This is a genomic window from Caballeronia sp. RCC_10 (genome assembly GCF_041360715.1).
In the GTDB taxonomy this organism is placed as follows: Bacteria; Pseudomonadota; Gammaproteobacteria; order Burkholderiales; family Burkholderiaceae; genus Caballeronia; species Caballeronia grimmiae.
The window spans coordinates 57,502-170,237 of record NZ_JBFUPT010000003.1; the positions used below are offsets into that span (position 1 = coordinate 57,502).

Consider the following 112,736-nt stretch of genomic DNA (forward strand, 5'->3'; position numbering starts at 1 on the left):
GGGCTTGATCAGGAAATCGTCCATGCCGGCTTCCCGGCACCTCGTCGACTCGCTAGAGCAGGTGCTCGCGGTGATGGCAAGAATCGGCAAGCGACGCGACGTGCCTTTTTCCTTCGCTCGCACACGCCGCGCGAGCTCATAACCCGTCATGTTCGGCATATGGCAATCGGTGATGAGAAAGCCGTAGCGCGTCGTCTCGAGGGCCGCGAGCGCCTCGACGCCGTCGTGCACGACATCGCACGCGAAGCCGAGCAAGGAAAGCTGATGCCGGATCAATTCCTGATTCACCGGATGATCTTCCGCCACGAGCACGAGGCGGCCGCTGCGCAACGCCTGTTCGCGCCCGGGCGCTTCCAGCTTGGAAGGCTGTCCGAGCGTCGCGTTGACCGCGACTTGCGGCATGCCTGTCAGCGCCGCGACGCACGCTGCGCCCAGCCCGCGCCACGAAAGCGGATTCACGCTCACGCGAACGTCGTCTTCGAGGACGCGATAGCCGGTAGGCTTCGGCTTCTCCGTCACGTGAATCACCCGCAGGCCCTGCGGCAGGCGAACATTGCGCGTGTCGCTGAGGAAGACGAGATCGACGCCGTCGAACGTGGTCGGCGAATGCAGGCGCGGATGATCGGGCTCGATTCGCTCTAAGCTCAGCCCGAGCGCCTGGCCGAAGTTGACCAGCGCGATGGCGACGGAGTCGTCGTCGACGGCAACGATGCCGCGTCTGCCGCGCAATCCGTCCATTTGATACTGCTGCGTTTCGACGGGCATTATGAGACGCACCGTCATCGACGTGCCGACGCCCACTTCGCTCTGCAGCTTCAGCGTCCCGCCCATCAACGCGACGAGCCTGTTGCAGATCGTCAGCCCGAGCCCCGTGCCGCCGAAGCGCCGCGTGATCGACGTTTCCGCCTGCACGAACGGCTCGAACAGCTTGTCCTGCGCCGCGGGATCGATGCCGATGCCGGTATCCGTCACCCGCACTTCGATGACTTGCTCGGACGCAGTACCTTCGACCGCGCGAACCTGCAGCGCGACTTCGCCCCTTATCGTGAACTTGATGGCGTTGCTCATCAGGTTGAAGAGAATCTGACGCAGCCGCACGCTGTCGCTGCGAAGGCTGGCCGCCACTTCGGGAGCGACATCGACACGCACGCGCAAGCCCTTTTCATGAGCACGCCCCGCAAGCAGGCCGACGGCGTTGTCCACCAGTTCGCGCAAGTCAATCGGCGTCGATTCGATGGTCAGTTTCCCCGCCTCGATCTTCGTGTAGTCGAGCAGATCGTCGAGGATTTGCAGCAGTGCGCTCGCCGAATCCTGAATCATCCCGAGCATCTGCGACTGGTCCGGATTCAGCGGCGTGTTTTCGAACACTTCGACGAGTCCGGGCACGCCATTCATCGGCGTGCGTATTTCATGGCTCATCATGGCGAGGAAATCGTCTTTCGCGCGTGACGCCGCTTCCGCCGCGTCTCTGGCGCGCGCGAGTTCTTCGGCGCGTGCATGGTCGACGGTCGCATCGGCCCAGTAGCCGCTCCAGACCACCGCGCCGGTGTCGTCCTCCTGACGCGCGACCAGGGCGGCACGTATCCATCGCGCCCCGCCTTTCACGTTGACGCGGAACTGGGTATGCACGGGTTGCAGCGTGCGCGACGATGTTTCGATTTCCGAGAGCAGGCGCGCGCTGTCTTCGACGTGGACATGATGCAGCACATTGATCGGACTGTCGGCGAGCGCTGCGAGGTCGATCCCGAGCAACTGCCGGGTATCGCCATTGAGATACGGCAAACTGTATCGACCGTCGCTTTCGCGGCGCAACTGAAAGACGATCGCCGGCAAGGACCGCGTCACGTCGTGAAGCCGTTGTTCAGTGCGGCGTGCGCGCAACTCGGCATCGCGGATATCGGTAATGTCGATCATTGTTCCGACAATGCCCGCCCGGCTGCCGTTGGACGCGGAGAACGCTCCGGTCCAGAACAGGCCATAGCGCGAACGGCCGCGAATGTCGATGAATTCCGCCTCCAGCTCATGCCGTTCGCCCGTTTGAAGCGTTGCGATACAAATATCGTTCAGCAGGCGGCTGTTGACGTCGCCCCACGCGGCCGCCTCCATGCTCGTCCGGCCGATGATGTCCTCGCGCCGCACGCCGAGTGCCTCTTCGAACGCGCGGTTGACGGCGATGTAGCGATTGTTCATGTCCTTCGCGACGAGCGGATAGGGCACGACTTCCATCATCGTCTGCTGAAAGCTGAGCTGAGTCGCGAGTCGCTGCTCGGTCAGGATGCGCCGGTTCATCTCGCGCTGTAAAAGGATGAACGCGCGGAGCGTCACGCCGAAGACGGCCGCCACGCCAATGAGCGCGGGCAGCAGGCGAAGCGCGCTGATGTCCCATTCGCAAACGGGCGCGGGATTATCGAGATTTGCCGCCATGCACGCCGGAGACGAGAGAAGAAGCAGCAGGAACCAATGACGCGTGAGCAACGATTTCAATTCGACTCTCTCAGAAGACGCGTGCCCTTGCGGCAGGACACAGCGGCGCGCAGTCGCGCCGGCGATCTTCAGCGGGCGAGTGCGGCATGTGCGCTCACGGCGAGGCGTCGAGGTTTGTCTCGACGGCGTCGCATGAGTCTGAGCGTCGATGCATCCGAGGAAAATCGGACGCTTCTCAAATACGGCTTAAGCCGCTCTGAAAAGAAGAACGTCAGCGTGTCAGACGAGGCCGACCTGCCGTAGATATTCGATGAGTTCGGTCTCCGTTTCGAGGCCGAGCTTGCGCATGCCGCTGCGCTTCTGCGTGGCGATCGTCTTGCTGCTTCTGCCGAAGCGCTTGGCGATGTCATGAATCAGAAGGCCGCTCGCGTAGAGCCGGAAGACCTCCCATTCGCGCCGGCTCAACACACCGGCCCGCGCGGGCGAACTGTTGGGAAGACGGCTGACTGCTTCGGCGGCACAAGGCGAAAGAAAGCGGCCGCCGTTTCGGGTGACGGAAACGGCTTCAGTCAGGCATTCGAGCGAGTCCCGCTTATCGATGATCCCGTCGATTCCCAACTGAAGCAGCCCGGCCAGCATGCGGCTGTGGGAAATCATCGTGACGACGATGACTTTCGGACGCCTTTCCTGCCACGACAAATCCCTGAGAAAGGCGATGGAACTGCTTTCTCCGTCCATGCCGCGCATACCGATATCGGAGAAAACGTAATCGCAAGAAGTCGTGTCGAGCGCTTCGGCGAGTTGAAGTGTGTCTTCTGCCGTGGCGATCACTTGGATTGCGCCGTCTCGTTCGAGAAACGTTTTGATTCCCTTTACTACTGCGGGATGATCGTCCGCAACGATGGCCCGCAGTGGTGCTTTTATCGTCATATTGTTATTAATTATGTTTTGTGACCGAGGAATTGACGCCCTCGATTGACCGTGCTGTCTCCAGAAAGCCGGTCTTTACTGCGACTTGATCTTTCTGCGTCCCGTTCAGATAAGATCGCTGTCTGCAATGAAGCGATACAGGTCCGCATCCGTTGCAAGATCGAGTTTTCGCATGGCTGCGCATTTTTGCGCGCTGATGGTCTTCACGCTACGCGCCAGATCTTTCGCAATCTCCGTGACATTCGAACCGCGCGCGTAACGCTCGATGACTTCCAGTTCACGCCCCGTCAGCCGTTGGCGGATAAAGCGCGCTCGACTCTCGACATTGGCCACGGCCAGCGTCCGGCGAATGGCGGGGCCAAGATACGTTTCGTTTGCGATGGCCGAGACGATTGCGACGTACAAGAGATCCAGCCGGTCCTCCTTGCTGAGGAACGCATGCGCTCCGGCGTCCAGTGCCTCTTTGACCAACGCAGCGTTATCAGTCCGCGACAAAACCACGATGCGGACATCCGGATAACGGTCTGCGATGTGCTGGATTAGCTTAACGCCGTCGCCATAGCGGCCGCCCGGCATGTAGAAGTCGACGACCGCGACGTCGCATTCGTTCTTGGCAAGTGCGTCATCAAGTTCGGTCGAATCTACGCTCCGGCTAACGACTTCGACATTTGGAAAGTTTGCAGCGAACCGTTCGATTGCGAGAACAACCAGCGGATGGTCATCTGCAATCGCGAGCCGTGTTATTCTTTTGCTCGAAAAGACTTCGTTTCCATTCCCGAATTCCATCGCTTCATACCCCAACGCGTTGTGCGAACTTATATTTGATTCGGATTCCCGATATATAATCATCTGATACCCGAACATCGAAATACATAAGATGCATCCGAAATAAAAATGACGCGCCGTAAACTCAGCCGAGTCCGCGCGCTCTTACAAATGCGAACAAACCGGGATCATTTCTTACACCCAGCTTATTCATTGCATCGCGTTTCTGACGACTGACCGTCCGTACGTCGCGCTCAAGTTCATTCGCGATTTCCGTGATCGACCGGCCTTTTGCGAAGAGTGTCACCACTTCAATCTCTCTAGGCGAAAGTCGCGGCGGATCGGGAGAGAAATCGGTTTCACTTCCCGCTTCAGCCAGCGCGGCGACGAAAGAGGCGCTTACGTAACGACGGCCAATTTTCGTAAAGCGCACGGCCGCAGGAACGAGTTCAATCGGCTCGGCCTTATTTACCAGCCCCATCGCACCTGCGTTAAGAATGGATCGGAGGATCGCAACATTAGTGACACTCGTTAATACGACGATTACTACGTGCGGCCAATCCTGCCGGACCCTGCGGATCAGCCGCAGGCCATCGTTGGCAATCAGCGCAGGCTCGGGCATGGCAAAATCGGTGACCAATACGTCACAGGATGTCTTTGTGAGTTCATCGAGTAAGCCGCTCACATTCGTCGCTTCGCCAACAACCTCAAGCCCATCATCGGCGTCGAAGAGCGCCTTCATCCCAAGAAGTACGAAGGGATGGTCGTCAGCCAACACTATACGAAGCTTCAAAAGTCCCCCGGCATTACCGTTATTTTTGGCGATTATCTCGCGACAAATCATGCAGCGAGAATCGTTTTAATCCGGGGCAGTTTGATTCGGCTTGCGGTTATTGGTTACACGCAAACCGCATTAATTCATCAATTACCCTATGGCTTCAAGCAAACACCCGCGCCGCCGGAATATGTTTTCAACATAAGACGCAAATAACGTGCAAGCCATAGGACAAGTCCCATTAGACCAATTAAAATTTCTTGTCTAATGGCAGCTTAATTGCAACCGATGAATATCGGTGCGGCGTTCAATGCAGATTAAAAAAAATGGGTCTTCGGCCAGCGGCCGAAGACCCATTTTGCTAATTAGCAGATGTCCGCTTTAGAAAGGGATATCGTCGTCCATGTCGTCGAAGCCGCCGCCGGCTGGCGCGCTAGGACGGCTCGCGCCCCCACCTGACCCGCCTGCGCGCGGGCCTGCGCCCCCGCCGGACGCAGCACGTCCGCCGCCGCCCGAACGTTCCATCGGCGCGCTGCGGCTGTATCCGCCGTCATCGCCACCGCCGCCCGCGCCGCCGCGCCCGCCGAGCATTTGCATCTGGTCTGCGACGATTTCGGTCGAGTACTTCTCTTGCCCGGCTTGATCCGTCCATTTCCGCGTACGAATGCGTCCCTCGATATAAACCGACGAACCCTTCTTCAGATATTCGTTGACGATTTCCGCGAGACGCCCAAAGAACGCAACCCGATGCCACTCCGTGAGTTCCTTCATTTCGCCGGACGATTTGTCCTTATAACGATCGGTCGTTGCGAGGCGAATGTTCGCCACGGCGTCGCCGCTCGGGAGGTAGCGCGTTTCCGGGTCGGCGCCCAGATTGCCTACGAGAATGACCTTGTTGACAGATGCCATGATTTCTCCGGTTGATTCCTTGCCACTGTCAGCAATACGACGCTTTTCGGGCCGATCTTTTATCGGCTGAATTCAGAAAAGCACCGCGCTGACTCAATTCGAATGATTGAAACTTCTTCTAAGCCGCACGCCCGGCTTTTCGCGGAGGCGGCTTCATCCACGCCGCCACGACGAGCCACGCCAGCACCAGCGCCGAACACGCGAAGAACACCGCGCTCGACCCGTCCACCTTCAGCAGCCAGCCGCCGATGACGCCGCCAAGCGCCAGCCCGATCGACTGCGTCGTGTTGTAAACGCCCGCAGCCGCTCCCTTGCGCGTGCCCGGCGCGAGCTTCGACACGAGCGACGGCTGCGACGCCTCGAGCACGTTGAAGCCGAGGAAGTACACGAAGAGAATGGCGGCCACGGACCATAGCGTATGGGGAGCAGCGCCCAATAACAACTGTCCGGACAGGATAAGCCCGATCGCACCCAGCATGACGCCTTTCATTTTTCCGCGCTTTTCGGCGGCGATAATTGCGGGCACCATCATCACGAAAGCAAGCCCCATCACGGGCAGGTAGATCTTCCAGTGCGACGCGACCGGCAGGCCGCCCGCCTCGAGAATGCGCGGCACGACGAGAAAGAGCGCGGTCTGCGTTGCGTGCAGCACCAGCACGCCGAAATTCAGGCGCAACAACTCCACGTTGCGCAGCACTTCGGCAAAAGGCGCCTTGACGTGCACCGGGGGCATCGGCGGATCGGGCACGATCCACAGCACCACGCCGACCGCGAGAATCGACAGCACGCCGATCACCGTGAACAGTCCGCTCATTCCGACCCAGTGAAACACGATCGGCGCACCGACGATCGCCACCGCGAACGAGACGCCGATGCTGCCGCCGACCATCGCCATGGCCTTGGTGCGATTTTCCTCGTGCGTCAGGTCCGCGATGAACGCGATCACCGCCGACGACACCGCGCCCATCCCCTGGATCACGCGCCCGACGATGATCCACGTCATTGAGTGCCCGATGGCGGCGATGAAGCTGCCGAGCGCAAACACCAGCAGCCCAAAGGCGATCACCGGCTTGCGGCCGAACTTGTCCGAGATCCAGCCGTAGAAGATATAGAGCATCGACTGGGTGACGCCGTAAGCGCCCAGCGCGATGCCTACGAGCAGCACGTTGTCGCCGCCGGGGATCGTTTTCGCGTAGATGGAAAACACCGGCATGATCATGAAGAGGCCGAGCATGCGCAGAGCGAAGATGGCAGCGAGCGACACGGTCGCGCGCAGTTCCGGCGCGCTCAGACGTGTGGACGTGGCAGACGGATTGGACATCAGAAACGGGAAATGGATGAGAGTCGCGTCTAGCCCGGCCGGCTGGACGCCAGGCGCGGCCGCCTTGTTCTTGCTCGAAACGGCACCACATGCGACGGACGGCTCGTGGCGCGCCGGCCTTGTGGCGCCTGTCTTCGGCCCCCGCGCACGGGCGCCGCGCCCTGCAAAAGTCGTTATAGTAGCAGGTTTGGCCCTTCTCCTTTCCCGCTCGCAGCTGGAACAAACTCGTGGAAGAAATTCGCATTCGTGGGGCTCGCACCCACAATTTGAAGAACGTCAGTCTCGACTTGCCGCGTCACAAGCTGATCGTGATTACGGGGTTGTCCGGGTCGGGCAAGTCGTCGCTCGCCTTCGATACGCTTTACGCCGAAGGTCAGCGCCGCTATGTCGAAAGTCTTTCCGCCTACGCGCGCCAGTTCCTGCAGTTGATGGAAAAGCCGGACGTCGATCTGATCGAAGGTTTGTCGCCGGCTATTTCCATCGAGCAGAAGGCCACGTCGCATAATCCGCGTTCGACGGTCGGCACCGTCACGGAAATCCACGATTATTTGCGTCTGCTGTTCGCGCGCGTCGGCACGCCGTATTGCCCGGATCACCTGATTCCGCTCGAAGCGCAAAGCGTCTCCCAAATGGTCGATGCGGCACTCGCGCTGCCCGAAGAGTCCAAGCTGATGATCCTGGCGCCCGTAGTCGCCGACCGCAAGGGCGAGCACGCCGAGCTTTTCGAGGAGATGCAGGCGCAGGGCTTTATCCGCTTTCGCATTCGGTCGGGCGGCGGCACGGCGAACGAAGGCGTCGCGAAAATCTATGAAGTCGATTCGCTGCCGAAGCTCAAGAAGAACGACAAGCACACGATCGACGTCGTCATCGACCGCCTGAAAGTGCGCCCGGACATGAAGCAGCGCCTCGCGGAGTCGTTCGAAACGGCGCTGCGTCTCGCGGACGGCCGCGCGATCGCGCTCGAGATGGACACGGATCGCGAGAAGCTCTTCAGCTCGAAGTTCGCGTGCCCGATCTGCTCGTATTCGCTGCCCGAGCTCGAGCCGCGCCTGTTCTCGTTCAACAATCCGATGGGCGCGTGCCCCGAATGCGACGGCCTCGGCCAGATCACGTTCTTCGATCCGAAGCGCGTGGTGGCGCATCCGTCGCTGTCGCTGGCCGCGGGCGCCGTGAAGGGCTGGGACCGCCGCAATCAGTTCTATTTTCAAATGCTGCAGAGCCTTGCGGCATTTTACGAGTTCGACATCGACGCTCCGTTCGAAGAGTTGCCGGAGAAAGTGCGCAAGACGCTGCTCTACGGCTCGGGCAAACAGTCGATCCCGTTCTCGTACATCAACGAGCGCGGCCGCGCGTCGGTTCGCGAGCATGCGTTCGAAGGCATCATTCCGAATCTCGAACGGCGGTATCGTGAGACGGATTCCGCCGCCGTGCGCGAAGAACTCGCCAAGTATCAGAACAATCAGCCGTGCCCCGCGTGCGACGGCACGCGCTTGCGGCGCGAGGCGCGCTTCGTGAAAATCGGCGCGGGCGAGCACGCACGCGGCATCTATGAAGTCAGCGGCTGGCCGTTGCGCGACACGCTCGGCTACTTCGAGTCACTGCGGCTCGAAGGCTCGAAGGCCGAGATCGCCGACAAAGTGGTGAAGGAAATCGTCGCGCGGCTGTCGTTTCTGAATAACGTCGGGCTGGATTACCTGTCGCTCGAGCGCAGCGCCGAAACGCTTTCGGGCGGCGAGGCGCAGCGCATCCGGCTTGCTTCGCAGATCGGCTCCGGACTTACGGGCGTGATGTACGTGCTCGATGAACCGTCGATCGGCCTGCACCAGCGCGACAACGACCGTCTGATCGATACGCTGAAGCATCTGCGCGATATCGGCAATTCGGTGATCGTCGTCGAGCACGACGAGGACATGATCCGCATGGCGGACTACGTCGTCGACATGGGGCCGGGCGCGGGCGAGCACGGCGGAGTGATCGTCGCTCAGGGTACGCCGAATCAGGTGCAGAAAGACCCGAACTCGATCACGGGGCAGTATCTGTCGGGCAAGCGCACGATCAGCTACCCGGAAAAGCGCAATACGCCGGACGAGCGGCGGCTGCGCATCGTCGAGGCGCACGGCAATAATCTGAAGCGCGTGACGCTCGATCTGCCCGTCGGGTTGCTGACGTGCGTGACGGGCGTGTCGGGCTCGGGGAAATCGACGCTCATCAACGACACGCTTCAGCACGCGGTCGCGCAGCATCTTTACGGCTCGTCGACGGAGCCGGCGCCATACGAATCGATCGAAGGTCTGGAGCATTTCGACAAGGTGATCGCCGTCGATCAATCGCCGATCGGCCGCACGCCTCGCTCGAATCCGGCCACCTATACCGGCCTCTTCACACCAATCCGCGAACTTTTCGCCGGCGTGCCGGCCGCGAAGGAACGCGGCTACGAGGCGGGCCGCTTCTCGTTCAACGTCAAGGGCGGACGCTGCGAAGCGTGCCAGGGCGACGGCGTCCTGAAGGTGGAAATGCACTTCCTGCCGGACGTCTACGTGCCTTGCGACGTGTGCCACGGCAAGCGCTACAACCGCGAGACGCTGGACATCCAGTACAAAGGCAAGAACATCAGCGAAGTGCTGGACCTGACGGTGGAAGCCGCGCACGAGTTCTTCAAGCCGGTGCCGGTGGTCGCGCGCAAGCTCAAGACGCTGCTCGACGTCGGTCTGGGCTACATCCGGCTCGGCCAGTCGGCGACCACGTTGTCGGGCGGCGAGGCGCAGCGCGTCAAGCTCTCGCTGGAACTGAGCAAGCGCGACACCGGTCGGACACTCTATATCCTCGACGAACCGACCACCGGACTGCACTTCCACGACATCGCGCTGCTGCTCGAAGTGATTCACCGGCTGCGCGATCAGGGCAACACAGTGGTCATCATCGAGCATAATCTCGACGTGATCAAAACCGCTGACTGGGTCATCGACCTGGGTCCGGAAGGCGGCGCAGGCGGCGGGCAGATCATCGCGCAGGGGACGCCGGAGCAGGTCGCGAAGACGAAGGCGAGCTTTACCGGAAGGTATCTCGCGCCCTTGCTGCAGCGTCCGAAATCGGCGGCGTGACGCCGGCGCGGGCGCGGTGACAAGACAAAAGCCGCGCGCCGCGGTACGGACAACCGTTGTAACCAGCAGCGAAAGGGAACGCAGTCATGGGGAAGCGCAACGAAGCGGCCAACGACGAGCGACGCGTACGGGACCTGCCCGCGCGCCCCGTCAGGCTGACGAGCGACATGAGCATGCCCAAACTCTCGGCGGTCGAGATCGGCAGCTATCTCGTGGCGTTTCTCGCGATGTTCTCCGTGCTCCATCTCAAACTGCTGGGCGCGCTCCTCGCGGGCATGCTCGTGTTCCAGCTCGTCCACATGATCGCGCCGGTCATCGAGCGTCATGTGATGAGCAAGGGCGCGCGCCTCATAGCGGTGGTGCTGATATCGGCGATCATCATCGGCGGGCTGACGGGCGCGACCATCGCGACGATCGAGCACTTCGAACGCGACGTCCCGAGCATGCAGAAACTGCTCGACCAGTTGATGACGATCACCTCCCATGCGCGGCTGCGCGTGCCGAACTGGATCGCCACCTACTTGCCCGTCGATGCCGGCCAGATGAAGGAACGCGCCGCCGATCTGATGCACCGCCACGCCGAGCAATTGCAGCAGGGCGGCCGCGAGATGGCGCGTGGCTTCGGGCATATTCTGATTGGCATGATCATCGGCGCGATTGTCGCGGTAGGCGTGCCGAAGCAGTCGCATCGGCTGCCGCTTTCGACGGCGCTCGTCACGCGCGTTCAGCGTTTTTCAGATGCATTCCGGCGCATCGTTTTTGCGCAAATCAAGATTTCCGCGATCAACGCGCTTTTTACCGCGCTTTATCTTCTCGTCGCACTGCCGCTATTCCACGAACGCCTGCCGCTTTCGAAGACGCTCGTGTTGATCACGTTCATCGTCGGCTTGCTGCCGGTAATCGGCAATTTGATATCGAATACGATCATCGTCGGCATCTCGCTGTCCGTGTCGTTCGGGACAGCGGTCGCATCGCTCGCCTTTCTCATCGTCATTCACAAGCTCGAATACTTTCTGAACGCGCGCATTATCGGCGGCCAGATCGAAGCGCGCGCGTGGGAATTGCTTCTCGCGATGCTGGCGATGGAAGCCGCATTCGGCCTTCCAGGCGTCATCGCCGCGCCTATTTTTTATGCGTATATCAAGCGCGAACTGATTTATCTGCGGCTCGTCTGATTTTTTGCCGCGACTGAAAGACTAAAAGACAAAGCCCGCTGAGTCGAATGACCAGCGGGCTTTTTCGTGTTCGGCCAGAAACCGGCGCTTCAACGGAACACGACGGTTTTACTTCCGTTCAGCACGATGCGATGCTCCACATGCCACTTCACCGCGCGCGCGAGCGTCACGCATTCGACGTCGCGGCCGATCGCCGTGAGTTGATCCGGCGTCATGCTGTGGTCCACCCGCTCCACTTCCTGCTCGATGATCGGGCCTTCGTCCAGATCGGTCGTCACGTAATGCGCGGTTGCGCCGATCAGCTTCACGCCGCGATCGAACGCCTGATAGTACGGCTTCGCTCCCTTGAAACTCGGCAAGAACGAATGGTGAATGTTGATCGCGCGGCCGGCGAGTTTGTCGCACATCTCGGGCGACAAAATCTGCATATAGCGCGCGAGCACGACGAGATCCGTTTCGTGCTGATCGATGATCTCCATCACGCGCGATTCCTGCGCCGCTTTCCCTTCCGGCGTCGCGTTCATCAGCGGCAAATGATGGAAAGGAATGTCGTAGCTTGCGGCGAGCTGATAAAAATCCTTGTGATTCGACACGATCGCCGGAATCTCGATCGGCAATTGGCCCGTGCGATAGCGGAACAGCAAGTCGTTCAGGCAATGGCCGATTTTCGACACCATGATGACCACGCGCGGCTTCACCGATGCATCGTGCAATTCCCATTGCATGCCGAACTCATCGGCGAGCGCGGTGAACGAGCGGCGTAGCGCTTCCACGCCCGGATCGCCGCCCACCTCCTGAAAATGCACCCGCATGAAGAACTCGCCGGTGCGGCTGTCGCCGAATTGCGCGGAATCGAGAATGTTCGCGCCGAGATCGAACAGGAAACCAGAGACGGCATGCACGATTCCCGGACGATCCGGGCACGACAACTTCAGGATGAAACTATGTTCGGTCGACATGAACCGGTCACTCCTTCCTCATTCGTTGATGCTTGATTTCACACTTGGGGCGGCGCGTAAATCGCGTCGAGACCTTCGCAGGCGTCCGCGTCGATCCATTGATGGCGCAGCAGGCAATCGAGCGTCGCGAGGCTCGCATCGACGGTGAGTTCGCCTTCTTCGATCCACCGCGCGACATCCTCGATGCGCGCAAGCCGATGCTCGCCCACCTCGCCGTCCTGATTGCGCGGGACAAAGCTCTCCGGCAACACGACGTCGTACACGAAAAGCTGCTCTGCCTGCGTACCTTCGGGAATGGTTTGCAGCACATGGAACACACCGCCCGGCGTGGCCGTCGACGCGAGTTCCGCGGGCATCCCCGCCTCTTCCCAGCATTCCTTCACGAGCGTCGGCTCGACGCCCATTCCCCAGCCGATGCCGCCCGCCACGACGTTGTCGAGCATGCCGGGATCGGCCGCCTTCGTGTCGCTGCGGCGCGCGATCCACAACTGCGGCGCACTGTCCCGATATTTTACGATGCCGTTCAAATGCACCGCGTAGGTCATCGTGCCGAAGAAGCGCGATGCCGCGCGCTCGATGAACGCGAGCGGCGCGGCGTCGAAGTCGTTGCGGATCGCGAACGTCTCGTCGCGCCAGCCGGGAATTTTGCCGTCGGCCCGAAGTGCGGCGATAACCGTCGCGAGCGCCGCCGTGCGCGTGTCCACGTTGGTGAGCGTCGGATGCAGCCGCACCGTCTCGTCGTCGATCACGAAGGTTTCCGGCCAGCGCGCAAGCAGCGCGGTGTCCGTGCGGCGAATCCAGCCGACGCGGTCATCGCCTATCAGAAACGGCGCATGCGCCGAAGCGTCGAAGCGGCGGGCCGCGATGATCGCAGGCAAGCTCATGTGTCAGTCCTTGAACGCGACGCGAACGCCCAGCGCGATGAACGTGACGCCCGCGAGCCGATCCAGCCACGCGCCGACGCGCGGACGGCGCTTGAGCCACGCGCCGATCATCCCCGCGCCGATGCCGAACACCGAGAACACGACGACGGTTTGCAGCATGAACAGGCCGCCCAGTTCGAACATCTGCAGCATCACGCTTTGCGCGCCATGCGGATCGACGAATTGCGGCAGGAACACGATGAAGAACAGCGTGACCTTCGGATTCAGCAGGTTGCCGATCACGCTCTGGCGGAACACGGTCGACAGCGGCTGGCTCGGGCGCTCGTGCGCCGTCGCGAGCCCGTGGCTTCTGAGCGCCTTGATGCCGATCCACACCAGATAAGCGGCGCCGGCGAGCTTCACCGCCTGGAACGCGACCGGCGACGAACGCAGCAGCGCGGCGACGCCGAGCGCGGCGAGCGTCGTGTGGAAGATCACGCCGCACGCAAAGCCGAGCGCGGCGACGACGCCCGCAAGCCGCCCTTGCGAGATGCCGCGTGCGAGCACCTGCAGATTGTCCGGCCCCGGCGCGACGGTGATCGCAACCGATGCCGCGAGAAACAGCAGGAAGTGCGGCATCTCAATGCCCTCCGAATTCGCAAACGGTGTAGAGCGGCACGCCGCCGTCGCGCAGCAGTTTCGAGCCGCCGAGATCGGGCAGGTCGATGATCGCCGCCGCTTCGACGACTTCCGCGCCGAGCCGCTCGAGCAGGATCTTGCCGGCCATCATCGTGCCGCCGGTCGCGACCAGATCATCGACGATTACGACGCGATCGCCCGGCTTGCAGGCATCCTCGTGAATCTCGACCGTCGCGCTGCCGTACTCGAGCTCATACGACTGCGACAGCGTGCGATACGGCAGCTTGCCCTTCTTGCGGATCGGCACGAAGCCGAGACTCAGCTCGTACGCGAGAATCGGCCCGATGATGAAGCCGCGCGCATCCATGCCGGCGATCACGTTCACGTCGGCGTCGATGTAACGCTGCACGAACAGGTCGATCAGCGTGCGCAGCGCCTTCCGGTCCTGCAGCACGGGCGTGATGTCGCGGAACTGCACGCCGGGCTGCGGCCAGTTTTCGACGGTGCGAACGCGTTCCTTGATGAAGCGCGCGGCGTCGGACGGGGCGCTCGAAGGGATATGAGACATGACTTCTCCGGGATAGCCGCGCTGTGAGGCCGCGCGCCGCCTGAATCAAGATGAGATTACGCCGCCCGGCGATTGCGCGAGAGCCGTTCCTCGGCTTGCGCGAGCACTTCGGGCAACCCGCGCAGAACGACGATATCGTTCGCGCGCAACTTCGTTTCGGGGTCGGGTTCGACGCCCCGGATGCCGTGACGCCGGATCGCGGTCACCTCGACACCATTGCCGACGAGCCCGAGATCGTCGAGTGAGTGCCCGACGGCGTCCGATTTTTCGTCGATGGGTACGGATTGTAGCCGCACCTGCTCGTGGCCATCGTCGTCCTCGAAGTCGTCGGCGCCGTGGAAGTAGCCGCGCAGCAGGCTGTAGCGCGCGTCGCGCATTTCCTCGACGCGGCGCACCACGCGGCGCATCGGCACGCCCATCAGCACGAGCGTGTGCGATGCGAGCATCAGACTGCCCTCGACGATCTCCGGAATCACTTCCGTCGCGCCTGCGGCGGTCAGCTTTTCGAGATCGGCGTCGTCGACGGTGCGCACGATGACGGGCAGCGTCGGTGCAAGTTCGTGGATGTTGTGCAGCACGCGCATCGCGGACGGCGTGTTCGCATACGTGATGGCGACCGCCGCCGCGCGGTTCAGGCCCGCCGCGCCGAGCGATTCGCGCCGCCCCGCATCGCCGAACACGACCGATTCGCCCGCCGCCGCCGCCGCCGCGACGCGATCCGGGTCAAGGTCGAGCGCCACGTAGGAGATGCCTTCCTGCTCCAGCATGCGCGCGAGGTTTTGTCCCGCGCGGCCGTATCCGCAAATGATCACGTGGCCGCTCTGCTTCAGGCTTTGCGTCGCGATCTTCGTCATTTGCAGCGACTGCAGCATCCATTCCGTCGACGACAGCCGCAGCACGATCCGGTCCGCGTTCTGGATGATGAACGGCGCGGCGAGCATGGAAAGCAGCATCGCGGAGAGCAGCGCCTGAAGGATGATCGGATCGACGAGATGCGAATCGAGGATCAAATTCAGCAGCACGAAGCCGAATTCGCCCGCCTGCGCGAGCCCGAGGCCCGTACGCATCGCAACGCCGGGCGGCGAGCCGAACAGCCGCGCAAGCCCGGTGACCATCACGGCCTTCAGCAGAATCGGCACGAAGAAAAACGCGAGCACGAGGAACGGATGCTCCCAGATCACGCGCGGGTTGAGCAGCATGCCGGTCGTCACGAAGAACAGGCCGAGCAGCACGTCGCGGAACGGCTTGATGTCCTCTTCCACCTGATGCCGGTACGGCGTTTCCGCGATCAGCATTCCCGCGATGAACGCGCCGAGCGCGAGCGACAGCCCGAACTTGTCCGTGATGAACGCCGCCCCGAGCGTGACCAGCAACAGGTTCAGCATGAAGAGTTCTTGCGAGCGGCGGCGCGCGACCAGGTCGAACCAGCGCGTCATGAACTTCTGCCCCAGGAACAGCAGCACCGTCAACGCGACGACGATCTTTACCGCCGCGATGCCGAGCCACATCGCAAGCTGCGACGAATTGCCGTTGCCGAACGCCGCGATGATGATGAGCAGCGGCACCACCGCCAGATCCTGAAACAGCAGCACGCCGAAGATGTTGCGGCCATGCTCCGATTCGAGTTCCAGCCGCTCGGCCAGCAGCTTGCTCACGATCGCAGTGGAAGACATCGACAGTGCGCCGCCGAGCGCGAAGCTCGCCTGCCACGACATGCTGACCCAGAAGTGGGCGATCCAGCCGAATAGCAGCGCGAGCACGACGGTCGCGGCGACCTGGCTCGCGCCGAGTCCGAACACGATGCGCCGCATCGTCCGCAGCTTGGCGAGCGAGAATTCGAGACCAATGGAGAACATCAGGAACACCACGCCGAATTCGGCGAGATGCTGGGCCTGCTCGGTGTCCGGCGCGATACCGGCCGCATGCGGACCTACGATGATGCCAACCGCCAGATAACCGAGCATTGGCGGCAGATTGAAGAAGCGAAAGATCACGACGCCCGCCACCGAACACAGCAGCAACAGCAGCGTCAATTCCAGCGGAGAGGTCATCCGTCCAGCGTCCTCGTTCGTCAGGTTTCCGAAACGCGTCGAAGACGCATTCGGCGTCTTGAAAAAGCCCCTGGCGCCAGGGAGTTTCGCGTGCGAACGCCACGCCCCATGCGGCGCGGCGAAGAAACGCCTTTGGTATACTCAGCGAATGATAGCGAAAATCAATGGCGACCGGGCGCTGGCGCTGGCTCGCAACGTAATCCAGATCGAAGCCGACGCTGTTCGCGGGCTTTCAGACCTTCTCGACCACGATTTCACGAACGCTGTCGAAGTGCTGCTGGGCTGCCGTGGACGCGTGGTGGTGTCGGGCATCGGCAAGTCGGGACATGTCGCGCGCAAGTTCGCGGCGACGCTCGCGAGCACCGGCACGCCGGCGTTCTTCGTGCATCCCGCCGAAGCGAGCCACGGCGATCTCGGCATGGTCACCGCCGACGACATCTTCATCGCGTTGTCGAATTCGGGCGAAACGGAAGAACTCGTCGCCATCCTGCCGCTCATCAAGCGCCTCGGCGCGAAACTCATCGCCATTACGGGACGCCCCGAATCGAGCCTCGCGCAACTGGCGGACATGCATCTGAACGCGCGCGTCGAAAAGGAAGCGTGCCCGCTGAATCTCGCGCCCACCGCGAGCACCACGGCCGCGATGGCGCTCGGCGACGCGCTCGCTGTCGCCGTGCTCGACGCACGCGGCTTCGGCCCCGACGACTTCGCCCGTTCGCATCCGGGCGGCGCGCTCGGCCGGCGTCTGCTGACCTACGTGCGCGACGTGATGCGCGTTGGCGATGAAGTGCCCGTCGTGCCGCTCGACGCGACCGTATCGGACGCGCTGTTTCAGATCACCGACAAGCGCATGGGCATGACGGCCGTGGTCAACGAGAACCGTCACGTCGAAGGCATCTTCACGGATGGCGACCTGCGCCGCATCCTTCAGCGCGACGGCGATTTCCGCTCGATGAAGCTCGCCGACGTGATGACGCGCAATCCGCGCACCATCGGACCGGACCATCTCGCCGTCGAAGCCGTGGAACTGATGGAGCGCTATCGCATCAATCAGATGCTGGTCGTCGACGAGAACGCGACGCTGATCGGCGCACTGAACATGCACGACCTCTTCTCCAAGAAGGTAATTTGATGGCGCAGAAGCCTTCCCCCGCCGCCGAGCGCGCGAGCCGCATCCGGCTCATGGCCTTCGATATCGACGGCGTCTTCACCGGCGGCAGCCTGTACTTCAGCGCCGACGGCGACACGATGAAGTCGTTCAATTCGCTCGACGGTTATGGCCTGAAGCAACTGGAGCGCATCGGCGTGCAGACGGCGATCATCACCGGGCGGCAATCGGGCATCGTCGCGGCGCGCGCGAAGGAACTGGGCATCACGCATCTGTATCAGGGCGTCGAAGACAAGACGGCCGCGCTCGATGAATTGCTCGCGAAGACCGGCATTTCGGCCGCCGACGCCGGCTACATGGGCGACGACTGGCCCGATCTCGCCGTAATGAGCCGCTGCGGCTTCGCGGCCGCGCCGGCAAACGCCCACGCCGAAGTCATTCGGCGCGTGCACTTCGTTGCGACGCTTCGCGGCGGCCACGGCGCCGTGCGCGAAGTCTGCGATGCGATTCTTCGCGCGCAAGGCCGCTACGACGACTTGCTCGCTGCGGCGCTCGGAGCCTGACGCGATGCCGCAGACCCGACGCCTCGCCTCGCTCCTGCCGCTCGTCGCGATGGCGGCGCTCGCGGGCATCACCTACTGGCTGCTGCAGGCGACGCTTCCGTCCGCACCACAGGCGCCCGAGCAGGCCAAGCGCCACACGCCCGACTATTTCGCGGACAACTTCTCCGTCTCCGAACTCGATACGACCGGCACGACGCAATATCGCCTCACCGCGAAGTCGATGCTGCACTACGAGGACGACGAGATCAGCGAGCTGACGCTGCCCGCCATGCGCATGTTCCAGCCGCAGAAGCCGACCGTGACCGCCACGGCGAAGCGCGGCACGGTGAACGGCGACGTGTCCATCGTCGATCTTTACGACAACGCGCGCATCCTCCGCGCCGCCGGTTTCGGCGATCCGCAGATGCAGGCGGATTCGCAGCATTTTCGCGTGCTGGTGAACGACGATGTCATCGAAACGGAAAAGCCGGTTAAACTTCAGCGCGGTCCGTCGGTGATGACCGCCAACGGCATGAACTACAACAACGTCACCCGGGAAATGAAGCTCTTCGGTAACGTGCGCGGCGCCATCGCCGCCTCGGATATCAACGGCGGCGCTTCCAAGTAATCCGATCCCGGGCATTCCATCCGAACTGTGACTGCATGAATCAAAGCTTCCCTCATCCCGATGGCGGCCCCGTGCGCGCAACGCTCGCGCACCGCGCTGCACGCGCCAAGCGGGTGATGCGAGCCGCGCTGTGCGCCGCCGTCGCCACGCTCGTCGCGCTGCCGCTCGCGGGTTACGCGCCGGCTGCGCACGCCGAAAAGGCCGACCGCGACAAGCCGCTTAACATCGAAGCGGACAATATGTCCTACGACGATCTGAACCAGAAGAACGTCTTCACCGGTCATGTCGTCGCGACGAAAGGCACGATCATCATCCGCGCCGATCGCGTCGAGGTGACGCAGGACCCGCAGGGCTATCAATACGCGACGGGCACATCGAGCGGCAATTCGCTCTCGTACTTCCGCCAGAAGCGCGATAACGTCAACGAGTACATCGAAGGCAATGCCGTGCGTATCGACTACGACGGCAAGAACGACTTCACCAAGCTCACGACACGCGCCGTCGTGCGCCGCCTGCAAGGCCTGACGACGGTTCAGGACGAAGTGCGCGGCAGCGTCATCACTTACGACGGCCAAAAGGACTTCTATACGGCATCCGCCGGCAAGGACGTCGCCGGCCCCGGCAATCCGAGCGGCCGCGTGCGCGCGATGCTCGCGCCGCGTTCGGGCGGCGCCGCGCCGCTCAACGGCTCGCCTGCCACCCTCGCCCCGTCGAACACCATTCAAGGAACGCCGCAGCAGTGAACGCCTCCGCCACGCCTCAAGCCAAGCCGGACGGCAAGTCGAGCTCGCTCGCCGTCCGCAACCTGAAGAAGCGTTACGGCTCGCGCACGGTGGTCAAGGACGTGTCGCTCGACGTGAAGAGCGGCGAAGTCGTCGGTCTGCTCGGTCCGAACGGCGCGGGCAAGACCACATCGTTCTATATGATCGTCGGCCTCGTGCCGCTCGATGCCGGCGAAATCGACCTCGACGGCAACTCCATCAGCCTGCTGCCGATTCATCAGCGCGCACATCTCGGGCTGTCGTATCTACCGCAGGAAGCGTCGGTGTTCAGAAAGCTGACCGTCGAGCAGAACATTCGCGCGGTGCTCGAACTGCAGACGGACACATCGGGCAAGCGGCTGGCGAAAGACGTCATCACGCAGCGCGCCGAAGCGCTTCTCGACGAACTGCAGATTGCGCATCTGCGTGAGAATCCGGCGCTGTCGCTGTCGGGTGGCGAACGGCGTCGCGTGGAAATTGCCCGCGCGCTCGCGACGAATCCGAGCTTCATCCTTCTCGATGAGCCATTCGCGGGCGTCGACCCGATCGCCGTGCTCGAGATTCAGAAGATCGTGAAGTTCCTGAAGCAGCGCAACATCGGCGTGCTCATCACGGACCACAATGTGCGCGAAACGCTCGGCATCTGCGACCACGCGTACATCATCAGCGACGGCTCGGTGCTCGCGGCCGGCGCACCGAGCGAGATTATCGAGAACGAGAGCGTGCGCCGCGTGTATCTCGGGGAGCATTTCCGCATGTAGCGCCCGTCCGGCGATGCGGATGATCGACCGGTCAACGCGCCGCATCGCAACGAGAGTAGCAAAACTTACGTGCCGCCCGCCGAGGCGGCACGCGCTTTTTTGGATTCGCTGCGAGGTTTCGCGCGCGTGGCAAACTCTCTACAATGAAATAAAACTTTGCCATGAAAGCCAGCCTCCAACTCCGCCTATCGCAGCATCTTGCGCTCACCCCGCAACTGCAGCAGTCCATCCGGCTGCTGCAGCTGTCGACGCTCGAATTGCAGCAGGAAGTGGCAATGGCCGTCGCGCAGAACCCGCTGCTGGAAAACGAGGACGACTGGATCGCAAGCCCGCTGCGCGTCGCAGCCGATGGTTCGCTCATCACGTCGCCGGCTCCCAGCGGCGCCTCGCCCGAGCCCATGACCAGCAACGGCTCGAGCTCCAGTTCATCGAGTTCCGAACGTTCGGAAAACAGCGAGCCGCAGGGCGTCGACGAATACAACGGCATGAGCTCGGACGGCGGCACGGATTCCAGTTCGTGGAATTTCGAAGACTATGGCCGCTCGAACAACGCGTCGGACGACGACGATCTCCCGCCGCTGCAAATCCACGAATCCACGACCACGCTGCGCGATCATCTGACCGCGCAACTTCGAATGACGCAGGCGAATCAGCGGGACCGCGCGCTGATCACGTTCCTGATCGAATCGCTGGACGAGGACGGTTACCTTACGGCTTCGCTCGACGAAATCCAGGCGGACTTGCCCGACGAACTCGAAGTCGATGTCGACGAACTCAGCGCGGCACTGGCGTTGCTACAGAGCTTCGACCCGCCAGGTGTCGGCGGGCGGTCGGCGTCGGAATGCCTGAAACTGCAGCTGCTGCGACTCGATGCCTCGCCTACGCGAACGCTGGCGCTGGATATCGTCACGAATCATCTGGAATTGCTTGCTGCGCGCGACTTCACGCGCCTGCGCAAGCAACTCAAGGCAAGCGACGACGCGCTGCGGGACGCGCACTTGCTGATCAAGTCGCTGGAGCCGTTTCCGGGCGCCGCGTACGGGAAAAGCGAAGCGGATTACGTCGTGCCCGACATTCTCGTGCGCAAGACGTCGGGCGGCTGGACGGCGGAGCTGAATCCGGAAATCGTGCCGAAGCTGCGGATCAACCATCTGTACGCGAACATTTTGCGGAACAATCGCGGCGATCCGGGCAGCGGTTCGCTGCGTCAGCAGCTGCAGGAAGCACGCTGGCTGATCAAGAACATCCAGCAGCGTTTCGAGACGATTCTTCGTGTCGCACAGGCCATTGTCGAACGTCAGAAGAACTTCTTCGCACATGGCGAAATCGCCATGCGGCCCTTGGTTTTAAGGGAAATTGCTGATACGCTGGGCTTGCACGAATCAACGGTTTCGCGCGTGACCAGCGGGAAGTACATGCTCACCCCATTCGGGACGCTTGAATTTAAGTACTTCTTTGGATCGCACGTTTCAACCGACACAGGGGGTGCGGCGTCGTCTACGGCGATCCGCGCCCTCATCAAGCAACTGATAGGAGCGGAAGACCCCAAAACTCCTCTTTCAGACAGCCGCATTGCCGAACTGCTGGCGGAACAGGGTTTCGTGGTTGCGCGGCGCACCGTTGCGAAGTACCGCGAAGCCCTCAGAATCCCCGCAGTGAATCTGCGCAAGTCTCTTTGATCCCGTCTCTGTGATCCGCCGCATGTCGTGGCGGATTTTTACCGGCCGTATCGCGCGAGCGAGTACGAGCCGGCCGGTGCGGTCCGCTCCTTGCGCGTCGTCAGACAGCACACGGACGGGCGCCCCGCCGACCGGTATCGGGCAAGCCGCCGTGATTCAACGGCCATTAGCTTGGAGAGCAACTATGAATCTGAAGATCAGTGGACACCACCTCGAATTGACGCCTGCGTTGCGCGAGTTCGTGATCACGAAGCTGGACAGAGTGCTCCGTCATTTCGATCAAGTGATGGATGCCAACGTTGTCCTCTCGGTCGACACTCATAGTAGGGAAAAGGACAAGCGCAACAAGGCGGAAATCAACCTTCACCTGAAGGGCAAGGACATCTTCATCGAGAGTTGTGACGCTGATATGTACGCGGCGATCGACCTGATGGTCGACAAGCTGGACCGGCAAGTCATCAGGCACAAGGACAAGATTCAGGGCCACGCCCATGAAGCCGTCAAGTACCGTGAGGAAGTGCATCAAAGCGAAGCGCCGTCGCCCTGAGCGCGCAGCACGCGAATCCGCGAGCGCCGGGAGGCGCGGAACCGGCAGGCCCGCCCATCAAACGGCGGGCGTGATTTGAAGAGTTCCTCGAATCGCCGGAGCGCCCGGGCGGAGCTGCAAGCCATCTAAGCCGCCAATTGGCGGCTTTTTTGTTGCACTTTGCGTGGCAGCGTGGCACAAAGCATTGATTTTCCGAACTTTGTGCTGCACATTTCAATGCAGCGATACGTCATGGCGCGGCGCACCATCGCGCTATGGCCTGTTCTATAATGGCCCGGTTAATTTCGGCTTGCCGAACAGAACGCTGCAGGGAACGCCGCCAAGCGCACCTTTTGTTTCATCATCGCCGTGAGCGCTTTCAGACAGCAGCCACGATGAGGAGCTATCAGGCCACGCATCAGCCTGCCAACATGAATCGTTTAGCCAAATTTCTTCCCATCGAGAACGTGGTTCTCGGACTGTCCGTTACAAGCAAGAAGCGCGTATTCGAGCAAGCGGGCCTGATCTTCGAGAACCAGAACGGCATCGCCCGCAGTACCGTTACCGACAACCTCTTCGCTCGTGAACGCCTCGGCTCGACCGGCCTGGGCGAAGGCGTCGCCATTCCGCATGGCCGCATCAAAGGGCTGAAGCAGCCGCTCGCCGCGTTCGTGCGTCTGGCGGAGCCGGTGGCGTTCGAATCGCCGGACGGCCAGCCGGTGTCGCTTCTGATCTTCCTGCTCGTGCCCGAACAGGCCACGCAGCAGCATCTGGAAATCCTCTCGGAGATCGCGCAACTGCTCTCCGACGGTGAGGCGCGCGAGCGTCTGCACAAGGAAGAAAATCGTGAGGCGCTGTATCAGGTCCTCACGCAATGGCAGCCCTGATCGGGCACACACTGGCAAACAACGCATCCGACGCACGCCCCGCGCCGCCCGTCGCGCACGGGCGTCTCGCGCAGGCGGTGCTTCTGCGGCACAATCGGTCAAAAGCAGCGCCATGCGGCGAATCGGTGCAAACCGTTCCGACACGCGAAGGCTGCTCCCGGCTTCCAACGGAGTCCCGGCCTCATGGATACGTCCAGCATCAACGCCCAAAGTATTTTCGACGACAACGCCGCCGCTCTGAAGCTTAGCTGGCTGACCGGGCATGAAGGCTGGGAACGCGGCTTCTCGAGCGAGACCGTGGCGAACGCGACATCGAGCGCCGACCTCGTCGGCCACTTGAACCTGATTCACCCGAACCGCATTCAGGTGCTCGGCGACGCCGAAATCAACTACTACCAGCGCCAGTCCGACGAAGACCGCTCGCGCCACATGGCCGAGCTGATCGCGCTGGAGCCGCCGTTTCTGGTCGTCGCGGGCGAAGTGGGCGCGCCGCCGGAACTCGTGCTTCGCTGCACGCGGTCGTCGACGCCGCTCTTCACGACGCGCATGTCGGCGGCGGCGGTTATCGACAGCCTGCGCGCGTACATGTCGCGCATCCTCGCGCCGCGTGCGACGCTGCACGGCGTGTTCATCGACATCCTCGGGATGGGCGTGCTCCTCACCGGCGATTCCGGCCTCGGCAAGAGCGAGCTTGGTCTCGAACTGATCAGCCGCGGCCACGGCCTGGTTGCCGACGACGCCGTCGATTTCGTGCGGCTTGGCCCGGATTTCGTCGAAGGACGCTGCCCGCCCCTGCTGCAGAATCTGCTGGAAGTGCGTGGCCTCGGCCTGCTCGATATCAAGACGATCTTCGGGGAAACCGCCGTGCGCCGGAAGATGAAGCTGAAGCTGATCGTGCAGCTCGTGCGTCGTCCGGACGGCGAATTCCAGCGCTTGCCGCTCGAGAGCCAGACGGTCGATGTGCTCGGGCTGCCGATCAGCAAAGTGACGATTCAGGTCGCGGCAGGCCGCAACCTTGCTGTGCTGGTCGAGGCGGCCGTGCGCAATACCATCCTGCAACTGCGCGGTATCGATACCTTGCGCGACTTCATGGATCGGCAACGGCTCGCGATGCAGGACCCGGACAGCCAGTTTCCCGGCAAACTGATCTGACCCGCGCGGCCCGGATGGAGCCGCGCCGGAAACGGATATATGCCGGTGCTAAGATAAAGCGAACGAGCACAATCCCATGCGTATCATCCTGATCACAGGCATTTCCGGCTCCGGCAAGTCCGTCGCCCTGAACGCGCTCGAAGACGGCGGTTACTACTGCGTCGACAACCTGCCTCCGCGCTTCCTGCCCGAACTCGCCGCGTATCTCGCGAGCGAAGGGCAGCAACGGCTCGCCGTCGCCATCGACGCCCGCTCGAGTCTCTCGCTCGACGAAGTGCCGGCGATCATCAACAATCTTTCGAGCGCCTACGACCTGCGCGTGCTGTTCCTAAACGCGAGCACGCAGTCGCTGATTCAGCGCTTTTCGGAGACGCGCCGCCGTCATCCGCTGTCCGGTCCGCCGGTGCACGATGCGAGCGTCGGCGTGTTGAATTCGCTCGGCGAAGCGATCGAACGCGAGCGCGAACTGGTCGCGGGCCTTGCCGAATACGGCCATCACATCGACACCAGCAACCTGCGCGCGAACGTGCTGCGCGCATGGGTGAAACGCTTCGTCGAAACGGACGCCGCCGATCTCACGCTGATGTTCGAATCGTTCGGATTCAAGCGCGGCGTGCCGCTCGACGCTGATCTTCTCTTCGACGTGCGCACGCTGCCGAATCCCTACTACGATCGCGAGCTACGCCCGTTCACGGGCCGCGATCAGCAGATCATCGACTATTTGTCCGCGCAGCCGCTGGTGGGCGAAATGATCGACGATATCGGCGGATTCGTCGGCAAATGGCTGCCCCGTTTTCGCGACGACAACCGCAGCTATCTGACGGTCGCGATCGGCTGCACGGGCGGGCAGCATCGTTCGGTGTACATCGCGGAGGCGCTTGCCGCGCGCTTTCGCGCGCAGGCAAACGTGATCGTGCGGCATCGTGATGCGCCCATCCCCGTGGACGAGAGCGCGACGCACATGCAAAACTGATCGCGCTTGCGGTCACCCTGGAGGGGCGCGATGTCCTCGAATCCCGTTCTAGCCGACTTGCCGCTGTTTCCGCTACACACCGTCCTGTTTCCCGGCGGCCTGCTGCCGCTCAAGATATTCGAGGCGCGTTATCTCGACATGGCGCGCGCCTGTCTGCGCGAAGGCACGCCGTTCGGCGTATGTCTGCTCAAGAGCGGGCATGAAGTCGCCTCGCCGGGCGATCCTTCGGTGCCCGAAACCGTCGGGTGCCTCGCGGAAATCACCGAATGCGACGTCGACACCTTCGGGCTTCTGCTCGTGCAGGCTCGCGGAACGGAGCGCTTCCAGCTGATCACGCATCGCGTCGAGCCTAGCAATCTGCTCGTCGGCACGGCGGAGCTATACGGGGAAGACCGGCCGCTGCAGGGCGCCGAGGCGCTCGCAAAGTTCGGCGCGTGCGCGGAAGTGCTGGAGCGGATCATCGAGACGATCAAGACGCGCGAGCCGCAAAACCTGCCGTTCGTCGAACCCTTTCTCTTCGACGACCCCACGTGGGTATCGAATCGCCTCGCCGAAATCCTGCCGATTCCGATGCGCGCCCGGCAAAAGCTGATGGAGTTGCTGGATGCCGGCGCGCGCATCGACGTGGTGCATCACTACATGCAGCATCATCAACTGCTTTAGATCAGCGAGCCGGTCAGCGCGTCGAGCAGCTTGCGCACAGGCGCGGGAACGCCGAACGAATCGATGCGCGATAACGGCGCCCAGACCGTAGCCGCGTCCATCGCCTGTGCCTGCGCGCCGCTCGCTTGCCCGAGCCGAGGCTCGATCTGCAACTTGAAGTGCGTGAACGTGTGCGACAGCGGAGCGAGGCGCTCCAGATGCGCTTCCCCGCCGAAGTTCTGCGCGACGGCCACGAGCGCCGCTTCGTCGGGCGCTTCGGGCAGGCTCCACAAGCCGCCCCAGATGCCCGTCGGCGGACGCTTCTCGAGCAGGATCGAATCGCCGTCCTTCAGCACCAGCATCCACGTGTTGCGCGTCGGGACCGCCTTCTTCGGCCGCGCGGCTGGCAGTTCGCGCTGCCTTCCCTCGACGTTCGCGACGCAATCCGGTGCGAACGGACATCGTGCGCAATCCGGCTTGCCGCGCACGCAGAGCGTCGCGCCGAGATCCATCAGCCCCTGCGTGTAGGCGGTCACGTCTTCCTTTTCGGCGGCGTCGGGCAACAGCGATTCCGCCAGCGTCCACATCGCGTTTTCGACACGCTTCTCGCCCGGAAAGCCGTCCACGCCGAACACGCGCGCAAGCACGCGCTTCACATTGCCATCGAGGATGGTGGCGCGCGCACCGAATGCGAACGATGCGATCGCCGCAGCCGTCGACCGGCCGATGCCCGGCAGTTCCGCAAGCGCATCGACGGTTTCCGGAAACGCGCCGCCATGCTCATGGGCGACGACCTGCGCGCATCGATGGAGATTGCGCGCGCGCGAGTAATAACCGAGGCCGGCCCAGAGCGCCATGACGTCGTCGATGGGGGCATCGGCGAGCATGGTCACGGTCGGGAACCGTTCGAGAAAGCGGGCGTAGTACGGGATGACCGTCGAAACCTGCGTCTGCTGCAGCATGATTTCCGAGAGCCAGATGCGATACGCGTCGCGCGTGTTCTGCCACGGCAAGTCATGCCGGCCGTGAATGCGTTGCCACGCGATCAGACGGGTGGAGAAATCTTTGAGTGCGAGCATGGAAGTTAGCGTTGGCAGCGCGGACAGAAGTATGTCGACCGCTGCCCTTGAACGATTTGCCTGATCGCCGTGCCGCATACGTGGCACGGCAGGCCCGCGCGATCATAGACGAAGTAGTCGAGCTGGAAGTATCCCGACTCGCCGTTGCTGCCGACAAAATCGCGCAACGTGCTGCCGCCCTTCTCGATGGCCGCGGCGAGCGTCGCGCGGACCGCGTCGGCGAGCAGATCGTAGCGCACGAGCGAGATGCGCCCCGCTGCGGTCGTCGGCCGGATGCCCGCGCGAAACAGGCTCTCCGATGCATAGATGTTCCCGACGCCCACGACGATATCCCCGGCCAGCAGCGCCTGTTTCACCGATACCTTGCGCCCGCGCGTCGCCCGGAACAGGACCGCGCCCGAGAACTCCGGCGAGAACGGCTCGACGCCGAGACTCGCGAGCAGCGGATGATCGAGCACGTCGCCATCGCTGCGCGGATGCCACAGGATCGCGCCGAAGCGGCGGGGATCGCGAAAGCGCAGGATGAAGTCGTCGAAGATCAGATCGACGTGGTCGTGCTTCGCCGCATCCGGCGGGCGCGGCACGTTGCGCAGCACACGCAGCGTGCCGGTCATCCCGAGATGGACGATGAGCCAGCCTTCCGCCGTTTCGAACAGCAGATACTTGCCGCGCCGCTCGACCTTTTCGATCTTCAACGCTGCGAGCGTCTTCGCAAGATGCGGCGGGATGGGCCAGCGCAGCGCCGGCGTGCGCACGTCGACGTGCTCGACGCGCCTTCCGGCGACGTAGGGTTCGATTCCCCGTCGGGTGACTTCGACTTCCGGCAGTTCGGGCATTTTCCTGGAGAGAGACTTGCTGGGGCGAGTGTGCCGGTATTTTAGCCACCGCGTTACAATCGACTGAAACATCGTCTGGATTTCCATGAACTCGTTCGTCATGAAGCTGTTTACGAAGCGTCAGACCGGCTTGGCGCAATCGTTCGCCATGCCAATGTCGCGCGTCGCCGGTGCGGTGACGCTCGCCATGGCCGCACTCGCGTTCGCGCCTGCTCATGCGCAGTCGCTCAACGCGACGCCCGTTCCGAGCGACGACGATGCCGCCGCCCAGACCGCCGCCGACGCGCTGACCGCGCCGGTCAGCGGTTCCGAGCAGCAAGACCTGCCGAACGTCGCGATGTCCAGCCAGATCGTGTTTCAGGTGCTGGCGGCTGAGGTCGCGTTGCAGCGCGGGCAGCCTGCGCCCGCTTATCAGACGTATCTCTCGCTCGCCCGCGACACGCACGATCCCCGCTTCGCGCAGCGCGCGACGGAAATCGCCATCGCCGCGCAAAGTCCCAACGATGCGCTCACGTCCGCGCAAGTGTGGCAGCAGTTCGCGCCGCATTCGGAGCGCGCGGCGCAATTGAGCGCGTCGCTTCTGATCGTGTCGGGCAAGCCGGACGACGCGAAGCCTACGCTTCAACGCGAACTCGCGAAGGTATCGCCTGAGCAGCGCGGTGAAGCCATTCTCTCGCTGCAGAGCTTGCTCTCGCGAGGCCCGAACCGCGTCGGCGGCCTCAATGTGCTGAAGGATCTGATCGCAAACGATCAGGACCGTCCCGAAGCGCAACTCGCGCTGGCTCGCCAGCAATTGCTTGCGGACGATCAGCCGGGCGCGAAGGCATCGCTCGAAAAGGCGTTGCAGCTTCGGCCGGACTATCTGCCCGCGGCGCTGACGCTTGCGCGCATGGGACCGCAGGAGCGCGCCGAGGGCATCGCTTCGTTCGAGAAATATCTCGACAAGAACCCGAAGTCGCATGATGCGCGGCTCGCGCTGGCGCAGTTGTATCTGTCGTCCGACCGGCTCGACGACGCGCAGAAGCAGTTCGAAATCATGCGCAAGAACGATTCGAAGGACCTGACGCCGTTGATGGCGCTGGCCCTCATCAACATTCAGAAGAAGCAGTTCGATAAGGCCAGGGACTATCTGAATCAATACGCGAAGGGCGCCGAAAACACGCCGGGCGGCGATCCGGGACAGGCGTACATCTATCTCGCGCAACTCTCGCTGGAACAGAAGGACGAAGCGGCCGCGAGCCAATGGCTCGACAAGATTCCGCGCACGAGTCAGCAGTACTTGCCCGCGCAGGTCACGCGCGCGCAATTGCTCGCCAGGCAAGGCAAGGTCGACGAAGCGCGTGCGCTGATCGGCAGCCTGCAAAGCTCGGATCCGCGCGAACTCGCACTCCTCGCCCGTACGGATTCCGCGCTTCTGTTCGAAGCGCATCGCTACAAGGAAGCCGAGGAGAATCTGGCGAAGGCCGTCGCCGCGTTTCCCGACGATCCCGACCTCATCTACGACTACGCGATGGCCGCGGAGAAGAACGGCCATTTCGACGTGATGGAAACGCAATTGCGCACGCTGATGCGCACGCAGCCGGCGAATCCGCAGGCGTACAACGCACTCGGGTACTCGCTGGTGGATCGCAATCAGCGGCTCGATGAAGCCGTGCAGCTGATCGAGAAAGCTGCCGCGCTTGCGCCCAACGACGCGTTCATCATGGACAGTCTGGGCTGGGCGCGCTTCCGCCAAGGCAACTCGGCCGAGGCCGAAAAAATCCTCAAGAATGCTTATGATCTCCAGCCGAATGCCGAAATCGGCGCGCACCTCGGCGAAGTGCAATGGAGATCCGGTCAGCAAGACCAGGCGCGCGCCACGTGGCGTCAGGCGCAAAAGCTCGAGCCGGATAACGACACGCTCGTCAAAACGCTAAAACGACTCCAGGTGAACGACCTTTGATGGCATTCGATTTCTTCGCCGGCTCGCGCGGTCATACCGCGCGCCGCATCGCGCTCGGCTTTGCGGCGACGGCCGCGTTCGTCTTGTCCGGCTGTGCGATTCAGCCGCGCTTGCCGAGCACATCGGCTGCATCGACGTCACTCACGACGCAGACGAGCCGTGCGTATCACGGACGCTTCGCGGTGCAGTACAACGACCAGAACGGCGTTCAGCGCAACGCCTACGGCAACTTCGACTGGCAGGAAACAGGCGATACGGTCACGCTCCAGCTGCGCAATCCGCTCGGGCAGACAATGGCGATCGTGACGTCGTCGCCGTCATTGGCCACGCTCGAATTGCCGAATCGTCAGCCGGTCAATGCGGACAACGTATCGGACCTGATGCAGAACACGCTCGGTTTCGCGCTGCCGGTCGAAGGCTTGCGTTACTGGCTGCAGCCGTCCGCTGCACCGACATCGCGCGCCGAAACGACGCTCGATGCCGAATCGTCCAACGGTCGTCCTAAGGAAATCAGGCAGGACGGCTGGACAATCGACTATCTGGCCTATGCCGACGCGCCCGCTGCGGGCGTCAAGCGCCTGAATCTCACGCGCAACGAGCCCCCGCTCGACATCAAGCTCGTGCTCGACCAATAACACGCTATCCGCCGCTTTTCACATGTCTTCGAACGAATCGATCCGTGACTGCCTCGCGCCCGCGAAGCTGAACCTGTTCCTTCACATCACAGGCCGGCGTCCGGATGGCTATCATTCGCTGCAGACGGTCTTCCAGTTGCTCGACTGGGGCGATGTGCTGCACTTCAGCCGCCGCGATGATGGCCTCATCGCGCGCAAGACGGACGTTCCCGGCGTCGCGCAGGATGACGATCTCGTCGTACGGGCCGCGCGATTGCTTCAGAAACACACGGGCAGCCGTTACGGTGTCGAGATGGAGATCGACAAGCGCCTGCCGATGGGTGCAGGCTTGGGCGGAGGGAGTTCCGACGCTGCGACAACTCTTTTGGCGTTGAATCGTCTTTGGGGAGTTGACCTTTCGCGTGAAACTCTGCAGAATCTCGCCCTGCAACTCGGCGCGGACGTGCCGTTTTTTGTCTTCGGGCAAAATGCATTTGCTGAAGGAGTTGGCGAGGCGCTTCAGGCGGTGAAACTGCCCGAACGTTTCTTCCTGGTAGTCACTCCCGACGTTCACGTTCCGACCGCAGCGATTTTTTCGGAAAAGGCCTTGACAAGGAACACCGAAGTCGCCAAAATTACGGACTTTCTTGCACAGCAAAGGTCAGACACAAACTGGCCAGACAGCTTCGGTCGAAACGACATGCAAGCTGTAGTTGCAGGGAAGTACGCGGAAGTTGCCAAGGTGCTCGAGTGGTTTTCCAATCTCGCACCGGCGCGAATGACAGGGTCTGGAGCAAGCGTGTTTGCTGCTTTTGCCAGTCAAGCCGAAGCAGAGATGGCGCAAGCCAAACTGCCGGCAAGCTGGAAGAGCGTCGTAACAGGCAGTCTGGATTCTCATCCTCTCTTCGCTTTCGCGTCATAGGTTTTGTTTTGTCGGGTATGTCCTACACTTCCCGGCAAGATTCAAGTTGAGTGTAGGGGAGTCGCCAAGTTGGTCAAGGCACCGGATTTTGATTCCGGCATGCGAGGGTTCGAGTCCTTCCTCCCCTGCCATTCTTTCTCTAGCATTTCCTCTCGCCTCCAGCCGCAGACAGGTGCACGATGAGCAGTGACGGCCTGATGGTTTTTACTGGCAACGCAAATCCTGCGCTTGCTCAGGAAGTCGTCAAAATCCTTGGAATTCCTCTCGGCAAAGCGATGGTCAGCCGTTTCTCCGACGGCGAGATCATGGTCGAGATTCAGGAAAACGTTCGAGGCAAAGACGTATTCGTTCTTCAGTCCACCTGCGCACCGGCGAACGATAACCTGATGGAACTCATGATCATGGTCGATGCGCTCAAGCGCGCATCAGCAGGCCGGATCACCGCAGCCATCCCCTACTTCGGTTATGCGCGTCAGGATCGCCGTCCGCGTTCAGCGCGCGTGGCAATCTCGGCCAAGGTCGTGGCGAACATGCTGGAAATCGCCGGCGTCGATCGTGTCATCACGATGGACCTTCACGCCGACCAGATTCAAGGCTTCTTCGACATTCCCGTCGACAACATCTACGCTACCCCGGTTCTTCTTGGCGACCTGCGCAAGCAGAATCACGATCACCTGCTGGTCGTGTCGCCGGACGTCGGCGGTGTGGTGCGCGCGCGTGCACTCGCCAAGCAGATGAACACCGACCTCGCGATCATCGACAAGCGCCGTCCGAAGGCAAATGTCGCCGAGGTGATGAACGTCATCGGTGAAGTGGAAGGCCGCACCTGCGTGATCATGGACGACATGGTCGATACCGCCGGCACGCTCTGCAAGGCAGCGCAAGTGCTGAAGGATCGCGGCGCAAAGCAGGTTTTCGCCTACGCAACACATCCGGTTCTTTCGGGTGGCGCGGCGGAACGCATCACGGCATCGCAACTCGACGAACTCGTCGTGACCGATACCATCCCGCTGTCCGCGGAATCGCTGGCGTGCCCGAAGATTCGGCCGCTGTCGAGCGCGGGCCTGCTCGCGGAGACCTTCTCCCGAATCCGGCGCGGCGACTCGGTCATGTCGCTTTTCGCCGAAGGCTAAAAAGTATTGGCAAGGAACGCGAGGCTCGAGCTTCGCGTTTTTGCATGATCGGCGCGAACGGACGAAGGTTCGCGCCGTTTGTATTGGGACCGCACAATCGATGGTCCCCGTTTCCCTGCCTGGTCGCGGGCAGATCAAGGAGTCACACATGAAAGTCGTCGCTTTTGAGCGTAGCAAGCAAGGTACGGGTGCGAGCCGCCGCCTGCGTAACTCGGGCAAGACCCCGGGTATCGTGTACGGTGGTGCAGCGGACGTTCAACTGGTCGAACTCGACCACAACGCCCTGTGGCACGCCCTGAAGAAGGAAGTGTTCCATTCGTCGATTCTCGACCTGGAAGTCGCAGGCAGCACGCAACAAGTTCTGCTGCGCGATGTGCAATATCACCCGTTCAAGCAGCTCGTGCTGCACGTGGACTTCCAGCGCGTCGACGCGACGAAGAAGCTGCACACGAAGGTGCCGCTGCACTTCATGAATCAAGAGACGAACCCGGCTGTGAAGCTGGCGGGCGCTGTCATCTCGCACGTCGCGACGGAACTGGAAGTGGAATGCCTGCCGGGCGATCTGCCGGAGTTCCTGGAAGTCGATCTGGCCAAGATCGAAGCGGGCCAGACGATGCACGCGAAGGACATCGCGCTGCCGAAGGGCGTCGCGCTGACGGCGCACGTCGAAGTTGAAAACCCGGTGGTGGCATCGGCGACCGTTCCGGCTGCGAAGCAAGCTGATGCAGCTGCTGACGCTGCTGGCGAAACGCCCGCTGCCTAAGGCATAGCGGCTTCGCAAGCACGCTGTAGTATCCTCTCGATCCGTTCCTGAACGGTCGACGTGACCCGCCGGTGTGCAAGCCCCGGCGGGTTTTTTTCGCACTATACGAAGCGGGCGTGCGGCTCGCGATGATTCGACATGATCAAGCTGATCGTTGGCCTCGGCAATCCGGGCGCCGAATACACCGCGACACGCCATAACGCGGGCTTCTGGTTCGTCGATCAACTGGCGCGCGACGCCGGCGCGACGTTGCGCGACGAGCGGCGCTTCCACGGCCATTACGGCAAGGGACGTTTGCACGGCCACGAGATTCATCTGCTGGAGCCGCAGACGTTCATGAACCGCTCCGGGCAATCGGTGGTTGCCGTCGCGCAGTTCTTCAAGATTCTGCCCGATGAGATCCTCGTCGCGCACGACGAACTCGATCTCCCGCCCGGCACCGTCAAGATGAAGCTCGGCGGCGGCAGCGGCGGCCATAACGGGCTGAAGGACATCTCCGCGCACCTGTCGTCGCAGCAATACTGGCGCCTCCGGATCGGCATCGGGCATCCGCGCGATCTGATTCCAGAAGGCGCGCGAGCGGGCGCCAAGCCGGATGTCGCGAACTTCGTGCTGAAGCCGCCGCGACGCGAGGAGCAGGATGTCATCGATCGGTCGATCGAACGGGCGCTGGCCGTCATGCCCTTCGTCGTCGCGGGCGAAACCGAACGCGCGATGATGAACCTGCATCGCAATGCCTGACACACGAACCTGGAGCCGACCGTGAGCCGTTTCTGGAGCGATATCGTTCACCGCCTGACGCCCTACGTACCGGGCGAACAGCCCGCGCTGGCGCACCCGATCAAGCTGAACACGAACGAGAACCCGTATCCGCCGTCGCCGCGCGTCGTCGATGCGATTGGCCGCGAACTGGGAAGCGACGGCGCATCGCTGCGCAAGTATCCGGACCCGACAGCCCGCGCGCTGCGCGAAGCGGTGGCGGCGCATCACGGCTTGCGGGTCGAGCAGGTTTTCGCGGGCAATGGTTCCGATGAAGTCCTCGCCCACGCGTTCCAGGCGCTGCTGAAGCACGACAAGCCGATTCGCTTCGCCGATATCACCTACAGCTTTTATCCGGTGTACGCGAAGCTGTACGGAATCGAGTACGAGACGATTCCGCTCGATGCAGACTTCGCCGTCGATATCGACGGCTATCGCGCGCCGAACGGCGGCGTGCTGCTGCCGAATCCAAATGCGCCGACGGGGCGCGCGTTGCCGCTCGCGGCCATCGAAGCGCTGCTGAAGGCGAATCCGGATTCGCCTGTGATCATCGATGAAGCGTATGTGGACTTTGGCGCGGAATCGGCGGTGTCGCTGGTCGACACGTATCCGAATCTGCTCGTCGTGCAGACGACGTCGAAATCGCGCTCGCTGGCGGGCATGCGCGTCGGCTTCGCATTCGGCGATGCAGCGTTGATCGACGCCCTGACGCGCGTGAAGGACAGCTTCAATTCGTATCCGCTCGACCGCCTCGCCCAAGCGGCGGCGCTCGCGTCATATCAGGATCAGGCGTGGTTCGAAGAAAGCTGCGCGAAGGTCGTGGCGAGCCGTGAACGGCTCATCGCGCGATTGGCGTCGTTGGGATTCGAGTCGGTGCCGTCGGCGGCCAACTTCGTGTTTACGAAGCATCCGGCCCACGATGCGGCTGCGCTCGCCGCCGCGCTCAAGCAGCAAGAAATCTTCGTGCGCCACTTCGCGATGCCGCGCATCGATCAGCATCTGCGCATTTCCATCGGCACGGACACCGAATGCGATGCGCTCATCGCGGCTTTGACGGCACTTATTGGCGGTTGAGCGCGTATCCGCTTGCGCAAGGGCTTACGCGCCCTTCGCCGCCATCAGCGCGTGATACTTCGTCAGCAACTGCTCGGGCGTTTCCGCGTGCGCGGGGTCCCGCGGTATGCACTCCACCGGGCAGACTTGCTGGCATTGCGGCTCGTCGAAATGGCCGACGCATTCGGTGCACTTGTTCGGATCGATCACGTAGATGTCCGGTCCCATCGAAATGGCGTCGTTCGGACACTCGGGCTCGCAGACGTCGCAGTTGATGCACTCGTCGGTAATGATCAGGGACATTGCTGCTACCGGCTTTTCGTTTAAAAACAATAAATTATAGCGCTGGCGGGAATTCGGCGGTGGGTCGGTGTTCTTTCCCGATAGCGTTGTTGGCTGACCGTTGACAGGCGGTGAGGCTTAAGCGATTCGAACATTGCGCATCAACACGCATTCGACTTCTTCTTAAGAGAAAGAACGCGCTCCGCTCGTTAGCCCGTTGGTTGGATTTCGCTGATTCTCGTTTTCGCGGCAATTCGCCAATGCTCGCGTGATCTTTCGTTACTAGCCGGTGCGCGCCGCTGCACTTTTCCTGACAAGCCAAAGCATCATTTTCACCGCATACAGGACAATGAGCGCGCCAAGGAAATCGCCGACGAACATGACGAAGAATCCCCCGACGAGATGCTGCGACTCGCCACGCAACGCAAACCAGATGTGATGCAAGAGCGGATTAGCGATCGAATAAGCCAGCGCAAGCATAAGCAGGCGCTGCGCCGTCAGATTCGACAGTGAAGCCTTCAATCCGTACCACTCTCTCGCCAGCCGATACACGGCATATGGCGCCAACGCCGCGATAATGCCGCCAGCGAACGCGCGAACCGGATCGTGAGGGAAGAAATAGAAAAAGCTGACGAGCCAGCTTGCCAGCAGCAAGCCCAGGGCGCCATCGCCGCCTAGCAGAAGGGTGCTGAGAAGCCTGACGCCGGATGGCAGATAAACCCAGTTGATACCGCGCACGAATTCCGTACGCGTGAAAATCTCCTGATTCACCCAGAGCGCCAGTACGAATATCAGCGCTGTGCCGAGCACCGCGAAGACATGCAAACGCAGGTTGGACATGGTTGAATGTCGACTACTGGTTGTTTGCGAAAGTGCATCATGGTTTGGGCGGTTATTACCGTCTGAGCCACCACCTGAATGACGCGCCCCGCCGATCCCACGTACCTTTTTCTTCAACTTGCCGATGCTTTGCGCGGCCAGCCGTTAAAGCCACAAAGACCGAGCGGCTTTCCGCGCGGCATACGACGGCGCAAGGTCAGTTCAACTCGACCGCAACACTTCACGCCCGCATCAACTCAACGGCACTTCATGCTCATGGCGTCGTCGGATTGTTTTGCAACGCATCGGCGACCTTGTCCATCAGCCGCTTTTCCACCGATGGAAACACGAACTTGCTGACATCGCCGCCAAGCTGCGCGATCTCCCGCACGATGGTGCCGGAAATGAACTGATATTGATCGGACGGTGTCATGAACATCGTCTCGACGTCGGGCAGCAGATAGCGGTTCATCCCGGCCATCTGGAACTCGTATTCGAAGTCGGAGACGGCGCGCAGCCCTCGCACGATCACGCGCGCGTTGTTCTTTCGCACGAAGTCCTTGAGGAGTCCGGTGAAGCTGCTCACCTGCACGTTCGGATAATGGCCGAGCACGTCGTGTGCGATATCCAGCCGCTCCTGCAGCGTGAAAAACGGCTTCTTCGCGCGGCTGTCGGCCACGCCGACGACCAGCGTATCGAAAATGCTCGATGCGCGCCGCACGATGTCTTCATGCCCGCGCGTCAGCGGGTCGAACGTTCCCGGGTACACGGCGACAACCATGAGCTCCTCCTCTTGTATTTACCTTTGGGCCGCTGGCTGCGACCGTTATTCTCCGCGCTTCCCCGATCGATGCCGGCAACGGCAGGCGCCACGGCTCCCCGCGCTGCGCCGGATCGAGGAAGGCGCATTATTCCTCATTTTGGCGACGCAGCAAATGATAGCGGACCGCTCCCGCCTTGCCCTCTCGAACGACGCTCCAGCCGGCCAACGCGTCGATGCTGCCCGGTTCCAGCGTCTCGCCGCATTCGACGTAAATCGCCCCATCGGCCGCAGCGAGCGGCGCGGCGAGTTCGAGCGCGCGCGAAAGCAGCGCTTCGTCGCCGAACGGCGGATCGAGGAAGATCACATCGAACGAACCGGGCGCGAGACGGGCCGCGAGACGCAGCGCATCGGCTTCGGCTATTTCGATGTTGCGCGCATCGAGCCGCGCCTGATTCGCCTTCAACTGCGCGGCGGCGCGTCCGCTACGCTCGACCATCAGCACACGCGCCGCGCCGCGCGACGCCGCTTCGAATCCCAGCGCGCCGCTGCCGGCGAAGAGATCGAGGCAGCGTTGTCCGCTCAGATCCTGCCCGAGCCAGTTGAACACCGTCTCACGCACGCGGTCGGGCGTAGGGCGCAACCCGTCGAGATCGAGCACGGGCAGCGGCGTGCGTTTCCAGTTTCCGCCGATGATGCGGATCGTATGCGGCTTGCCGCCTCGCGACGGCGCGCGGTTGGAGGCGGCGGATGCGGATGAGCGTGGAGCGGAGGAACGGGGCATGAGAAGAAGTGGTGATATCGGCGCGCGCCGCCCGGCATTGACCGCGCGGCGCGTAATGAAAGTCAACGTTACCACAGGCGGATAGCGCACAAGCGCATCAGGCCACGCCTGATAAAATAGCCGGCTTCCATCTTCCTGCGCGGGCCGTCGCGCGCGGCGTTCGTTTGAATGCACGCGAGGCCGTCGAATGACGCGCGCTTCATCGTCACAGACCCATGTTCAGCTTCTTCAAACGATTCAAAAAGCCGGCTGACGAGCCGCTCGACACGTCCGCAGAGGAAACAGCGGAAGCGGCGGACGGAGAAGCGTCCGCGCCCGTCATCGAGGCGGAGCTGGACCGCGAACCCGCGGTGGACGCCGCGATTCCGGCCGACGCGCCGCTCGCCGCCGACCCGGAACCCGCCGGGGAAACCGCGACCTCCGTCGCGCCTGCCTCGCCCGCGGGTGAAGCGCCGAAGCCCTATTGGCAAGGCCGCACGCAGTCGCAATGGGTGCGCGGCCCCGAGACCGACGAGGCGAGCGAGGAAATCGTCCCGCCGCCGGAGCCGGATGCCGCCGCGAAGAAATCCTGGATGTCGCGGTTGAAGCACGGCCTGTCCAAAACGAGTTCGAGCCTGACCGGCATTTTCGTCGGCGCGAAGATCGACGAAGACCTTTACGAAGAGCTCGAAACCGCGCTCCTGATGTCTGACGCCGGCGTCGATGCCACGGAGTTCCTGCTCGAATCGCTGCGCGAGAAAGTACGCACGGAGCGCCTGACGGACGCATCGCAAGTGAAGGCGGCCTTGCGTGCGCTGCTCGTCGACCTCTTGCGTCCGCTCGAAAAATCGCTGATGCTCGGCCGCGCGCAGCCGCTCGTAATGATGATCGCGGGCGTCAACGGCGTCGGCAAGACGACGAGCATCGGCAAGCTCGCGAAGCACCTTCAGAGCTTCAATCAATCGGTGCTGCTCGCAGCCGGCGACACCTTCCGCGCCGCCGCCCGCGAGCAGTTGACGGTCTGGGGCGAGCGCAACAACGTGATGGTCATCGCGCAGGAAAGCGGCGATGCGGCCGCGGTCATCTTCGACGCCGTCGGCGCGGCGCGCGCTCGCAAGATCGACGTGATGATGGCCGACACCGCCGGCCGTCTGCCGACGCAATTGCATCTGATGGAAGAACTGCGCAAGGTGCGCCGCGTGATCGCGAAGGCGATGCCGGATGCGCCGCACGAAGTGTTGCTGGTCATCGACGCCAACACGGGACAAAACGCGCTCGCGCAAGTGAAGGCGTTCGACGACGCGCTCGGGCTGACCGGCCTCATCGTGACGAAGCTGGACGGCACGGCGAAGGGCGGCATTCTCGCGGCCATCGCGCGGCAGCGTCCGATTCCGGTCTACTTCATCGGCGTCGGCGAGAAGGTGGAAGACTTGCAGCCGTTCAGCGCGAGCGAATTCGCCGACGCGCTGCTCGGCTAGGGTTCCCGGCTAAAGCATCCGAAAAAAAGGGCGTTCGCAAGAACGCCCTTTTTGCTTGACGCGAGGACATGCTTAACGCGACAACACCAGCGCCGCCGCGATCCACCACATCACGCAGCCCACGATCACATCCAGCACGCGCCACGAGACGTCCTTGCGAAACCACGGCTCCAGCAAGCGCGCGCCGAAGCCGAGCGCGGTGAACCACACGACCGACGAACACATCGCGCCCGCCGCGAACCACGCATTCGCCGGCCAGCCATGTTGCGCGCCGATCCCGCCGAGCAACACCACCGTATCGAGATAAACGTGCGGATTCAGCAGCGACAACGCGAGCACCGTCGATGCCGCGCCGAGCGCCGTCTGGGCTTCGCCATCGGATGCGTCGAGATGTCCCGGCCCGCGCCACGCCGCCAGAAAAGCGCGCAGGCCGTATAAGAACAGGAACACCGCGCCCGCCCAGCGAATGACTTCCATCAAGACCGGCGCACGCGCGATCAGCGCGCCCATTCCGCCGACGCCGAGCGCGATCAGCAGGACATCGATGCTCGCGCAGATCGCCACGACGATGCCGACGTGCCGCCGCTTCAAGCCTTGCCGCAACACGAAGGCGTTCTGCGCGCCGATCGCCATGATGAGGCTCGCGCCGAGTCCCGCGCCCGACAGATAGCTCGGGAGCGCCCCTGCCGCCACCGCAGCCGTCATTCGGCGTCGGGCTGCTGCGCGGGGGCCGCGCGTTCGAAGGCGTCGAGCTGATTCGCGTTATCGGCGATGCGCTCGATCGTCGGATACGGCGCGAGGTCGATGCCGAAGCGGCGCGCGTTGAAGACCTGCGGCACGATGCAAAGATCCGCGATGGTCGGCGTGTCGCCGAAGGTCAGCTTGCCGACGCGCTTGTCGCTCGCGAGTCGCTTTTCGAGCGATGCGAAGCCTGTCTCCACCCAGTACCGATACCACGCGTCCTTCGTTTCATCGGGCACTTTCACCTGATGCTTCAGGTACTTGAGCACGCGCAGATTGTCCAGCGGATGAATTTCGCACGCGACCTGCATCGCGACCGAGCGAACGAACGCGCGATCCGACGGACCGCGCGGCAGAAGCGGCGGCTCGGGATGCGTCTCGTCGAGATATTCGATGATCGCGAGCGATTGCGTCAGCACGTCGTCGCCGTCGACGAGCGTCGGCACGATGCCATCGGGATTCAGCGCGCGGTATTCCGGCTTCAGTTGCTGGCCGCCGTCGCGCAGCAGATGAACGGCTTCGTAGTCGTATCCGAGGCCCTTCAGATTCAACGCGATGCGCACGCGATACGCCGCCGAGCTGCGAAAGTAACTGTAGAGCTTCATACGACGCGCACGGAAAATTCGCCGATGCCCTCCACGCCGCCCTTCAAGAGATCGCCCTTGACGACCGCGCCGACGCCTTCGGGCGTGCCGGTGAAAATGAGATCGCCGGGGAACAGTTCGAAGAGCGTCGACAGATACGCCACCGTCTCGCCGACCGACCAGATCAGTTGCGAAATGTCCGAGCGCTGCTTTTCTTCACCGTTGACCGTCAGCCAGATTGCGCTCTTCTCCAGATGCCCGACCTTCGAAACCAGATGGATCGGGCCGAGCGGCGCGGAGTGATCGAAACCTTTCGCGGTATCCCACGGACGGCCGAGCTTCTTCGCTTCGGCTTGCAGGTCGCGGCGCGTCATGTCGAGACCGAGCGCATAGCCATAGACGTAGTCGAGCGCCTCGTCGGCCGCAATGTTCTTGCCCTGTTTGCCGATGGCCGCGACCAGTTCCATCTCGAAGTGCAGGTTCTTCGTCTGCGACGGATACGGGAATTCGCCCGTGCCGCCCGGCGCGACGTAGAGCACCGCATCGGCGGGCTTGCTGAAGAAGAACGGCGGCTCGCGGTCCGGATCGTGGCCCATTTCGCGCGCATGCGCTTCGTAGTTGCGTCCGACGCAGTAGATGCGGCGCACGGGAAACTGCTCGTCCAATCCGGCGACCGGCACCGTCACTGCGGGCGCCGGGGGAAACACGTAGCTCATCCTGTTCTCCTGTCGAGAGCGAAGCGGAAATGCCATGCGCCGCCCCGGTCTCATGCAACTCGGTTGCTGTTATTCGAATGCTGGCCCGGGAACGCGCGGCCTGCGAGAAGAACGAGTGTAACGCGCGCCGGATAATCGTGGCGAGCCTTGACTGGCGTGAGTCCGCGAGCTTTCGCCGGCCCCTCGGCAATCCTTCGGAACGCCGCGCAAGGCCGTTCATCGCGTCCGCTTCGCGCCGCCGGAACGGTCACCAAAGCTTGCCAGCGACGCTCAAATGCGATACGAGTGTCCTTTCCGGACCTTCAACCTAGCGACGGCGACGCTCACGACCCCGGAACTGAACGCCCGTTTGCGCACGCTTCCGATGAACGACACCCAAGCCTCCCCTTTCGCCTGCGCACGCTACATCAAGGAAATCGGCCGCGGGCCGAACGGCGCACGCGCGCTTTCCCGCGACGACACCTACTCGCTCTACGAAGCCATGCTCGATGGCCGCGTCTCCGATCTCGAACTCGGCGCGGTGCTGCTTGCTTATCGCGTGAAGGGCGAGACCGCCGCCGAGCTTGCCGCGATGCTCGCGGCGGCGCACCGGTCGTTCGAGCCGCTGCATGTGCAGGAGGGCCGCGATCACGCACGCCCGGTATCGATTCCGAGCTACAACGGCGCGCGCAAGCAACCGAATCTGACGCCGCTGCTCGCGCTCCTGCTTGCCCGCGAAGGCGTGCCGGTGCTGGTGCACGGCGTCGTCGACGATCCCGGCCGCGTGACGAGCGCCGCGATCTTCGCCGAGTTGGGCATTCCGCACGCGGCATCGCCGGATGAAATCGAGGATAGTCTCGCATCCCGCCGGCTCGCTTTCGCGCCGGTCAGCTCGCTCGCGCCGAAGCTGGCGCGCCTGCTCGCACTCAGGCGCATCATGGGCGTGCGCAACTCGACGCACACGCTCGTCAAGATTCTCCAGCCGTTCGCGGAGCCGGGCTTGCGCCTCGTGAACTACACGCATCCGGAGTACCGCGACAGCCTGACCGACCTTTTCACCGATCATCCCGATGCCGCGCAGGGCGGCGCACTGCTTGCGCGCGGCACCGAGGGCGAAGCGGTGGCGGATACACGCCGGCAAGTGCAAGTCGACTGGTTCCACGACGGCCGCGTCGAGACGCTGCTGTCTCCCGAGCGTTCTCAAGCGGATGCGCCCGCCGTCGAACTGCCGGAATCGCTCGATGCCGCGACCACCGCGCGCTGGATCGAGGACGTGATGCGCGGCGACGTGGCCGTGCCGCCGGCGGTCTTGCGTCAGGTGGAAGTCATCGCGGATATCGTGCGCAGGCCGGTTTAGGCTTCCGCAAAAAGATCAGCAGCCGTTTGACACATTCTTCTACGCTGGTTTAAAGTGAGCCAATGAGCTTCACCCAGCCCTCCTCCCTCCGAATTATTTCGGGCCGCCTAGCGCGGCCCCTATCGCTACGTCTAGCGTAAGTCGCCAGACGTAGCGCCGTGCGTCGCCAGGCGCGCGGTCCTCCCAGCAGTTCCCGCAGTTTCTTTCCTTACCACCTGTAGTCGTCAGCTTTTCGTTCGCACATCCCGCGAAACGAGAACGCGAGGGTCAAATGCACGCTGCTTCGCGCACGTTCACGTTGGTCGCAGGCGTCACCATCGCCGGTGCGCAATGGGACCGTGTGCGCGGCTTCGCAACATGTGCATCGCGCCGCAGCCGGCCAGCCGCCGGCCACGGTTCCTCTCGCAGGCGCTACGCAGACTGTTCCAAGAGAGATCGACGACCATGATGCCGAACCCCGCCGAGAAATACCGCCCGTTCCCGCAAGTCCGTCTGAATGGCCGCCGCTGGCCAAATCGCACGATCGAGAAAGCGCCCATCTGGATGAGCACCGATCTGCGCGACGGCAACCAGTCGCTGATCGAGCCGATGAGCATCGCCGCGAAGCTCGAATTCTTCGACATGCTGGTGGCAACGGGTTTCAAGGAAATCGAGGTGGGATTTCCGTCGGCGTCGCAAACGGACTTCGATTTCGTGCGCAAGCTGATCGACGAAAAGCGCATTCCCGACGACGTGACCATCGAAGTGCTCGTGCAATCGCGCCGCGAACTGATCGAGCGCACGTTCGAGGCGGTCGAAGGCGCGAGCAAGGTCATCGTGCATCTCTATAACGCGATCGCGCCGTCGTTCCGGCGCATCGTGTTCAATCAGTCGAGGGATGAAGTGAAGGCGCTGGCCGTCGAAGGCACGCGCATCATCAAGGAATGCGCGGCGGCGCGGCCCGGCACGGACTGGACCTATCAGTATTCGCCCGAGACTTTCAGCATGACGGAGCTGTCCTTCGCACGCGAAGTCTGCGACGCGGTCGCGCAAATGTGGCGTCCGACGCGCGATCACAAGATGATCGTGAATCTGCCGGCGACGGTCGAATCCGCGACGCCCAACGTCTTCGCCGACCAGGTCGAGTGGATGGACCGCAACATGGGCTATCGCGACTGCATCGTCTTGTCGGTGCATCCGCATAACGATCGCGGCACGGCGGTCGCCGCAGCGGAACTGGCGATACTCGCGGGCGCGGACCGCGTCGAAGGCTGTCTGTTCGGCAACGGCGAGCGCACGGGCAACGTCGACCTCGTCACGCTCGCGCTGAATCTCTATACGCAGGGCATCGATCCGGGCCTCGATTTCTCGGACATCGACGCCGTGCGGCGCGTCGTGGAACGATGCAATCAGTTGCCGGTGCATCCGCGCCATCCTTATGCCGGCGATCTCGTCTTCACCGCGTTCTCGGGCTCGCATCAGGACGCAATCCGCAAGGGCTTCGCGCAGCGCGTGCCGGGCAGCGTATGGGAAGTGCCGTATCTGCCGATCGATCCGGCCGATCTCGGCCGCAGCTACGACGCGATGATTCGCGTCAATAGCCAGTCCGGCAAAGGCGGCGCGACCTATCTGCTTGAACGCGGCCTGGGCTTTACGCCGCCGCGCCGCGTGCAGATCGAGTTCAGCCATGCGGTGCAGGCCGTCGCGGACGAATCGGGCGAGGAAATCAGCGGCGACGCGATCTGCGCCCTTTTCAAGCGCGAATACTTCGATGCGGGCGGCGCGGTATCGCGGATCGATGCGGCGACGGCGTCAGTGTGCGGCGAGCGCATCGCGATGCCGCCCGTGTCCGGCGCGGCGAGCGAGGAGCATTACGCGCAGGCGGTTGCCTCGGCACTGGGCGTCGAGGCGAGCGTGAACTGGTTCGAATCGACGAAGACAACGAGCGGCGATACGGCCGTGTTCGTCGGCTGCCGCGTCGCGGATGAGCCGATGCGCTTCGGCGTCGCGGTGCATGCGAACCCGGCGCTCGCCGTTGTCGATGCCGTCATCAGCGCGGTGAACCGGTCGCGGCGGATCGTGAAGGATGCGCGGCGGGACGAGCCGGTGGAGGCATGACCGGCGCGGCGCGCACGGCTATTCGAGCGCCACGCGCGTCGCCTGAAGCGCGAGCATCAGCCATTGACCGTCGGTCTGAACGTGAATCGCGGTGTAAGCGACGGGAAAAAGCAGCGCGCCGTTCTTCGATTCCATCTCGATCAGCGCCCGGCCCGACACGAGGCAACTGTCGCGGCCCGCTGCGACCACGTCCTGCGACTGAATTTCGATCTGGCGGTAGCGGCGGCGGCCCGCGGTGATTGCGTCGATGAACTGACGCTTGGTCTCGCGCTTGCCGTTCGTGTGCACGTAGCTGGCGTTCTCGGCGAGCAGCGCCTCCAGCGTCGCGCCGTCGCCTTCGACCATCGCGCGAAAGCGGTCGCGCTCCAGGCCGCGGATGACCTCGAAGGTTTTTGCGGGCATCGGTCGATTCCCCTCGCCAAGGAACCGATGCGCCGGCGCCTCGTCAGAAGTTGTATTGCAGATAAAGCTGGCTGAAATTTATACCAGGATTCGGCTCTTTGATACCGGCGTTCGACACATGCTGGAAGCGGAAACCGGCCTGATAGTTCTGCTTCGCACCGAAGATCGCGCCGACGCCGACCATATCGGCGAACTGGAACGCAGACGATACCGTGAAATATGGCGTGATGCGCGTGTGCGAAAGCAGCCTCACGCCGACGCCCGCTTCGATGAATGGACGGATATAGCCGGAGCTTTTCACGAATCGCAGAACGGGCGTCACGCCGAATTCCCAGATGTTCGGATTGACCGCGTAGTCCAGGGTCGAATGCCAGTATCCGACGTGGCCCTCGCCGAGCAGCGTGAAGTGAAAGCCGCCGATCTCCCACCAGGTCAGGCCCGGATCCCAGACCACGCCGAGGTCCGCCTTCCGGATATCGCGGTCGGACACCCCGCCCGTGATCTGCAGGCCGAACCGGTCGGCATGCGCCGCCGCCGAAACGAGACCGAGCGAAAGCGCGAGCGCGCCGTGACAAAACACACTGCGCCAGAGATCTTTGCTTTTCTGCATGAGCGCCCCATATAAGGGTTGAGTTTCATGTCCGCATGACGGGATCGGCAGATTGTATGTGGATTGTCAAAAATTTGCACAAAGCCACGTTGGCGATTCATTTATTTGAACAAAGCCTTTCACAGGCGAATAAATGCGGTAATTAATTAGCCGCTCACGATCGGATCGGTAATTTCTACTTTCCCGCCGGCCCTGCGCCACTATCGAACTCACAAAGTTGATAGCTTTGTGGGAACTCTCACATTGTTCCCCCCTCTAACACTTAGCACTCGTTGGAACGGAGTGCTAATATCGTGGCTGATTTGGCGCCGCCGTCCTGGCTGCGGGCAAATCATTTGAAAAGGAGCTTATGAGCGTGACCAATGCGATGACCCTTCCGAATGTAGTGGGCTCGGCGCCTGCCAAGGCATCTTCGGCAGGCGCGCTGACGTACGCACAGTCGTCGATGCTGACCGGCCAGATCGGCAACATCGATTCATACATACAAGCAGTGAACCGCATTCCGATGCTTTCGCAAGCGGAGGAACGTCAGTACGCAACCGAATTTCGCGAGCACGGCAATCTCGACGCGGCGCGGCAGCTCGTGCTTTCGCACCTGCGTCTCGTGGTGTCCATCGCCCGGAACTATCTGGGCTACGGCTTGCCGCATGCTGATTTGATTCAGGAAGGCAATATCGGTCTGATGAAGGCCGTGAAGCGCTTCGACCCAGAGCAAAACGTGCGCCTCGTGTCGTATGCCATGCACTGGATCAAGGCCGAGATCCACGAATACATCCTGCGCAACTGGCGCATGGTGAAAGTCGCGACGACCAAGGCGCAGCGCAAGCTGTTCTTCAACCTGCGCAGTCACAAGACCGGGCACGCGGCGTTCACGCCGGGCGAGATCGAAGGTCTCGCGAGCGAGCTGAACGTGAAGCGCGAGGAAGTCGCGGAGATGGAAACGCGTCTGTCGGGCGGCGATATCGCGCTCGAAGGCCAGGTCGATGACGGCGAGGAAGCGTTCGCGCCGATCGCCTATCTGGCGGACTCGCATAACGAACCGACGAACGTCATCGCCGCGCGCCAGTTCGACAAGCTGCAAAGCGATGGTCTGTCGACCGCGCTGGAGTCGCTGGACGACCGTAGCCGCCGCATCATCAAGGCGCGCTGGCTGGACGTGCAGGACGACGGATCGGGCGGCAAGACGCTGCACGAACTGGCCGACGAATTCGGCGTGTCGGCGGAGCGCATTCGCCAGATCGAAGCCAGCGCGATGAAGAAAATGCGCTCGGCGCTGCACGATTACGCGTAACGCCGCGTAGAGGCTGTAGCGGAAGATCGAAGCCCGCTGTCGAAAGACAGCGGGCTTTTTTTTGCACGCCCGCTTTGCAGTGCCGCTGATCAAAAAAAAGCGCCCCCGAAGGAGCGCCGTTTTTCGAAACGACCGCTTGCCGAATCAGGCCGGCATCGGTGCAGCGCCGCCGCCGTTACCCGACAGACGCGTGCTCAACTGTGCGGCATATCGCTGCGCCGCCGCGCCGACGACGATGTGGAACGTATCCGTCGACACCCACGCGACATCCAGTTGCGACAGACGCTGACGATCCACCGACGACGGATCGCGCACGACGACACGCAGGCGCGTCTGCGCGACGGCATCGAGCGAAACGACGTTCGTCGCACCGCCGAACACCGCGATCCAGCGCAGCGGGTCCGGATCGAGCGGACCGGCGGTCTGGTCAGCCACGCTTGCAGCGGCGACAGGCTGCGCCGGGGCCGACGAGGCCGGCGTCGCACCGCGCGTCGAGGAATGCTCGAGTTCGCCGCGAATTTCGTCCGCGATCAGATCCGCTTCCGGTCCGATGATGACCTGCACGTTGGTCTTGCCGCGCTTCAGCACGCCGCGCGCGCCGATGGTCTTCAACTGCGGCTCGGACACGGCTTCCGCATCCACCACCGACAGACGCAGCCGCGTCGTGCAGGCATCGACGAGCGTCAGGTTCGACGCGCCGCCCAGTGCCGCGATGTACTTGCCTGCGCGCGTGCTGGCCGCAGCCGGCACGGTTTCACCCGGAACGAAGCCGCCGACCGGGGTGGCATCGGTTTGGGCGTCGGTCGTGGCGGGTTCGCGGCCCGGCGTCGCCATGTTGAACTTGCGGATGAAGAAGCGGAACAGCCCGTAATACACGATGCCGTACACGAGGCCGAGCGGAATCGCCATCCAGCCGCGCTGCGACAGACCGTAGTTCAGCACGTAGTCGATCGCGCCCGCCGAGAACGTGAAGCCGAGGTGAATGCCGAGCGCCGAGCAGATTGCGAGCGACAGACCGGTCAGCACCGCGTGGATGCCGTAGAGCACCGGCGCGAGGAACATGAAGCTGTATTCGATCGGCTCGGTCACGCCCGTGAGGAACGCGGTGAGCGCCATCGAGAACAGCAGGCCGCCGACGACCGCGCGGCGCTCCTTCGGCGCTTCGTGAAACATCGCGAGACACGCGGCGGGCAGGCCGAACATCATGATCGGGAAGAAGCCGGTCATGAAGCCGCCCGCGCTCTTGTCGCCGGCAAAGAAGCGATGCAGGTCACCGTGCACCACCGCGCCGCCATCGGCAGGCGTGTACGAACCGAACACGAACCACGCGAGCGAATTGATGATGTGATGCAGCCCCGTCGCAAGCAGAATGCGGTTCAGCACGCCGAATACGAAGGTGCCGAGCGCGCCGGCCGTCGTGAGCCAGTTACCGGCCGTATCGATGCCGAGCTGCACCGGCTTCCAGACGAAACCTAAGAGAATGCCGAGAAAGAGGCACGCCACCCCCGTGGCGATCGGCACAAAACGCTTGCCGCCGAAGAACGCCAGATACTCGGGGAGCTTAATGTCCTTGAAGCGGTTGTACATATACCCTGCGACCATCCCCGCGATGATCCCCGACAACACGCCCATGTTGAGCTTGGCGTCGATGTCCTTCATTACGGCCGTTTCGATCAGATAACCGATCGCGCCGGCGAGACCCGCCGTGCCGTTGTTGTCCTTCGCAAAGCCGACTGCGACGCCGATGGCGAACAGAAGCGGCAGATTCGAAAAGATGGCGTCGCCGGCGTCGGCGATCATCTTGATGTTGAAGACGTCGGGCTGGCCAAGACGCAGCAGCAGGCCGGCCACCGGTAATACGGCAATCGGCAGCATCAGCGCGCGGCCTAGGCGCTGCATCTTTGCAAACGGGTTAGCGTCCATCGGGTTCTCCAAAAATATAGGTCTTGTCGGTGCTGCTCGGGGTTGTACGACGGTCAGTGCCGGTTAGTCCTGCGGCCAGATTTCGCGGCTGGCCGCTCTTACTGCCTGAGCCGATTCGAGCGCGAGCACGTCTTCCGCGCGCTGACGGCAAAGTTGGTAATCGAGATTGCGCACGCGCGCCTTGATGCCGGGCACGGCGGACGGATCGACGGACAATTCCGTCACGCCGAGGCCGACGAGCAGCGGCACCGCGAGCGGATCGCCGCCGAGCGCGCCGCACACGCCGACCCACTTGCCATGCTTCTCCGCGCCCTGCACCGCCGCCTTGATGAGCCGCAGCACGGCCGGATGCAGGCCGTCGGACTGCGCGGCGAGATCGGGCTGGCAGCGGTCCATCGCGAGCGTGTACTGCGTGAGATCGTTGGTGCCGATCGAGAAGAAATCGGCGTACTTCGCGAGTTGATCGGCGAGCATCGCCGCCGACGGCACTTCGATCATCACGCCCACTTCGATCGCATCCGTGCGGCCCGCTTCGCGCGCCAGTTCGTCGATGCGCGCGCGCAGCCGCTGCAATTCGCCGGCGTCCGTGACCATCGGCAGAAGAATGCGGACCGCGCCCGCCGGCTTGACGGCGAGCAGACCGCGCAACTGGTCGTCGAGCAGATCGGGGCGCACCTGCGCGAGACGGATGCCGCGCAAGCCCAGCGCCGGATTTTCTTCGGGCGGCAGCGTCAGATAGTCCACTTCCTTGTCCGCGCCGACATCGAGCGTGCGGATGATGGCTGAGCGCCCGGCGAGCGCATCGACGATGTCCTGATAGCTCGACGCGTGCTCGGCGACCGTCGGCGCAGCCTGGCGGTGGATAAACAGCAATTCCGTGCGCAGCAGCCCGACCGCGTCCGCGCCGTTCTCGACGGCGGCCTTCGCGTCGTCGAGCGTGGCGATATTCGCGGCGATTTCGATGTGACGCCCATCCCGCGTCGATGCCGCCTCCTGCGACATCTTGCGATTCGCCTCGCGCACGCTGGCGAGCCGTTCGCGCTCGTGGCGCGCGCGTTCGACATCGAGCGCGGTTGGCGCATGTTCGAAGCGTCCCGCCGATGCGTCCACGACCACTTGCGTGTCTTCGGGGATCGCGTGAAGCGCATCGCCAATCGCGACGAGCGCCGGAATGCCCATCTGACGCGCGATGATCGCCGCGTGCGACGTCGCACCGCCGCGCGACATCACGAGCGCGGTGACACGCGTCCGGTCGATCGACGACAGGTCGGACGGCGTGAATTCGGTGGCCGCGAGCACGGCTTCGTCGGGCAGCGCGCGCGCCGCCGTGTTCGTGAGGCCGAGTGCGCGCAGCACGCGCTTTTCGATATCGCGGAGGTCGGCGGCGCGTTCGGCGAGCAGCGCGTCGTTGACGTTGTTCAGCAACGCGATTTGCGCGCGGATCGACTCCCGCCACGCGAAGCCTGCGCTCTTGCCGAGACTGATCAGATCGCGGGCGGCGTCGACGAGCGTCGGGTCTTCCAGCAGCACGCGATGCACCGCGAAAATGCCCGCTTCACCGACCGCGCCGCGTTGCGAGGCGGTCCGCACGGTGTCCTCGAGCTCCGTGTCCACTTGTGCAATCGCGCGGTCGAGCGCCCGGCTTTCGGCCGCCGAGGATCCGCTCGCTTTTTCCTCCGGCACGATCTCCTGATCGTCCCAGCGCACGAGTTTTCCGACCGCGATGCCAGGCGCGGCGCACACGCCGGCCAGCATGTTCGGCGGCAGCGGTTGGGCGGAGAAACGAGCCGCAACCGGCGCGGGCGATTTCTCGCGCGCCGGCGTCTCTTCGACTTCGCCTTGCGCGGCGCGTAACAACTCGGTCGCGACGGCATCGACCGCTTCCTGCGCCTGCGCGCCCATACCGACGAGCTCGATGGTCGTGCCTTCGCCTGCGCCCAGACCGAGCAGGCCGACGACGCTTTCCACCGACGCCTTGCGGCCCTGGTAACGCACTTCGACCTTGGCGTCGAAGCCGCGCGCCGCTTCCCGCGCCCGCGCCGCCGGACGCGCGTGCAAACCGCCCGCGTGCGCCAGCGTGACGCTGCGCCGCGCTTCATTGACGACGTTCGACGACGACAGCGCCGCCTGCGCCGCCGCGCCTTCCTTCGCGCGGAGCACCAGCATGCGCTCGCCCGCCTTCACCACGCCGCGGCCGGCGCGCTGGATGACATCGAACGCATCGCCGTTGGCGATAGCGATGACAGAAACAAGGCTCGGTGCGTGCTGCGCGACGAAATCGGCGTCGAATTCGATCAGCGGCTGACCCGCGCGCACCGACGCGCCCTGCTCGACCTTCGGCGTGAAGCCCTTGCCGCCCAGTTCGACCGTATCGATGCCGATATGCACGAGGATTTCCGCGCCCTGCGCGGTGCGCAGCGTGACCGCGTGATGGGTGCGCGCGAGATGGGTGACCGTGCCATCGCAAGGCGAAACGAGCACGTGATCGAGCGGGTCGATGCCGATGCCGTCGCCAAACATGCCCTCGGCGAATACGGGGTCGGGCACGTCGGCGAGCGGGACGACGGGGCCGGTGAACGGAGCGAGCAGAACGACGTCGCTCGGGTTATCGGCGGTGGAGGAATCCAGCAAAGACTGCTCGGCACGGCGCATCGTCTTTCTCACTCAATGGGTTTCGGTGACTTTGTTCAGGTGGCGCGGCGCGTCGGGATTGCGCCCGCGTGCGGCGGCCAGACCGGCGGCCATCACATAGAACGAAAGGATTGCGGCGATCGGATCGAGCGCCGGGTGATCGGTTGCGACGAGCGGCAGTTCCGCCTCGGCCACGTCGCTCGGCGCGGCGAGCAGCACGCGGGCGCCGCGTGCGCGCATGTCGGCGGCAAGCTGGATCAGGCCAGCCTGCTCCGGTCCGCGCGGCGCGAAAACGAGCAACGGATAATCGCGATCGATGATTTCCATCGGGCCATGACGGACTTCGGCGCTCGAGAACGCTTCGGCCTGAATGCCCGAGGTCTCCTTCAGCTTCAACGCCGCTTCCTGCGCGATGGCAAGGCCAAGCCCGCGCCCGATCACGATCATGCGATCGACGTTCTTCAGTTCGTCGACGGCGCGCGTCCAGTCGAGCTTGCCTGCCGCACGCAGCGCGTCCGGCAGCGACTTCAGCGCGTTGAGCAATTCGGCATCGCGCTGAACGTGCGCGATTACGATTGCCGAGAGCGAGAGCATCGCGATATAGCTTTTGGTCGCCGCGACGGACAACTCCGGTCCGGCGAGCAGCGGCAAGTACCATTCGCACGCGGTTTCGAGCGGCGAGGCCGGCACGTTGACGGCCGCAACGGTGAACGCGCCCGCATCGCGCAGCGCCTGCATGGTGCCGACGAGGTCGGGGCTCTTGCCCGATTGCGAGAAGGCGACGGCAAGCTGACCGGACACGCGCAGCGGCGCTTGCTGGAGCGTGGCGACGGACATCGGCAGCGAGGCGACGGGCACACCGATGCGGCTCATCGTCAGGCTTGCGAAATAACTCGCGGCGTGGTCCGAACTGCCGCGAGCGACGGTCAACGCAACATGACGCGGCTGCTCCGCGAGTTTCACGGCCAGCGCTTCGATGCGCGAGGTATCGGCGAGCTGAGCCGCGACGACATCCGCGGACTCCAGCGCCTCATTGAGCATATTCGACAAGCGATTCTCCTTCGACATACGTGGCGGTCAGCGCAAAGTCCCGGTCGAGCACGACGAGATCGGCCCATGCGCCACGCGCGATGCGGCCACGATCTTCGAGCCCGAGATAATCGGCGGGAAAGCGCGACAAGCGGTTGGAAACGTCCGCGAGCGGAATGCCCAGCGAGACGAGATTACGGAGCGCCTGATCCATCGTCAGGGTGCTGCCTGCGAGCGTGCCGTCCGCGAGGCGCACGCCGCCCATGCATTTGGTCACGTGCTGGCTGCCGAGGCGATATTCGCCGTCCGGCATGCCGGCCGCCGACGTGCTGTCGGTGACGACGTAAAGACGCGGGATCGCGCGCATCGCGGCGCGGATCGCACCGGGATGGACGTGCAGCAGGTCGGGAATCAGTTCGGCATACTCCGCATGCGCGAGCGCCGCGCCGACCATGCCGGGATCGCGATGATGCAGCGGGGACATGGCGTTGAACAGATGCGTGAAGCCGCGCGCGCCGTGTTTGAGCGCGTTGACGGCGTCGTCGTAGGTGCCGAGCGAATGACCGAGTTGCACGCGCACGCCGCGCGCAGCCATCTCGGCGATGACTTCCATATGCCCCGAAATCTCCGGAGCAATGGTCACGACACGGATCGGCGCGAGGTCGAGGAATTTGAGCACTTCGTCGCGCACCGCGACGGCGGCGGCGTCCGGCTGCGCGCCCAGCTTGCCGGGATTGATGTACGGTCCTTCCAGATGCACGCCCAGCACGCGCGCACCGTTCGCGGCGCGGTATTTGGCGCGTTCGCCCAGACCGGCGACGACGTCCATCAGTTCGTCGCGCGGCGCGGTCATCGTCGTGGCCAGCAGGCTCGTCGTGCCGTGCTTCGCGTGCTCGCGGGCGACGGTATCAGCTGCGTCGCCGCCTTCCATAATGTCGCGGCCACCGCCGCCATGCACGTGAAGATCGATGAAGCCGGGCAGTATGAACGGCGCGTCATTGATCGACGGATCGGCGATATGGCCTTCGAGCGCCGTGACACGACCATTTTCGAAACGCACGGAACCGTGGATCCATCCGTCGTTCGTCAGTATGTTTCCTTTCAGCATGAAGTTCTCTGGAAGTGCGCAATGCGTGATGAGGTTCCGGGCCGTTCGCGCCATGCTGCGAGCAGGCTGACTCGCGCGTACTTCAATAAGCGCGAGCATGCGGACGGCGTCATTGGGTCCTCTTGTTGTCTTCGTTACTCTCTTCGGAATCCGTGCGAATCGCGCGATGCAAGGTCTGACCGGCCCGGCGAGGCCGCTGCGACGCACGTTCATTGCCGTCGAGCAGCGGTCAGTGAAAAGGCAGCGCCGTGCGCCTTTTTGCTGCTTGCGTGACGCTTGGATTCAGGGCGTTGCGTGGAATGCGAATGGGAACCGCCGGCGTTTGTGCATCACATTGAACGGTTTCCGCCGCGAACGGTGACAGCCCATATCGCTCAAAGTGGAGCCCATTATATAACCAACATAATACCAGTCAATCTTTGCCAAATAGCCGCACGCACCGCTGGAATCCTGCTCATAATCAATAAGTTACAGATTGATCCGCGTGTGCTTTCGGAGAATAATTGCCATGAGGACTTACCCGCATAAACTTCGCTGGTCTGCTCGATTGTCGATTGCACTAGAATTCGGCAAGCGCCCATTCGCACGATCGTGCTTTCTTTGGCACAATGTGGGCATTAGTTCGGAATCGCAATTAATTAATCAAAACCAGATTTCTGAGAGAGCGAAGGCAGATGGGCTGTTTTGATCCGAGTCGGGGTGTTGAAGCCGTCAGGCGCTTCAACCGGTTTTACGCGCGCCACGCGGGCGCTTTCCATGAACGGCTTCACAAGAGCCATTTTTCGCTCACCGAGGTGCGCATTCTTCACGAGCTTGCGCACGATCGCGCGCACACCGCCGCCGATCTTTCGCGTAATCTCGGGCTGGATACGGGCTACCTCAGCCGCCTCATCTCGAACTTCCAGAAGATGGGGCTCGTGGTGCGGCGCAAGAACGAGTCGGACGGGCGCGCGCACCTCCTGTTCATGACAACGGAGGCCAAAGCCAAAGTCGATGAACTCGACCTTCACGTGTCCACGGAAATGGCCTCGCTTCTGAACCGGCTGGCTCCCGGCGAGATCGAGCAGTTGTCATCGGCGATGGCGGACATCGAGCGGCTGCTGTCGCCCTCTTCCGCCGACGTCGTCACGCGCCTTCGCAGTCCGCGGTGCGGCGATTTCGGCTGGATGATCGAGCGCCACGCGCTGCTCGACGTATCCGAAGGGGCGTGCCTCCTGAACGAGACTCACGCGGCCGACGTCATCGCACGCTTTTTACATGCCATGCAGACGAACAAGCCGGGAATTGCATGCTGGGTGGCCGAGCAGCAAGGCGCCGCTCGCGTCGGTGCGGCGGTGCTGAATGCGGCGTCGGAAAGTCAGGCGCGCATTGAACTGCTGTTCGTCGAGCCGGGCGCACGACGTTGCGGTCTGGGCGAAAGCCTCGTCGCGGCATGCGCGAACTTTGCGCAGGGCGCGGGTTACGAAAGCGTCGTCTGCCAAATCGACGATGCGCGCGAAGACCTGTGCGCCCTCTTCATGCGCAGCGGCTTCAAACTGCGTCAAGATGAAACAGGCGTCGTCTGGGAACGCGAGCTGCGGCGGATCTACGCCGAATGACGGACTGATCCGCGCAATAAAAAACGGCGTCCATCAGGACGCCGTAGAAACAGAAGGATTGCAGTTCGTTAGAACGAAGGCACGACAGAACCTTTGAACTCGTTCTTGAGGAACTGACGCACGTCCTCGGACTGATACGCGGCGACGAGCTTCTTCACCCAGGGCTGGTCCTTGTCCTTCGTGCGGACCGCAATCAGGTTCGCATACGGACTATGCACGTCTTCGAGCGCAATCGCGTCCTTCGTCGGCTGCAGGCCGGCGGCAAGCGCGAAGTTCGTGTTGATCGCGGCGGCGTCGACATCGGCGAGCGTGCGGGGCAGTTGCGCTGCATCGAGTTCGACCAGTTTGATCTTCTTCGGATTCTCGGCAACGTCGAGCGCGGTTGCGCTGTTGCCGTTCGCACCGGCGCCGGCCTTCAGCTTGATGACACCCTGCGACTGCAACAGCAGAAGCGCGCGATTCTCATTCGACGGATCGTTCGGCACCGCGACCTTTGCGCCTTGCGGCAGGTCCTTCAGCGACTTCAGCTTCTTCGAATACACGCCGAGCGGCGAAATGTACGTCAGCCCCGCGTTGACGATCTTGTATCCGCGCTGCTTGACCTGGCTATCGAGATACGGCTGATGCTGGAAGCTGTTGGCGTCGAGATCGCCGGCATCGAGCGCGGCGTTCGGCTGAACATAGTCGTTGAACTCGATCACTTTCACGTTCAGACCTTCGCGCTTGGCGACTTTCTGCACGACTTGCCAGATTTGTGCGTCGGGGCCGCTGATCGTGCCCACCTTGATGACCTTGTCGTCGGCATGGGCCGAGGAGCTGGTGGCGAACGCCGCGGACGCCACGAAGGCGGCCACAGCTTTAAGCAAATTTCTGCGCTGCATGGTGTTCCTGTTTCGAATGCAAAATGACTGCGGGAGTGCTGTACCGGCTGTCGCACAAGGCGGGCCGCCGATGCGCGAATCTTCGCACAGCGTTGGCGCCTGCGGAAATACGGTTTGCTTATGTCCATATCCGCTGGCGGTGCGCCGTACAATCGAATGCACACAAACTTCGCCGAGGCTGCATCAGCATGTACGTGATCAATCTGCGATACACCGGCGCGCTCGCCGAAATCGACGATACGCTCGAAGAACATCGGACGTTTCTCGAACGCTATTTCGCCGCTGGCGTGTTCGTGATGGCGGGGCCGAAGGTGCCGCGCGATGGCGGCGTGATTATCGCGACGGGCGTCGATCGCGAGCGGCTCGACGCGATCATTGCCGAGGACCCGTTTGCCCGTCAGCAACTCGCGCACTACGACATCACCGAGTTCAAGGCGACGCGTCTCGCGCCGGGGCTGAACCTGCCCGAGCCCTCGACGCCATGAAAAAAGCGGCCCACGGGCCGCTTCATGCTTCGCTTGCTGCCTGGTCGATCAGTCGATCAGTCGATCAGCAGCTTGAGATCATGCACCCAGGGATCCACGCCCTGCCCATCGCGTGCGAAAAGACGCAACTTGCCGTCCTTGTCGAACACGTAGCTCGCGGCGGTGTGATCCATCGTGTAATCGGCAGGCGTCTTGCCCGCTGCCTTCCCGTAGTACACGCGAAAATCCTTCGCAATCTTCTGCAATTGCGCGTCATCGGGGCGCAAGCCGATGTACGACGGGTTGAACGCCGACACGTATTGCGCGAGCAAGTCCGGTGTGTCGCGTGCGGGATCGACCGTGACCATCAGCACTTGCACGTCTTTCGATTTGTCGCCGAGTTGCTGCATCGCCTGGGAAAGCTCCGCGAGCGTCGTCGGGCAGACATCGGGGCAATGCGTGTAGCCGAAGAACAGCACGACCGCCTTACCCTTGAAGTCCGCGAGCGTGCGCGTCTTGCCGGCGGTGTCGGGCAATGAGAAGTCGCTGCCGAACTGCTTGTTGCCGGTGATATCGAGATTCTTGAAATCGGGCGCCTTGTCGCACGCGCACAGCAGCGCCGCGCATGCGAACAATGCGAGAAGGCGGCGAACAGCGGACATCATGCGCCGATCACCGTGCGAACGTAGTGGTCGATCAGCAGGGCGGCGAAGAGCAGCGACAGATAGACGATCGAATAACGGAAAGCGCGGCGCGCGAGCGCGTCCGAATAAGCGCGATACAGCTTCCACGCATAGCCGAGGAAGATCGAGCCCAGCACGATCGCGCTCGCCAGATAGACGACGCCGCTCATGCCGGAGACGAAAGGCATCAGCGTGACGGCGAACAGCACGATGGTGTACAGGAAGATGTTCAGCAGGGTGTACTTTTCGCCGTGAGTTACGGGAAGCATCGGCAGGCCGGCGTTCTCGTAGTCCTTGCGGCGATACAGCGCGAGGGCCCAGAAATGCGGCGGCGTCCACACGAAGATGATCAGCACGAGAATCCAGGCATCGCCGGGCACCGCGCCCGTGACGGCGGCCCATCCGAGCGCCGGCGGCATCGCGCCGGACGCGCCGCCGATCACGATGTTCTGCGGCGTGTAAGGCTTGAGCAGCAGCGTATAGATGACCGCGTAGCCGACGAAAGTCGCGACCGTGAGCCACATCGTCAGCGGATTGGTGAACCTGTAAAGCGTCCACATGCCGATGCCGCCGAGTACCGCCGAGAACATCAGAATCTGCGTGCTGGTGATCTGCCCGCGCGCCGACGGACGCCATGCGGTGCGACGCATTTTCGCATCGACTTTCTGCTCGACGAGGCAATTGATGGCGAATGCGCCAGCCGCGAGCAGCCAGATGCCGACCGCGCCGCCGATGAGTTTGGTCCACGGCACCATGCCGGGCGTCGACAGGAACATGCCGATGACCGCGCAGAAGACGGCCAGTTGCGTCACGCGCGGCTTGGTCAGCGCGATGTACTGCGAAACGCGGCTGCCGAGGGGGGAATTGAGTGTGGTGCTATCCATGGACATGGGCCATCACGCTGAAACGACGTCGCGCGCGGGAAGCGCGGCGCGGCCGGGACGGCTGGAAGAGATTCGAAAGTTTAGCATGACGAGCAGCAGCAACAGGACGGCCGCACCGCCGTTATGAGCGACGGCCACCGGCAGCGGCCATTGCAGCACGATGTTCGACATGCCCGTCAGAAACTGAATGACGATCACGGCCAGCACGCCGTTCGCCGGCTTGCGCAGCGACTCGTAGCGGCGCAGCTTCGCAGCCAGCCACAGCAAATACAGCACGACGACGACCGCGAACGTGCGATGCGTCCAGTGAATTGCGACGAGCGCATCCTGCGAGATGACATCGCCTTCGCCGGTCATGCCGAGCGCGCGCCACAGGTGAAAGCCGTGTTCGAAGTTCATCGGCGGAATCCATTGCCCGTTGCAGAGCGGAAAGTCGGTGCAGGCCAGCACAGCATAGTTCGTGCTCACCCAGCCGCCGAGCGCGATCTGCACGACCAGCAGCGCGAGTCCGAACACGGCGGCGGGCATCCAGCGCGCGGCGGTCGAATCGAGCGACGGAACCGGCGTCATGCGCGCCGCCAGCCAGCCGAGCACGCCCAGAAGGGCGAGGCCGAGCAGGAGGTGCGTCGTGACGATCACCGGCTGGAGCTTGAGCGTGACGGTCCACGCGCCAAATGCGCCTTGCAGGCAGATCAGCAGCAGGATGCCGGTCGGCCACCACGGCGACACGTGCAGCGGACGGCGCTTGATGCGCGCGGTCCACGCGATGATCACCTGCGCGATGATCAGCACGCCGATCGCCATCGCGAAATAGCGATGCAACATCTCGATCCACGCCTTGACCATGCTGACGGGTCCGGTCGGCATGGCCTGATACGCGGCGGAAATCTGTGCGTGCGCGATAAACGGCGACGACGTACCGTAACAGCCCGGCCAGTCCGGGCAGCCGAGGCCGGAATCGGTCAGGCGCGTGAAGCCGCCGAACATGATCAGGTCGAGCGTCAGAAAAGTGGTGAGCCAGACGAGCTTTTTGAACTTGTCGTCATCGGCCTTCACCCAGACATAGGACAGCGGCAACAGCGCAATGCACAAGCCGATCAGTCCCAGTTGCAACACGAAACTCATAGTCCACCCTCAACCGATACGCGACCACTTCAACAGCTTCGCCACATCCGCGTTGATCTTCTTCGGATCGGGGTCCTTCGGGAAGCGCATCATCAAATTACCGTTCGGATCGACGAGAAAGATGTGATCTGTCAGCTTGGTGCCGTCGGCGACCGGCAGCCACTCGCCGACGGCGCGTGGATCGGCGATCAGCATGCGCGTGTCCGGCTGCGGATACGCTGTCTTGATAACGTCGGCGACGGGCTTCTCATCCGTGCGCAGCCAGACGTTGACCACGCGGTCACGCTCCGCCGATTGCAGCACGCGCACTTGTCGCATGTAGTAGAGGCGCTTGACACACTGTTCGTCGCAATCGCCGCTATTCACGGTGATCATCAGCCACTTGCCTTCGAGCGACTTGAACGGAAGCGTCTGGCCTTTCTCGTCCGTGACGACGAGTTGCGACGGAATCGGGCGCTGCGGATCGATGAGCTTGCCGTAGCTCGACGTGCCGCCTGCCGGCTTGAAGACGTAGTACATCAGGTAAGACGCGATCACCGGCGCCGCGCAAACGAGCGCCAGCAGCACGAGCATCCAGCGGCCGTTGGTCCAGGAGCCCTTGGAGGGCGTGCGTTGCCGCGTGGGCGGCTTGTCTGCGGCGGTCGTGGGGCGTTGGGAAGGCATCGTTCGTATAGGAATGAATTCAGGCGTGATTTGCGGCTTCGTCGTCGTCGCGGGGATTGCCCGGTGCGCCGGTCTTCTTCGCGGCGCGGCGTGCGGCGTACAGGCCGAAGCCCACGGCGGCGACGGCCATGCCCCACCACTGAAGCATGTAGCCGTAGTTGCGTTCGACGCCCAGTGTCGGCGCGGGCCAGTCGCGCACGAGCCGGTCGTGCGTGTCGTTCGTTTGCTGGATCACGAATGGCTGCAGCGCAAACCCCGTCTCGGCGGCGAACGCGGGAATGCTCAGGTTTTGCCGGATCTGCTGATGCGCCGCGGATCCACCCTTGCCCAGCTCGAACGCCTGCGACGGATTGGCGCGCGCAACGCCCTGAATATCGACGACGCCCTGCGGCGTCTCATAGCGTTCGATACCAGTGCGATCGGCCAGATTGCGCGGCAGCCATCCGCGATTGACGAGCACGTAGCCGCCGCCCTCGAGTTTAAGCGGCATCACGACATAAAAGCCGGGCTGGTCGTTATACGGACGATTGTCCAGATACACGACGCGCTCGGGCATGAACTCGCCGCGCGCTTCCACGCGATGGAATTCGACCGATTTCAGCGGCATTAGATCGACGCCCACACGCTGTGCCGGCGCGTTCTCGAACGCGACGATACGCGCGTTGAGCGCCTCCTTCTGAAGCGCGCGATCACGCTGCCAGAAGCCGAGACGCACGGTCACCGCCACGACGACAAGAATCAGGACCGTGGGCCAGAAACGGATTTTCATGCGCGACACGACCGCAGTGAAGCGTTGCGCGCCGCGCGGCGCGATGCGTCGAGTGAGATAATGAGATGACTCGTTTCCATACTGCTCAATGCGTTATCCGGGCAACTTGAGCAACATTGCCGGCTGGTTTCATGCACATTATCGTCGCCATCGCTTTCATACTCATCCTCGGCAGCCTCGGTTCGGCGCTGTATTTCATGATGACCGACCGCGGCAAGACCAAGCGGATGGTGTGGTCGCTCGCCATGCGCGTCGGGCTGTCCATTTCGCTCTTCCTGTTCATCCTGTTCGCGCACTGGATGGGCTGGATTCAATCGACGGGCATTCCCCTCGGACGATAACCCGCCGCAAAGGTTCTCCAACACGGGACGGATTGTCGCGGAGCGCGAATCTTTCGCGCGTGCCGTTTCCGTTTCCTCCCGCGCCTCAAAGCAAAACGCCGCCCCCGAACCTGAGGGCGGCGCGAAATCACGGCTCGACTGCGGTTAGCGGGCGCGCAAAGCCGCCCGCCTGAAACGCGCTTACAGCCAGTACACGACGACGTACAGCCCGAGCCAGACGACGTCCACGAAGTGCCAGTACCACGCGGCGCCTTCGAATGCGAAGTGGTGCTCCGCCGTGAAGTGTCCGCGCATCATACGCACCAGCACGACCGCCAGCATCGTGCCGCCCAGGAACACGTGGAAGCCGTGGAAGCCGGTCAGCAGGAAGAACGTCGAGCCGTACACGCCGGACGCAAGCGTCAGGTTCAGTTCGTTGTACGCGTGGAAGTATTCGTAGCCCTGGCAGAACAGGAAGATCACGCCGAGCAGCACCGTCGCGGCGAGCCAGCCGATCGCCTTCCTGCGATGATCCTCGCGCAGCGCATGGTGCGCCACCGTCAGCGTCGCGCCGGAACTGAGCAGCAGCGCGGTGTTGATGGTCGGCAGCGGCCACGGCACCATCGCGCGGAAGTGCGGGACCAGCGCGGCAGGGCCATTGTTCGGCCAAACGGCGGAGAAGTCCGGCCAGATCAGCTTGTAGTCGAGGCTGCCGAGTTCGTGCAATGCGATGGCTCGCGCGTAAAACAGCGCACCGAAGAACGCACCGAAGAACATCACTTCGGAGAAGATGAACCAGCTCATGCTCCAGCGATACGACACGTCCACGCGCTTGCCGTACATGCCGCCTTCCGATTCGGAGATCGCGTCGCCGAACCAGTGCCACAGCACGAACAGCAGGAACAGCAGGCCGATCAGCGTCGTGAACGGCGCGAACGAATGACCGTTGATCCACGCCGCCAGCGAGGACAGCATCACCAGCAAGCCGCACGCAGCCAGAATCGGATGCCGTGACGGATGCGGCACGAAATAGTACGGGCTCTCGTTTTGACCGCTCATTGTTGATTCTCCACTTCGATCCAGTTGCTTGAATTTTTTGATGCCGCATCGCCGCGCTCACGCGCCGCGCTCGTCCGACTATCCGACCACCGCCCGCACGATCACCAGCAACAGCACGATGAACAGCACAGCACCGATCACGCCGGCCGCGATCAGATGCAACGGATTCAACTGCGCCGCATCGTTTTCCAGGTCGGCCCGGCGCCGCACGCCGAAGAACGACCAGAACACCGCCTTCAGCAGCTTCACGAACCCGCCTTTGCGCGGCGTTGGGGAACTCATGGCGCTCACGTTCCCTTCGCGACCGACTTCGGCGCGTCCAGTTCGAAGAACGTGTAGGACAAGGTGATCGTCTTCACGTCTTTCGGCAGCTTCGGATCGACGACGAACACGACCGGCATGCGCTTCGTCTCGTTCGGTGCGAGCGTCTGCTGAGTGAAGCAGAAACATTCGATCTTCTTGAAATACTCGGTGGCCTGCTTCGGCGCATAACTCGGAATGGCTTGCGCCTTCACCGTGCGACCTTGTTCGTTGGTCACCTGATACATCACCGTCATCACTTCGCCCGGATGGATGTCCAGGTTCGACTGCTCCGGCTTGAACTTGAGCGGGCCGCGTGCGTTGGCATCCAGCTCGATGGAAACCGTGCGGCTCGCATCGACCTGCGTGTTCTTGGCCTCGCGCGCGCCGACGTCCCGCTGCACGAGATTGTTGATGCCGGTGATCTGGCAGATCGCGCGATACATCGGCACCAGCGCAAAGCCGAAGCCGAACATCATCGCGGCGACGACGAAGAGCTTGAAGAGCATCGACCGGTTGAACGAGCGGTCGACGCGCGAATCATCCTGCTGAGTGGACACGTTATCCTCGCGACAACAGGTATTGCCTGACGACGATACCCAGAAAAAAGACGGCGGCGATCAACACCATGACGAGGCCGAGCCGCTTGTTGCCCGCGCGGATTTCCTCGGGCGTGCGTCTTTTTTGTGGATTCGGGGCCATGCTTTCCTGAACTGACTGGCTGCAAGGCTTCGCTTCGAAGCCTTGCAGCACGATAAAACGGCTTACTCGACCGTCGGCGGGTTCTCGAACGTATGGAACGGCGCCGGGCTCGGCACGGTCCATTCGAGGCCTTGCGCGCCGTCCCACGGCTTGTCGCCGGCCTTCTCGTGCTCGCCGCCGCCACGATACGTCGGCAGCGCGACCGCAAACAGGAAGTAGACCTGCGCGAGACCGAAACCGAACGCGCCGATCGTCGCGATCTGGTTGAAGTCCGTGAACTGCGCCGGGTAGTCCGCATAGCGGCGCGGCATGCCCGCGAGACCCAGGAAGTGCATCGGGAAGAACGTGACGTTGAACGTGATCATCGACGCCCAGAAGTGAATCTTCCCGCGCATCTCGTTGTACATCCAGCCCGTCCACTTCGGCGACCAGTAGTACCAGCCCGAGAACAGCGCGAACAGCGAACCCGCCACCAGCACGTAGTGGAAGTGCGCGACCACGTAGTAGGTGCCGTGCATCTGGATATCGAGCGGCGCCATCGACAGGATCAGGCCCGTGAAGCCGCCCATCGTGAACACGAACAGGAAGCCGATCGCGAAGAGCATCGGGGTTTCGAAGGTCAGCGCACCGCGCCACATCGTCGCGACCCAGTTGAAGACCTTCACGCCCGTCGGCACGGCGATCAGCATCGTCGCGTACATGAAGAACAGCTGGCCCGTCACCGGCATGCCGGTGGCGAACATGTGGTGCGCCCACACCATGAACGAGAGAATCGCGATCGATGCGGTTGCGTACACCATCGAGCTATAGCCGAACAGCGGCTTGCGCGAGAACGCCGGGATCACCTGCGACACGATCCCGAACGCCGGCAAGATCATGATGTACACCTCGGGGTGACCGAAGAACCAGAAGATGTGCTGGTACATGACCGGATCGCCGCCGCCCGCCGCGTTGAAGAACGACGTGCCGAAGTGACGGTCGAACAGCACCATCGTGATCGCGCCCGCCAGAACCGGCATCACGGCGATCAGCAGATACGCGGTGATGAGCCACGTCCACGCGAACATCGGCATCTTCATCAGCGTCATGCCCGGCGCGCGCATGTTCAGGATCGTCACGACGATGTTGATGCCGCCCATGATCGACGACGCGCCCATGATGTGCACCGCGAAAATCGCGAAGTCCATGCCGGGGCCCATCTGCGTCGACAGCGGCGCGTAGAGCGTCCAGCCCGCTGCGGTCGCGCCGCCCGGCACGAAGAACGAGCCGACCAGCAGCACGGCGGCAACCGGCAGCAGCCAGAAGCTGAAGTTGTTCATCCGCGCGAACGCCATGTCCGATGCGCCGATCTGCAGCGGCACCATCCAGTTCGCGAAACCGACGAACGCCGGCATGATCGCGCCGAACACCATGATGAGGCCGTGCATGGTGGTCAGCTGGTTGAAGAACTCGGGGCGCATGATCTGCAGGCCCGGCTCGAACAGTTCGGCACGGATGCCGAGCGCCATCACGCCTCCGGAGAGGAACATGATGAACGAGAACAAAAGGTACAGCGTACCGATGTCCTTGTGGTTGGTGGCCCATAGCCACCTGCGCCAACCATGCGGCACCTCGTGCGCATGGTCGTCGTGCGCGTGGTCGTGACCCGCGGCTACATCGTGTCCGATGCTAGACATGACAATCATCTCCTAAAGCGAATACTCGTGGCACTTGGCTTCTCGACGCTTCTCCGTTGCCCAAGGCGAAGGAGAAGCGCGTGCGAGACATGTCAAGCAGCCGGACTGATTTCCACGCGGCGTGCTTCTTTCGCATCCGTGCCGCCCGTGACGGACTCGGGCTTCTTCAACACGATACGTTCTTCGGCCACGCCTGCCGCCTTCAGCGCATCGCGAACGGCTTGCGCGCGCTTCTTTGCGAGATCGGCGTTGAGGTCCGCGCCGCCGCTGGCATCCGTGAAGCCCGACAACGCGATCTTCGCGTCCGGATGGGCCTTCGCGTACGCTGCCGCGGTCTGGACTGCATTGTTTGCGTCAGCGGGCAGCGTGCTCTTGCCCGTTTCGAAGTAGATGCTGGCCGGCAAGCCTGCAGCCTGAGCCGCTGGCGTCGCTTCGGCGCCGGATGCGGCCGGCGCGCTCGCCTCGGCAGCCGCCGGCGCCGCAGCGCTCGCGGCTTCAGGCGCGGATGCCGCTGCCGTCGCGCCGCCTTCGGGCATCTTGCCGTTGCGGGCGTCGGCCACTTGCTTCGGCTGCAGCATGTCGCCTGCGTGGTTGCTCCACGAGTTGCGCTCGTAGGTCACGACCGATGCGATTTCGACGTCGTTCAGCGTGGTTTGCCACGGCGGCATGGCGCCCTTGCCGTGCAGCACGATGTTCACGTGCTCGGCGACCGGACCGTTCGCGATCTTGCTGCCGTCGATGGCCGGGAACTGGCCCGCGCCCTTGCCTGTCGGCTGGTGGCAGACCGCGCAGTTCGAAGCGTAGACCTGCGCGCCGCGCGTCTTCAGCTCGTCCATCGTGTAGGTCTTGTTGGGATCGTCGGTGGAAGAAGCCATTTTCTTCTTCTGCGCATCGACCCACTTCGTGTAGTCGTCGGCGGACAGCACGTTGACGACGACCGGCATGTACGCGTGCTCCTTGCCGCACAGTTCGGTACAGAAACCGCGATACACGCCCACCTTCTCCGCCTTGAACCACGTGTCGCGCACGAAGCCGGGAATCGCGTCCTGCTTCACGCCGAACGCCGGCACGTACCACGAGTGGACGACATCGTTCGCCGTGGTGATGATGCGAATTTTCTTGTCGACCGGGACGACGAGCGGGTTATCGACTTCCTGAAGATAGAGATCGGAGATCGGCTCCTGGCCGTTCACCTGGCTGCGCGGCGTGGACAGCGTCGACAGGAAGCTGATGCCTTCGCCCGGGCCCTTCACGTAGTCGTAGCCCCACTTCCACTGATAGCCGGTGACCTTCACTGTGAGGTCGGCGTTGGTCGTGTCCTTCATCGCGACGACGGCTTTGGTAGCCGGCAGCGCCATCAGAATGACGATGATGAACGGCACGATCGTCCAGATGATTTCGACCGTGGTGCTTTCGTGGAAATGCGCCGGCTTGAAACCCTTCGACTTGCGATGCTTCACGACCGAATAGAACATCACCCCGAACACGCCGAGGAAAATGACGGTACAGATGATGAGCATGAAGATATGGAGGCCGTAGAGCTCCTCGGCGATCTTCGTCACAGGCTGCTGGAAGTTGATTTCGTTCACAGCGGGACCGCCAGGACTGTCGTTGACCGCCAGGGCCACGCCGGCGTTCAGCAGTGCGCCTGCCGCCAGCACGCCCGCGAGGGCTCGCTTGATTGTTTTCATAGCATCCTTACCCAAAATTTCCATTCAAACCCTCGACCCCGTGGGCATCGCGCCTGGTTGCCCGTTCCTCTTCAGGCAAGGCGTCTCAGTGACGCCTGCAACTCGGCAGCAAACTGCCTGCGACGATGCTGTGCAAGGTGCAGTCCGATCTTCACCGACTGACCGCGCGACACGATCGTAAGCGGCTCTCTCGGCGTCGCACCCGCTTCAACCCGCACCCAGCGCGGGTTGAACTCGAACTGCGTCAGTACTTCGGCGTTCATCTGCTCGATCAACAACCGGTTTCGATACAGCCGGATTCTTTCGTAATCGACGGCGTGCCGCGCGTAAATTACGAACGCGACGGCCACGACCATCAACTCGACTCCGGTGAACGGCAGCACCAGCCAGGCGCCATTCAGAAAAAGCGGTGTCGCGATTGCCAGCGAAAACAGCGCAAGCGACAAATAGAAGCACACGAACTGACGCGGCGACACCGAGCAGTTGCGTTTCATCAGCCAGTCTTTCACGACCGGCTCGGACTCCGTCAGCGTTTGACTCGCCTGCATCGCCGCCTCCATCCATCCGCACGCAATGCCATACATTTGCTCGGATTTCGCCCAAATTTGTGTCAGTCCGGGCGACAAACTGACGCATTATAGGCGGGTTGGGTGGCATCCACAAGCAAGGGTCGTAGCGTCGCAAAGCCAAGCGGCACAAGCCTCTGCGCCCAATTGACGCAGTTTTTCACATGTCTTTTGCACGCTAATCCTTGACATAACAAGCGCCCTATTTACGGCAATCGTCATGCCGTTCACCGGGCGCCCAACGGCTCCCTAGCGGCCGCGTTTCGGCCCCCGCCCTATATCTTCCAGCCGAACGATGCCATGTCCGTCCGCCGTCGTTCGCGGCACCGCTTTCCACGCGTGACCATAGATGACTTCGATGGTCAGCGGAATCGTGCCGTCATCGCGGCGCAACGCCTCGAGCGCCCGGTGAACCGCGCCACGCAAGGCTGCACCGGCAGCGCCGCCGGACTGTTCAACGTCCGCGCGCTCGAACGGATACGCGCCCCAGCGCGTCACATCCGCGAGCAGCGACTCGGGCGAACGATAGGTGATCGTCAGCACTTCCTGATCCATGACCGGAATTTCGAAGCCGCTTTCGACGAGCATGTCGCCGAGATCGTGCATGTCGACGAAATCGATCGTGTGCGGCATCGGCGCGAGGCCCAGCGTGCGCTCGGCTTCGCGATACGCGGCGGCGAGCTCACGCAAGGTATCGGGGCCGAAGGTGCTAAACATCAGCAGGCCGTTGACTTTCAGCACACGCTGCCATTCGGGCAACACGGCGTCCGGGCGGGAATGCCAGTGCAGCGCGAGGTTGGACCACAGCAATTCGAATGCGCCGCCCGCGAACGGCAGCGCGGAGAAATCGGCCTGCGCCAGTTGCGGGCCACGCGCGCCGAAGGCCCGGGCGAGCGTCGATGGCAAGAAACGTCGCCAGCCTGCGCCGTTCTCCGCTTCCGCGGCTTCAGCGGCGCGGGCGCGCGCGAGCATCGCGGAAGAGATATCGACTCCGAGCACCGACGCCTCGGGAAACCGCTCCCTCAGACGCCCCAAATCCGAACCGGCGCCGCAGGCCGCATCGAGGACGCGCATCGGCGTAACCTTGATGTACTCCAGACGCTCGCGCATGCGATCCGCGATCTCACGCGGCAGGAACGCGACTTCGTCGAACGCGGCGGCGCGACGGTCGAAAATCGCGCGCAAACGGCGCGGATCATAGGCCGGTCGGCTAGTTTTGGGGGACGTGGGGGACATGACGATCAGTTCGCGAAGAGTGCGAAGTATACTCGGTCGTCTCGAAATAGGCCCATGCGATGGCGGCTTCGGCCCCGTCGCGCGGCTTCCGACGCGCACGCCACCATGAAACTCGTCAGCCATTTTTCGCCGTTTTCCGCGTTCGCCGCAGCGCGTGCACGCGCGCTGGCGACGATTGCGCGCAAGGCGCTCGACATCGCGCTGCCGAGTCAGTGCGCGTTATGCGGCAATGTGTCGCAGCAGCTTCTGTGTGCCGGATGCGACGAGCAGAACTGGAACGAGCGGCGCATCCGGTGCGCGACCTGTGCGATGCCGCTCGCGCCGTCGTACGTCAGGCGGGATCGGGAAGACGTGCGGCTGCACTGCGCCGCATGTCTCAACAATCCGCCCGCGTTCAACGACACCCTCGCGCTTGCCGACTACCGCGCGCCGCTCGACCAGCTCGCCGTCGAACTGAAGTTTCGCGCACGTCTTGCTGCCGGCGCGGAGTTCGCGCGTCATCTGCACGCGATGTTCGAAGACAGCGGCCTGCCGCCGCCCGATGTCATCGCGCCGGTGCCGTTGTCGCGCAAGCGGCTCGTCTCGCGCGGCTACAACCAGGCGTGGGCGATCGCGCGCCCGCTGGCGGGACGCCTCGCCGTTCGTGCCGATGCCGCGCTCATCGCCCGCGTCATTCATACTGCGGCCCAATCGAAACTGGATGTCGATACGCGCAGGCGCAATGTCGCGCGCGCGTTCGTCGTCCGAAGCGATGTGCGCGGCAAGCATGTCGGCGTCGTCGACGATGTGATGACGTCCGGCGCCACGCTCGACGCCCTCGCCCGCACGCTCAAGCTCGCGGGCGCGCGCCGCGTCACGAACTTCGTCGCGCTGCGCACGCCGAAAGATTGATCAACTCAGCCGGAATCCTGCAATCCATGTTCAACGTCGTACTCGTCGAGCCCGAAATCCCGCCGAACACCGGCAACGTCATCCGTCTCTGCGCCAACACGGGCGCGCGGCTGCATCTGATCGAGCCGCTCGGCTTTCCGCTCGATGACGCGAAGTTGCGCCGCGCGGGACTCGATTACCACGAGTACGCCGAAATGAACGTGCACGCCAACTGGGATGCGTTCATCGCGAAGGAATCGCCCGATGCGGCGCGCATGTTCGCGTTCACGACACGCGGCTCGACGCCCTTTTTCGACCACGCGTTCAAGCCGGGCGACTGGTTCGTGTTCGGCGCGGAAACGCGCGGCCTCGCGCCCGAATTGCTCGACCGCTTTCCGAATCAGCAGCGCGTGCGTCTGCCGATGCGTCCGGGCAACCGGAGCCTGAATCTGTCGAACACGGTGGCGATCGTGACGTTCGAAGCCTGGCGTCAGGCGGGCTTCGAAGGCGGCGCTTGAGCCGCCAGTTCGGCGAGATAGAGTGCGAGCATGGCGTCCTGAAAACAGGCGAAGACGACGCGCTCGACCGAGGGCGTGTGCGGCAGCGCGTCGATGACGGTCGATACCGCGATCCGCACCGCCTGCTCCACCGGAAAGCGATAGATGCCGCAACTGATCGCCGGAAACGCGATCGACTTGCAGTGCGCTTCGTTCGCGAGTTCGAGCGAGCGCCGATAGCAACGCGCGAGCAGTTCAGCCTCGTTGCGCTTGCCGCCGTTCCACCGCGGCCCGACCGCGTGAATGACGTGCCGGGCCGGCAGGTCGTACCCGCCGGTGATCTTCGCGTCGCCGGTTTCGCAGCCGCCTAGCGTTTCGCACTCGCGCAGCAGGCCGCGCCCCGCTCTGCGATGAATCGCGCCATCGACACCGCCGCCGCCCAGCAGCGACCTGTTCGCCGCATTGACGATGGCGTCGACTTCGAGCGTGGTGATATCCGCGACTACGGCTTCGAGTTGAACCATGACGCGCTCCGGAGAAACGTGGCGCTATTCGGCCTTCGCGTCGCGGTTCAGCAGGGCCTGGACGGCGTCGCGCGGCGCGACGTTATCGAAGAGCACGCGGCATACCGCGTGCGTGATCGGCATCTCGATGCCACGCGACTGCGCCAGCGACAGCACCGCGCGCGCGCAGCGCACGCCCTCGGCCACATGACCGAGCGCGGCAAGAATTTCGTCGAGCGTGCGGCCGCTCGCCAGTTGCATGCCGACCGTGCGGTTGCGCGACAGGTCGCCGGTGGCGGTCAGGATCAGATCGCCGAGGCCCGTGAGTCCGGTGAACGTCTCGGCGCGGCCGCCCAGCGCCACGCCCAGGCGCGACATCTCCGCGAGCCCGCGCGTGATGAGCGCCGCGCGGGCGTTGAGGCCGAGGCCGAGGCCATCGGAGATGCCGGTCGCAATCGCGAGCACGTTCTTCACCGCGCCGCCCACTTCGACGCCGGTGACGTCGTCGCCGGTGTAGATGCGCATCGCGCCATGATGAAACGCGGCGACCGTGCGTGCGCACAAATCCGCCGACGGGCTCGCCACGGTCAGCGCGACCGGCAAGCCTTGCCCCACTTCGCGCGCGAAGCTCGGCCCCGACAGCGTGCCGTTGCTCGCGTGGCCGGGAAGCTCCGCGGCGACGACTTCGTTCGGCAGGCATTGCGTGTCCGCTTCGAAGCCTTTGCAAAGCCAGACGATATGCGCCGGAACGACGTTCGCCTGACGCATCGCGCGGCACAGCGCGCGCAAGCCGGCAACCGGCGTCGCAACGACGCACAGCGCATCCGGCGCGGCGGCGTGTTTCAGCGCAATGCCGAAGTCCGCTTCAAACGCGAGCGACTCAGGCAAGCGCACGCCCGCGAGATAGCGCGTGTTTTCGTGACGTTGGGAAAGAGAATCGATGAGCGCGCGATCGCGCGCCCACAGCATCGTGTCGTGCCGTGCCGCAAGGTGGCCCGCCAGTGCGGTGCCCCATGCGCCGGCGCCGAGAACGGCTACTTTCATGCTCGGCTCCGGTCGGCAGAGTCAGGACAAGGCGATGACGCTTAGTGCGTCGCGCCGTTCGCCGCGCCTTCCTGCGCGCTCGCGAGTTGCGCGAGACGTTGCTCGTACAGCGCCTGGAAGTTGATTTCCGCGAGGTGGATCGGCGGGAAACCGGCGCGAGTGATCGCGTCGGCGATGTTCGAGCGCAAGTACGGGAAGAGGATGGTCGGGCATGCGATGCCGACGAGCGGGTCGACCTGCTCGGCAGGAATGTTACGGATATCGAAGATACCGGCCTGCTTCGCTTCGATCAGGAAGGCCACCTTGTCGGCGACCTTCGCCGTGACCGTGCCCGTCACCAGCACTTCGAAGACGCTTTCCGCCAGGCGGTCGGCCTTCACGTCGACTTCGACGTCAACCGACGGCATTTCCTGTTCGAGGAAGATGGCGGGCGAGTTCGGCTGCTCGAGCGACATGTCCTTCAGGTAAATGCGCTGAATGTTGAAAAACGGCTGGTTGTTCTCGTCGGACATAGTAATTCCCTAGGTAATTCGGTTGCCCGGCGTGACCGGGCAGCGTGTGGTGTGTCAGGCCGACTCGAGCAGCGGCACGAGACCGCCCTTGCGGTCGAGCGCCGAAAGATCGTCATAGCCGCCGACATGCGTGTCGCCGATATAAACCTGCGGCACGGTGCGGCGTCCGGTGCGCTGCATCATTTCCTCGCGGCGGCCCGGTTCACGATCGATCAGCACTTTCTCGATGCTTTCGACCCCGCGGGACTTTAAAAGACGTTCGGCCATCTGGCAATACGGGCACACTTGGGTGCTGTACATGATGACTTTCTTCACTTGACGGCTCCTTGTTTTACGACCGGCATTCCTGCCTTTTGCCAGGCATCTACCCCGCCTTGCAAGACATGGACCTCAGCGTAGCCCGCTTCCGACACCGTGCGGCTGGCGCGCTGCGATTGCTGTCCGGTCTGACAAACGAGCACGACCGGATTGCTCTTATTCTTCGCGATCTGGCCGATCTTTGCTTGGAGCTCCGCCGCGTCGATATTGCGGGCCGACGGCAGATGGCCTTTCGCGAATTCCGCGGGAGGGCGGATATCGACGACGACGGCGTTGCGGCGGTTGATCAGCGTCGTGGCTTCGGCTGCGGAAATCCCGCCGCGTCCGCGACGCGTGATGGCGGGCCACAGGAGCAGCGCGCCGGAGATGAGCGCAATGACGATGAGTGCGATATTCGTGTAATCAGTGAAAAACTTCACGTCTAGGGCCGCCGAAAGATAGTGGAGAAGGGAGAAAGGAAAATGAGGGCAATCCCGGCATTATAAAATAACCGTTTCCCGCGATGGCCCAGGCCATCCGGCCGATGGCGGCACTCCACGCGCGATGGCAGGATGACGGAGTGCGAATCGGCGCAAGCGCTTTCTCAACTGACCGACCTATCAAACATGTACAAGCTAGTGCTCATCCGCCACGGCGAATCGACGTGGAACAAGGAAAACCGGTTCACCGGCTGGGTCGATGTCGACCTGACCGAGCAGGGCAATCGCGAAGCGCGTCAGGCCGGCGTGCTGCTGCGGGAAGCCGGCTTCACGTTCGACATCGCGTACACGTCGGTGCTCAAGCGGGCGATCCGCACGCTGTGGCACGTTCAGGACGAAATGGACCTGATGTATATCCCGGTCGTCCATTCGTGGCGCCTGAACGAGCGCCACTACGGCGCGCTCGCCGGGCTGAACAAGGCGGAAACGGCGAAGAAGTATGGCGACGAGCAGGTTCTCGTCTGGCGCCGCAGTTACGACACGCCGCCGCCCGCGCTCGATCCTTCCGACGAACGCGCGTCCTTCAATGATCCGCGCTACGCGAAGGTTCCGCGCGAGCAGTTGCCGCTCACCGAATGCCTGAAAGACACGGTGGCACGCGTGCTGCCGGTGTGGAACGAGTCCATCGCGCCGGCCATCAAGGCGGGCAAGCAGGTGCTGATCGCCGCGCACGGCAATTCCATGCGCGCGCTCGTGAAGTATCTGGACGAGATTTCGGACGCGGACATCGTCGGGCTGAACATTCCGAACGGCGTGCCGCTCGTCTATGAACTCGACGAAAACCTGAAGCCGATCAAGCACTACTATCTCGGCGACGCCGACGCCATCGCCGCCGCGCAGGCAGCGGTCGCCAAGCAGGGCAAGGCGGGCTGACACTCTCGGCTTCGCAAGATCTGTCCATCCACGGGCGCTTCGTCGGAAGCGCCCGTGGCGCATTGCTGTCGCCCGGCTGCACCCCGGGCATTTAAGTTGCGTTTAAGTCGTCTTTGGAGGGGAGCGGGTATACTGGCCCGTCACCCACGATGCTGCTCATTCGATTCCGAACGCACTCTCTATGCGAAAGAACCTGAAAAACTTCGGCCTGATCGCCGTAGGCGTTGCCGCCGGCGCGCTCGCCACCTTGCAGATCTCCGCGTCTGCTCAGCAAGCCGCATCGTCACCGCTGCCGCTCGATCAATTGCGGCTCTTCGCCGAAGTGTTCGGGCAAATCAAGCACGAGTACGTCGAACCCGTCGATGACAAGAAGCTCCTCACCGCCGCCATCAAGGGCATGGTGTCGAGCCTCGACCCGCACTCGTCCTACCTCGACAAGACCGATTACGAAGAGCTCCAGGAGCAGACGAAGGGCCGCTTCGCGGGCCTGGGTATCGAAATTTCGTCCGAAGACGGGCTGATCAAGGTAATTTCGCCGATCGAAGACACGCCTGCATTCCGCGCGGGCATTCGTCCGGGCGACCTCATCACGCGTATCAACGACAAGCCGGTGCGCGGCATGACGCTCGACAAGGCCGTCAAGCAGATGCGCGGCGAGCCGGGCACCAAGGTCACGCTGACCATTTTCCGCAAGAGCGACGACCGCACCTTCCCGCTGACCGTCACGCGCGCCGTCATTCGCGTGCAGTCGGTGAAGATGAAGGTGCCGGAGCCCGGCTACGGGTATATCCGCATCACGAGTTTCCAGGAACGCACGGTGCCGGATCTGGCGGCGAGGCTGCAAGACCTCGCGCGCCAGCAGCCGAACCTGAAGGGCCTCGTGCTCGACCTGCGCAATAACGGCGGCGGCCTGCTGCAGAGCGCGGTCGGCGTCGCGGGCGCGTTCCTGCCGGATAACGCCATCGTCGTGTCGACAAACGGGCAAATCGCGGACGCCAAGCAGACGTTCCGGGATAGTTACGACAACTATCGTCTGCCGTCCTTCGATCAGGACCCGTTGAAGACCGTGCCGGAAGTCTTCAAGAAGGTGCCGATGGTCGTGCTGACGAACGCCTATTCGGCGTCGGCTTCGGAGATCGTCGCGGGTGCGCTGCAGGATCATCATCGCGCGCTGATCGTCGGCAAGACGACGTTCGGCAAGGGCTCGGTGCAGACCGTTCGCCCGATGACCGCCGACACCGCGCTGCGCCTGACCACGGCGTACTACTACACGCCGAGCGGCAAATCGATCCAGAACCAGGGCGTGCGCCCGGACGTGCCGGTGGACCAGTACGCGGACGGCGATCCCGACGACGCGCTCGTGACGCGCGAAGTGGACTATTCCAACCACCTCGCGAACACGCAGGACCCGAACGAGAAGAAGGAGCAGGACCAGCGCGAGCAGGATCGTCTGGAGCAACTGCGTCTGCTCGAAGAGCAGAACGACAAGAAGACGCCGGAGCAGCGCCGCAAGGATCGCGAACGCAAGCCGGTCGAATTCGGCAGCAATGACGACTTCATGCTCCAGCAGGCGCTGAACAAGCTCGAAGGCAAGCAGGTCGTCGAATCGAAGTCGTTCGCCGAGCGCAAGCTCGCGCAGAACAAGCCGCCGCGCTCGGCGTCCGCGCCGGTCGTTGCGCAACCGGCAGCGCCCGCCGCGCCGGGCTCGTCGCCGGCTTCGGGCACCGTGCCGGCTTCGTCGCCGACCGCGCAGCAGTCGAAGTAAGCATGCAGCAAGGCTTCGCGGCATCGCGCCGCGAAGCCGCTTCCCCTCCCCGCGCGCTTAGAATGTTACGTTCAAGCGCGCCGTCTTTTTCGGCGTTCCCTTCGCAGCAATATCGGCGTATCCACGCGCTCGCTCGATGAACGACGACCAACTCCTCCGCTATTCCCGCCACATTCTCGTCGATGAAATCGGCATCGAAGCGCAGCAGCGTTTTCTCGATGCGCGGGCGATCATCGTCGGTGCGGGCGGCTTGGGCGCGCCCGCCGCAATGTATCTCGCGGCTGCGGGTGTCGGAACGCTGACGCTCGTCGACGCCGATACCGTCGATCTCACGAACCTGCAGCGGCAGATCGTGCATGCGACGCGCTCGGTCGGACAAGCGAAGGTCGAATCCGCGCGGCAGACGCTGAACGCGCTGAACCCGGACGTGCGAATCGACGCGATCAACGCCCGCGCCGACGCCGCCTGGCTCGATGCGAACGTGCCCGGCGCGAGCGTCGTGCTCGATTGCAGCGACAACTTCGCAACGCGCCACGCGATCAACGCGGCGTGCGTCGCGCATGGCGTGCCGCTCGTCTCCGGCGCGGCGCTGCGCTTCGACGGGCAGATCAGCACCTTCGATTTCCGCTCGCCTGAATCGCCCTGTTATGCCTGCGTTTTCCCGCCGGATCAGGCATTCGAGGAAGTCGCGTGCTCGACGATGGGCGTGTTCTCGCCGACGGTCGGCATCATCGGCGCGATGCAGGCAGCAGAAGCGTTGCGCGTGATCGGCGGTTTCGGGGAGACGCTCGCGGGCCGGCTCATGATGCTCGACTCGCTGCACATGGAATGGAACACGATGAAGATCGCGCGGCAGCCGGATTGCCCGGTCTGCGGCGCGCGTCACGCAGGGTAGCTCAGGCTTTTTGCAGCCGGGCCAGCGCGGCCTGCAACTCGTTCGGCTCGAAGGACGCGAGCACGTCCGCGACGGGCTTTTCCAGCGCCTTGAGGTTCGAGCGCAGAATTTCCTGCTTCACGACGAGCAACTGGCTCGGATGCATCGAGAATTCCGTCAGCCCGAGCCCGAGCAACAGGCGCGTGACCGACGGATCGCCCGCCATTTCCCCGCACACCGAAACCGGCACGCCCGCGCGCTTCGCCTCGCGCAGCGTCAACGCGATCAGATGCAGCACCGCCGGATGCAGCGGATCGTAGAGATGCGCGACGGAGTTGTCCGCGCGGTCGATTGCGAGCGTGTACTGGATCAGGTCGTTGGTCCCGATCGACAGGAAATCCAGCCGGCTCAGGAATAACTGCACCGCGATGGCCGCCGCGGGAATCTCGATCATCGCGCCGATCTGCACCTGCCGGTCATACGCGATGCCCGCGTCGTCCAGCTGGCGCTTCGCCTCGCGGATCAGATCGAGCGTCTGATCGATTTCCTGCGCGTGCGCGAGCATCGGAATCAGAATCTTGGTCGGACCGAACGCGGACGCGCGCAGAATCGCGCGCAGTTGCGTCATGAACATCTGCGGTTCAGAGAGGCTCCAGCGGATCGCGCGCAAGCCGAGCGCCGGATTCGGCGCGGTCTCGTAGGCGTCACCGGCGCTCATCGAATCGAGCGGCTTGTCGGCGCCGACGTCGATCGTGCGGATCGTCACCGGCTTGCCGTTCATCAGTTCGACCGCGCGCTTGTACGCCTCGAACTGCTCTTCTTCTTCCGGCAGCCGGTCCTTGTGATTCATGAACAGGAATTCGGTGCGGAACAGGCCGACGCCCATCGCGCCGGCTTCGACGGCCACTTGCGCATCGTCGGGCAGCTCGATGTTCGCGCACAGCTCGATCTTCGTGCCGCACAGCGTCTGCGTCGGCGAGAACTTCAGGCGCTGCAGCTTGCGCTGTTCGAGCAGCTTCTCGCTTTGCCGATACGAATATTCTTCGAGGACGATCGGCGCGGGATCGACGATGACGATGCCATGATCGCCATCGACGATGATGAGATCGTTCTGACGAATCAGCACGCTCGCCTGCTGCACGCCGACGGACGCCGGAATGCCGAGACTGCGCGCGACGATCGCCGTATGCGACGTGCGGCCGCCGAGGTCGGTGACGAAGCCCTTGAACGCCTGTGTCTTGAACTGGAGCATGTCAGCGGGCGCGATGTCGTGCGCGACGACGATCATCTCGTTGTGGCCGTTGCTCGCGGCCGTATGCACGACGAGCGACGCGGCGGTCGGCGCACCCGCGAGCGCCTTCAGCAGACGTTCGACGACCTGCTCGACGTCGGCCTTGCGTTCGCGCAGGTATTCGTCCTCGATTTCATCGAAAAAACTGCCGAGGATGTCGAGCTGTTCGGTCAGCGCCCACTCGACGTTGTAGCGGCGCGTGCGAATGAGGTCGATGGTTTCCTGCACGAGCATGGCGTCGTTCAGGATCATCATGTGGACGTTGATGAACGCGCCCATCTCGCTGGGCGCATCGGCGGCGAGGTCTTCGCGCAGCGCATCGAGTTCGGCGGCGACAGCGGCTTGCGCTGTCAGGAATCGTTCGATTTCAGCGTCGATCTGATCGGCTTCGATCAGGTAATGCGCAACATCCAGCGCGGCGGGCGCAATCAGATACGCTCGCCCGATGGCGATGCCTCGTGAGACGGGAATTCCATGCAGCGTGAAAGACACGCGCACCTCCTCTATTTGTGATGTATCCGCGGTCTCTCAAAATCCGCGGGGGCGCTGGCCGCCGAAGCCATTATAAGTTCGAAGTATTCCAAAGTCCCTGCACGGACTGCCGCGTGGAAGCCGTGCTGGTTGCAGACTGCTTCGTCCTTGGCAAAGCGCCGAGGCGCAAAAAAGCCGCGTCGATGCGCGGCTCTTGATGGTCGATGCAGAAATGATGGACTTATTGCCCTTCGCCGAACTTGTCCGCGATCAAGGCGAGGATCGCTTGCATCGCTTCGGCTTCATCCGGGCCTTCGGTTTCGATCGTCACCGTGCTGCCGATGCCTGCGGCCAGCATCATCACGCCCATGATGCTCTTTGCGTTGATCCGGCGGCCATTGCGGCTCATCCAGATTTCGCACTGAAAACTCCCCGCGAGTTGCGTGAGCTTGGCCGAAGCGCGCGCATGGAGCCCCAGCTTGTTCACGATCGTTGTTTCTTGTTGCAGCATGATGCTCCGGAACGCTAGTGGATGAATGAAGCGGCGTCAGTGACTGGCGGCTTTGGCGGCGGCCAGATCGGCGCTTGCCGAGCAGGCAGGATCGGGCGAACCGGCGACTTTCGTCGCGATTGCGCAGGGGTTGAGCGGCGTGGACGCGTCCAGTTCCTGAATGCCCTTCGAACCGCCTTGGAGGATCTTTTCCGACAGCGTGTCGAGCGGCGTCGCGCGGTAACAGACGGCGCGTACGAGCATCGGCAGATTAACGCCGGAAAGGATGCGCACGTCGGCATCCGCCAGGCTCGCCGCGATGTTGGCCGGCGTCGCGCCGAAAACGTCCGTCAGCACGATCGCGCCGTTGCCTTCCCTTAGACGATCTATCTCGGAGCGCGCGAACGCGCGGACTTCGACGGGATCGCAGTCGGGCATCACGTCGATGACGCCGATGCGCGCGGGCAAGCCGCCGTAAATGTGCGCGACGCACTCGCGAAGCGCGGTAGCGAGCGGTGCATGCGCGATGATCAGAATGCCAGCCATATCGGGATTGCTGCCTCTGTGAACGAAACGTCAGAGTTCGCTCGAAAGCGCGCGAGCGTCGCGTGGTGCAAGTGGCATATGCGTCCGGGCGGTCGGGAATCAACTGTCGACCGCGCTGCTGAAATGTGATCCAGCCCCAGATGCAAGCCGCCGGGAAGTTGATTGTAACAGTGCCGGCGGCGCACGTTTTGCACTGCGCCAGACGCGCAGCAGCGCCCCTCGTCAGCCGACCGCGCGCTCCAGCGCGTCGATGAACATGCCCGCCACGTCGAAGCCGGTCTGATCCATGATTTCGCGGAAGCAGGTCGGGCTCGTGACGTTGACTTCGGTGAGATAGTCGCCGATCGCATCCAGCCCGACGAGCAGCAGCCCGCGCGCCTGTAGCACCGGCCCGAGCGCCTCCGCGATTTCGCGATCGCGCGCCGAAAGCGGTTGCGCGCGGCCAAGTCCGCCCGCCGCGAGATTGCCGCGCACTTCGCCGCCTTGCGGAATGCGCGCGAGGGAATACGGCACCGGCTCGCCGCCGATCAGCAAGATGCGCTTGTCGCCGTCCGAAATCTGCGGGATGAACTTCTGCGCCATGACCATGCGCGCGCCGTCCTCGCTCAGCATCTCGATTATCGAACCGAGGTTCATGCCGTCCGCCTTCACGCGGAACACGCCCATGCCGCCCATGCCGTCGAGCGGCTTCAGAATGACGTCGCCGTGTTCGGCGTGGAATGCGCGCAGGCGTGCGGAATCGCGCGTGACGAGCGTCGGCGCCACGTATTGCGGCCATTCCGCGATCGCGAGCTTTTCCGAATGATCGCGAATTGCCTGCGGCTTGTTGAATACGCGCGCGCCTTGCCGTTCCGCCATCTCCAGCAGCCACGTCGCGTTCACGTATTCGAGGTCGAACGGCGGGTCCTTGCGCATCAGCACCGCGTCGAACTTCGCGAGCGATACGTTCTCCGGCTCTTGCGCCGAGTACCACGGAGAGCGGCCGCTATCGGCTTCATCGCCGACGATCGCAATGCGGCGCACGCTCGCCTCCACCGCGCCGCCCGTCCACGCAAGCTGATGCGGCTCGCAGGCGTAGAGCACGTGGCCGCGGCGCGCGGCTTCGGCCATCATCGCGTAGGTCGAATCCTTGTAGATCCTGAAGCGATCGAGCGGGTCGGCGATAAAGAGGATGTCCATGAGTATTCGCTTGATTGACGCGGCCTGCGAGCTTACCGCAAGCCGCGCAATTAGACCTGAATGGCTTCCGGATCGGTCTTTTCCAGTTCCACCGATGCCGCGAGCAGCCCGAGCCGCGCGACCACGCCATACATGTAGAAGCGGTTCGGCGGCGCCGCGCCGGGCTTCGCGTGCGTGTCGGGCAGCGCGGTGTGCTCGAAGCCGAGCGGCACGAAGTGCATGCCCGGCGCGTTGAGGTTCTGATCGCGCTCGCGCGATTCATGCACGCGATAGAAGCCGCCGACCACGTACCGGTCGATCATGTAAACCACCGGCTCCGCGACCGCATTGCCGACGCGCTCGAACGTATGCACGCCTTCCTGCACGATCACGTCGTGGACTTGCAGCCCTTCCTTCGCGTCGTTCATCTTGACGCGCTCGCGCTTGGTGAGCGCGGCGACTTCGCTCGCATCGTGCACGGTCATCACGCCCTTGCCGTAGGTGCCGGCATCCGCCTTGATGACGACATACGGCTTCTCACTGATGCCGTACTCACGATACTTCTTCGCGATCTTCTTGATGACGCCGTCGATGGCGTCCGCGAGCGCTTCCTCGCCCGTGCGCGCTTCGTAGTCCACGCCTTCGACGTGCGCGAAGTACGGATTCACCATCCACGGGTCGATCTCGACCATCTTCGCGAACTTCTTCGCGACATCGTCGTAGCAGGAAAAGTGCGTCGACTTGCGGCGCACGGCCCAGCCGGCATGCAGCGGCGGAAGCAGATACTGCTCGTGCAGATTCTCCAGCACCGGCGGAATGCCCGCCGAGAGATCGTTGTTGAGCAGAATGGAACACGGATCGAAATTCTTGAGGCCCAGACGCCGCGGCGTGCGCTCGAGCGGTTCCAGCACGATCTTCTGGCCATCGGCGAGCGGAATCGTCACCGGGCCGTGAATGTTTTCATCGAGCGTGCCGAAGCGGACGTTCAGGCCCGCCTGCCGCATGATGGTTGCAAGCCGGGCGACGTTCTCGAGATAGAACGCATTGCGCGTATGCCGCTCGGGAATCACGAGCAGATTTTTCGCGTCGGGGCAGATTTTTTCGATGGACGCCATGGCCGCCTGCACGGCCAGCGGCAGCACTTCTTGAGGCAAGTTGTTGAAGCCGCCCGGGAACAGATTCGTATCGACGGGCGCGAGCTTGAACCCCGCGTTACGCAGATCGACGGAACAATAAAACGGCGGCGTGTGCTCCTGCCATTCAAGACGAAACCACCGCTCGATGGCAGGCGTGGCCTCCAGGATTTTCCGCTCGAGATCGAGCAGAGGACCATTCAACGCCGTAACTAAATGCGGAACCATTGATTTCTCGCGGACAGCTTTGCATGGGACCGGCATCGCGCGTCAACACGAAAGCGCCGGCCGACAGAGACGAAAGAGACGAAAGAGACGAAAGATTGTAGAGCAATTGCTTTGCCTAATTGGGGATGGGCCGCCAATTACCAAGGTTTCCCGGCCTTCGGCAAGCATTTCGCAGTCAGGCGCCGCTGGACGAAGAATGCGGCCGGTCGCATGGCAAAAAAAACCCGCCATCGAAGGCGGGCCAAGTCGCTGCGCTCGTTCTTTTCATCGCGCCGGCGCGTGCCGGTCGCGATGATGTCTTCGGTGCGTCATTCGACGTGCTCGCCATGCAAGGTGACGTCGAGGCCTTCGCGTTCCTGTTCCTCGGTGACGCGCAAGCCCATGACCATGTCGATGACCTTGAGCAGGATGAAGCTGACGACGCCCGAGTAGATCAGCGTGACGATCACGCCTTTCGCCTGCACGAGCAGGCTGCCGTCGAAACCGCCGATGTCCTTCACTGCGAACACGCCGGTCAGAAGCGCACCGATGATCCCGCCGACGCCGTGCACGCCAAACGCGTCGAGCGAGTCGTCGTAGTTGAACTTGTGCTTGAGCCAGGTGGCCGACCAGAAGCAGACGACGCCCGCGACGATGCCGATCACGATCGCGCCCGTCACGCCGACGAAGCCCGAAGCCGGCGTCACCGCGACCAGACCCGCGACCGCGCCCGAAATGATGCCGAGCACCGACGGCTTGCCCTTCGTGATCCACTCCGCGAACATCCAGCCGAACGCGGCAAACGCGGTGGCGATCTGCGTCGTCAGCATCGCGAAGCCGGCACGGCCGTCAGCAGCCACCGCCGAACCCGCGTTGAAGCCGAACCAGCCCACCCACAGCATCGACGCGCCGATCAGCGACAGCACCAGGTTGTGCGGCGCCATCACTTCGCGGCCATAGCCGACGCGCTTGCCGAGGACGATACAGCACATCAGGCCCGCGATACCCGCGTTGATGTGAACCACCGTGCCGCCCGCGAAGTCCAGCACGCCCGCCGATGCCAGCCAGCCGGTCGGTTCCCAGACCATGTGGGCGATCGGCGAGTAGACGAGCAGCGACCACAGCGCCATGAAGACGAGCATTGCGGAGAACTTCATGCGGTCGGCGAATGCACCGGTGATGAGCGCCGGCGTGATGATCGCGAACGTCAGCTGGAACGCGAAGTAGACCGACTCCGGAATGGTCGAGGCGAGATGGCTGACGGTGAGCGTCGTCGCCTTGTCGCCCTTGACGTAGGCCAGGCCGTGCAGGAACACGCGCGAGAAGCCGCCGAGGAACGAGCCGCCCGGCGTGAACGCGATGCTGTAGCCGACGACCGTCCAGAGAATCGTAACCAGGCAGCAGATGGCGAAGCTCTGCATCACGGTGGCGAGGACGTTCTTCTTGCGGACCATGCCGGCGTAGAAGAGCGCGAGGCCCGGAATCGTCATGAACAGCACGAGTGCGACGGAGGTCAGCATCCACGCGGTGTCGCCGGAACTGATCTTCGATGAATCGACCATGAACGGTTCGGTCGGCGCGGCGGGTGCTGCCTCGGATGCGGCCTGTGCAGCCGATGCCGCTTCCGCCGACGAAGCCATCGCCGTATTGGCGCTGGCCGGCGCGCTCGCGGCCGACGCGGCCTCCGTTGCGGGCGCCGACGCGGCGGCCGGAGCCGACGCGTCCTGAGCGAGAGCGGTGCCGGCAGTCGCGCCGGCAAGCGCGGTCGCCACCAACAATGACATCAAAAAGTTACGCATTCTTCTGGTTCCTCTTATCGCCGATTTTTCTTAGAGCGCGTCCGCGCCGGTCTCGCCGGTACGAATGCGAATGACCTGCTCGATCGCGGTCACGAAGATCTTCCCGTCGCCGATCTTGCCCGTGCGCGCGGCACGCTCGACGGCTTCGATCGCCTGATCGACGATGTCGTCCGACACGGCCGCCTCGATCTTCACCTTCGGCAGAAAGTCGACGACGTATTCCGCGCCGCGATACAGCTCCGTATGCCCCTTCTGGCGGCCGAAGCCTTTCACTTCGGTCACGGTGATCCCCGACACGCCGATCGCCGATAACGCTTCACGCGCTTCGTCCAGCTTGAACGGCTTGATGATTGCGGTAATGAGCTTCATGTATCCCTCGCTGTGGTTTCCTGATCTTTCCGCGTGCCGTTCGGTGAAAAAGCGTGCAGAAAAGGTCGCGCCGTTTATGCAACTCCGATGCCATGCTAATAACGACGCGGGTTTGCGCGATTTCGACAGGAAACGGGCGTTGCCTCTGCCGAATGGCTAAAGCGGCAGTTACGCGCTGGCGGAGGGGCAGGTTCATTGCTAGAGTGGTCCCGAAGTCCCCGTAATAAGGGCAGGGACGGCGAAGAAGGCCGGGCGCCGGCGCTAAAATCGCGTCGCCTTCGGGACTGCCCCGCCGCGCGTCGCCGCATTGCATCGACGCACCAATATCGACCATTCGAAACTGCGGGGCACTGACCTAACGATGAATGCACATTATTTGTGCACAAGGGAGAAAACGATGAAGCAGCCCAACGACGTATTCAACGACCTTCAGCAGAAAATGAGCGAACTGTTTCGCAATTCGCCGGCGAAGGACGTCGAAAAAAACATGAAGGCGATGCTCCAGCAGGGCTTCTCCAGACTCGACCTCGTCACGCGCGAGGAATTCGACACGCAGACGCAAGTGCTCGTGCGCACCCGCGCGCGTCTTGAAGAGCTGGAAAAGCGCGTCGCGCAACTGGAACAGCGGGCCGTGAGTGGCGGCACGTCGCAGGACTGACACGCCCGCCCTTTTTCTCGTATCCGGCCGGCGAGCCGTGAAGTTCTAGTCTCATTGCCGGCGCGGCTTTTCGGTCGCGCCGTATCGGGTGAAATCATGTCGCTTGCCGTGGTACGCAGCCGCGCGCCCGCGCCTGGGCGCGCGCCGGAAGTCGTCGTCGAAGTCCATTTATCCAACGGGTTGCCGTCGTTCTCGATCGTCGGCCTTCCCGATCTCGAAGTCCGCGAAAGCCGCGAGCGCGTGCGCGCCGCGCTTCAGAACTGCGGCTTCGACTTTCCCGTCAGCCGCATCACCGTCAATCTCGCGCCCGCCGATCTTCCGAAAGAATCGGGCCGCTTCGATTTGCCGATCGCGCTCGGCATTCTCGCCGCGAGCGGGCAGATTCCGGCTGAATCGCTGGCGCATCGGGAGTTCGCGGGAGAGTTATCGCTGACGGGCGCGCTGCGGCCGATGCGCGGCGCCTTCGCGATGGTTTGCGGCGCGGCCCGCCAATATGCGAGTTCCGATTCGCGCGTCCCCGACATCTACCTTCCGCTCGCGAGTGCTGCCGAAGCCGCGCTGGTGCCCGGCATCGGCGTGTACGGTGCGGACGACCTCCGCGCGCTGTGCGCTCATCTCAACGGCGTGCCCGATGCGCGCCTTGGTCCGGTGCAGGCCACGACGCTATCCGATGCGACCGCCGTTCCATCGCCCGATCTCGCGGACGTGATCGGCCATCCCGGTGCGCGGCGGGCGCTCGAAGTCGCGGCGGCGGGCGGGCATCATCTGCTGATGGTCGGACCGCCCGGCGCAGGAAAGTCGATGCTCGCCACGCGTCTTCCCGGCCTCCTCCCGCCGATGACCGACGACGAAGCCCTGACTTCCGCCGCGATCCTCTCGGCGAGTTCGATCGGCTTCACGCCCGCGCAGTGGCGTCAGCGGCCATTCCGCGCGCCGCATCATTCGTCGAGTTCCGTCGCACTCGTCGGCGGACGCAATCCGCCACAGCCGGGCGAAATCACGCTGGCGCACCTGGGCGTCCTGTTCCTCGACGAACTGCCCGAATTCGACCGCAAAGTCCTCGAAACCCTTCGCGAGCCACTGGAGGCGGGGCGCATCACCATTTCGCGCGCCGCTCAACAGGCGGATTTCCCGGCAGCATGTCAGCTCGTCGCGGCGATGAACCCCTGCCCATGCGGCTGGCGCGGCGATCCGGGCGGGCGTTGCCGGTGCTCGCCGGAAATCGCCGCCCGGTATCTGCGCAAGCTTTCCGGTCCGCTGATGGATCGCATCGATATTCAGATCGAGTTGCCCGCGTTGTCGCCGGCAGAGTTGTCGGCGCGGACGGCAAAGCGCGGCGAGTCGAGCGCGGAAGTCGCGGCGCGCGTCGCCGTGGCGCGCGACATTCAGTTGCGGCGGCAGGGCAAGACGAACCGCGAACTCGACGGACGCGAGGCCGACGATGTCTGCCGCCCCGATGCAACGGGCGAATCGCTGTTGCGATCGGCGGGCGAGCGATTCGGCTGGTCGGCGCGCGCCTACTATCGCGTGCTCAAGGTCGTCCGCACGATCGCCGACCTCGCGGGGGCCGACACGCCGGATGCGTCGCATGTCGCGGAGGCGGTGCAGTATCGGCGTGCGGTGTCGATCGCCTGACCGGGGACCGCGAAAGAATGGTTGTCAAGACTTGACTTATGCACACGAAGGCGATCCGCACCCGCGCGTGACCGACTCCCACCGCCTCGGCATGCGCATTTCACAGACCATTGATTTTATTGAATTAATTAACTTGCCGAGAACAAGGGCAAAGTAAGCGCAACCGCGCGACTCGGGCTTTTGATGCCTGCCGCACACTCTTTTCCACAAAGTTATCCACAGATATTGTGGATAGTGAAAAAAGCCCTGACAAATCCGTGGATTACGCGTCGTTGCTTCGAAGGAACTTTCACTGCGCGAAGTTGCCAACACTCCCTTTTAACTCGGCGTTAACTTAATTCGAGGCATTCCTCTAAAAAAGCTTGAAGGACGTGAAGAACTGATCGGCCTGCTCGGCTGGCGGTGTCTTGTCCGCGACGATGGCCAGTTGATAGACATGCGCGCCGCGCGCGACGAAGCGAGCCTGAATCGTCCGCGCCTCGCGCTGATCACCGCTTTGGCCCGTTACCCGCATCTCGCTGCCCAGCACACGGCCACCGGCGGCAAGCTCTATCTGCGTCGCGCGAGCGTCCGGCCGCGCGTTTACGTTCCGCGCGAGTCCCTGTACGAGATAGTCGAGCGCCGCGCGCTGGAGTTGCGGATCGGCGCTCGGCAGGACGACCGTGCCGACGGCGAACACCGCGTCGTTGGCTTCGGCGGTTTGCATGCGCATCGTCATCGGCTGGCCCGCGATTTCGACTTTGCGTTCCGCCGCACGCGGCTTGGCGGGCAGCGTCACTTCGTAGCCGTCGTCGTTGTTCTGAATCGTTCGCCAGTCGTACGAAGGCGTGCAGGCGACGAGCGCAGCGCAAGCCAGCGACGCGCACACCGCCGCAACCGGCGATGCAAGACCTGCGGCAAAAAGGCGCACATTCGCCGTGATGGAAGTTGAAACTCGCTTCATATCGATCGATGCCAGGAAAAGCATCATTATCGCGCCGCGGCGTCGCCCCTCGCGGCTGCTGGCGCGAGCCGTCGACTGTGACGCCGCATTGGGCGATTGGCGTAGAATGCTTGACACGTTTCTTTGCGATTGCGCCCATCGCGGCGCTCGAGTCCGCAATTCGAGGTTCCACATGTCCCAAACCACCGAAGCCACTTCCGCACGCGCGAAGAGTCCGTTGCGTTACATCGTGATGGCGCTGATCGCCGGCGTTATCGCATGCACCGGCTATTTCGCGTTCGGCGGCCAGCAGCGCGTTCCCGACGCCACGTTCACGCTGCTGTCGGGTCAAAAAATCTCGACCTCGGGCGACCTGAAAGGGAAGGTCTATCTCGTCAATTTCTGGGCGACGAGCTGCGAGACCTGCATGAAGGAAATGCCCGACATGATCAACACGTACAACAAGTTCAAGGGGCGCGGCCTGGAATTCGTCGCCGTGGCGATGAGCTACGACGCCCCGATGTACGTCAGCAACTACGCGCAAACGCGCAACCTGCCGTTCAAGGTCGCCATGGACGACGGCAGCGCCGCCAAGCAGTTCGGCAACGTGCAGCTCACGCCGACGACCTTCGTCATCGACAAGAACGGCAAGATCCTGAAGCGCTATGTCGGCGAACCGACGTTCGCGGAACTCGACGCGCTGCTGGACAAGGCGCTCGGCTCGGCAGCCTGAGCCTGATTGCGCGATGAACAACGCCCGCTTCGGCGGGCGTTGTCGTTTGTATCGCGTCTAGCGGTCGGAATCGCCCTTTGCCGCGAGCCCGTACCGCTTGATCTTCTCGTAAAGCGTCGCCTTGCCGACCTGCAAGCGATCCGCCGCCACCGCCACCGCGCCGCCGCACTGTTCCAGCGTTTCCCCGATGACCGCGCGTTCGAACTGCTCGGTGCGCTCCTTGAGCGACTGCGTCGTCATATCGGCCGATGCGCCGATATCGTCGATCACGCCGAGCACCATCCGGTCCGCCGCGTTGCGCAGTTCGCGTACGTTGCCGGGCCAGTCGCGCTGCATCAGTTCGGCGCGCTGGCGGTCTGTGATGAGCGGCGCGGGCCGCTCGTAGCGCACGGCGGCATCGAGCAGAAAGTGTTCGAAGAGCGGCACGATGTCTTCGCGGCGCTCGTTGAGCGGCGGCAGCGTGATCGTCACGACATTGAGCCGATACAGCAGATCGCGCCGGAACGTGCCCTGGGCGACGTGTTCGTTCATGTCGCCCTTCGCCGCCGCCACGACGCGCAGATTCGCCCGCACCGGCTGATTGGAGCCGAGCCGTTCGAGCACGCCATCCTGCAGCACGCGCAGCAATTTCACCTGTAGCGAGAGCGGCATGCTTTCGATTTCATCGAGAAACAGCGTGCCGCCCGACGCGTGCTCCAGCTTGCCGATGCGCCGCTTCTGCGCGCCGGTGAAAGCGCCCGCTTCGAAGCCGAACATCTCGGATTCGAACATCGGCTCCGGCAGCGCGCCGCAATTCACTGCGATAAACGGCTTGTCGCGACGCGGCGACAAATCGTGCAGGCTGCGCGCAATCAGTTCCTTGCCCGCGCCGGTATCGCCGTTGATGAGCACGGACGCATCCGTCGGTGCGACGTTCGCGATTAGCCGGCGCACCTGCTCGATCGCCGGGCTGCGTCCGATGATGCGCGGCGCCACGCTGCTCTGCTCCGCCAGTTCGCGCCGCAGCGCCTGATTTTCGAGCACGAGCTTGCGGCGCTCCAGCGCGCGCCGCACCGCTTCCACGAGCCGCTCGGACGCGAACGGCTTCTCGATGAAGTCGTACGCGCCGTCGCGCATCGCCTGGACGGCCATCGAAATATCGCCGTGACCGGTGACGAGCAGCACGGGCACCTCCGGCGCGCGCTCGCGGCACTGCGCGAGCAGATCGAGACCGCTTGCGCCGGGCAGCCGGATATCGCTGACGATGACGCCGGGAAAATTCGCGTCGATGGCGCGTGCGGCCGATTCGACGCTCCCGTGGCCCGTCACGTCGAAGCCCGCGAGTTGCAGGCTCTGGACGCTCGCGCGCCGCACGAGTTCGTCGTCTTCGATGAAGATCACCTGCAAGCCGGTGGTCATGGTCTGGCCTCGATTCAGTTTTCTATGCACGACGCAGCGTCAACACGAATTCTGCGCCGTGCGAGCGATCGGCGTCGGCCTGCGTGCCGCCTTCCGGGCCATCCGCGACGATCGGCGCGACGACGTTGCGCGCGACGAGCGTGCCGCCGTAATCCCGCGCGATCGCCGATGAAATCGCGAGCCCGAGGCCGAGTCCGTGACCCGTCTCCTTCGTCGTGAAGAACGGTTCGAACAGATGCGGCAACGCATCGGCGGGAATGCCGGGACCGTTGTCGCGCACGATGATCTCGACCGCGTCCGGCCGCGCGTCCAGTTCGATGACGATGCGCGGGGCATCGCAGGAAGCGACGGCGTCGAGCGCATTGCCAATCAGGTTGATGAGCACCTGCTCCAGCCGCAAATCCTCGCACCGCACATGAATGGCCGCGCCATCGCCTTCGAGTTCGGGCGCGACCTGCAGCGCGACGTTCTTCAGACGCGGCCCGAGCATCGCGAAGACATTGCGCAGCGCGCGGGCCACGTCCGTGCGCGCGTTCTTCGGGCGCGCCTTCGCGACGAAGAGCTTCAACTGATTCGTGATCTTGCCCATGCGCTCGGTCAGCGAGGCAATCGCTTCGAGATTTTCGCGCGCCGCCGCCTGATCGCCGCGATCGATCAGCACGCGCGTGTTGTCCGAAAAACTGCGCAGCGCCGCGAGCGGCTGATTGAGTTCATGCGTGATGCCGGCGGCCATCTGTCCGAGCGCGGCGAGCTTGCTGGCCTGAATCAGTTCGTCGTGAGCGGCGCGCAGGTCCTGTTCGGCGCGCGTGCGCTCGTTCACTTCCTTCGTCAGTTGCGCGTTCGCCTGCGACAGATCCGCGGTGCGCTCCGCGACGCGCTGATTCAATTCCGCATACGCCGTCTGCAGCATCTCGCGGCTGCGGATCATTTCGCGCACGCGCGCGCGGCGCATCCGCCAGTAGAACGCCAGCAAGCACAGCGACAGAAACACGAGCGCGGTCACGACGACCGCCGTCTGCGCGGCGCTTTCGATGGGATCGAGCGGCGCCATCGTGATCAATTGCCAGTCCGGTTCGCCGATGGAGCGTCGCGTCGCAAGGAAGCTCGGCGCGTTCAGCCCACCGCCGACGCGCACGATCTGCGCGCCGCCTTCGAGCGTCTCGACGACGGACATCGGCAGCGGCGTGATCGGCTGCTGTGCGTACTGGCGCGTCGAATAGACCGACGCCTCGACGCTCTGCGGCAGCGGCCGCACCGTGTGATATTTCCAAGACGGCACCGACGACAGAAAGATCACGCCGTGATCGTCGGTGACGAGCAGCGGTTCCGACGCATCCGCGCCCTGCAGCCATTCGAGGTTCAGCTTGACGACAGCCACGCCGATCAGTTCGTGCGAGCCTTCCTGATACACCGGCTGCGAGATGTAATAGCCCGGCTCCAGCGAAATCGTGCCGAGTCCGAAGAAACGTCCGACGCCGCCTTTCATGGCATCGACGAAATACGGCCGGAAGTGATACTCCACGCCAACGAAGCTGTCGGGCCCGCGCCAGTTGCTCGCCGCGACGCAAAAGCCATCGGCGCGGATCAGGTAGGTCGCGGTCGCGTGCGAGCGGCGATTGAGGTCTTCGAGATAGCGGTTCGCGCGATCGACGTTGCGCGCATCGGGCGCGGCCAGCACGTCCTGCACGAACGGGTGGCGTGAAAGAAGGTACGGAAGGTATTCGTAGCGGTCGAGCGTGCTCTTGAGCGTGCTCGTCGTGCGGTCGACGCGGGCGGCCGCATTGCGCCGCAACTCGTCGATACCGCGCTGCCATGCGATATGCCACGTGAGCGCGCAGCACGCCGTGAGCAGCGCAAGCAGCGCGAAGAACACGAGGATGCGGCGCGTCACTTGAACAGATTCCCGCGAATGAGAATCCGTCATTGTGGCATACGCGTTTTCCGGGTACGCCGGGCCTGACGCGTGCGGCAATGCATTCGCCGATCGATGCTTCGCCGCGCGTTGCATGGCTTTGCCGGCGCGGACCGCTTAGACGGTTTCCGCTTCGGTGTCGTCGCCGCCGCGACTCAGAGCGGCGCGCAACTTGTTGCGGTCGAGCTCACGCTCCCACGCCGACACCACCACCGTCGCCACGCCATTGCCGACGATATTCGTCAGCGCGCGGCATTCGCTCATGAAGCGGTCGATGCCGAGAATCAGCACCATGCCGGACAGCGGAATGGTCGGCACCACGGCCAGCGTCGCCGCCAGCGTGATGAAGCCCGCGCCGGTCACGCCGCTCGCGCCCTTCGAGGTCAGCATCGTGACCGCGAGAAGCGTCAACTGCTGGCCCCAGGTCAGATCCGTATTCGTCGCCTGCGCGATGAACAGCACGGCCATCGTCATGTAGATGTTGGTGCCGTCGAGGTTGAACGAATAGCCGGTCGGCACGACGAGACCCACGACCGAACGCGAGCAGCCGAGCTTTTCGAGCTTGAGCATCAGTTGCGGCAGCGCGGCTTCGGACGAACTCGTGCCGAGCACGATAAGCATCTCTTCCTTGATGTACGCGATGAAGCGCAGCACCGAGAACCCGACCATCCGCGCGATGGTGCCCAGCACCACGACGACAAACACGATCGACGTCAGATAGAACGTGCCGATGAGCTTGAGCATCGGCACGAGCGAGCCGATGCCGTACTTGCCGATGGTGAACGCCATCGCGCCGAACGCACCGATCGGCGCGAGCTTCGTGATGATGCCGACCATGCCGAACAGCACGCCCGACAGACCTTCGATGAACGTCGTCACCACCTTGCCGCGCTCGCCGAGATGCGCGAGCACCGAGCCGAACAGCAGCGCGATCAGCAGGATCTGCAGGATTTCGCCTTGCGAGAACGCCGACACGAGCGTGTCCGGAATGATGTGCATGAAGAAGTCGACCGTGCTCTGGCCGTGCGCCTTCGCGGCGTAGGTATCGATCGCCTTGTGGTCGAGCGTGGCCGGATCGACGTTGAAGCCGGCGCCCGGCTTCAGCACGTGCGTGGCGATCAGGCCGAGAACCAGCGCGAACGTTGACACGACCTCGAAGTACAGCAGCGCCTTGCCGCCCACGCGCCCGACTTTCTTCATGTCCTCCATCCCGGCGATGCCGGTGACGACGGTGCAGAAGATGATCGGTCCGATGACCATCTTGATGAGCTTGATGAAGGCGTCACCGAGCGGTTTCATGTCGGTGGCGAACGAGGGATAGAAATGCCCGAGCAAGATGCCGATGGCGATGGCAGCGAGCACCTGCACGTACAAGACTTTATAGAAAGGTTTCTTCACGATGGTTCCAGACAAGATCAGGCAGTTGGCAAAAGAGCGCCAGCGGCGAGCCGCGAAGAGCGGGCAAAGCGTCGTTGCGCGGGAAAGCCGCGCACGCCGGATCGCGTCGCGTAAGCGAGAGCCGCTACGTCGACGGATTTATGGACGGCGGGATGCGAAAGGGGTCATCGGCGTGTCTCCTTGACTTTTATGAGCGGCTTCGCGGGCCGTGTCTTTCTCATTGCAAGGGCGATGCCAGCTTCCTTTTTCGCCTAAGTGCTTGTCGCGACGAGATTTTTTGCAGGACGGATGCGGGAGCCGTCCCGCTTTCCGGAAATCCGGAACGCGGGCGTCCGAGGGTCTGGACAATTCGAACGCCCGAAAAAAAACCCACGTCACCGTGGGTTTCCTTGCTGCCCAAAGCGCACGCCCTTTAAACGACTCCAGCGCCGTGCGCCTGAACGTCCGCGTGATAGCTCGAGCGCACCATCGCGCCGACCGCCGCGTGCGTGAAGCCCATCTTGTACGCTTCTTCCTCGTACATCTTGAACGTGTCCGGATGCACGTAAGCCCGCACCGGCAGATGGTGCTCGGACGGCTGCAAGTACTGGCCGATCGTCAGCATATCGACGTCGTGCGCCCGCAGATCGCGCATCACCTGAAGAATCTCTTCCTCGGTTTCGCCGAGGCCGACCATCAAGCCCGACTTCGTCGCGACTTCGGGATGCAGCGCCTTGAAGTCCTTCAGCAGCTTCAGCGAGTGGTGATAGTCCGAGCCCGGACGCGCTTCCTTATAGAGACGCGGCACCGTTTCGAGGTTGTGATTCATCACGTCGGGCGGCGCGGCGGTCAGGATGTTGATCGCGCGATCCAGACGGCCGCGGAAATCCGGCGTCAGAATTTCGATGCGCGTTTCCGGCGAATGCTCGCGCACCTGCCGGATGCACTCGACGAAATGCGCCGCGCCGCCATCGCGCAGATCGTCACGGTCGACGCTCGTAATCACCACGTACTTCAGCTTCAGCGCGCCGATGGTGCGTGCGAGATTGATCGGCTCTTCGGCGTCGAGCGGATCGGGGCGGCCGTGACCGACGTCGCAGAACGGGCAGCGGCGCGTGCACTTGTCGCCCATGATCATGAACGTGGCCGTGCCCTTGCCGAAACATTCGCCGATGTTCGGGCAGCTCGCCTCTTCGCACACCGTATGCAGGTTGTGCTCGCGCAGAATCTGCTTGATCTCGTAGAACCGCGAATTGCCCGTCGCCGTACGCACGCGAATCCAGTCCGGCTTCTTGAGCTTCTCGATCGGCACGACCTTGATCGGAATGCGCGATGTCTTCGCCTGCGCCTTCTGCTTCGCGGTTGCGTCGTAGGCAGCGGTGTTGGGAACAGGCGCCGATGAAGCGGTGTCGCCGGCCAGGTTTGCGGTTGCGTCAGTCATTCGGTTGATCCGGTAGATGCAGCGAAACGGCTCGCGCCGTCTTGCGGTTGAGCGGCGGCGCCCTGTGAGCCGTCTATCTGAAGCGCCAGTCTTTCGGCAAGCGTGAGCGCCACGTCGTGCCAGTCGGCGGTGACGCCGAGCGTCGCCATGTCGACCGTTTCGAGTCCCGCGTAGCCGCACGGGTTGATCGCGAGGAACGGCCGCAGATCCATCTTCACGTTCAGGCTGACGCCGTGATAGCTGCAGCCATTGCGGATCTTGAGCCCGAGCGCGGCGATCTTCGCGCCCTCATGCGCCTGATGCAGACGAACGTTCGCGCCTTGCTGCGCCTGCTCCGGCGACGGCGTCGCGACATAAATGCCGGGCGCGCCAGCCTTGCGGTCGGTCGCGAGATTATACGTCGCGAGCGTTTCGATGACGGCCTCTTCGATGCGCCGCACCAGCTCGCGCACCATCAGCTTGCGGCGGCGCAAGTCGAACAGCAGGTAAGCGACGATCTGCCCCGGCCCGTGATACGTGATCTGCCCGCCGCGATCCACCTTGACGAGCGGAATGCCGCTGTCGGCCAGCAAGAGGTGCGCGGGATCGCCCGCGAGACCGAGCGTGAACACCCGGGGATGTTCGACGAGCCAGATTTCATCGGGCGTGTCCGGCGTGCGGGCGTCGGTGAACGCGCGCATCGCGTCGAAACTTTCGCCGTACGGCTCGACGCCGCGCCAGCGCAGCCTGACGTCGTGCAGGACGCCGACGGTATCGGGGGAAGGCTCGGGGGAGAAGGCAAGCGGCGTGGCGGACATGGTTCCGGTAGTTTACCGAAATCGCTCCATGCCCGCCCGTGGTGGAAGGAAACGCGCGCTCAGACGGTGCGCCAGCCGGCGCGCGCACGCTGCGTAAGGCGCTCGATCGCGCTCGACAGCCAACGGATCGCGCGTTCGTCGCGGCGCGGCATCATCGTGAAGACGATGCAAGCCGGCTTGTCGCCCTCCACCGATAGCCACAACCGTTCGCGGCTGCGCAGCTTGAGGCGATCGCCGGGCGCGAGCCAGTAATCCTCGATGTCGTCGCTGCGCGTCGCCCAGACCGGGCCGCCATGAACGGTGAGCCGCGTGCTGCGCGCGATGCGCATCGGCACCGTTTCGCCCGGCTTGATTTCAAAGGTGATGCTTGTCGATATTTCTCGCATGATCCACTCCGCCAAGGGAACGTTTCGATGACTACAATCCTAGGCGTAGCAAGGCATCCGACAAAACGATCAATTTTCACCGCTATGTGAGCCGAATTGACAAACGCCTCGACATCGATCCACATGGACCTGCGCCAGTTGCCCGCGTTGAACGCGCTGCGCGCCTTCGAAGCCGCCGCGCGTCACGAGAGTTTCTCGCGCGCCGCCGACGAACTCTTCGTCACGCACGGCGCGGTCAGCCATCAGATTCGCGCGCTGGAAGCGGAGTTGGCCGTCACGCTGTTCGCCCGCGACGGCAAGCGCGTGCGGCTGACCGACCGTGGCCGCCAGTACGCGGCGGATGTGCGCGCGGCGCTCGTCGCGATGGCCGAATCGACGCGACGCATCCGCGCGGGCGATCGCGACCGCCGGCTGGTCGTATCGACGATTCCGTCGTTCTCGGCGCGCTGGCTCACGTCGCGCGTGGGCGGGTTCATCGAGAGGCATCCGGAATTCGATCTCGAATTGCTGTCGACCAGTTCGCTCACCGATTTCAGCCGCGACGATGTCGATCTGGCCATCCGCTTCGGTTTCGGCAAATACGCCGGCGTGCACGCCGAACCCTTGCTCGACGAAGTGTTCTTCCCGGCCTGCTCGCCGCGTTTGAACGGCGGCCAGTTGCCTCGCGCACCGGCCGATCTGCCGAATTTTCAGCTCCTTCGTTCGAGCGACGAACTCTGGCGCCCGTGGTTCGACGCAGCCGGTCTCCCCGACGTGCCGGAGCCGAAGCGCGGCGTCTTATACGAGGATTCGTCGAATTTGCTGCAGGCGGCCATCGATGGCCAGGGAATTGCGCTCGTGCGGCGCTCGCTCGCGATGCAGGAAATCATCGCGGGAAGGCTGGTGCGGCTTTTCAACGTCGATGGTCCGAGCCCGTGGACCTATTTCTTCGTCTGTCTGCCTGAGTTGCTGGGTACGGCCCGCGTTCAGGCGTTTCGTGAATGGATTTTCGCGGAAGCGGAACAGTTCCGCCTGCTCTACGAGCGCACCCCCGCCGTGTGCGATGCGCCCGCAGGCAATCTCAGAGCACTACCTTGACCATCGGATGACCGGTGAGCGCGCGATAGATGTCGTCCAGATGCGCGCGATTCTGCGCGCGCACGGTGCACGTGAGCCCGGTGTAATTGCCGCCCGACGACGGCCGCGTTTCGACGCGTGTCACGTCGAACTCGCCGTCGAACTCGCGGATGACCGTGACGATGGTGTCCTGAAACTCGGGGTGCGACTTGCCCATCACCTTGATCGGGAAATCGCACGGAAAATTGAAGAGGTCGTCGGTGCTGGAAGGTTGTTTGGTGGAATCGGACATGGCTTTCTCCTTAACCTGCGCGGCTCGCCTGATTCGCGAATTCCCGCGCCTTCGCCCGCTGGTAGGCATCGTATAGCGCAGCATAGACCGGGCCGGGACGGCCGCCGCCGACGCGCTTTCCATCGAGCGTCGTAATCGGCATGACTTCCTTCGTCGCCGAACTAATCATGACTTCGTCGGCGGCGCGCAGCTCGGCCTCGGTGATGTCGCGTTCCTCGAACGGAATGCCCGCCTCGGCCGCCAGTTCCTCGATCAGCCCGTAGCGGATGCCTTCGAGAATGCGCGGTCCGCGCGGCGCGCCCAGCAGCGTGCCGCCTGCAACAATCCACACATTTGAGGACGAACCTTCGGTAAGCAAGCCGTCGCGCAACTGGATGGTTTCGAGCGCGTCGTGCTCCGCCGCGTGTTGCGCCATCAGCACGTTGCCGAGCAGCGATATCGATTTGATGTCGCAATGCAGCCAGCGTTTGTCCTCGGCGGTCACGGCCACCGCGCCTTGCGCGCGGCTCGCGTCGCTCGGATAGGCAATCGGACTCAACATCACGAACACGGTCGGCGTGATGCCCGCCGGAAAGGCGTGCCCGCGCTTCGCCGCGACGCCGCGCGTGACCTGAATATAGACGAGCGCATCGCCCGGGCCGGCGTTCGCCTCGATCGCGCGATGAGTCAGCGCGCGCCAGCCGGCATCGTCGAAAGGATTGTCGATGCGAATCTTGCCGAGACTGCGATCCAAGCGCGCAAGATGCTGCGCGAGCCGGAACGGCAGACGCGCACCGCCGGCCTGCGCGTAGAGCGGCACGACTTCATAGACGCCGTCGCCGAAGATGAACCCGCGATCCAGCACCGGAATGCGCGCTTCGGAAAGCGGCCCCCATTCGCCGTTCAGGTAGACCGTCGGGTCGAATACATCGGCGTGGTTCGGATTCATCGTTACCGCTCCGTTCGGAAACAAACGCGTATTACTTCCGCTTCTGCCACATCAGCAGCGCGGAATCCCACAGGCGGCCAAAGAGGCCCGCTTCCGGCACTTCCTGCAGCGCGACGAGCGGGAACTGCGCGACTTCCTTGCCATCGGCCATCATCCGGACGGTGCCGACCTGCTGGCCCTTCTTCACCGGCGCGATGATCAGATCGTTGCGCGTGATCGTCGGCTTCACCTTGTCGCCGAGACCCTTCGGCACGGTGATGTACTGATCCGTCGATACGCCCGCCTGCACGTTGTCCGCCGCGCCCTTGTACACGCGCGGCGATTCGATCACCTGATTCGCCTTGTAGAGACGCAGTGCGTCATACGCGGTGTAGCCGTAGCTCAGCATCTTCAGGCTGTCCTGCACGCGCGCCGATTCCTTCGGCTCGCCCATCATCACCGCGACGAGGCGGCGGCTCGCGTCCGGCGTGCCGACGAGCGGGCGCTTGGCCGTCGCGATCAGGCAGTAGCCAGCGGCTTTCGTGTGGCCGGTCTTCAGGCCATCGACGCTGGAGTCGAGCCACAACAGGCGGTTGCGGTTGGGCTGCTTGATCTTGTTATACGTGAACTCCCGCTCCGAGAAGATGCTGTAGTACTCGGGGAAGTCGCGGATCAGGCGCGTCGACAGCACGGCGAGATCGCCTGCCGTGGTGTAGTGCTGCGGATCGGGCATGCCGTTCACGTCGGCATAGTGCGTGTGCTTCATGCCGATGCGCTGCGCGGCGCCGTTCATCAGATTGACGAAGTTGGCCTCGCTGCCGCCGACCAGTTCCGCCAGCGCGATGGCCGCGTCATTGCCCGACTGGATGATCATGCCGTACACGAGGTCATGCACCGTGACGGGCTTGTTCGCCTCGATGAACATGCGCGACTCGTCCGTCCGCACGCGGCGCACGGCCTCGCTCGGCATCACGGTCTGATCCATGTTGATCTTCTTCGCTTTCAGCGCGTCGAAGACGAGATAAGCGGTCATCAGCTTGGTCAGCGATGCCGGCTCGACGCGCTCGTCAGGGTTGCCCGATGCAAGTACCTGATTGCTGGTGGCGTCGACGAGCACCCACGAGCGTGCCGTCACCGCGGGCGGCGGCACTTGCGCAAATGCGCTCGCGGCGGCGAACACCGCCGGCAACACGATGGCGGCCTTCAGTGCACGAAGCTTTACAGAAGCAGCAGGAGCGGAAACAGAAACGGACGGGACAGAAAAGCCGGAAGGGAAAAAGCGCATAGGATCGGTCGGCAGAAAGTGCGTCGGCGCTTCGCCTGGAATGATCCAGGGCGGCGAAGCGCGGGTTGAACAGGCAGACCGTCGATGCCGGTCGGCGCTTCGCCTGATTGTCCGGGGGCCGGACAATCGGCACTTGCGGTGCCGCAGCGAAGAGCGCTCATTCGACAGACAGCCGCGCCATCGGTTCTCAAACGTTTGTTTTCGAAACGTCGCGTTGGCCGGCATGGGAGCCGGCGCTCAGGCGTCGGGCTTTTCGCGTGAACCCATTCGCTCTCGCTTTGCGGCAAGCAGAACGCAAGCTGAACGCGAACGGGCGGCGAAAAAAATTCTGCGCCATTATACGCGCGGCTCAGAGCGCCTTTACGGCCAATCTGCCAGTGATTCGCCCGAATTTGCGCTTTTCAGGCGATGCCTATGCGCGTTTCCAGGTTCGATTCACGCGAAGGCGTTACCGCCATGCGTCGACGATCACGCGCTTCAGGATATGCAGCTTGCGGTGAAAGAAGTGTTCGCCGCCGGGAATCACGACGACCGGCAGTTCCTGCGGACGCGCCCAGTCGTAGACGGATGCGATCGGCACCGTGTCGTCCACTTCGCCGTGAATCACGAGCGTGTTCTCGGGCGCCGGAGCCACCTCCCAGCGGCTCGCCGCCGTGCCGACGAACACCATGCGCTCGATCGCCTGCCCTTCGTCCATCATGCGTTTGGCAACGTGCGACAGCACGAAGGTGCCGAACGAAAAGCCCGCGAGCACGATGGGCACATCGCTTTGCCCGGGCTGCGCGCGCATGTGAGCGATGACCGCCAGCAGGTCTTCGCGCTCGCCGATGCCGTTGTCGTGCTCGCCTTCCGTCTGCCCGACGCCACGGAAATTGGAGCGATAGGTCGTGTACCCAAGCTGCACGAAGGTCCGCGCGAGCGTCTGCGCCACCTTGTTGTCCATCGTGCCGCCGAAGAGCGGATGCGGATGCGCGACGAGCGCAATGCCTCGCGGCGCGGCGTCGGTCCGGTCGCGCGCGACCTCGATCTTGCCGGCCGGCCCGTCGATCAGGAATTTTTCTGTTTGCGCGTTCATGCGGCGAGGCGTTCGTTAAACCGGTTGGTCGATGAGAAGACGCTCGACGATCTTCCCGTTGGCGAGATGCGAATCGACGATTTCGTCGATGTCCGTTTCATCGACATACGTGTACCACGTGCCCTCCGGATACACGACCACGACCGGTCCCAGCTCGCAGCGGTCGAGGCAACCCGCCTTGTTGATCCGCACCTTGCCCTCGCCCGCGAGCCCGAGCTTCTTCACGCGCTTTTTCGCGTGCTCCTGCATCTCCTGCGCGTTGCAATTCGCGCAGCTCGGCCGCGTGGCGTCGGCGTCGCGCTGATTGAGGCAGAAGAACACGTGGTACTTGTAGAAAGAGTCCATGAGTATCGGGCGCGCCGGGCGAATGAGTGTCGGTCGATTATAGCGAGCGATGTTCCGGCCTGCCGTCAGCGCTCGTTGCCCGCGCCGCCCGCGTTGGCCACGCGCCGCCGCGTGAACCACGCCCGTTCCGCCGCCGACGCGAGCCAGCCGAGCGCCGCATACGGCCACACCCACGCGAGCCAGTGCAGCAGCCCGTTGAAGTGCAGATACCGCCCCTGCCGCCAGTCGGCGAGCACGATGTCGAAGTACGGATTCACCGGCAGCACGTTGACGAGCGCAAGTCCGACGACGAGCGCCCCGCCTGCCAGCGCCGCCCGCAGCGCACGCGGCAGCGCGACCGACAGGATGCCCGCCGCCGCGCCGATGCCGATGCCTTCGAGCGCGCCATCGGTGGCCCAGTCGAATGTCAGGCCCGCGTGCGATTGCAGGAACGACGCGCTCGCTTTCGCGAACAGCGTCGCGACGATCAGGCCGAGCATCAGCCGGATGCGCGGCGCGCGTTCGCGCGTGAGCAGCGTCACGAGCACGAGCGCCGCAAAAAGATTCGACGACGTGATGAGCGCTTCCCATGAATCGTCGGGCAGCAGCGCGCCGAGCCGGTCCGGCCAGCTTTCCATGTCCCATGACGCGGGCGTCCAGACGAGGATCGCATCCTGCATCGCCGGATCGAGGTTCTCCCACAGCACGCGCGGCAGGTCGCCGCCGCCGAAGAGATACGGCGCGGGGAACATCGCCGCGAACGGCCACAACGCCGACAGCCCGATGACATACGCGCCGTGCCGCTCGAACCACGTGAAGCGGATCCGCCGCAGCAAGCCCCGATCGAGCAGCGCGCTGGTCGCGGGCGCAACGAGCACGCCGCCCACGAGCGCGCCGAGCGCATTTGCGGCGAGATCGAGATTCGACGACACGCGCGTCGGCAGATAGGTCTGGATGGACTCCATCACGCCCGACAGCAAGCCGCCGCCGAGAAACGCCGCGCCCACCGCCGCCGCCCCCCGCCAGCGCGGATACAGCGCGAGCACGATCAACGCGCCGAGCGGCATGTAACCCAGCACGTTCGTGACGACGTCGAACGCGGTCACATATTGCGGAAGCGGATCGGTGAGAAACGCGAGCGGCCCGATGCCGAGCGATCGCCAGCCGGAAAACGGATAGAGCGAGCCGTACACGACGAGCGCCGCATACGCGATGAGCGCCTGCCGCGAAAACGCCGACGGGCGGCGCTGCCATTGCTTGATCGTCATGAGCCGCCCGAGCGCCTCCGTTCGAGCGACGTTGCGTCTGAACGTGCGGGCGAAGTTGCGCGATGTGTCGATGTCATCGTGACGCGGCGAGCGGCTGCGCATCGAGCCACGCGCTCAGTTGTGCGATCAGATCGTCCGATGCCGCCGCGAGCGCCCGCGCCCCGCCGGGTGCATCGGCAGTCGGCGCGGGCGCGCTCGCGGCGAACGCCCGCTGCGCGACCACGCGGCCCTGCTGCGTGAGCGTCGCGCGCACGGACACCGCGCCGTGGCTCCGCTCGGGCGCATCGAAGACCTGCTCGAAGGCGGTCAGTTCGACTTCCAGCAACGCCGCGCGCACCGTATCGGCGCCCGTCAGCACCGGGCCGCGCGCCGCCAGCGCCGCGCGCACGCGCTGCGTCAGGAGTTGCGCGGGCGGCATCGTCCAGTGGCTGTTGGCATAGGTGCCGGTGCGTTGCGCGTCGGCGTAGCTCATCCGGTAGACGAACGCATCGGTTTCCAGGCTGCGCGGCGCGCCAACGGCGAGCACCTTGACGGGCGGCAGCGCTTTCGTTTCCGTCGATGTTGGCGGTGCGCCGAGGTCGTAGCGCGCGTCGGGCGCGACCGTCGCGTTCGACGCGCAGCCCGCCAGCATCGCCATGAACACGAGCGCGAGCGCCGTTCGGTTCAACTCTGTATGTCCCATGAGATTCCTTTTCAACGCGCCGGATTCGCCGGCCAGACGAAGCCCGGCTCGCCCGGCCCCGGCGGCATCGACGGCGCACCGAACAATACGCTGCGCGGGCTCGCGCTGAACGTATCGGCGGCGCGGTCGACGGAACGCGCGGCGCTGCCCAGATCCTCGGTGAACGAATAGAGCCGCGGCAGCGCCTCGAAGCCCACGCGCGCCGTCATCTCGCGCAGCGATTCGTTCATGTCCGCGAGCGACGTGGCCGCCTGTTGCGCCGCGTTGCCCGCCTTGTTCAGATTCGTCACGAACGGGCCGTTCTCGCGGTTCAGATTCTGGACGAACGCATTCGTCGATGCCAGCGTGCGGTCGAGCTGTTGCAGCGTCTGCGGCAGGCGCGCCGTGGCGGGTCCGGCCTGACTCGCCAGCGAGGCAATGCCATCCGCCGCGCCCTGCAGACTCTTCGCGGTGTCCATGAGCTGATTGCGCACGTCGTCGGAGAGAAATTTATCCGCATCGTCGGACAGGCGCTCGAAGCGGCGCAGAATCACTTCGCCGCGCTCCTGCAACTGCTCGAAGAGGCCGGGGCGCATCGGCACCTCGGCGACGTGCTGCGGCGACGAAGCGAGCGCCCTCGTATCCTTGCCGGTGTCGTCGAGCTGCACGAACGCGATGCCCGTCACGCCCTGAAAGCCGAGCGTCGCGAAGGTGGAATGCGTCATCGGCGCGTTCTGGTCGACGAGAATGCGGATGCGAATTTGCCCCGGATGCGACTTGTCGAAGCGGATCGACTCTACCTTGCCGACGCCGAGACCGCGATAACGCACGGAGGCATCGGTGAAAAGACCCGTCACGTTGGTGCGCGCGATCAGGTCGTACGGCACGCGCACGGTGCGATCGACGTTGAAAAAGAACGCCGCGAACGCGATCGCCAGCACGAGCACGATGGTGAACAGCCCGGTCCAGAACGCGTGTGATTTGTTTTCCATCGGCGGGTTCCTTCCTTCTGTGGGCGTGGCGTCGGCTATCTGACGATGGTCGAGGCGTCGTCGAGCGCGACGGCGGGCAGCTTCGCGCGGCGCTCGGGCGGCAGTGCGGCAAGCGCGCGGCGTCCGCGCCGCCCCAGAAAATACTCGCGGATGAACGGATGATCCACCGCCACCGCCTCTTCGACGGGCGCCGCGACGAGCACGCGCCGGTCGGCCAGCACGGCGACGCGTGTGGACAGCGCGACCATCGTATCGAGATCGTGCGTGACCATCACGACCGTGAGACCGAGCGCGCGATGCAGCGTCGCGATGAGATCGACGAATTCGTCCGATGCCTTCGGGTCGAGGCCAGCGGTCGGCTCGTCGAGGAACAGCAGTTCGGGTTCCAGCGCAATCGCCCGCGCGATGCCGACGCGCTTCACCATGCCGCCCGACAGCGCCGACGGCATCTTGCTCGCGTGCTTGCACGACAGCCCGACCATTTCGAGCTTGAGCATCACGAACTCGCGGATCAGATCTTCGGGAATCTTGCCGAGTTCGCGAAATGGCTGCGCGATGTTGTCGTACACCGTCAGCGACGAGAACAGGGCGCCTTGCTGGAACAGCATGCCGGAGCGCGTGCGCAGCATCTTGGCGGTTTCCTCGTCCATGCGCGCCCATTCTTCGCCGAGCACGCGAATGGTGCCCGATGTCGGCGATTCGAGTCCCAGAATCTGCCGGACGAGCGTGGTCTTGCCGGAACCCGAGCCGCCGAGCAGCGCCACGATCTCGCCGCGCCGCACGTCGAGGCTCAGGTGCTCGTGAATCACGGTCCTGCCGTAGCGTTTCGTGACATCGCGCACTTCGATGACCGGCTCCGCGATGACGGGCGGCGGCTGATGGCGCACAGCGGTGGCGAGCGTCGTCGACATGTGCGTTTATAGCCCCACGTTCTGAAAGAGGATCGCGAACACGGCGTCCGCGAGAATGACCACGGTGATCGACGTGACCACGGAGGTCGTCGTGCCTTCGCCGAGACTTTGCGAATTCGCCTTGATGCGAAAGCCGAAGTGGCACGCGGCAAGCGCGATCAGCATGCCGAACACGACGCCCTTGCCGAGCCCGATCCACAGATTCGCGATCGGCACGACGGACGGCAGCGAGCGGACGAAGAACGAGATGTCGATGGACAGCACGAGCTTGGCCGCGAGCGCGCCGCCCACGAGCGCGATGATGTTCGTCCACACGACGAGCAGCGGCATGGCGATGCCGAGCGCGAGCACGCGCGGCAGGACGAGCCGCAGGCCGTGCGGGATGCCCATGACCTGCATCGCGTCGAGTTCCTCGGTAACGCGCATCACGCCGATCTGCGCGGTGATCGCGGAGCCGGAGCGCCCGGCGACGAGAATCGCGGAGAGGACCGGCCCGAGTTCGCGTATCACCGACAGGCCGAGGATGTTCACGATGTACTGATTCGCGCCGAACACGCGCAACTGCTGCGCCGACAGATAACTGAGCACGATGCCGATCAGGAACGCGACGAGCGCCGTGATGGCGAGCGCCTGCGCGCCGGCGCTATAGATGTTGGCGGAGATTTCCGTCCACGGCGTGCGATTCGGACGCCGCACGATGGAGACGAGATCGATGAGAAACGTGCCGAACATCGCCAGGCCGCCGTACACGTGATCGAGGAAGCCGAAGATCAGTTGTCCGAGCCGTGTCACGGGGCCGGTGCGGTCGACGGGTTCGGGTTCTTCGCGTTCGGCGTCGAGCAGTGCGACGCGCTCGAAGATTTCGCGCTGGGTGTCCGACAGCGCGATGGTGGCGGGCATTTTGCGGCCCCAGATGCGCCATAGCGCCTGACCGCCGACGTGATCGAGGCGCTCGACGGAGAGCAGGTCCCACTGGCCGATGGCTTCCCGCCCGATGGCGCGCAGCCGCCGCGTGACGCCGCTTTTGGCTCGATCACGCGCGAGCGCAAGCGCGGTCCATTGGCCCGAGAGCCGGACCACCTTGCCTTGCTGACCGGCTTCCACTCGAAGGCGGGGCGGCGTGTCGAAGTTCAAGGGTGTTGGGGCGGGATGGGAGGGAGAGGACATTGTAACGAAGGTTGTCCTGGGGCGGTCCGCCGCGGCACGCCTCGGCGCATCGCTGACGAGCGAAGGCGTTCGCCGTCGGCCGGACGCTGCGCAAAAGACGCTTCGCCTTGCGTTCGCGCGACCCCGGCGAGGAAGGGCAACGGCATACCGCCCCGCTACAATACCCTGCATGAACCCCTCCGCTTCCTTCGCCCCCGACGCCCCGTGGCGCATCGATCGCAGCCGGCTCGCGACGCTCGCCCCGCGTCCCGCGCATGACTGGGACATCGAAATCGTCGATGAAACCGGCTCCACGAACGCCGATCTCATCGAACGCCTGCGCGCCCAGCCCCGTGACAACGCGCCGGCCGATCCGCCCGCGCCCATCGTCCGCGTCGCCTATTCGCAGACGTCCGGCCGTGGCCGGCGGGGCCGCGCCTGGCTCGCGGAGCCGGGCAACGCGCTGCTGATGTCGGTCGGCTATGTGCTGCGGCGGCCTATCGAAGGGCTATCGGGGCTGAGTCTGGCGATCGGCGTCGCCGTGCTCGATGCGCTCGCGCGCCTGCCGCTCTCGCCGTCCGCGCGGCCCGCCCTCAAGTGGCCGAACGACGTGCTGCTCGACGATGGCAAGCTCGCCGGCATCCTCATCGAAACCGCATGGACGGCGCCGGGCGCGACGGCCGTGGTGATCGGCATCGGCATCAATCTGCATGGCGCGGAGCACCTCGCCGCTCAGGTCGATGACGCGAATCGCCAGGCCGCGTCCGCCGTTCCTGGCACGACGCCCGCCTCGCTCGCCCGCGCGTGGCCCGGCGCCAACCTAACCGACACGCTCGCCGCGCTGCTCAACGCGCTCGATGCCGCCCTGCCGCGCTTCGAAGCCGAAGGCTTCAAGCCGTTCCGCCAGCGCTGGACGGACGCGCACGCCTACGCCGGCCGCGAAGTCGTACTGCTCGATCAAGGACAGGAAATCACGCGCGGCGTGGCATCGGGCGTGGACGACAGCGGCCACTTGCTGATCGACGCGCCAGAAGGACCGCGCGCCGTCGCCACGGGCGAACTGAGCTTGCGCCTCGCGAAGGAACGTCCGTGAGCGACGCGCGGATACTGCTGATCGACGCGGGCAACAGCCGCATCAAGTGGTCGCTCGCCGATGAAACCGGCGCGGCCATCGCGAGCGGCGCGTTCGAGCATGAGCGTGAAGCATCGCAACACGACGACCCGGCGCTCGGCGCGTGGTCATCGCTGCCCGATCCCGCCAGCGCGTGGATTTCGAACGTGGCGGGCGCATCGGTGCAGGACCGGATCGAACGTCTCATCGACGCGCGCTGGCCCGCGTTGCCGAGCACCGTCGTCCGGGCGAAGCCGCGTCAATGCGGCGTGACCAACGGCTATGCAGAGCCCGAAAAGCTGGGCAGCGATCGCTGGGCCGGCCTGATCGGCGCGCGTGCGGCCTATCCGGGCGAGAACGTACTGATTGCCACGTTCGGCACCGCGACGACGCTCGAAGCCTTGCGCGCCGACGGCGTCTTCACGGGCGGACTGATCGCGCCGGGCTGGTCGCTGATGATGCAATCGCTCGGCAGCCGCACCGCGCAATTGCCGACGCTCGACGCGGCGGGCGCAAAACGCGCGCTGAACGCCGCCGTCGGAAAGCCGCACGCCCTCTTCGCGATCGATACCGCCGCCGCGTTATCGTCCGGTTGCCTGCTGGCGCAAGCGAGTTTGATCGAGCGAGCACGGCGCGATCTGCGCAACGACTGGCAGGCGGACGTCCGTCTCGTGCTGAGCGGCGGCGCCGCCGATGAAATCGCGGGCGCGCTCGACGCGCCCTACACTCGCCATGATTCCCTGGTGCTGTCGGGACTCGCGCTCATCGCGCGGGAAGCGGCGGCGCTTCACTCATCCTGATTCTGCTCGACTGACGGAGCCCAAGAATGCTGCGCTGGCTCATCGCCATCCTGACCCTGGCCAACCTTGTAATGTTTGCGCTCGTACACGGCACGTTCGGCCCGCTGCCGGCAGCCGGCGCGCGCGAGCCGCAACACCTGATGCAGCAGGTCCGGCCTGAAACGCTGACCATGCGTCCGATCCATCCCGAAGAAGCTGCCGATCAGCCGCAAGTCGGCGGTCCCGCGCCCGCCGCCAAAGTGCAAACTGCGCCGCTCAGCCAGTAGACCGGCAGGGCGGCAACGCGTCAGGACTGCGCGCGCACTTTTTTGAGCAGCGCGGTCGTCGAGCGGTCATGCTCGAACGCGATCGCCAGCGCCTTGCCGCCCCACCCGCGCACCAGCGCGGATTCCGCCAGCTTGTCCATCTCGTAATCGCCGCCTTTCACGAGCACATCGGGATGCACGGCGCCGATCAGTTGCAGCGGCGTCGGCTCTTCGAATTTCACCACCCAGTCCACGCTTTCGAGCGCCGCCAGCAGCGCCATGCGATCCTCTTCACGATTGATCGGGCGATCGTCGCCCTTGCCGAGCATGCGCACGGAGGCGTCGCTGTTGACACCGACGATCAGCGTCGCGCCGAGCGCCTTTGCATCGGCGAGATAGGTCACGTGTCCGCGATGCAGGATATCGAACACGCCATTGGTGAATACGACCGGCTCGGCGAGCGTCGGACGGAGCGCGGCGAGCGCGTCGCGTGTGGTGATCTTGCGTTCGAAAATGGCGGGCATGGCGATGCTCGGTGCAGTGGTTCAAGAGCGCGCATTGTGCCACGGCGGCTCGAGGCTTCCGGGCGCTGCGCTGAACCTTCGGGATGCAAAAAAAGCGGCCCGTCAGTTGGAGCCTGACGGGCCGCTTGCTCAATAACTTGTTCTGGCGATCAGGCCGGCTGCTGCCCGGCCGCGCCGCCTGACGCCGCTTGCAGACGCTGCACCACTTCCTTGCGATAGCGGTTTAACTCCTGCGCGGTGACGAACGAGCGCTCGAACAGGATCGACAGGTTGTGCAGAATGCGTTCGACGACCTTCTTCTCCCAGCTATCGTCGAAGCGGATCTGGTCGTCGAGCCAGCGCTCGAGCCACTCCGGATCGGGCAGGCGCGATTGCACGGTATCGCGCGGGAAAAGCGCCTGATTCACGTGCAGGTTCGTCGGATGCAGCGGCTTTTCGGTGCGGCGCGCGGACGCCATCAGCACGCCGATCTTCGCGAACGCGGCGCGCGCCGAATCGCCCGCATTGGCGAGCGCCTTCTTCATGTAGCGCAGATACGCGCCGCCATGACGGGCTTCGTCGCGCGAGATGGTTTCGTAAATGTGCTTGATGACCGGCTCGGTATGCCATTCCGCCGCCCGGCGATACCAGTGGTTCAGGCGAATCTCGCCGCAGAAATGCAGCATCAGGGTTTCGAGCGGCGGCGCCGGATCGAATTCGAAACGCACCGCGTGCAGTTCTTCTTCCGTCGGCACCATTTCGGGCTTGAAGCGGCGCAGGTATTCCATCAACACCAGCGAATGCTTCTGCTCTTCGAAAAACCACACGCTCATGAAAGCGGAAAAGTCGCTGTCGTGATGGTTGTCACGCAAGAACATTTCCGTTGCAGGAAGCGCGGACCATTCGGTGATCGCGTTCATCTTGATGGTCTTGGCCTGCTCGTCGGAGAGCAGCGACGCATCGAATTTGTCCCATGGAATGTCCTTCTCCATATCCCAACGGACGGATTCGAGCGACTTATAAAGTTCCGGATAAAGCATGGTGTTCATAGTCACCCCTGATGCCACTTATGCGACGTTATATCTATATGACTCTCGGCCCGGGCGCGCACCTAAACATTGCGCGCGAGCAACCAAGCTTTCAATTTTACGCGGGATTCGAGCGCTCACAGACGAAAAACGACAACAAAGCGCCATATTTAGCGCGGCGGCAACGCAATAAGCCGCGCATAAGCTTCACGCGTCATGTGCTGATGCGCGCTGTATGCGTCTTTGTCTACCGTGGGTGATGAGCGAAACCTGTGCCTGAGGTAGGACCGGCTTTCGTCGCGCCGCCGCGCCGCCGCGCCGCGCAGTTTCCAGCGTGGCCTACGCTTGTGACAGCGGCATGTTGCGCCGGTTCGCGGCTAACGCGCCGCCGATGCCGTTCTCGCCGATGCCGTTCTGTTTGCAAGCCCGTGTCAGTTCGCCGTCTGCGGCTGCTCCGGCAAGCCGGTCGATGATAGCACGGCCGTCGAGCGCCAGGCCGCGACGGATTCGGCGATCGCGGTCAGGCCGGGAAGCTGATCGATGCCCTCGTGAATCTTGCGGCGCAGCGCCGGACTGCTGCCTCCGACCCAGATCCGCACGTGCGACGGCAGCATGCTGCGCAGCTCCGTCAGCACATTGCCGATGACCTGCGCCGGCAGCACCGACGTGAACGACAGCGCGACGATATCGATATCGTGCGCAGTCACCGCGCTGGCGATATCGTGCAGCGGCGTCTGGAGCCCAAGCTGGATGCACGTGCATTCCGACAGCGTCAGCATCGCCTCGGCCATCAGGATGCCGAGACCGTGACCTTCTCCGGAGAGCGTCGTCAGCAGCACGCGCGGACGGCCTCCGCGTGCGCGCATCGCGTCGGAAAGCGGGCGCATGAGGCTGCGCAGCGTAACCTGCAGCGCCTCGCTGAAAAGATGCTCGTGATAGACCTGCAACGTCCCCGCGGCCCACGCATTGCCGACGCGCGCCGAAAGCGGCGCGGCCACGTCGAGAACGAAGCGCTCGAGGCCGTCGCGCGTCGCGCGCTTGAGCAGTCCGAAGCGAAAGTCCTCGTAAGCACCGTTGCGCAGCAATGCGACCATCTGGTCCAGCTCCACATCCGGCGCGTCCTGGCCGATACCGGATGCTTGCGCGAGTTGCTGCAGTTGCTCGACCGGCTGCGCGAGCACCTTGCTCGGCCGGTGCCCCGCGTCGAGCAGGCGCTTCACGAGCCGCAGCTTCGACACCTGTTCCTGCGGGTACAGCCGTTCGCCGCCCGGCGAGCGCAGCGGTTGCGGGAATCCGTACCGGCGTTCCCACACGCGCAGCGTGTCCTTGGTCAGCCCGATTTCCTGCGCGATGGCGCCAATGCCGATACCCGTCAGCCCGCTTTCGAAACCGTGCGATTGCAGCGATCCCGACAGAGCGTCGTTATGGGCGGTGTCGCCGGCATCCTCGCCGGAAACGGGGTCTTCGTTCGATGGGTTTGTCATGGACAGAGTGAACATAGATCACACACATCCGCTATGCACGCAGCGTGCCTGATCTGCGGGGTGGACAAAGCGCGAGTAAGCGGCCGCTTAATGATGGACAGAAAGTGACCGTTCGCACTGCGCTCGATGGCGGCTCTGCCTGACCCACGCAAAGAAAACGCCCGGCGACCTTTCAGCCGCCGGGCGTCACGCCGATTCGTTTCCCGACCGGCCCGGTCAGGCGGACAGCCGCAGCTCACTCACCTTTCTTTCGCGGCGGCGCTTTTTTTGCAGCCGCCTTTTTGGCTGCGGCGGCATCGGACCTGGGTTCGCCGTCATCGGCCGCATCGCCGGAAGCGGGACTCTGCGCCGTCGTTTCCGCCGACGCGTCCTGCTGGCCCGCCGCGCCTGTCATGCCGGGCTGAAGCATCGCGAGATGGGCGAGCTGGTTGAACTGCGATTGCAGCACGTTCCACCAGCCGCTCGGATCGAAGCCCGGCGGCACGCTGCCAGCCGGCTGCGCCGCGTCGTCCGTGGCGGACGGTTGCGGACTGCTTTCCTGCTTCGGCTCCTCGGGTTTCGCCGCGCCGCCCATCGGCCAGCGGCCCGCCGCTTTCTGCGTATCCGCCGCCGCGTTCTTCGCGCTTTCCATCGACGTCTGCGCGAACGCGCCGAACGAGCGCAGCGTGGCGAGCGTGGCGCGCTGCACTTCGAGCGCCTGAATCGCCGATTGCAGCATGTTCAGATTGAGCTTGAGCCATTGCTCGACCGCGCGCATGTCGGTCACGCGCTTGTCGAGTTCCTCGATGTTGGTGAGCGGCGCGAGCATGTCGGACATCATCGACAGCGACGGTCCTACGCCCTGGCCGCCGCCCGGCATCGCGGCGGCGAACGGGTTCAGCCGCATCATTTCCCACATCTTGCCCATCATGTCGGCCTGGCCGAATCCGGGGAAACCGGGAATCGAAAACGGCGGGGTGCCGCCAGTGTTATCGGTCATTCGACTCTCTCCATGATTGTTGATCCACGCGATGGCGCGAGGTCATTAAAACGGCGCGCCGCCGGGAAAATCCGGCGCGCGGCGCTCGCGCAGCGAACGCATGCCTTCGTGCACGTCCGGCCCGGCGAAACCCATGAATTCGAGCGCGAGCGATGTATCGAAGGTCGGCCCCGCCATGCGCAGCCAGTTGTTCAATGCGTACTTGGTCCAGCGTATCGCGGTCTGCGATCCTTGCGCGAGCCGGTTCGCGACTTCGATTGCCTTCGGCATCAGTTCGCTTTCTTCGACCGCGAGCGATACCAGCCCGATGCGCTCCGCCTCCTCGCCGCTCACCGGCTCGCATAGAAGCAGATAGTACTTGGCCTTCGCCATCCCGCACAGCAGCGGCCACACGATCGCCGCATGATCGCCGGCGGCGACGCCGAGCCGCGTGTGTCCGTCGATGATGCGCGCCGACTTCGACGCAATCGAGATATCCGCGAGCAGCCCCGCGACGAGCCCCGCGCCGACCGCCGGGCCGTGCATCGCGGAGACGATCGGCTTGTTGCAGTTGATGACGTTGTAGACGAGATCGCGCGCCTCGCGCCAGACACGCGCGCGCACCTCGAAGTCGTTCGCCATCTCCTCGACGAGCGCGAGATCGCCGCCCGCCGAAAAGCCCTTGCCCTCGCCGCGAATCAGCGCGACGCGCGTCTCGGGATCGCGATCGATGTCGCGCCAGATATCCGCGAGTTCGCGGTGCATGTTGGCGTCGGCGGTGGAGAGGCCGCTCTTGTTCGCGCCCGCGCCGGGCATCACCACTTCGAGCACGCCGTGCGCGTGACGGCGCAATTGCAGCGACGTGTAGGCGGAGTACAGGGAAAGATCGCTCATGTCGATGGGCTTCAAGTGCAGGTGGCGTTAGCGCGGCTGATACACCCACTTGCTGTCGCGTATCTCGACCATCACGCGGGCGCGCTGGTCGAGGCCGATGTGATCGTTGGGCGTCATGTTGACGACGCCATTGGTATCCGCGAAGTTCTTCGTGCCTTCGAGCGCATCGCGCAGTGCGTTGCGGAACGCCGGCGTGCCGGGTGCGCCCGCTTTCAGCGCGATGGGCGCGGCGCGTTCCAGCAGCATCCCCGCATCCCACGTGTAGGAGCCGAACGCCGACACCGTTCCCGCGCCCTGCTTCGCTTCGTACAGTTTGATGTAGCTCAGCGCGAGCCGTTTGGCCGGATGATCGTCGGGCAACTGCGCGGCGACGAGCACCGGGCTCGTCGGCAGGAAGGTGCCGTTACAATCTGCGCCGCACACGCGCAGGAAGTCGCGGTTGCCTACGCCGTGATTGTGATAGACGAGGCCCTTGTAGCCGCGTTGCGCGAGCGTCTTCGGCGGCAGCGCGGCAGGCGTGCCGGCCGCGCCGACCACCACGGCATCCGGCTTCGCGGCAAGAATCTTGAGGATTTGCCCGGTCACGCTCGGGTCCGTGCGGTTGAAGCGCTCGTTCGCCACCACGTTGATCTTGTGAAGCTGTGCGAACTTCGCGACTTCCGCGTAGAAGGTTTCGCCGAGGGCGTCGGCCTGGCCGATGTACGCCAGCGTCTTCACGCCGTGATTGCTCGCGTGCTCGGCGATCGCGGACGCCATCATCGCGTCGGTCTGGGGCGTCTTGAAGACCCAGCGGCGCTTGTCGTCCACCGGTTCGATGATCTTCGATGACGACGCCAGCGAGATCATCGGCGTCTGTCCTTGCGCGACGACATCGATCATCGCGAGGGAATTCGGCGTGATCGACGAGCCGA

The 112,736-nt window shown here is 63.6% G+C and carries 114 protein-coding genes, 1 tRNA gene and 1 pseudogene (2 of these 116 only partly in view); 41 read left to right on the forward strand and 75 right to left on the reverse strand.

Annotated features, from left to right (window positions below; translation table 11 throughout):
• The 6 genes from AB6804_RS07825 to AB6804_RS07850 form a co-directional block, all read right to left on the reverse strand.
• A protein-coding gene (locus AB6804_RS07825; RefSeq protein WP_370885991.1) for an ATP-binding protein crosses the window boundary here: on the reverse strand, positions 1-2,424 show its 5' portion. The gene continues 453 nt to the left of window position 1, outside the view; the window shows 2,424 of its 2,877 coding nt (coding positions 1-2,424); it begins with the start codon at positions 2,422-2,424; its stop codon lies off the left edge, out of view.
• 279 nt (positions 2,425-2,703) lie between these two features.
• Positions 2,704-3,354 (reverse strand): response regulator, encoded by a 651-nt coding sequence (locus AB6804_RS07830; protein WP_370885992.1) that lies wholly within the window; start codon positions 3,352-3,354, stop codon positions 2,704-2,706.
• 105 nt (positions 3,355-3,459) lie between these two features.
• Entirely contained in the window at positions 3,460-4,140 is a 681-nt protein-coding gene (locus AB6804_RS07835; RefSeq protein WP_370885993.1) for a response regulator, read from the reverse strand.
• A 124-nt stretch (positions 4,141-4,264) separates the two neighbouring features.
• Positions 4,265-4,963, reverse strand: coding sequence for a response regulator (locus AB6804_RS07840; RefSeq protein ID WP_370885994.1), 699 nt, complete (start codon positions 4,961-4,963; stop codon positions 4,265-4,267).
• Positions 4,964-5,275: 312 nt separating this feature from the next.
• Positions 5,276-5,803 carry a single-stranded DNA-binding protein gene (locus AB6804_RS07845; RefSeq protein WP_370885995.1) on the reverse strand — a complete coding sequence of 176 codons (528 nt, stop codon included), beginning with the start codon at positions 5,801-5,803 and terminating at the stop codon, positions 5,276-5,278.
• 118 nt (positions 5,804-5,921) lie between these two features.
• Entirely contained in the window at positions 5,922-7,124 is a 1,203-nt protein-coding gene (locus AB6804_RS07850) for an MFS transporter (protein ID WP_370885996.1), read from the reverse strand.
• A 227-nt stretch (positions 7,125-7,351) separates the two neighbouring features.
• On the opposite strand from AB6804_RS07850, the gene uvrA reads away from it, so the two are divergent.
• Both uvrA and AB6804_RS07860 read left to right on the forward strand, forming a co-directional pair.
• Positions 7,352-10,225: an excinuclease ABC subunit UvrA gene (gene uvrA / locus AB6804_RS07855; RefSeq protein ID WP_370885997.1), complete on the forward strand. Its 2,874-nt coding sequence runs from the start codon at positions 7,352-7,354 to the stop codon at positions 10,223-10,225.
• A gap of 86 nt (positions 10,226-10,311) precedes the next feature.
• On the forward strand, positions 10,312-11,400 hold the full coding sequence (locus AB6804_RS07860; protein ID WP_370885998.1) for an AI-2E family transporter: 1,089 nt from the start codon (positions 10,312-10,314) through the stop codon (positions 11,398-11,400).
• An 89-nt stretch (positions 11,401-11,489) separates the two neighbouring features.
• On the opposite strand, the gene purU is transcribed toward AB6804_RS07860, so the two are convergent.
• From purU to AB6804_RS07885, 5 genes are read right to left on the reverse strand one after another with little or no spacing between them, the layout of a single operon-like run.
• Positions 11,490-12,359, reverse strand: a complete 870-nt coding sequence (gene purU / locus AB6804_RS07865; RefSeq protein ID WP_370885999.1) for a formyltetrahydrofolate deformylase — start codon at positions 12,357-12,359, stop codon at positions 11,490-11,492.
• 38 nt (positions 12,360-12,397) lie between these two features.
• Complete coding sequence (locus tag AB6804_RS07870; protein ID WP_370886000.1) at positions 12,398-13,243, reverse strand: DUF4743 domain-containing protein; 846 nt, start codon at positions 13,241-13,243, stop codon at positions 12,398-12,400.
• A 3-nt stretch (positions 13,244-13,246) separates the two neighbouring features.
• Positions 13,247-13,861, reverse strand: coding sequence for a LysE family translocator (locus AB6804_RS07875; RefSeq protein ID WP_035961778.1), 615 nt, complete (start codon positions 13,859-13,861; stop codon positions 13,247-13,249).
• 1 nt (position 13,862) lies between these two features.
• Complete coding sequence (locus AB6804_RS07880; protein WP_244793559.1) at positions 13,863-14,429, reverse strand: adenine phosphoribosyltransferase; 567 nt, start codon at positions 14,427-14,429, stop codon at positions 13,863-13,865.
• A 56-nt stretch (positions 14,430-14,485) separates the two neighbouring features.
• Positions 14,486-16,480: a cation:proton antiporter gene (locus AB6804_RS07885; RefSeq protein WP_370886001.1), complete on the reverse strand. Its 1,995-nt coding sequence runs from the start codon at positions 16,478-16,480 to the stop codon at positions 14,486-14,488.
• A gap of 148 nt (positions 16,481-16,628) precedes the next feature.
• On the opposite strand from AB6804_RS07885, the gene kdsD reads away from it, so the two are divergent.
• The 11 genes from kdsD (at position 16,629) to AB6804_RS07940 (ending at position 26,160) form a co-directional block, all read left to right on the forward strand.
• On the forward strand, positions 16,629-17,612 hold the full coding sequence (kdsD, locus tag AB6804_RS07890; protein ID WP_370886002.1) for an arabinose 5-phosphate isomerase KdsD: 984 nt from the start codon (positions 16,629-16,631) through the stop codon (positions 17,610-17,612).
• On the forward strand, positions 17,612-18,151 hold the full coding sequence (locus AB6804_RS07895) for a KdsC family phosphatase (RefSeq protein WP_370886003.1): 540 nt from the start codon (positions 17,612-17,614) through the stop codon (positions 18,149-18,151). The genes kdsD and AB6804_RS07895 overlap by 1 nt, the downstream gene beginning before the upstream one ends.
• 4 nt (positions 18,152-18,155) lie before the next feature.
• The gene (lptC, locus tag AB6804_RS07900; protein ID WP_370886004.1) at positions 18,156-18,758 is read left to right on the forward strand and encodes an LPS export ABC transporter periplasmic protein LptC; all 603 of its coding nucleotides are present in this window, start codon (positions 18,156-18,158) and stop codon (positions 18,756-18,758) included.
• Between the two features lie 35 nt (positions 18,759-18,793).
• A complete protein-coding gene (gene lptA, locus AB6804_RS07905) occupies positions 18,794-19,501 on the forward strand; it encodes a lipopolysaccharide transport periplasmic protein LptA (protein WP_370886005.1) in 708 nt (235 codons plus the stop codon).
• The gene (gene lptB / locus AB6804_RS07910) at positions 19,498-20,280 is read left to right on the forward strand and encodes an LPS export ABC transporter ATP-binding protein (protein WP_244793563.1); all 783 of its coding nucleotides are present in this window, start codon (positions 19,498-19,500) and stop codon (positions 20,278-20,280) included. Before lptA ends, lptB begins: the two co-directional genes overlap by 4 nt.
• Before the next feature lie 161 nt (positions 20,281-20,441).
• Positions 20,442-21,959, forward strand: a complete 1,518-nt coding sequence (locus tag AB6804_RS07915; RefSeq protein WP_370886006.1) for an RNA polymerase factor sigma-54 — start codon at positions 20,442-20,444, stop codon at positions 21,957-21,959.
• A 184-nt stretch (positions 21,960-22,143) separates the two neighbouring features.
• Positions 22,144-22,506 carry a ribosome hibernation-promoting factor, HPF/YfiA family gene (gene hpf, locus AB6804_RS07920; RefSeq protein ID WP_035961789.1) on the forward strand — a complete coding sequence of 121 codons (363 nt, stop codon included), beginning with the start codon at positions 22,144-22,146 and terminating at the stop codon, positions 22,504-22,506.
• A 410-nt stretch (positions 22,507-22,916) separates the two neighbouring features.
• A complete protein-coding gene (ptsN, locus tag AB6804_RS07925) occupies positions 22,917-23,372 on the forward strand; it encodes a PTS IIA-like nitrogen regulatory protein PtsN (RefSeq protein ID WP_035961933.1) in 456 nt (151 codons plus the stop codon).
• A gap of 183 nt (positions 23,373-23,555) precedes the next feature.
• Positions 23,556-24,524 carry an HPr(Ser) kinase/phosphatase gene (gene hprK / locus AB6804_RS07930; protein ID WP_008351692.1) on the forward strand — a complete coding sequence of 323 codons (969 nt, stop codon included), beginning with the start codon at positions 23,556-23,558 and terminating at the stop codon, positions 24,522-24,524.
• A 76-nt stretch (positions 24,525-24,600) separates the two neighbouring features.
• Positions 24,601-25,497, forward strand: coding sequence for an RNase adapter RapZ (gene rapZ, locus AB6804_RS07935; RefSeq protein ID WP_035961790.1), 897 nt, complete (start codon positions 24,601-24,603; stop codon positions 25,495-25,497).
• Between the two features lie 30 nt (positions 25,498-25,527).
• Positions 25,528-26,160 carry an LON peptidase substrate-binding domain-containing protein gene (locus tag AB6804_RS07940; RefSeq protein ID WP_035961792.1) on the forward strand — a complete coding sequence of 211 codons (633 nt, stop codon included), beginning with the start codon at positions 25,528-25,530 and terminating at the stop codon, positions 26,158-26,160.
• Here the strand turns inward: AB6804_RS07940 and mutY are convergent.
• Complete coding sequence (gene mutY / locus AB6804_RS07945) at positions 26,157-27,218, reverse strand: A/G-specific adenine glycosylase (RefSeq protein WP_370886007.1); 1,062 nt, start codon at positions 27,216-27,218, stop codon at positions 26,157-26,159. The two genes, AB6804_RS07940 and mutY, sit on opposite strands and share 4 nt — an antisense overlap.
• A 5-nt stretch (positions 27,219-27,223) precedes the next feature.
• Entirely contained in the window at positions 27,224-28,054 is an 831-nt protein-coding gene (gene mutM / locus AB6804_RS07950) for a bifunctional DNA-formamidopyrimidine glycosylase/DNA-(apurinic or apyrimidinic site) lyase (RefSeq protein ID WP_370886008.1), read from the reverse strand.
• 85 nt (positions 28,055-28,139) lie between these two features.
• Here mutM and AB6804_RS07955 point away from each other — a divergent pair, with 85 nt between their 5' ends.
• The 8 genes from AB6804_RS07955 to hisC all read left to right on the forward strand — a co-directional run bounded on the left by AB6804_RS07955 (position 28,140) and on the right by hisC (position 35,261).
• Positions 28,140-29,996 carry a tetratricopeptide repeat protein gene (locus tag AB6804_RS07955; protein ID WP_370886009.1) on the forward strand — a complete coding sequence of 619 codons (1,857 nt, stop codon included), beginning with the start codon at positions 28,140-28,142 and terminating at the stop codon, positions 29,994-29,996.
• Positions 29,996-30,631 carry a lipoprotein insertase outer membrane protein LolB gene (lolB, locus tag AB6804_RS07960; RefSeq protein WP_370886010.1) on the forward strand — a complete coding sequence of 212 codons (636 nt, stop codon included), beginning with the start codon at positions 29,996-29,998 and terminating at the stop codon, positions 30,629-30,631. Before AB6804_RS07955 ends, lolB begins: the two co-directional genes overlap by 1 nt.
• 22 nt (positions 30,632-30,653) lie before the next feature.
• On the forward strand, positions 30,654-31,532 hold the full coding sequence (gene ispE, locus AB6804_RS07965) for a 4-(cytidine 5'-diphospho)-2-C-methyl-D-erythritol kinase (protein ID WP_370886011.1): 879 nt from the start codon (positions 30,654-30,656) through the stop codon (positions 31,530-31,532).
• Between the two features lie 54 nt (positions 31,533-31,586).
• Positions 31,587-31,663: transfer RNA gene (locus tag AB6804_RS07970), tRNA-Gln, on the forward strand.
• A 48-nt stretch (positions 31,664-31,711) separates the two neighbouring features.
• Positions 31,712-32,665 (forward strand): ribose-phosphate pyrophosphokinase, encoded by a 954-nt coding sequence (locus tag AB6804_RS07975; RefSeq protein WP_244793572.1) that lies wholly within the window; start codon positions 31,712-31,714, stop codon positions 32,663-32,665.
• A 148-nt stretch (positions 32,666-32,813) separates the two neighbouring features.
• Positions 32,814-33,428 carry a 50S ribosomal protein L25/general stress protein Ctc gene (locus AB6804_RS07980; protein WP_244793573.1) on the forward strand — a complete coding sequence of 205 codons (615 nt, stop codon included), beginning with the start codon at positions 32,814-32,816 and terminating at the stop codon, positions 33,426-33,428.
• A gap of 138 nt (positions 33,429-33,566) precedes the next feature.
• The gene (gene pth, locus AB6804_RS07985; RefSeq protein WP_035961801.1) at positions 33,567-34,169 is read left to right on the forward strand and encodes an aminoacyl-tRNA hydrolase; all 603 of its coding nucleotides are present in this window, start codon (positions 33,567-33,569) and stop codon (positions 34,167-34,169) included.
• A gap of 21 nt (positions 34,170-34,190) precedes the next feature.
• Positions 34,191-35,261: a histidinol-phosphate transaminase gene (hisC, locus tag AB6804_RS07990; RefSeq protein WP_370886012.1), complete on the forward strand. Its 1,071-nt coding sequence runs from the start codon at positions 34,191-34,193 to the stop codon at positions 35,259-35,261.
• Between the two features lie 24 nt (positions 35,262-35,285).
• Here hisC and AB6804_RS07995 read toward each other — a convergent pair whose 3' ends face one another.
• The 4 genes from AB6804_RS07995 to rsmD all read right to left on the reverse strand — a co-directional run bounded on the left by AB6804_RS07995 (position 35,286) and on the right by rsmD (position 37,885).
• Entirely contained in the window at positions 35,286-35,543 is a 258-nt protein-coding gene (locus AB6804_RS07995; RefSeq protein WP_035961803.1) for a YfhL family 4Fe-4S dicluster ferredoxin, read from the reverse strand.
• Positions 35,544-35,804: 261 nt separating this feature from the next.
• Entirely contained in the window at positions 35,805-36,479 is a 675-nt protein-coding gene (locus AB6804_RS08000) for a hypothetical protein (RefSeq protein WP_370886013.1), read from the reverse strand.
• Between the two features lie 136 nt (positions 36,480-36,615).
• A complete protein-coding gene (gene coaD, locus AB6804_RS08005; protein WP_035961806.1) occupies positions 36,616-37,122 on the reverse strand; it encodes a pantetheine-phosphate adenylyltransferase in 507 nt (168 codons plus the stop codon).
• A gap of 127 nt (positions 37,123-37,249) precedes the next feature.
• Positions 37,250-37,885, reverse strand: a complete 636-nt coding sequence (gene rsmD, locus AB6804_RS08010) for a 16S rRNA (guanine(966)-N(2))-methyltransferase RsmD (protein WP_370886014.1) — start codon at positions 37,883-37,885, stop codon at positions 37,250-37,252.
• Between the two features lie 215 nt (positions 37,886-38,100).
• Here rsmD and ftsY point away from each other — a divergent pair, with 215 nt between their 5' ends.
• Positions 38,101-39,342 (forward strand): signal recognition particle-docking protein FtsY, encoded by a 1,242-nt coding sequence (gene ftsY, locus AB6804_RS08015; protein ID WP_370886015.1) that lies wholly within the window; start codon positions 38,101-38,103, stop codon positions 39,340-39,342.
• Between the two features lie 72 nt (positions 39,343-39,414).
• Here the strand turns inward: ftsY and AB6804_RS08020 are convergent, their stop codons facing one another.
• The 3 genes from AB6804_RS08020 to AB6804_RS08030 are packed head-to-tail and all read right to left on the reverse strand — an operon-like array spanning position 39,415 to position 41,383.
• Entirely contained in the window at positions 39,415-40,047 is a 633-nt protein-coding gene (locus tag AB6804_RS08020; RefSeq protein WP_035961809.1) for a LysE/ArgO family amino acid transporter, read from the reverse strand.
• A complete protein-coding gene (maiA, locus tag AB6804_RS08025) occupies positions 40,044-40,688 on the reverse strand; it encodes a maleylacetoacetate isomerase (protein ID WP_370886016.1) in 645 nt (214 codons plus the stop codon). The genes AB6804_RS08020 and maiA overlap by 4 nt, the downstream gene beginning before the upstream one ends.
• On the reverse strand, positions 40,685-41,383 hold the full coding sequence (locus tag AB6804_RS08030; RefSeq protein ID WP_370886017.1) for a fumarylacetoacetate hydrolase family protein: 699 nt from the start codon (positions 41,381-41,383) through the stop codon (positions 40,685-40,687). Before AB6804_RS08030 ends, maiA begins: the two co-directional genes overlap by 4 nt.
• 364 nt (positions 41,384-41,747) lie before the next feature.
• On the opposite strand from AB6804_RS08030, the gene ybiB reads away from it, so the two are divergent.
• Complete coding sequence (gene ybiB, locus AB6804_RS08035; RefSeq protein WP_370886018.1) at positions 41,748-42,719, forward strand: DNA-binding protein YbiB; 972 nt, start codon at positions 41,748-41,750, stop codon at positions 42,717-42,719.
• 444 nt (positions 42,720-43,163) lie between these two features.
• Complete coding sequence (leuA, locus tag AB6804_RS08040; RefSeq protein WP_370886019.1) at positions 43,164-44,816, forward strand: 2-isopropylmalate synthase; 1,653 nt, start codon at positions 43,164-43,166, stop codon at positions 44,814-44,816.
• A gap of 18 nt (positions 44,817-44,834) precedes the next feature.
• On the opposite strand, the gene AB6804_RS08045 is transcribed toward leuA, so the two are convergent.
• Both AB6804_RS08045 and AB6804_RS08050 read right to left on the reverse strand, forming a co-directional pair.
• Entirely contained in the window at positions 44,835-45,218 is a 384-nt protein-coding gene (locus AB6804_RS08045; RefSeq protein ID WP_244793581.1) for a nuclear transport factor 2 family protein, read from the reverse strand.
• A gap of 43 nt (positions 45,219-45,261) precedes the next feature.
• On the reverse strand, positions 45,262-45,828 hold the full coding sequence (locus AB6804_RS08050; protein ID WP_370886020.1) for an acyloxyacyl hydrolase: 567 nt from the start codon (positions 45,826-45,828) through the stop codon (positions 45,262-45,264).
• A 355-nt stretch (positions 45,829-46,183) separates the two neighbouring features.
• On the opposite strand from AB6804_RS08050, the gene rpoH reads away from it, so the two are divergent.
• The gene (gene rpoH, locus AB6804_RS08055; RefSeq protein ID WP_035961936.1) at positions 46,184-47,119 is read left to right on the forward strand and encodes an RNA polymerase sigma factor RpoH; all 936 of its coding nucleotides are present in this window, start codon (positions 46,184-46,186) and stop codon (positions 47,117-47,119) included.
• Between the two features lie 144 nt (positions 47,120-47,263).
• Here the strand turns inward: rpoH and nagE are convergent, their stop codons facing one another.
• The 4 genes from nagE to nagA form a co-directional block, all read right to left on the reverse strand.
• Positions 47,264-49,042 (reverse strand): N-acetylglucosamine-specific PTS transporter subunit IIBC, encoded by a 1,779-nt coding sequence (nagE, locus tag AB6804_RS08060; RefSeq protein ID WP_370886021.1) that lies wholly within the window; start codon positions 49,040-49,042, stop codon positions 47,264-47,266.
• A 63-nt stretch (positions 49,043-49,105) separates the two neighbouring features.
• Complete coding sequence (gene ptsP / locus AB6804_RS08065; protein WP_370886265.1) at positions 49,106-51,694, reverse strand: phosphoenolpyruvate--protein phosphotransferase; 2,589 nt, start codon at positions 51,692-51,694, stop codon at positions 49,106-49,108.
• A gap of 12 nt (positions 51,695-51,706) precedes the next feature.
• Positions 51,707-52,714: an SIS domain-containing protein gene (locus AB6804_RS08070; RefSeq protein ID WP_370886266.1), complete on the reverse strand. Its 1,008-nt coding sequence runs from the start codon at positions 52,712-52,714 to the stop codon at positions 51,707-51,709.
• Complete coding sequence (gene nagA, locus AB6804_RS08075; RefSeq protein ID WP_370886022.1) at positions 52,704-53,810, reverse strand: N-acetylglucosamine-6-phosphate deacetylase; 1,107 nt, start codon at positions 53,808-53,810, stop codon at positions 52,704-52,706. The genes AB6804_RS08070 and nagA overlap by 11 nt, the downstream gene beginning before the upstream one ends.
• A gap of 674 nt (positions 53,811-54,484) precedes the next feature.
• Here nagA and AB6804_RS08080 point away from each other — a divergent pair.
• Both AB6804_RS08080 and AB6804_RS08085 read left to right on the forward strand, forming a co-directional pair.
• Positions 54,485-54,715: pseudogene (locus tag AB6804_RS08080) on the forward strand (MarR family transcriptional regulator); the annotation flags it as partial.
• 105 nt (positions 54,716-54,820) lie between these two features.
• On the forward strand, positions 54,821-55,408 hold the full coding sequence (locus tag AB6804_RS08085; RefSeq protein ID WP_370886267.1) for a GNAT family N-acetyltransferase: 588 nt from the start codon (positions 54,821-54,823) through the stop codon (positions 55,406-55,408).
• 68 nt (positions 55,409-55,476) lie between these two features.
• Here the strand turns inward: AB6804_RS08085 and AB6804_RS08090 are convergent, their stop codons facing one another.
• Positions 55,477-56,289 (reverse strand): MetQ/NlpA family ABC transporter substrate-binding protein, encoded by an 813-nt coding sequence (locus AB6804_RS08090; protein ID WP_370886023.1) that lies wholly within the window; start codon positions 56,287-56,289, stop codon positions 55,477-55,479.
• A 188-nt stretch (positions 56,290-56,477) separates the two neighbouring features.
• Between AB6804_RS08090 and AB6804_RS08095 the strand changes: the two genes are divergently transcribed.
• Entirely contained in the window at positions 56,478-56,774 is a 297-nt protein-coding gene (locus AB6804_RS08095; RefSeq protein ID WP_370886024.1) for a YciI family protein, read from the forward strand.
• A 56-nt stretch (positions 56,775-56,830) separates the two neighbouring features.
• On the opposite strand, the gene AB6804_RS08100 is transcribed toward AB6804_RS08095, so the two are convergent.
• Genes AB6804_RS08100 through AB6804_RS08120 form a run of 5 tightly spaced genes read right to left on the reverse strand, consistent with a single transcriptional unit; the run spans position 56,831 to position 60,877 of the window.
• Complete coding sequence (locus AB6804_RS08100) at positions 56,831-57,418, reverse strand: SCO family protein (protein ID WP_370886025.1); 588 nt, start codon at positions 57,416-57,418, stop codon at positions 56,831-56,833.
• Entirely contained in the window at positions 57,415-58,320 is a 906-nt protein-coding gene (gene cyoE, locus AB6804_RS08105) for a heme o synthase (protein ID WP_370886026.1), read from the reverse strand. Before cyoE ends, AB6804_RS08100 begins: the two co-directional genes overlap by 4 nt.
• Positions 58,321-58,332: 12 nt before the next feature.
• Complete coding sequence (locus AB6804_RS08110) at positions 58,333-59,445, reverse strand: heme A synthase (protein ID WP_370886027.1); 1,113 nt, start codon at positions 59,443-59,445, stop codon at positions 58,333-58,335.
• A gap of 9 nt (positions 59,446-59,454) precedes the next feature.
• Positions 59,455-60,108 (reverse strand): SCO family protein, encoded by a 654-nt coding sequence (locus AB6804_RS08115; protein ID WP_370886028.1) that lies wholly within the window; start codon positions 60,106-60,108, stop codon positions 59,455-59,457.
• A gap of 19 nt (positions 60,109-60,127) precedes the next feature.
• On the reverse strand, positions 60,128-60,877 hold the full coding sequence (locus AB6804_RS08120) for an SURF1 family protein (protein WP_370886029.1): 750 nt from the start codon (positions 60,875-60,877) through the stop codon (positions 60,128-60,130).
• 131 nt (positions 60,878-61,008) lie between these two features.
• Between AB6804_RS08120 and AB6804_RS08125 the strand changes: the two genes are divergently transcribed.
• Positions 61,009-61,218 (forward strand): twin transmembrane helix small protein, encoded by a 210-nt coding sequence (locus AB6804_RS08125; protein ID WP_035961831.1) that lies wholly within the window; start codon positions 61,009-61,011, stop codon positions 61,216-61,218.
• A gap of 180 nt (positions 61,219-61,398) precedes the next feature.
• Here the strand turns inward: AB6804_RS08125 and AB6804_RS08130 are convergent, their stop codons facing one another.
• From AB6804_RS08130 to AB6804_RS08165, 8 genes are all read right to left on the reverse strand, one after another.
• Complete coding sequence (locus AB6804_RS08130) at positions 61,399-62,256, reverse strand: cytochrome c oxidase subunit 3 (RefSeq protein ID WP_370886030.1); 858 nt, start codon at positions 62,254-62,256, stop codon at positions 61,399-61,401.
• A gap of 78 nt (positions 62,257-62,334) precedes the next feature.
• Positions 62,335-62,538, reverse strand: a complete 204-nt coding sequence (locus AB6804_RS08135) for a DUF2970 domain-containing protein (protein WP_035961938.1) — start codon at positions 62,536-62,538, stop codon at positions 62,335-62,337.
• Between the two features lie 5 nt (positions 62,539-62,543).
• Positions 62,544-63,116, reverse strand: a complete 573-nt coding sequence (locus tag AB6804_RS08140) for a cytochrome c oxidase assembly protein (RefSeq protein ID WP_370886031.1) — start codon at positions 63,114-63,116, stop codon at positions 62,544-62,546.
• A 1-nt stretch (position 63,117) separates the two neighbouring features.
• Positions 63,118-63,258, reverse strand: a complete 141-nt coding sequence (locus AB6804_RS08145) for a cytochrome oxidase small assembly protein (RefSeq protein ID WP_035961835.1) — start codon at positions 63,256-63,258, stop codon at positions 63,118-63,120.
• 62 nt (positions 63,259-63,320) lie between these two features.
• Positions 63,321-64,934: a cytochrome c oxidase subunit I gene (gene ctaD / locus AB6804_RS08150; RefSeq protein WP_035961940.1), complete on the reverse strand. Its 1,614-nt coding sequence runs from the start codon at positions 64,932-64,934 to the stop codon at positions 63,321-63,323.
• Positions 64,935-65,026: 92 nt separating this feature from the next.
• Positions 65,027-66,649: a cytochrome c oxidase subunit II gene (coxB, locus tag AB6804_RS08155; protein WP_370886032.1), complete on the reverse strand. Its 1,623-nt coding sequence runs from the start codon at positions 66,647-66,649 to the stop codon at positions 65,027-65,029.
• 47 nt (positions 66,650-66,696) lie between these two features.
• Positions 66,697-67,173: a DUF2244 domain-containing protein gene (locus tag AB6804_RS08160; RefSeq protein WP_035961941.1), complete on the reverse strand. Its 477-nt coding sequence runs from the start codon at positions 67,171-67,173 to the stop codon at positions 66,697-66,699.
• A 267-nt stretch (positions 67,174-67,440) separates the two neighbouring features.
• Positions 67,441-68,427 (reverse strand): methyltransferase domain-containing protein, encoded by a 987-nt coding sequence (locus AB6804_RS08165; protein ID WP_370886033.1) that lies wholly within the window; start codon positions 68,425-68,427, stop codon positions 67,441-67,443.
• Positions 68,428-68,532: 105 nt separating this feature from the next.
• Between AB6804_RS08165 and AB6804_RS08170 the strand changes: the two genes are divergently transcribed.
• Both AB6804_RS08170 and trmL read left to right on the forward strand, forming a co-directional pair.
• On the forward strand, positions 68,533-69,318 hold the full coding sequence (locus AB6804_RS08170) for a phosphoribosyltransferase family protein (RefSeq protein WP_370886034.1): 786 nt from the start codon (positions 68,533-68,535) through the stop codon (positions 69,316-69,318).
• Between the two features lie 26 nt (positions 69,319-69,344).
• Positions 69,345-69,815, forward strand: coding sequence for a tRNA (uridine(34)/cytosine(34)/5-carboxymethylaminomethyluridine(34)-2'-O)-methyltransferase TrmL (trmL, locus tag AB6804_RS08175; protein WP_244793591.1), 471 nt, complete (start codon positions 69,345-69,347; stop codon positions 69,813-69,815).
• Here the strand turns inward: trmL and AB6804_RS08180 are convergent.
• The 5 genes from AB6804_RS08180 to AB6804_RS08200 are packed head-to-tail and all read right to left on the reverse strand — an operon-like array spanning position 69,788 to position 72,590.
• Positions 69,788-70,318 (reverse strand): O-acetyl-ADP-ribose deacetylase, encoded by a 531-nt coding sequence (locus AB6804_RS08180; protein WP_370886035.1) that lies wholly within the window; start codon positions 70,316-70,318, stop codon positions 69,788-69,790. The two genes, trmL and AB6804_RS08180, sit on opposite strands and share 28 nt — an antisense overlap.
• A gap of 24 nt (positions 70,319-70,342) precedes the next feature.
• The gene (locus AB6804_RS08185) at positions 70,343-71,341 is read right to left on the reverse strand and encodes an NAD(P)H-dependent glycerol-3-phosphate dehydrogenase (protein ID WP_370886036.1); all 999 of its coding nucleotides are present in this window, start codon (positions 71,339-71,341) and stop codon (positions 70,343-70,345) included.
• A gap of 41 nt (positions 71,342-71,382) precedes the next feature.
• Complete coding sequence (gene secB, locus AB6804_RS08190; RefSeq protein ID WP_035961842.1) at positions 71,383-71,853, reverse strand: protein-export chaperone SecB; 471 nt, start codon at positions 71,851-71,853, stop codon at positions 71,383-71,385.
• Positions 71,854-71,907: 54 nt separating this feature from the next.
• Positions 71,908-72,168, reverse strand: a complete 261-nt coding sequence (gene grxC, locus AB6804_RS08195) for a glutaredoxin 3 (protein ID WP_035961843.1) — start codon at positions 72,166-72,168, stop codon at positions 71,908-71,910.
• Complete coding sequence (locus AB6804_RS08200) at positions 72,165-72,590, reverse strand: rhodanese-like domain-containing protein (protein ID WP_244793595.1); 426 nt, start codon at positions 72,588-72,590, stop codon at positions 72,165-72,167. The genes grxC and AB6804_RS08200 overlap by 4 nt, the downstream gene beginning before the upstream one ends.
• A gap of 186 nt (positions 72,591-72,776) precedes the next feature.
• On the opposite strand from AB6804_RS08200, the gene gpmA reads away from it, so the two are divergent.
• The 3 genes from gpmA (at position 72,777) to AB6804_RS08215 (ending at position 76,183) form a co-directional block, all read left to right on the forward strand.
• Positions 72,777-73,523, forward strand: coding sequence for a 2,3-diphosphoglycerate-dependent phosphoglycerate mutase (gpmA, locus tag AB6804_RS08205; RefSeq protein WP_370886037.1), 747 nt, complete (start codon positions 72,777-72,779; stop codon positions 73,521-73,523).
• Between the two features lie 181 nt (positions 73,524-73,704).
• Positions 73,705-75,288, forward strand: a complete 1,584-nt coding sequence (locus AB6804_RS08210; protein ID WP_370886038.1) for a S41 family peptidase — start codon at positions 73,705-73,707, stop codon at positions 75,286-75,288.
• Between the two features lie 136 nt (positions 75,289-75,424).
• On the forward strand, positions 75,425-76,183 hold the full coding sequence (locus AB6804_RS08215) for a ThiF family adenylyltransferase (RefSeq protein WP_370886039.1): 759 nt from the start codon (positions 75,425-75,427) through the stop codon (positions 76,181-76,183).
• Position 76,184: 1 nt separating this feature from the next.
• Here AB6804_RS08215 and ptsP (AB6804_RS08220) read toward each other — a convergent pair whose 3' ends face one another.
• The 7 genes from ptsP (AB6804_RS08220) to AB6804_RS08250 form a co-directional block, all read right to left on the reverse strand.
• Positions 76,185-77,945 (reverse strand): phosphoenolpyruvate--protein phosphotransferase, encoded by a 1,761-nt coding sequence (gene ptsP / locus AB6804_RS08220; RefSeq protein WP_370886040.1) that lies wholly within the window; start codon positions 77,943-77,945, stop codon positions 76,185-76,187.
• A gap of 220 nt (positions 77,946-78,165) precedes the next feature.
• Positions 78,166-78,435: an HPr family phosphocarrier protein gene (locus AB6804_RS08225; protein ID WP_035961850.1), complete on the reverse strand. Its 270-nt coding sequence runs from the start codon at positions 78,433-78,435 to the stop codon at positions 78,166-78,168.
• 36 nt (positions 78,436-78,471) lie between these two features.
• Complete coding sequence (locus AB6804_RS08230; RefSeq protein WP_035961851.1) at positions 78,472-78,960, reverse strand: PTS sugar transporter subunit IIA; 489 nt, start codon at positions 78,958-78,960, stop codon at positions 78,472-78,474.
• Positions 78,961-79,182: 222 nt separating this feature from the next.
• Positions 79,183-80,139: a glutathione synthase gene (gshB, locus tag AB6804_RS08235; RefSeq protein ID WP_370886041.1), complete on the reverse strand. Its 957-nt coding sequence runs from the start codon at positions 80,137-80,139 to the stop codon at positions 79,183-79,185.
• 50 nt (positions 80,140-80,189) lie between these two features.
• Positions 80,190-81,479: a glutamate--cysteine ligase gene (gene gshA, locus AB6804_RS08240; RefSeq protein ID WP_244793601.1), complete on the reverse strand. Its 1,290-nt coding sequence runs from the start codon at positions 81,477-81,479 to the stop codon at positions 80,190-80,192.
• 308 nt (positions 81,480-81,787) lie between these two features.
• The gene (locus AB6804_RS08245; RefSeq protein ID WP_370886042.1) at positions 81,788-83,257 is read right to left on the reverse strand and encodes an ammonium transporter; all 1,470 of its coding nucleotides are present in this window, start codon (positions 83,255-83,257) and stop codon (positions 81,788-81,790) included.
• Between the two features lie 30 nt (positions 83,258-83,287).
• Positions 83,288-83,626: a P-II family nitrogen regulator gene (locus tag AB6804_RS08250; protein WP_014190273.1), complete on the reverse strand. Its 339-nt coding sequence runs from the start codon at positions 83,624-83,626 to the stop codon at positions 83,288-83,290.
• Between the two features lie 397 nt (positions 83,627-84,023).
• On the opposite strand from AB6804_RS08250, the gene AB6804_RS08255 reads away from it, so the two are divergent.
• Entirely contained in the window at positions 84,024-84,284 is a 261-nt protein-coding gene (locus AB6804_RS08255) for an accessory factor UbiK family protein (RefSeq protein ID WP_370886043.1), read from the forward strand.
• A 96-nt stretch (positions 84,285-84,380) separates the two neighbouring features.
• Complete coding sequence (locus tag AB6804_RS08260; RefSeq protein WP_370886044.1) at positions 84,381-85,919, forward strand: YifB family Mg chelatase-like AAA ATPase; 1,539 nt, start codon at positions 84,381-84,383, stop codon at positions 85,917-85,919.
• A 352-nt stretch (positions 85,920-86,271) separates the two neighbouring features.
• On the opposite strand, the gene AB6804_RS08265 is transcribed toward AB6804_RS08260, so the two are convergent.
• Complete coding sequence (locus tag AB6804_RS08265; RefSeq protein ID WP_370886045.1) at positions 86,272-86,862, reverse strand: hypothetical protein; 591 nt, start codon at positions 86,860-86,862, stop codon at positions 86,272-86,274.
• A 172-nt stretch (positions 86,863-87,034) separates the two neighbouring features.
• Between AB6804_RS08265 and AB6804_RS08270 the strand changes: the two genes are divergently transcribed.
• The gene (locus AB6804_RS08270; protein ID WP_370886046.1) at positions 87,035-87,574 is read left to right on the forward strand and encodes a TlpA disulfide reductase family protein; all 540 of its coding nucleotides are present in this window, start codon (positions 87,035-87,037) and stop codon (positions 87,572-87,574) included.
• 57 nt (positions 87,575-87,631) lie between these two features.
• Here AB6804_RS08270 and AB6804_RS08275 read toward each other — a convergent pair whose 3' ends face one another.
• The 6 genes from AB6804_RS08275 to AB6804_RS08300 all read right to left on the reverse strand — a co-directional run bounded on the left by AB6804_RS08275 (position 87,632) and on the right by AB6804_RS08300 (position 94,885).
• Entirely contained in the window at positions 87,632-88,972 is a 1,341-nt protein-coding gene (locus tag AB6804_RS08275) for a sigma-54-dependent transcriptional regulator (protein ID WP_370886047.1), read from the reverse strand.
• Between the two features lie 22 nt (positions 88,973-88,994).
• Complete coding sequence (locus AB6804_RS08280; protein WP_370886048.1) at positions 88,995-90,980, reverse strand: ATP-binding protein; 1,986 nt, start codon at positions 90,978-90,980, stop codon at positions 88,995-88,997.
• A 21-nt stretch (positions 90,981-91,001) separates the two neighbouring features.
• A complete protein-coding gene (locus AB6804_RS08285; protein WP_370886268.1) occupies positions 91,002-92,285 on the reverse strand; it encodes a dicarboxylate/amino acid:cation symporter in 1,284 nt (427 codons plus the stop codon).
• A gap of 409 nt (positions 92,286-92,694) precedes the next feature.
• Entirely contained in the window at positions 92,695-93,702 is a 1,008-nt protein-coding gene (gene lipA / locus AB6804_RS08290; protein WP_370886049.1) for a lipoyl synthase, read from the reverse strand.
• Positions 93,699-94,499, reverse strand: coding sequence for a lipoyl(octanoyl) transferase LipB (gene lipB, locus AB6804_RS08295; protein WP_370886050.1), 801 nt, complete (start codon positions 94,497-94,499; stop codon positions 93,699-93,701). The genes lipA and lipB overlap by 4 nt, the downstream gene beginning before the upstream one ends.
• Before the next feature lie 59 nt (positions 94,500-94,558).
• Entirely contained in the window at positions 94,559-94,885 is a 327-nt protein-coding gene (locus tag AB6804_RS08300; protein ID WP_035961864.1) for a DUF2917 domain-containing protein, read from the reverse strand.
• Between the two features lie 123 nt (positions 94,886-95,008).
• On the opposite strand from AB6804_RS08300, the gene AB6804_RS08305 reads away from it, so the two are divergent.
• Entirely contained in the window at positions 95,009-95,962 is a 954-nt protein-coding gene (locus tag AB6804_RS08305) for a transcriptional regulator GcvA (RefSeq protein WP_370886051.1), read from the forward strand.
• Here AB6804_RS08305 and AB6804_RS08310 read toward each other — a convergent pair.
• From AB6804_RS08310 to AB6804_RS08355, 10 genes are all read right to left on the reverse strand, one after another.
• On the reverse strand, positions 95,946-96,233 hold the full coding sequence (locus tag AB6804_RS08310; RefSeq protein WP_035961866.1) for a DUF493 family protein: 288 nt from the start codon (positions 96,231-96,233) through the stop codon (positions 95,946-95,948). The two genes, AB6804_RS08305 and AB6804_RS08310, sit on opposite strands and share 17 nt — an antisense overlap.
• Before the next feature lie 10 nt (positions 96,234-96,243).
• Positions 96,244-97,161, reverse strand: a complete 918-nt coding sequence (locus AB6804_RS08315) for a D-amino acid aminotransferase (protein ID WP_370886052.1) — start codon at positions 97,159-97,161, stop codon at positions 96,244-96,246.
• A 31-nt stretch (positions 97,162-97,192) separates the two neighbouring features.
• Positions 97,193-98,425 carry a D-alanyl-D-alanine carboxypeptidase family protein gene (locus AB6804_RS08320; protein WP_370886053.1) on the reverse strand — a complete coding sequence of 411 codons (1,233 nt, stop codon included), beginning with the start codon at positions 98,423-98,425 and terminating at the stop codon, positions 97,193-97,195.
• Positions 98,426-98,873: 448 nt separating this feature from the next.
• Positions 98,874-99,500 carry an alpha/beta hydrolase gene (locus AB6804_RS08325; protein WP_370886054.1) on the reverse strand — a complete coding sequence of 209 codons (627 nt, stop codon included), beginning with the start codon at positions 99,498-99,500 and terminating at the stop codon, positions 98,874-98,876.
• Between the two features lie 15 nt (positions 99,501-99,515).
• On the reverse strand, positions 99,516-99,845 hold the full coding sequence (locus tag AB6804_RS08330; RefSeq protein ID WP_035961872.1) for a ferredoxin: 330 nt from the start codon (positions 99,843-99,845) through the stop codon (positions 99,516-99,518).
• 65 nt (positions 99,846-99,910) lie between these two features.
• Positions 99,911-101,092 carry a VanZ family protein gene (locus AB6804_RS08335; RefSeq protein WP_370886269.1) on the reverse strand — a complete coding sequence of 394 codons (1,182 nt, stop codon included), beginning with the start codon at positions 101,090-101,092 and terminating at the stop codon, positions 99,911-99,913.
• 73 nt (positions 101,093-101,165) lie between these two features.
• A complete protein-coding gene (locus AB6804_RS08340) occupies positions 101,166-101,774 on the reverse strand; it encodes an ABC-type transport auxiliary lipoprotein family protein (RefSeq protein WP_370886055.1) in 609 nt (202 codons plus the stop codon).
• 11 nt (positions 101,775-101,785) lie between these two features.
• Complete coding sequence (locus tag AB6804_RS08345; protein WP_370886056.1) at positions 101,786-102,745, reverse strand: MlaD family protein; 960 nt, start codon at positions 102,743-102,745, stop codon at positions 101,786-101,788.
• Between the two features lie 35 nt (positions 102,746-102,780).
• Entirely contained in the window at positions 102,781-103,656 is an 876-nt protein-coding gene (locus AB6804_RS08350) for an ABC transporter ATP-binding protein (protein WP_035961875.1), read from the reverse strand.
• A gap of 6 nt (positions 103,657-103,662) precedes the next feature.
• Positions 103,663-104,790, reverse strand: coding sequence for an MlaE family ABC transporter permease (locus AB6804_RS08355; protein WP_370886057.1), 1,128 nt, complete (start codon positions 104,788-104,790; stop codon positions 103,663-103,665).
• Positions 104,791-104,992: 202 nt separating this feature from the next.
• Between AB6804_RS08355 and AB6804_RS08360 the strand changes: the two genes are divergently transcribed.
• Genes AB6804_RS08360 through AB6804_RS08370 form a run of 3 tightly spaced genes read left to right on the forward strand, consistent with a single transcriptional unit; the run spans position 104,993 to position 106,979 of the window.
• Positions 104,993-105,895, forward strand: a complete 903-nt coding sequence (locus tag AB6804_RS08360) for a biotin--[acetyl-CoA-carboxylase] ligase (protein WP_370886058.1) — start codon at positions 104,993-104,995, stop codon at positions 105,893-105,895.
• The gene (locus tag AB6804_RS08365) at positions 105,892-106,713 is read left to right on the forward strand and encodes a type III pantothenate kinase (protein WP_370886059.1); all 822 of its coding nucleotides are present in this window, start codon (positions 105,892-105,894) and stop codon (positions 106,711-106,713) included. The genes AB6804_RS08360 and AB6804_RS08365 overlap by 4 nt, the downstream gene beginning before the upstream one ends.
• Before the next feature lie 26 nt (positions 106,714-106,739).
• On the forward strand, positions 106,740-106,979 hold the full coding sequence (locus AB6804_RS08370; protein ID WP_370886060.1) for a hypothetical protein: 240 nt from the start codon (positions 106,740-106,742) through the stop codon (positions 106,977-106,979).
• Positions 106,980-106,999: 20 nt separating this feature from the next.
• On the opposite strand, the gene rfaE2 is transcribed toward AB6804_RS08370, so the two are convergent.
• The 6 genes from rfaE2 to AB6804_RS08400 all read right to left on the reverse strand — a co-directional run.
• Complete coding sequence (rfaE2, locus tag AB6804_RS08375; RefSeq protein ID WP_370886061.1) at positions 107,000-107,482, reverse strand: D-glycero-beta-D-manno-heptose 1-phosphate adenylyltransferase; 483 nt, start codon at positions 107,480-107,482, stop codon at positions 107,000-107,002.
• 149 nt (positions 107,483-107,631) lie between these two features.
• On the reverse strand, positions 107,632-108,510 hold the full coding sequence (locus AB6804_RS08380; RefSeq protein ID WP_035961882.1) for an acyl-ACP desaturase: 879 nt from the start codon (positions 108,508-108,510) through the stop codon (positions 107,632-107,634).
• 410 nt (positions 108,511-108,920) lie between these two features.
• Positions 108,921-109,973, reverse strand: coding sequence for a MerR family transcriptional regulator (locus AB6804_RS08385; RefSeq protein WP_370886062.1), 1,053 nt, complete (start codon positions 109,971-109,973; stop codon positions 108,921-108,923).
• 235 nt (positions 109,974-110,208) lie between these two features.
• The gene (locus AB6804_RS08390) at positions 110,209-110,952 is read right to left on the reverse strand and encodes a PhaM family polyhydroxyalkanoate granule multifunctional regulatory protein (protein WP_370886063.1); all 744 of its coding nucleotides are present in this window, start codon (positions 110,950-110,952) and stop codon (positions 110,209-110,211) included.
• Positions 110,953-110,997: 45 nt separating this feature from the next.
• Positions 110,998-111,825 (reverse strand): enoyl-CoA hydratase/isomerase family protein, encoded by an 828-nt coding sequence (locus AB6804_RS08395; protein ID WP_035961885.1) that lies wholly within the window; start codon positions 111,823-111,825, stop codon positions 110,998-111,000.
• Between the two features lie 27 nt (positions 111,826-111,852).
• Positions 111,853-112,736 carry the 3' portion of an ABC transporter substrate-binding protein gene (locus AB6804_RS08400; protein WP_229753844.1) on the reverse strand. It continues 256 nt past the right edge of the window, so only the last 884 of its 1,140 coding nucleotides appear in the window; its start codon lies beyond the right edge, outside the window — the gene reads right to left on this strand; it ends in the stop codon at positions 111,853-111,855.

Coding starts and splice junctions, on each gene's coding strand:
- AB6804_RS08390 (WP_370886063.1), bottom strand. CDS start 110,952: ATGACCGATAACACTGGCGGCACCCCGCCGTTTTCGATTCCCGGTTTC.
- AB6804_RS08125 (WP_035961831.1), top strand. CDS start 61,009: ATGCACATTATCGTCGCCATCGCTTTCATACTCATCCTCGGCAGCCTC.
- hprK (WP_008351692.1), top strand. CDS start 23,556: ATGGATACGTCCAGCATCAACGCCCAAAGTATTTTCGACGACAACGCC.
- rsmD (WP_370886014.1), bottom strand. CDS start 37,885: ATGCCCCGTTCCTCCGCTCCACGCTCATCCGCATCCGCCGCCTCCAAC.
- AB6804_RS08255 (WP_370886043.1), top strand. CDS start 84,024: ATGAAGCAGCCCAACGACGTATTCAACGACCTTCAGCAGAAAATGAGC.
- mutY (WP_370886007.1), bottom strand. CDS start 27,218: ATGCTCGCACTCAAAGATTTCTCCACCCGTCTGATCGCGTGGCAACGC.
- lptC (WP_370886004.1), top strand. CDS start 18,156: ATGCCGCAGACCCGACGCCTCGCCTCGCTCCTGCCGCTCGTCGCGATG.
- kdsD (WP_370886002.1), top strand. CDS start 16,629: ATGATAGCGAAAATCAATGGCGACCGGGCGCTGGCGCTGGCTCGCAAC.
- AB6804_RS07940 (WP_035961792.1), top strand. CDS start 25,528: ATGTCCTCGAATCCCGTTCTAGCCGACTTGCCGCTGTTTCCGCTACAC.
- rfaE2 (WP_370886061.1), bottom strand. CDS start 107,482: ATGCCCGCCATTTTCGAACGCAAGATCACCACACGCGACGCGCTCGCC.
- AB6804_RS08225 (WP_035961850.1), bottom strand. CDS start 78,435: ATGCTGCAACAAGAAACAACGATCGTGAACAAGCTGGGGCTCCATGCG.
- ybiB (WP_370886018.1), top strand. CDS start 41,748: ATGAACGACACCCAAGCCTCCCCTTTCGCCTGCGCACGCTACATCAAG.
- AB6804_RS08300 (WP_035961864.1), bottom strand. CDS start 94,885: ATGCGAGAAATATCGACAAGCATCACCTTTGAAATCAAGCCGGGCGAA.
- lipA (WP_370886049.1), bottom strand. CDS start 93,702: ATGACTGACGCAACCGCAAACCTGGCCGGCGACACCGCTTCATCGGCG.
- AB6804_RS08100 (WP_370886025.1), bottom strand. CDS start 57,418: ATGATGTCCGCTGTTCGCCGCCTTCTCGCATTGTTCGCATGCGCGGCG.
- mutM (WP_370886008.1), bottom strand. CDS start 28,054: ATGCCCGAACTGCCGGAAGTCGAAGTCACCCGACGGGGAATCGAACCC.
- ptsP (WP_370886265.1), bottom strand. CDS start 51,694: ATGCGCCGTGCCGAGCAGTCTTTGCTGGATTCCTCCACCGCCGATAAC.
- AB6804_RS08215 (WP_370886039.1), top strand. CDS start 75,425: ATGAACGACGACCAACTCCTCCGCTATTCCCGCCACATTCTCGTCGAT.
- AB6804_RS07955 (WP_370886009.1), top strand. CDS start 28,140: ATGAACTCGTTCGTCATGAAGCTGTTTACGAAGCGTCAGACCGGCTTG.
- AB6804_RS08160 (WP_035961941.1), bottom strand. CDS start 67,173: ATGCAGGCGAGTCAAACGCTGACGGAGTCCGAGCCGGTCGTGAAAGAC.
- AB6804_RS08350 (WP_035961875.1), bottom strand. CDS start 103,656: ATGTCGACGACGCTCGCCACCGCTGTGCGCCATCAGCCGCCGCCCGTC.
- AB6804_RS08380 (WP_035961882.1), bottom strand. CDS start 108,510: ATGAACACCATGCTTTATCCGGAACTTTATAAGTCGCTCGAATCCGTC.
- AB6804_RS08180 (WP_370886035.1), bottom strand. CDS start 70,318: ATGGTTCAACTCGAAGCCGTAGTCGCGGATATCACCACGCTCGAAGTC.
- purU (WP_370885999.1), bottom strand. CDS start 12,359: ATGTCGACCGAACATAGTTTCATCCTGAAGTTGTCGTGCCCGGATCGT.
- trmL (WP_244793591.1), top strand. CDS start 69,345: ATGTTCAACGTCGTACTCGTCGAGCCCGAAATCCCGCCGAACACCGGC.
- pth (WP_035961801.1), top strand. CDS start 33,567: ATGATCAAGCTGATCGTTGGCCTCGGCAATCCGGGCGCCGAATACACC.
- AB6804_RS07975 (WP_244793572.1), top strand. CDS start 31,712: ATGAGCAGTGACGGCCTGATGGTTTTTACTGGCAACGCAAATCCTGCG.
- AB6804_RS08245 (WP_370886042.1), bottom strand. CDS start 83,257: ATGCGTAACTTTTTGATGTCATTGTTGGTGGCGACCGCGCTTGCCGGC.
- AB6804_RS08045 (WP_244793581.1), bottom strand. CDS start 45,218: ATGCCCGCAAAAACCTTCGAGGTCATCCGCGGCCTGGAGCGCGACCGC.
- AB6804_RS07915 (WP_370886006.1), top strand. CDS start 20,442: ATGAAAGCCAGCCTCCAACTCCGCCTATCGCAGCATCTTGCGCTCACC.
- AB6804_RS07875 (WP_035961778.1), bottom strand. CDS start 13,861: ATGCCGCACTTCCTGCTGTTTCTCGCGGCATCGGTTGCGATCACCGTC.
- AB6804_RS08395 (WP_035961885.1), bottom strand. CDS start 111,825: ATGAGCGATCTTTCCCTGTACTCCGCCTACACGTCGCTGCAATTGCGC.
- leuA (WP_370886019.1), top strand. CDS start 43,164: ATGATGCCGAACCCCGCCGAGAAATACCGCCCGTTCCCGCAAGTCCGT.
- AB6804_RS08130 (WP_370886030.1), bottom strand. CDS start 62,256: ATGAGCGGTCAAAACGAGAGCCCGTACTATTTCGTGCCGCATCCGTCA.
- secB (WP_035961842.1), bottom strand. CDS start 71,853: ATGTCCGACGAGAACAACCAGCCGTTTTTCAACATTCAGCGCATTTAC.
- AB6804_RS07840 (WP_370885994.1), bottom strand. CDS start 4,963: ATGATTTGTCGCGAGATAATCGCCAAAAATAACGGTAATGCCGGGGGA.
- AB6804_RS08315 (WP_370886052.1), bottom strand. CDS start 97,161: ATGAATCCGAACCACGCCGATGTATTCGACCCGACGGTCTACCTGAAC.
- ptsN (WP_035961933.1), top strand. CDS start 22,917: ATGAATCGTTTAGCCAAATTTCTTCCCATCGAGAACGTGGTTCTCGGA.
- AB6804_RS08325 (WP_370886054.1), bottom strand. CDS start 99,500: ATGAACGCGCAAACAGAAAAATTCCTGATCGACGGGCCGGCCGGCAAG.
- AB6804_RS08250 (WP_014190273.1), bottom strand. CDS start 83,626: ATGAAGCTCATTACCGCAATCATCAAGCCGTTCAAGCTGGACGAAGCG.
- AB6804_RS08135 (WP_035961938.1), bottom strand. CDS start 62,538: ATGAGTTCCCCAACGCCGCGCAAAGGCGGGTTCGTGAAGCTGCTGAAG.
- gshA (WP_244793601.1), bottom strand. CDS start 81,479: ATGGTTCCGCATTTAGTTACGGCGTTGAATGGTCCTCTGCTCGATCTC.
- AB6804_RS07830 (WP_370885992.1), bottom strand. CDS start 3,354: ATGACGATAAAAGCACCACTGCGGGCCATCGTTGCGGACGATCATCCC.
- AB6804_RS08335 (WP_370886269.1), bottom strand. CDS start 101,092: ATGACGATCAAGCAATGGCAGCGCCGCCCGTCGGCGTTTTCGCGGCAG.
- AB6804_RS08330 (WP_035961872.1), bottom strand. CDS start 99,845: ATGGACTCTTTCTACAAGTACCACGTGTTCTTCTGCCTCAATCAGCGC.
- lipB (WP_370886050.1), bottom strand. CDS start 94,499: ATGTCCGCCACGCCGCTTGCCTTCTCCCCCGAGCCTTCCCCCGATACC.
- AB6804_RS08170 (WP_370886034.1), top strand. CDS start 68,533: ATGAAACTCGTCAGCCATTTTTCGCCGTTTTCCGCGTTCGCCGCAGCG.
- AB6804_RS07850 (WP_370885996.1), bottom strand. CDS start 7,124: ATGTCCAATCCGTCTGCCACGTCCACACGTCTGAGCGCGCCGGAACTG.
- lptA (WP_370886005.1), top strand. CDS start 18,794: ATGAATCAAAGCTTCCCTCATCCCGATGGCGGCCCCGTGCGCGCAACG.
- AB6804_RS07870 (WP_370886000.1), bottom strand. CDS start 13,243: ATGAGCTTGCCTGCGATCATCGCGGCCCGCCGCTTCGACGCTTCGGCG.
- AB6804_RS07835 (WP_370885993.1), bottom strand. CDS start 4,140: ATGGAATTCGGGAATGGAAACGAAGTCTTTTCGAGCAAAAGAATAACA.
- maiA (WP_370886016.1), bottom strand. CDS start 40,688: ATGAAGCTCTACAGTTACTTTCGCAGCTCGGCGGCGTATCGCGTGCGC.
- gpmA (WP_370886037.1), top strand. CDS start 72,777: ATGTACAAGCTAGTGCTCATCCGCCACGGCGAATCGACGTGGAACAAG.
- AB6804_RS07885 (WP_370886001.1), bottom strand. CDS start 16,480: ATGACCTCTCCGCTGGAATTGACGCTGCTGTTGCTGCTGTGTTCGGTG.
- AB6804_RS08070 (WP_370886266.1), bottom strand. CDS start 52,714: ATGCTCAATGAGGCGCTGGAGTCCGCGGATGTCGTCGCGGCTCAGCTC.
- rapZ (WP_035961790.1), top strand. CDS start 24,601: ATGCGTATCATCCTGATCACAGGCATTTCCGGCTCCGGCAAGTCCGTC.
- nagE (WP_370886021.1), bottom strand. CDS start 49,042: ATGGACGCTAACCCGTTTGCAAAGATGCAGCGCCTAGGCCGCGCGCTG.
- AB6804_RS08280 (WP_370886048.1), bottom strand. CDS start 90,980: ATGCAACGCGCGGCGAAGCATCGATCGGCGAATGCATTGCCGCACGCG.
- AB6804_RS07980 (WP_244793573.1), top strand. CDS start 32,814: ATGAAAGTCGTCGCTTTTGAGCGTAGCAAGCAAGGTACGGGTGCGAGC.
- hpf (WP_035961789.1), top strand. CDS start 22,144: ATGAATCTGAAGATCAGTGGACACCACCTCGAATTGACGCCTGCGTTG.
- AB6804_RS08120 (WP_370886029.1), bottom strand. CDS start 60,877: ATGAAAATCCGTTTCTGGCCCACGGTCCTGATTCTTGTCGTCGTGGCG.
- ctaD (WP_035961940.1), bottom strand. CDS start 64,934: ATGTCTAGCATCGGACACGATGTAGCCGCGGGTCACGACCACGCGCAC.
- AB6804_RS08260 (WP_370886044.1), top strand. CDS start 84,381: ATGTCGCTTGCCGTGGTACGCAGCCGCGCGCCCGCGCCTGGGCGCGCG.
- AB6804_RS08210 (WP_370886038.1), top strand. CDS start 73,705: ATGCGAAAGAACCTGAAAAACTTCGGCCTGATCGCCGTAGGCGTTGCC.
- AB6804_RS08090 (WP_370886023.1), bottom strand. CDS start 56,289: ATGCAGCGCAGAAATTTGCTTAAAGCTGTGGCCGCCTTCGTGGCGTCC.
- gshB (WP_370886041.1), bottom strand. CDS start 80,139: ATGGACATCCTCTTTATCGCCGACCCGCTCGATCGCTTCAGGATCTAC.
- AB6804_RS08340 (WP_370886055.1), bottom strand. CDS start 101,774: ATGGGACATACAGAGTTGAACCGAACGGCGCTCGCGCTCGTGTTCATG.
- AB6804_RS07995 (WP_035961803.1), bottom strand. CDS start 35,543: ATGTCCCTGATCATTACCGACGAGTGCATCAACTGCGACGTCTGCGAG.
- AB6804_RS08345 (WP_370886056.1), bottom strand. CDS start 102,745: ATGGAAAACAAATCACACGCGTTCTGGACCGGGCTGTTCACCATCGTG.
- AB6804_RS08110 (WP_370886027.1), bottom strand. CDS start 59,445: ATGAGTTTCGTGTTGCAACTGGGACTGATCGGCTTGTGCATTGCGCTG.
- AB6804_RS07845 (WP_370885995.1), bottom strand. CDS start 5,803: ATGGCATCTGTCAACAAGGTCATTCTCGTAGGCAATCTGGGCGCCGAC.
- AB6804_RS08095 (WP_370886024.1), top strand. CDS start 56,478: ATGTACGTGATCAATCTGCGATACACCGGCGCGCTCGCCGAAATCGAC.
- AB6804_RS08310 (WP_035961866.1), bottom strand. CDS start 96,233: ATGTCCGATTCCACCAAACAACCTTCCAGCACCGACGACCTCTTCAAT.
- AB6804_RS08050 (WP_370886020.1), bottom strand. CDS start 45,828: ATGCAGAAAAGCAAAGATCTCTGGCGCAGTGTGTTTTGTCACGGCGCG.
- AB6804_RS08385 (WP_370886062.1), bottom strand. CDS start 109,973: ATGACAAACCCATCGAACGAAGACCCCGTTTCCGGCGAGGATGCCGGC.
- coaD (WP_035961806.1), bottom strand. CDS start 37,122: ATGGTTGTCGCCGTGTACCCGGGAACGTTCGACCCGCTGACGCGCGGG.
- AB6804_RS08230 (WP_035961851.1), bottom strand. CDS start 78,960: ATGGCTGGCATTCTGATCATCGCGCATGCACCGCTCGCTACCGCGCTT.
- AB6804_RS08020 (WP_035961809.1), bottom strand. CDS start 40,047: ATGACGGCTGCGGTGGCGGCAGGGGCGCTCCCGAGCTATCTGTCGGGC.
- cyoE (WP_370886026.1), bottom strand. CDS start 58,320: ATGGATAGCACCACACTCAATTCCCCCCTCGGCAGCCGCGTTTCGCAG.
- AB6804_RS08320 (WP_370886053.1), bottom strand. CDS start 98,425: ATGCGCTTTTTCCCTTCCGGCTTTTCTGTCCCGTCCGTTTCTGTTTCC.
- AB6804_RS08030 (WP_370886017.1), bottom strand. CDS start 41,383: ATGAGCTACGTGTTTCCCCCGGCGCCCGCAGTGACGGTGCCGGTCGCC.
- AB6804_RS07895 (WP_370886003.1), top strand. CDS start 17,612: ATGGCGCAGAAGCCTTCCCCCGCCGCCGAGCGCGCGAGCCGCATCCGG.
- AB6804_RS08145 (WP_035961835.1), bottom strand. CDS start 63,258: ATGGCCCCGAATCCACAAAAAAGACGCACGCCCGAGGAAATCCGCGCG.
- AB6804_RS07860 (WP_370885998.1), top strand. CDS start 10,312: ATGGGGAAGCGCAACGAAGCGGCCAACGACGAGCGACGCGTACGGGAC.
- AB6804_RS08265 (WP_370886045.1), bottom strand. CDS start 86,862: ATGAAGCGAGTTTCAACTTCCATCACGGCGAATGTGCGCCTTTTTGCC.
- AB6804_RS08370 (WP_370886060.1), top strand. CDS start 106,740: ATGCTGCGCTGGCTCATCGCCATCCTGACCCTGGCCAACCTTGTAATG.
- coxB (WP_370886032.1), bottom strand. CDS start 66,649: ATGGAAATTTTGGGTAAGGATGCTATGAAAACAATCAAGCGAGCCCTC.
- AB6804_RS08185 (WP_370886036.1), bottom strand. CDS start 71,341: ATGAAAGTAGCCGTTCTCGGCGCCGGCGCATGGGGCACCGCACTGGCG.
- nagA (WP_370886022.1), bottom strand. CDS start 53,810: ATGCTGAAAGGAAACATACTGACGAACGACGGATGGATCCACGGTTCC.
- AB6804_RS08115 (WP_370886028.1), bottom strand. CDS start 60,108: ATGCCTTCCCAACGCCCCACGACCGCCGCAGACAAGCCGCCCACGCGG.
- AB6804_RS08270 (WP_370886046.1), top strand. CDS start 87,035: ATGTCCCAAACCACCGAAGCCACTTCCGCACGCGCGAAGAGTCCGTTG.
- lolB (WP_370886010.1), top strand. CDS start 29,996: ATGGCATTCGATTTCTTCGCCGGCTCGCGCGGTCATACCGCGCGCCGC.
- ftsY (WP_370886015.1), top strand. CDS start 38,101: ATGTTCAGCTTCTTCAAACGATTCAAAAAGCCGGCTGACGAGCCGCTC.
- AB6804_RS08165 (WP_370886033.1), bottom strand. CDS start 68,427: ATGTCCCCCACGTCCCCCAAAACTAGCCGACCGGCCTATGATCCGCGC.
- AB6804_RS08275 (WP_370886047.1), bottom strand. CDS start 88,972: ATGACCACCGGCTTGCAGGTGATCTTCATCGAAGACGACGAACTCGTG.
- ispE (WP_370886011.1), top strand. CDS start 30,654: ATGTCTTCGAACGAATCGATCCGTGACTGCCTCGCGCCCGCGAAGCTG.
- AB6804_RS07880 (WP_244793559.1), bottom strand. CDS start 14,429: ATGTCTCATATCCCTTCGAGCGCCCCGTCCGACGCCGCGCGCTTCATC.
- AB6804_RS08360 (WP_370886058.1), top strand. CDS start 104,993: ATGAACCCCTCCGCTTCCTTCGCCCCCGACGCCCCGTGGCGCATCGAT.
- AB6804_RS08305 (WP_370886051.1), top strand. CDS start 95,009: ATGGACCTGCGCCAGTTGCCCGCGTTGAACGCGCTGCGCGCCTTCGAA.